Raw genomic sequence first — 109,115 nt, 5'->3', positions numbered from 1 at the left:
CCTCGGGGTGGCCACGCTGCCCGACGGGAGCGCCGTCGTCGCCGACACGTACAACGGCGCGCTGCGCCGGTACGACCCGGCCTCCGGGGAGGTGACCACCCTGGCGACCGGCCTCGCCGAGCCGAGCGACGTCGTCGTGCAGCCGGACGCCGACGGCGGCACGGTGCACCTGCTGGTGGTCGAGTCCGCCGCGCACCGGCTCACCCGGGTCGCGCTGCCCGCGGACCTTGCCGGCGAGGTGCTCGACGGCGGAGCCCACCGGGTCGCCCGCGCGGCCACCGGCGTCGCCCCGGGCGTGCTGCGCCTGGACGTGCCGTTCGTGCCGGCACCAGGGCAGAAGCTCGACGACCGGTTCGGTCCGTCCACCGAGCTCCGCGTCAGTGCGACACCGCCCGAGCTGCTGCTCGACGGCGCCGGCGACGGCACCGACCTCGCCCGCGCCCTGCGCATCAACCCCGAGGTACCCGAGGGCGTCCTGCACGTGACCGCCAAGGCCGCCTCGTGCGACGAGGTGCCGCTCGGGCCGGACGGCGAGCCCGACCCGGACGTCTTCCCGGCCTGCCACCTCGCCCAGCAGGACTGGGGCGTGCCGGTCCGCGTCACGCCCGACGGTGGCACCACGCTCTCGCTCCCGCTGCGGGGCGCATAGCCGTGGAGCCCGCCGAGATCCTCGTCGCCGGGCCGGCGTCGTGGAACCAGCTCGTCCACCTCGACCGGCTGCCGGACCCGCGCCCGCACACCGTGTTCGCCCGCGGCCACCACGCCACGGTGGGCGGGACGTCGGCCGGGAAGGCGCTCAACCTGCGGTGGCTCGGCCGCAGCGTCCAGCTCCGCACGGTGCTCGGCACGGAAGCCGAGGGTGCGCGCGTGCGCCGGCGACTCGAGTCCGCGGGCGTGGACCTCGTCGCGACCGACGCCCCGGACGGCCGCACGGAGCGGCACCTCAACCTGCTGGACCCCGACGGCGGACGCGTGTCGATCTACCTCCAGGCACCCGACGCGCCGGAGCAGGACCACGGCGCGGAGGCCGCGGCTGAGGCAGCAGCGCTCGGGCGTGCCGTCGACGCCGCCCGCGCCGTCGTCGTCGACCTCGCCGTCACGGCCCGCCCCGTGCTGGAGGCCGCAACGGCGCGGGGCGCCGACGTGTGGGTCGACCTGCACGACTACGACGGCGCCTCGGCGTTCCACCAGCCCTGGGTCGACGCCGGGACGCACGTGTTCCTCAGCTCCGACCGGATGCCCGGCTACCGCGACTTCCTGCGGTCCCGGCACGACGCCGGTGCCCGCCTCGTGGTCTGCACCCACGGGGCAGGGGGTGCCACGGCCCTGACGGACGTGGGGTTCGTCGACGTCCCCGCGGTGCGGGTCGACCAGGTCGTGGACACCAACGGCGCCGGGGACGGGTTCTTCGCGGGGTTCCTCGACGCCCACCTCGGCGGTGCCGGGGTGGATGCGGCGATGCGGGCGGGCGCAGAGCACGCCGCGCGCGTGGTCCGGAGCCCCGAGCTGGCTCCGGCGGCCCGCTGACTCACACCAGCGCGGCCGACCGCTCCCAGAGCTCGTGGGCGACCCGGGGGTCCGTGGCCTCCCGGCTGATCCCTGCCGCGATCCGGTGGCCCTCGTAGTAGGCGCCCGGCTGAAACGTCGTGCCCGGGGTGCCCTCGGCGAACCGGACGAGCTGGTCGGCGCCCTTGTCGGGGCTGACGGTGAACAGCCGCCGGAGCGGGCCGCGGTAGAGGTGCCGCAGCACGTGGTTCGTCTCCCCGGCGAAGCTCGTGCCCACCACGCCGGGGTGGAACGCGACCGCGCTGAGACCCTGGCCGCCGTACCGGCGCTGCAGCTCCTGCGTGAACAGGATGTTGGCCAGCTTGGCGTTGCCGTACGCCCGGTGCGCGGCGTAGCGGTGGGCGTTCTGGAGGTCGTCGACGTCGAACCGGCTGAACAGCTGCGCGGCCCGGCTGGCCGTCTGGATCACGGTGGCGCGCCCGGCGACCAGGGCGGGCAGCAGCAGCTCGGTCAGCAGGAACGGCGCCAGGTGGTTGACCTGGAAGGTCTTCTCGTACCGGTCGACGGTGAGCTCGCGCTCGCCCATGATGCCGCCGGCGTTGTTGGCGAGCACGTCGATCCGCGGGTGTGCGGCGAGCAGGTCGGCGGCGAGCCGGCGCACCTGGGCCAGCTCGGCGAAGTCGGCCAGGAAGAAGGGGGCGTCCAGCTCGGCGGCGACCGCCTCGGTCTTGGCCGCCGAGCGGCCGACGAGCACCACGTGGTGGCCGTCGCGGACCAGCCGGCGGGCGGCGGCCGCGCCGACCCCGTCGCTGGCTCCGGTGAGGACGATGGTCCGCGGCATGTGTTCTCCCGTCGTGAGGTCGGTCGGCGTGCGGTCGGTCGGCGGGCGGGTCAGGGCGCCGCCAGCTCGTCGAGCATGCGCTCGAGGTTGCCGCGGGCGGTCGCCGCGTACCCCTCGACCCAGTCGCCGGCGTAGGCGCGCGGCACGATCTCGACCACGAGCAGGCACGCGAAGTAGGCCCGGTACAACCGCAGCCGCGTCCACGCGGCGGGGTCGCCCGCACCGGGCGTCCCGTCACCGAGGCCGAGGTCCCCGCCCGCGTCCCGGTACCCGGCGAGCAGGGCGGGGTCGACGGCGCCCACGCCGAGCTGGTCGGCACCCACCAGCTCGAACACCGGGTCGCCCCACATGGCGCGCTCGGCGTCGAGGAACGCGGTGAGGCGGTGGTCGGCCGGGTCGAGCAGGATGTTGCCGGGCCACAGGTCGGCGTGCACGAGCCGTGGTGTGGCCACGGCCGCCAGCACGTCCTGCCGGGCGCCGACGGCGGCACGCAGGCGGGCGTGCGGCAGCGGCACCTCCCAGCGCTCGGCGTCCGCGAGGGCCGCCTCGACCATCGCGGTGAAGGCCTCGGGCCACGTCGCCCGGCTGAGCCCGGACGCCGGCGCGGGGTAGCCGAAGCGGTCGCCGGTGATCCCGTGCAGGCGCGCCATCACCGCGCCGAGGGACCGCCGCACCTGGCGCGAGTCGGCGGGTGCGAGGTCCAGGCCGTCCCACAGCACGCCGGGCAGGTGCTCGGTGACGACGACATCCCCGTCCACGTGCTCCCGGCTGCCGTCCACGTGCAGCACGGCCGGGACGGGGAGGCCGGCGCGGTGGGCCAGCCGGTAGACGGCGGCCTCGGTGCCGGAGATCCCGTGCTCGTACCGCAGCAGCCGGGTGGTGTCCGCGCCGGTCACCTTGACCACCACCTGCCGCCCGTCCGCGAGGCCGGCGCGCAGCACGGTGGCGAACAGCCCGCCGGCGAGCGGCTCGACGTCCAGGACGTCCCCGACCGGCGCCAGGACGGCCGCGACCTGGTCGCCCGTGACAGCGGTCTTGGTCAGCACGCGCCGAGCCTAGCGGCGGCCCGCCGCACCGGGTAGGCCCCTCAGGCGAGGCCGCTCTGCCGGGCGACCACCGCCGCCTGCATCCGCGACGGCACCTGCAGCTTGGCCAGCACCCGGGACACGTGAGTCTTGGTGGTCGCCTCGGAGATGACCAGCTCGGCGGAGATGTCCTGGTTGGACAGTCCGCGCCCGAGCGCGGCGAGCACATCCACCTCCCGCGGGGTCAGGCCGTCCAGCCGGGGATCGGCCTCGCGCGGTGCGGGGTCCGGCACGTCCGCGTCCGACGGCGGGGGTGGGGCGCCGCCGAGCCGGGCCAGCACCCGCCGGGTCACCTCGGGGGCGAGCACGCCGTCCCCGGCCGCCACCCGCCGCACGGCGCGGACCAGGTCGGCCGGCTCGGCGGACTTCAGCAGGAACCCCGCCGCGCCCGCGTCGAGGGCGCCGTGGACGTACTCGTCGAGATCGAACGTGGTGAGCACGAGGACGTCGGCCAGCCCTTCGGCGGTGATGGCCCGCGTTGCCGCGACACCGTCCGTGCCAGGCATCCGTAGGTCCATGAGCACGACGTCGGGGCGCACCGCCCGCGCGTTGGTGATCGCCGCGTCGCCGTCGGCCGCCTCCGCGACCACCTCGACGCCGTCGGCCGCGTCCAGGAGCATCCGCAGGCCCGCACGGATGGCGGCGTGGTCGTCGGCGAGCAGGACGCGGACCGGCTGGTCTCCCGGCACCGTCATGCGACCTCCTCGCCGACGGGCAGTCTGGCCTCGACCTGCCAGGCGTGGTCCGCCGTCGGCCCCGCGGAGAACGTACCGCCGAGGCCCTCGGCGCGCTCGCGCATGGAGACCAGCCCGGTGCCGGCGCTCAGCGGCCCCGCCCCCCGCTGTGGGTGGACGACACGCCGCTGAGCCGCGTCGTCCGACGGCGCGTCGTGCACCCACAGCGGGGGGAGGGGGTTGCGGACTCGCAGGGTCAGGCCGGCGCCGTCGGTGTCTCCGGCGTCGAGCCGGACCGTCACGGGTTCGCCGGGGGCGTGCTTGCGGGCGTTCGTCAGCGCCTCCTGGGCGATCCGGTGCAGAGCCTGCCCGACGGCGGCGGGCACGGGCCGGTCCGCGAGGCGTTGCGGGTCGTGGACCGTGACGTCGTCGCCGGCGGAGCGGGCCGACCGCACCAGCTCACCGAGGCCGTCGAGGCGGCCCGGGGCGGTGAGCGGCTCCGGCGGGACGTCGGCGCGCAGCAGCTCGATCATCGAGCGCATCTCGGTGAGCGAGGCGACCGAGCTCTCGCGCACCTGCTCCAGGGCGGCGCGGTCCCGCTGGGCGTCGGGCGGCACGGCGAGCGCCGCACCGGAGTGGATCGCGATCGAGGACAGGTGCGAGGCGATGACGTCGTGCAGGTCGCGGGCCATGGCCGCGCGCTCCGCCTGGACGGCCTCGTGCCGGTCGAGGACGGCGATGCGGGCGACGTCGGCGGCGCGCTCGCGCTCCAGCTCGGCGGCGCGGGCGGCCTCGTCGGCCCGGGCGCGCTCGAGGTCGGCGAGCTCGGACTTCTGCCGCACGTTGTCCGCCCACCACATCGGCATGACGACGACCGCGCCGATCTGCAGGCCGGCGAACACGAAGTACTGCAGGTCCCGGCTGGCCTCCCCGGCCGCGACCGCGACGGCGAGGGTGAGCACCGCCGCGGCCGTCCACAGCACGGTGCGTGCCGTCCGGCCGGTCCGCAGCACGGCCTCGTACAGCAGCTCCCACAGCACCACGACCAGGATCGAGAGGCTGCCGCCCCACACGAGGTCGACGGCGACGACGGCGAGGCCCGCGGCGAGCGCGAGCAGGGGGCGCGTGCGCTTGGCGAGGAGCACCAGGCAGCCGACGGCGAGCAGCGCGACGCGCCACCACGGTTCCGGCTCGACCGAGGCCAGCGGACCGACCGGCGGCACGAGGTCCACCAGGCCGACCGCCAGGAGCACCAGGCCGAGGGCGAAGGCCGCGACGGCGCCGACCACGTCCGCGAGCAGGTTCTCGCCGCTCCACGCCCGGTGCAGGCCGCGCAGGCCGTGCGGCTGCACGGTCGCGGCGGGCGGGGACTCGGTGCTCACGGTCCCATCCCAGCACAGCGCGCCGCGCCGCGGATCGGTGGAACGATGTACGCCGCGCGCTGCGCGTACCGGGGCCGCCGCGAGGATCATCCGTCCGGCGGACGCCACCGGCCCGGGCCCCGGGCGATGCTCGGGGCATGGACCTCCCTGTGGATCTCGTCGGGACCGAGGGCGGGCTCGTCGCGATGGCTGGCGTGCTCGCCGTGCTCGCGCTCGTCGACTCGACCAGCTTCGGCACCCTCCTTATCCCGGTCTGGCTGCTCCTGGCCCCGGGCCGGGTGCGGGCCGGGCGCGTGCTCGCCTACCTCGGCACGGTCGCCGCCGCCTACCTGCTGATCGGCGTCGCGGTGCTGCTCGGTGCGGACGCCCTGCTCGAACGGTACGGCGAGGCGCTGGAGTCGCGGCCGGCGCTGCTGGTCCAGCTCGTGCTGGGCGTCGGGCTGCTGGCGCTCAGCTTCCGGTTCGACGGCAAGCGGTCCGCGCGCCGGGCCGAGGCGAACGGCGGCCGGCCGGGCCGTCTGACGCGGTGGCGCGAGCGCGCCCTCGGCCTCGACCCCGCCGCCGCCTCCCCGGTGCTGCCCCTGATGGGGCTGGCGCTCGGTGCCGTCACGATCGAGGTGGCCACGATGCTGCCGTACCTGGCGGCGATCGGCCTCCTGACGGCGTCGGACCTCGCGACGCCCGTGACGCTGGGCGTCCTGGCCCTGTACTGCGTGGTGATGGTGCTGCCGGCGCTGCTCCTGCTCAGCGGCCGCCTCGTCGCGTCGCGCTGGATCGACCCGCTGCTGCGCCGCCTGGAGCGGTGGTTGTCCAAGAACGCCGCCGAGATGACCGGCTGGGTGCTGGGCATCGTCGGTGTGCTGCTGGCCCTCGACGCCGTCGGGCGCCTCGGCTGGACCGGCTGAGGGCGGCCGCGGGGCCTGGACCGGTGCACGGGAGAGCAGGCCCGGGCGCTACGCTCCGGGGGACCCCGACCCGTCCGGAGAGGCCGTCCTCGTGACCGAACAGCCGCAGCCCCACGACCCGCAGCAGCCGTACCAGCAGCCGCCGTACGGCCAGCAGCCGCCTGCTCCGCCGCAGCAGCCGTACGAGCAGCACGGTCAGGCGTACCAGCAGCCGTACGGCCAGCAGCCGGCCCAGCCCTACGCCCAGCCGTACGCCCAGCCGTACGTCAACCCGGAGGCCCGCTCGCGGATCGCCGCGGGCCTGCTCGGCATCCTGCTGGGCACGCTGGGCATCCACCGCTTCTACCTCGGATACACCGGGATCGGCCTGACGATGCTCCTGATCTCCGTGCTGTCTGCCGGCTTCCTGGCGTGGGCGGTGGCGATCTGGGGCTTGGTCGAGGGCATCCTGTACCTGACCGACAAGACCGGGAACTTCTCCCGCGACGCGAAGGGCGTGCCGCTCCGCGACTGAGTCCGGAGCGATCGGGTCAGGCGAGGAGGTCCGGCAGCTCGAGCAGCGAGCCGACGACGTCGACCTGGCTCGCCTCGGGCCGCGCCGCGTGCAGGTATCCCCACGGGCCGCGGCGGATCAGCACGGGCCGCATCCCGGCGTCGGCCGCCGGCAGCACGTCGTTGTCGAGGCGGTCGCCCACGTAGGCGATGCCCGACGGCGGCACCCCGGTGAGGTCCGCCACCGCGGCGAAGAACCGGGGGTCGGGCTTCTGGACGCCCCACTCGTCGGAGGTGCGGATGCTGTCCACGGGCAGGTTCATGGCCTCGAGCGCGGCCCGCGCCTGGGGCGGCTGGTTCCCGGCGACGACGACGGCGAACCCGGCGTCGCGCAGCGCGGCCAGCCCGGGGCGGACGTCGTCGTACAGGTCGTCGGCGTCGAAGTTCTCTCGCAGGTCGTCGGGATCGTCGACGGCCCACCGGGCGATCTCCGCGGCCAGGTCGATGCCCGGCCGCGCGATCTGGAACGCGTCCTGCAGAGGCCGGTCCGTGGCGGCGCAGGCACCGATCAGGCCGAGGAACGTGCCGGCGGGGATGCCGAGCCGCTCGGCCCAGCGGGAGAAGATGCGGGTCTCGTCGACGAGGGTCTCACCGACGTCGAAGACCACCGCGCGCACCATGGGCCCGAGCGTAGCGTCCGAGGCTGCCGGGTTGCGTGTTCGCCGGGGTGCGGCGGTAGCGTGTTCAGAAGACGTCCAGACCCCCGGATTAAGGTGAGTGGCATGACCCGTCCGGCGATTCCTGTGACGCTCTCGACGGCGTCGGTCTATCCGCGCCGTGCGGCCTTCGCCTTCGAGTCGGCGGCCGAGATCGGCTTCGACGGTGTGGAGGTCATGGTCTGGTCCGACCCGGCGACGCAGGACCCGAAGGCGCTGTCGAAGCTCGCGGCCGACACCGGCATGCCGATCCGCTCCATCCACGCCCCGACGCTCCTCGTCAGCCAGCGGGTCTGGGGGCGGTCCCCGGCGGACAAGCTCGCTCGCGCGGTCGACATGGCCGGCGAGCTGGGTGCGCGGACCGTCGTCGTGCACCCGCCGTTCCGCTGGCAGTACCGCTACGCGCGCAGCTTCGAGGAGCAGGTGCGCGAGCTCAACGCGGGCGGCCCGGTGACCGTCGCGGTGGAGAACATGTACCCGTGGCGCCCGCACTCCCGGCTCGACCGGGAGCTCAAGGCGTACCTGCCGGGCTGGGACCCGATGGAGCACGGCTACGACGCCGTGACGCTCGACCTCTCGCACGCCGCGGTCGCGCAGCAGGACGGCCTCGACCTGCTGCGGGAGTTCGGCGACCGGCTGCGGCACGTGCACCTGGCGGACGGCACCTTCAACGCGCGCGACGAGCACCTGGTGCCGGGCCGCGGCGACATGCACTGCGACAAGGTGCTCACCGAGCTGGCCCACTCCGGGTTCGACGGCGACGTCGTCCTGGAGATCTCGACCCGCAAGGCGTACGACGCCCACGAGCGGCACACCGACCTCGTGGCGGGTCTGGAGTTCGCGCGTTCGTACCTCGCGCCCGAGCCCGTGCCGTACACGCCGCCGCCGCCGGAGCACCGCCACCGGCCGACGGACGCGTGGGAGCCGGAGCATCCCGGTACGTCGAGCGTCTGAGGGGCTGCCGGTCAGGCGGCCAGGGCCGGCCGGGCTCCCACGGCGCGGAGCACGAACGTCTCCGCCGCGCTGATGGCGCGTTCCCGGGCTGCGGGCTCCTCGGGGATGAGCCGACCCGACAGGCAGGCGTTGACGAGCTGGACCGTCGGCTCGATGTCCTGGCGCGGGAACGACCCGACGTCGATGCCCTCGTGCAGGATCCGCTTGAGGATCGACTCCACGATCTCGGCGTGCTCGCGCAGCCTCGCCTGGGTCGACCGGGACAGCACGGTGCGCAGGTCGGGGCCGGGGGCCAGGTGGAAGACCCGCGCGAGCTGGGCCTGCTGGCGGATGTAGGTGCGCAGCTGTTCGACGGGGTCGCGGACCTCGGCCAGCGCCCGCTCGAGCGTCAGGGCGTACTGCTCGGTCTCGTGCGTGATGAACCCGAGGAGCAGCGCCTCCTTGTCGGAGAAGTGGTTGTAGACCGCGGTGCGCCCCACCCCGGCGGCGGTCGCGATGTCGGCCAGCGTGATCGTGTCGAACCCGCGCTCCGCCATGAGCGTGGACAACGCCGTGAACAGCTTGTGCCGAGTCATCTGCCGGTGCTCGTGCAGACTCTTCCCGATGATCTTGGGCATGCTGACATCATAGGCAAGCGGTGTCAGGACGCGTGTCGCTATCCTCGCCGTTGTGACTGATGACACCGCTGGCCAGGAACCGCAGGACGACGGCATCGTGCCCGACACCAAGGACTGGACGGGGGTCGTCGAGCGACGGTGCGACGAGTGCGGCTTCGACCCCCTCGCCGTCGACCCCCTCGCCGTCGGCGACGCCGTCCGGTCGGCCGTGCCGGCGTGGCAGGCCGTGCTCGCCCGGCCCGACGTCCGCCGTCGGCCCGCCCCGGGGGTCTGGTCGCCGCTGGAGTACGCAGCCCACGTGCGCGACGTCTTCCGGGTCTTCGACGGGCGGCTCGCGCTCATCCTGGAGACCGACGGCGCGGGGTTCCCGGACTGGGACCAGGACGCGGCGGCGCTCGCCGGAGGCTACGCGCAGGCCGATCCCGGCACCGTCGCCACCGAGCTCGCCGCCGCCGGCGACGCGGTGGCGGACCGGTTCGACGCCGTGCGCGCCGACCAGCTCGAGCGGGTCGGACGGCGCTCCAACGGGTCCACCTTCACCGTGCGGACCTTCGGCCGGTACTTCCTGCACGACGTGGCGCACCACCTCCACGACGTGCGCGCCTGACCCGCCGTCACCTGCTCGCCACAGACGGGGCTGATGGGGAGCGACGGGGAGGAGTACCTTGCGCGTCATGTCGTACACGCAGACGCTCGTCCCGCCTGAGCACGCCACGAACCACCTGCTCGTGGTGCCGGAGGTGTGGGGACCCGACCGCGTCCGGTCCCTCGCCGACGCCTGGTTCCCCGAGGTGCGGTGGTTGAAGGAACCGCGGGCCGAGGTCGCCCCGCGCGCCAGGGGCGGCGCCCGCTTCCGGGGCATGGCCGCCGCACCGGAGCCGCAGGTCGGTCCCGGCGTCCTCGGCGTCGGCGACGAGCACGGCGCCGCGGGGCCGTTCGCGGTGAGCGAGTCGCAGTCGCCCCAGGCAGGGCTGACCGGGCGCGCCGCGGTCTACGCGCTCGGCCGCGTCGACGGCACGCCCGACGCACGCGTCGGCCGGCCGGCGACCACGGAGGACCGGGACGGCATCGCCCGGGTCTTCGCGGCCGGCCTGCCCGACGGCGAGGAGCTGCGGCTGGTCCAGTGGGGCGTCGCGGTGGCGCGCAAGACCGGCGGGGTGCTGCTCGCCGACGGACGCCAGCTCCTGCACCCCGACCCCACGAGCGCCGTGGACCTCACCCTCTACGCGGTGCACCCGCTCCCGCCCCCCGAGCTGCTCGGTCTGCTGCGTTCGGTCGTCGCGACGGCGGACGAGGAGCCGCCGCCGGCCCCGGGGGCGGCGCCCGTGCGCCTGGCGGCGCGCACGCCTTACGACGGCACGGTCGTGGTGGAGTCGGAGCGCGTGGACCGGGTGCCGCGCGCCCTGGTCGACCTCGACCCGACCGAGTACGGCCCGCACGCCTACCGGATGGTGTGGGTGCCGCAGGACCCCTACGAGCTGGGCCTCGAGCAGCCCTCGGGCGTCCACGTGATCGCCCGTTCGCGCATGCGGGCGATGATCGCCCGGCTCACGCTCCTGCTGCACGCGAAGGTCGGCGGGGCGATGGTCGACGACGGGGCGTTCCTGGCGACGACGGCGGAGATCGAGCGGCGCACGTCCGAGGACCAGCGCGCGTCGTCGCGCGCCTGGGTCTGACCCGAGCCTGCGGGGGATGACGACGATGTTGTCCACAGGCGTGTGGAGAGTCCACAGCAGGTACCGGTACCAGCGCCGATGCTGGTGAACACCGGTTTCTCCCTCGCGCCGCGGCGTGAGCCGGACGATCGGGACGGCCCGCCCGAAGGTTCCGGATCCGCGGAATCTCGCGGGTCCTCGCTGTTACCACGCTGTTCCGCCGGACGACAACCTGGGCGCTACCTCGCCGCCGTGCATGCGGGCGGCGCGCCGGAGCGGGCGTGTCGTCCACAGATTTTGTCCACAGGGGTGTGGACGGCGTGGGGATTCCGGGCGTCCCGCTGTGGATGAACCTGTGACTGAAAATCTTCCTCCGCGCACCCCTTGCAGACCTTCTCCAGCGGGTCTAGAAACGTGGCTATCGGTCTCGACAGAATGTGGCTCGGATCACGGTGACGTGGGAGGGGCGCAGGCCGTCGGGACGAAGGTCGACCGGAGAACGACGGGCCGATCCGCACCGAGTGCGGGCCGTGGGTGACGACACGGGTGTCCGGCGGCGCCGGAAGACCAGCCGCGTCCGGGGGCCTCTGCGGAGAACGGGCCGGCCGGGGCGACGACGCGTCAGGCCTCGACCGGGTCGGCAGGGGGTCCGGAGCTGTGACGTCGACGCAGCGCCCCGACAGCGATCGCCGGGGAACGCGGTGATGCCGAGGCCCCCCGGCCGCCCCGGGGGGCCTCGGCCGTCCGTGGGAGCGCGACCGCGCGTAGCCTCGGGCCCATGAGCAACCTCGAGACGCGTCCCGCCGAGCAGGTGTGCGAGGCCGGACGTGCCGTCGGCGGGATCGAGCTGCTGGAGGCGCGCGACGTCCCGCTCGGCGGCCCGCGCGCCATGAACGTCCGCCGCACCATCCCGCAGCGCCGCCGGTCCCTGATCGGTGCCTGGTGCTTCTGCGACCACTACGGCCCGGACGACGTGTCGGTGTCCGCGGGCATGCAGGTACCGCCCCACCCGCACATCGGCCTGCAGACCGTGAGCTGGTTGTTCGCCGGCGAGGTCTTGCACCGCGACTCCGTCGGTTCGCTGCGGACCGTGCGCCCGGGCGAGCTCAACCTCATGACGGCCGGCCGGGGCATCTCGCACTCGGAGGAGTCGCCGCAGGGGACGGCCGAGCACCCGCGGCCGCCGACCCTGCACGGCGTCCAGCTCTGGACCGTGCTGCCGCGCGAGGCGAAGGACGGCGAGCCCACCTTCGAGCACCACGCCGACCTGCCGGTGGCCACGCACGAGGGCGCCCGGGTGCAGGTGTTCATGGGCACGCTGCGGGTGGCCGGCGAGGCGCTGGTCTCCCCGGCCCGCACGTGGACGCCGCTCGTGGGGGCACAGCTCGACCTCGACGCCGGGGCGTCGGTCGAGCTCGACGTCGACCCCGGGTTCGAGCACGGGCTCCTCGTCGACGCAGGGGACGCCCGGCTCGAGGACGTGCCCGTGCCGGTCGGCGCGCTCGCCTACTCCGGTCCGGGACGCACCCGGCTGGTCGTGGCGGCCGGCGCCCCGCCGGTCCGGGCCGTGCTCATCGGCGGTACGCCGTTCGGCGAGGACGTCGTCATGTGGTGGAACTTCGTGGGGCGCAGCCACGAGGAGATCGTCCAGGCGCGCGCCGACTGGTCCGCGCAGGTCGCCGAGGGGGACGACGGCGGCACGGACTACGAGGAGGGATCGGCGGGGCGGCGCTTCGGGCGGGTCGACGGGTACGCGAGCGGACCGCTGCGTGCTCCCGCCCTCCCGGACGTCCGGCTCCGCCCCCGCCGGCGTCCGGGGGAGTGACCGCCGTCAGCGGAAGGTGATCCGGAGCTTCGCGTTCTTCTTCCCCTTGCCGACGTCGACCACCTTGATCTTCAGGTGGCCGCTGCGGCTGGTGAACGTCTGCCCCTGCTTCATGGTCGAGCGCCGCTTCGACTCCCGGCCCATCGGCACCACGAGATGCTCTCCCGGGTAGGCCCACCTGGAGCTCTTGGGCGCCAGCCGGCTGACGGTGACGCCGTACCGCACCGTGTAGTCGGAGGACGCCCGGTAGGGCAGCCGCGTGTACGGGTAGCGCACGCCGGACTCCTTGCGCCGCAGCTCGATGAAGTAGACGTCGCCCGTGCGCGGGTCACGGGCGCGGACCAGCGTGGGCCGCTTCGTGTCCCGGTCCCGCGCGGTGAGGGTCACGGTCCGGCTGCCCTTCTTCTTGCTCATGTATCGCTGCTCGGATGTCGGCAGCACGCCCAGCCGGCGCTTCTGGGCGCCGGAGAGCGAGGGGACGCCGTCCGCGGCGAACTCGGCCCCCATCAGGTCGAGCGGGTCCAGGCCCTCGGCGGCGCCGCAGCGCTTGCTCGAGAAGCTCCCGTCCGCCTTGCCCCGGCACCAGCCGACACCCGAGTGCTCGAGGCCCATGTTGTGCGCGAGCTCGTGGGCGAGCGTGGCCACGCCCTTCTCGTACTGGGGGTGGTTCCACCGCTGCCCGGAACGCTGACCGTTCGGCCCGCCGAAGAGCGAGAACGTCCATCCGCCCGGTGAGTTGCGCCCGGCCTTGGACGGCATCGAGCCGAGGCCGACCTTCCCGCGGCAGGTCTTGCCGTAACGGGAGCCGCCCGGGTAGTCGCCACTGCGGTAGGGGAAGAGCACCACGAGGTGGGCGCGGCGGTCCGGCCCGCGGGTGCTCGAGCTGTACCAACCCTTGCCGTAGTGCTTCTTGCCGCCGCGCTTGACCTGCTTGAGCACCTGCTTGGTGGTGCGGCACGCCCCGTCGCCCGTGTTGATGCGACGCACCTTTCCCGACCGGACGAACTTCACCTTGCCGCGGGACTGCTTCGACCAGTAGCTCGACGTCTTCTTCAGGAGCCGGTCGACGTCGGTACCGCGGACCCATTTCTTCACGCGCTTCTTGGGGATGTTCTTCGGCGTCGCGACGACGACCTGGACCGTGTGCCGCTTCGTGCTGGTGGTGGCGGCCGTCGAGAGCGCACGGATGCCGTCGTTCGCCGACGACCGTCCGAATCGTGACGAGTCGACGGTGGACTCCCAGGTCACCGGGCTGCCGGAGTGCGGATCCCGCAGATCAGGCGAAGCCGTGGCAGCGGTGGCGTCGACCAGGAGAAGAGCGCCCACGATAGTGGCGACGACAGGAAAGCGAAGCGACATATCGAGGCCCCCGAGCCGATCGACATCGATTTGTCGGAGCGTATCGATGAAGTGCGGAACGTGCCTGTCGAGAAGGAATGTCCTTTTCGCCTGTTATATGTTTCAGTGTCGGCGTCGGACGACCATGGGCAGCACCGCCCAGAGCCCCAGCAGCAGCACGGCGCACCCGCTGCCGACGACGAGTCCCGCGGTGCGGTCCAGGACCACGTCGAACACGAGCAGCGCGGTGCAGGACAGCGCGACGGCGAGGAGCACCAGGGCGACGCGGGTCATGCGGTCGCCGACCGTCACGACCGACAGCTTGAGGTGCTTGCGGAACAGCGCCCGGTGGATCGCGACAGGCGCGACGAACAGTCCCGTGGCCAGGATGCAGGTGAGCAGGTCGGCCAGGTAGACGTTGCGCTGGAACGCGTCGAGGTCCTGGAACCGGGACTGGAAGGGCAGGATCAGCAGGAACCCGGTGAGGATCTGCACGCCCGTCTGCATGACCCGGAGCTCCTGGAGGAGCTCGACCCAGTTGCGGTCCGACCGTTCCTCCGGCGACTCCTCGCGGCCGTCCGGACGCCGTTCCGGCATCCCGGCGCTGTCGGCCATCGTGCCCTCCTCGCTCCCGTCCTCCGCTGCGCTCTCATGGTGCCACCGCGGGTCGTACGCCGCACCGGTCAGGCGTCTCGCGCGTTGTGACCAAAACGTGACCTCAAGTGCGACAGATTCTGCATAGAATTCTGTGACAGATATCCCGGGGCCCGATGCCCGGCAGGAGACGAAGAGAGAGTCCCATGAGAACCGACACCCGCGACATGCTCAGTGTCACCGAAGCCGGACGCAGCCTCGGCCGTCTCACCAGCGACGTCGCGAACGGCCGGACTGTGGTTGTCCTCAAGAACAACGAGCCCACCGCCGCACTCGTGTCCGTGCGGACGATGGAACGACTCGACAGGGTCGAAGAACTGGAGGAGGACCTGCGAATGCTAGCGATCGCCTACACCCGGACCCTGACCGACAGCGGGGTCCGCCACACCCTCGACGACGTCGCAGCCGAGTTCGACATCGACCTCGTTGATCAGGACTGATCGTGGCGAAGGTCCTACTGACCGACGAGGCGCGAGACGATGTCCGCGACCTCGACGGGTCCGCCCGGAAATTGGTCCTCAAGGCCATGAAGAAGCTTGAGGAATCCCCCGAACAACGCGGCGCCCCGCTCGGCAGCAGGACCGGAGGGAACCTCGCGACCTTCCGCAAGCTCGTCGTGGGCGATCGGGACTACCGGATCATCTATCGCGTCGAGGAAGACGGCACGGTCTGTGTGGTGTGGGTCGTCGGGAACCGCGTCGACGGCGAGTGCTACGAGCTCGCGAAGTCGCGCATCAAGCTGTACAGCGACGACAAGATGGCGGCGCTCATCCAGAAGATCCTCGACACTGCCTGGGAACCTTCCCGCCCGTAGTCGCCGGGCCAGAGGGTGCCGCCCCCGCAACAGGGTCGGTGGGGCGTCGCCGTACTCGTCGAGGGAGGGCGATCGCTATGGGTAGGCCCGCTGCTCCTTGGCGCCCTCGACCACTTCCCCGAGGATCAACCCGTCGGTCGCGCCCATGTCGGCCCGTCGGGATGACCCGGGAGGAAGTTCGCAGACGGTGCATGACCCCGTTGCGAAGTCGCTGACCTGCGGAAACCTGCTGGAGCGGGTGACGGGAATCGAACCCGCGCTATCAGCTTGGGAAGCTGAAGTTCTACCATTGAACTACACCCGCACGATCGTTCACGACGATGCGCGTCCCGATCATACCCAACACCCCGCCCGACGCCGAAACCGGGGTGCGCGCCGCACGGCGCCGGCCCTCGCGGGGCACCGACGGACCCGCCCTGCGAGACCACGGTGCACGGCCAGGTGCGGCCGACTACCGTGTCCACGTGCTGCTCTCCGACCGCGACATCCGTGCCGAGCTCGACGCCGGGCGCGTCGCCCTGGATCCCTACGACCCGGCGATGGTCCAGCCGTCGAGCATCGACGTGCGGCTCGACCGGTTCTTCCGGCTGTTCGACAACCACCGGTACCCGTACATCGATCCCTCGCAGGAGCAGCCCGAGCTCACCCGCCTCGTCGAGGTGGACCCCGAGGAGCCCATGGTGCTGCACCCGGGCGAGTTCGTCCTCGGCTCCACGTACGAGGCCGTCACGCTGCCCGACGACGTGGCCGCGCGGCTGGAGGGGAAGTCCAGCCTCGGGCGGCTCGGCCTGCTGACGCACAGCACGGCGGGCTTCATCGACCCCGGCTTCTCAGGGCACGTCACCCTCGAGCTGAGCAACGTGGCGACCCTGCCGATCACCCTGTGGCCGGGGATGAAGATCGGCCAGCTCTGCTTCTTCCGGCTCTCCTCGCCGGCCGAGCACCCGTACGGCTCGGAGCGCTACGGCTCGCGCTACCAGGGCCAGCGTGGCCCGACGGCGAGCCGGTCCTGGAAGTCCTTCCACCGCTCGGACGTATGAGCGCGTACTACCGGGGTGGCCGACGTCGGTACGCTCGGTCCCGCCGCGCGGGGTCCACGACCAGGTACGACGCGGCGCCCCGGTCCCGGAAGGAGCTCCGTCAGATGGCCAAGCAGGCGTCACCGTCCCTGCCACCGCTGCCTCGTGCGACCACGCAGGGTCACCAGGCCCGGCACCTGCTGGCCGTGCCCGCCGACGTCCAGGTCGACGAGGTCGAGGTGCTGGCGATGTCCCGGTTCTCGGGCGCGCGCTGGGACGTGGCGCCGGCCACGCTGCCCGGTGCCGACCTGCCGGCCGGCCGGATCGCTGCACCGGGGGAGCCGGGCGTGCTGCGGCTGAGTCGCCACAGCCACGTCCACGGCCCCTACGCCCCGCGGGCCGACGGCATGGACCTCGGGCTGCCCAGCAGCACCGAGATGGTGTTCGACGTGATCACCCCGCGGGAGCGCTGGGACGACCCGCCGTTCCCCGGGGGAGGGGACCGCGACGGGATCGCCCGGGCCTTCCCCGCGGGGCTGCCGAACCGCGAGGAGGAGCGCGTCGTCGCCTGGCTCGTCGCGGCGGCCCGCCGGCTGGGCGGTTCGGCGCGGCTCGACGTCGCCGCACTGTGGGACCCGGCGGAGGCCGCACGGCGTGGCCCGGGTGCCGGCGTCGTGCTCACCCCGGACCCGGGTGCTGCCGTCGACCTCACGGTCTGGTCCGACATCTGGCTGGACCCGCAGGCCGCTCACCGGGTCATGCAGGAGGTGCACCCGCGCGCCGTGCTCGCCACGGAGGGCGCCGACTACCAGGGCCCGCCTCCTGGCATCGCCGACAAGCCGCTCTACCCGGGCGAGAAGATGGATCCCGACGTGCGCCGCGAGCTGCACGCCAAGGCGGACGACTTCGACATCGCGGCGCTCCAGGAGCCGGTGGTGCTGGACGGCTACGGCCTCACGATCGACCTCGGCCATGACGGATACGTCACAGTGGAGGTCAGCGGCGACGAGGTGCTGCCGCTCCTCGTCAAGGAGCTGCCGTGGGCGGCCGGCGGCGCCATCTGCTACCGCGTCGTGTGGGACCCGCCGGACCTGCACGAGGCCCAGCGTGAGTTCCCGCAGCCTGCGCTCGTGGTGGCACGACGCCGTGCGGCGGACCTCGTCGGAAAGGTCGCGGCCGCGATCCAGGGGGCCGTCGGCGGCGAGATCGCGGACGAGTCGGAGTTCCTGCTGGCGCCCGAGGACCTCTAGGAGCGGCGCAGCGCGTCACGGCCAACCCGGCCGATCGGATAGAGTAAAGCCTCCCCCGCCCCCTGACGGACGGAGACCTGTGCTGCCGGTCCTGCTGCTCACCTTCGCGCTCGCGCTCGCCGCGCCGGCGCTGGTCGCCCGGCTGGGACGGCAGGCGTTCTGGGTGCTCTCCATCGGTCCTGCTGCGGCCGCGGCCTACGCCCTGGCCAGCACGGGTCGCGTCCAGGCGGGCGACTTCCCCGTCTCGAGCACGCCGTGGGTCCCCGGCCTCGATCTCTCGATCGACCTGCGGCTCGACACGCTGTCGTGGCTGATGCTCGTCGTCGTCGGCGGTGTCGGAGCCCTCGTGCTCGTGTACTGCTCGGCGTACTTCTCCCGGGACGCGGAGGGCACCGGCCGGTTCGCCGCCGTCCTGACGGCCTTCGCCGGCGCGATGATCGGCGTCGTCACGGCGGACGACCTGCTGCTCCTGTTCATCTTCTGGGAGCTGACCACGGTCTTCTCCTACCTGCTGATCGGGCACTACGCGGACCGCAAAGCCTCCCGCCGGGCCGCCATGCAGGCGATCGTCATCACGACGGCGGGCGGGCTGGCGATGCTGGTCGGCCTCATCGTGCTCGGGGTCGCCGCGGACACCTGGCGCATCTCGGAGGTGGTGGCGAATCCACCCACCGGTGCCCCCGCCGTCGTCGCCATCGTGTGCCTGCTGGCGGGCGCCGCAACCAAAGCAGCACTCATCCCGTTCCACTTCTGGCTGCCGGCCGCGATGGCCGCCCCCACACCGGTCTCCGCCTACCTGCACGCCGCGGCGATGGTCAAGGCCGGCGTCTACCTGGTGGCCCGGTTCGCCCCCGCCTTCGCCGACGCGGCCGTCTGGCGCTGGCTCGTCCTCTTCCTGGGTGGTGGCACGCTGCTGCTCGGTGGCTACCGGGCGCTGCGCCAGCACGACCTCAAGCTCATCCTGGCCTTCGGAACCGTCTCGCAGCTCGGGCTGATCGTGCTGCTGGTCGGCATGGAGAGCCGCGCGCTCGCGCTCGCCGGGCTCGCGATGCTGGGCGCGCACGCGATGTTCAAAGGCGCACTGTTCCTCGTGGCCGGCGCGGTGGACGTGGCCGCGGGCACCCGGGACATGCGCAAGCTCTCCGGTCTGTGGCGCTCGATGCCGGTGGCGGCCACGGCTGCCGCGCTCGCCACCGCCTCGATGATCGGCCTGCCGCCGTTCGCGGGTTTCGTGGCGAAGGAGGCGGCGCTCGAAGGGCTCTGGCACGACGCGACGCACGGCGGTGGCGCGTACATGGTGACGGCACTGGTCGCCGTCGTCGTCGGATCCGGGCTGACGGTCGCCTACAGCCTGCGGTTCCTGTGGGGCGCGTTCGCGACGAAGCGGGCCGCCGACGGCGCGGAGCACGAGCCGACGCCGGTGCACCGCCGCTCGTGGATGCTTGTCCTGCCCCCTCTCACGCTCGGCCTGCTCGGGCTCCTCGCCGGGCTCGCCCCTGCGCTGGGCGAGCGGCTGCTCGGCCCTTACGCCGACGAGTATCCCGCGGGCGAGCCCGGACACCTCGTCCTCTGGGCCGGGCTGACACCGGCGCTCGGGCTGTCGGCCCTGGTGCTCGCCGGTGGCGGCGTGCTGTTCTGGCAGCGGCAGCGGATCGAGCGCCTGCAGGACCGCATCTGGTCGCCGCGGGCGGCCGACCTGGTGTACCGCCGGACGATGCGCCGCCTGGACGACCTCGCGGCCGACGTCACCGGTGCGACGCAGCGCGGCTCCCTGCCGGTCTACCTGGGCATCATCCTCGTGGTGCTGGCGCTGGCGCCGGGAGCGGTGATCGCGTCCGGCCTGCTGCTCGGAACCACCGTGGAGCCCAGGGCGATCGGCTGGGACCAGCCCGCGCAGGCTGTCGTCGTGGTGGTGGTCGTGATCGCGGCGATCCTCGCCACCCGCGCACGACGGCGGCTCAAGGCCGTCGTGATGGTCGGTGTGGCGGGCTACGCCAACGCCGGGCTGTTCCTCCTGCACGGCGCGCCGGACCTGGCGCTGACCCAGGTGCTGACCGAGACCGTGACCCTCGTCGTCCTGGTGCTGGTCCTGCGCCGGATGCCGTCGTACTTCTCCGACCGTCCCCTGCCGGCCAGCCGCTGGGTGCGCCTCGCCCTCGCCATCACCACCGGCGCGGTCATGATGGCCTTGACGTTCACCGCTCCGCTGGCGCGGGTCGCCGACCCGATCAGCGTGGACTTCCCCGAGGAGGCCGTGGAGTACGGCGGCGGGAACAACATCGTCAACGTGACGCTGGTCGACATCCGGTCGTGGGACACCGTCGGGGAGATCTCCGTGATCCTCGTCGCGGCCACGGGCGTCGCCTCGATGGTCTTCCTGCGGCAGCGCAGCGGGGAGATGCTGCGGCTGTCGCAGGTGGACGGCGACGCCACGGACGAGCAGACCCGAGATGTGTGGATCGCGGCCGGACGCACCCTGGACCCCGAGCGGCGCTCGGTGATGTTCGAGGTGGTCACCCGCCTCATCTTCCACGCCATGGTCGTGGTGGGGCTGTTCCTGCTGTTCAGCGGGCACAACTACCCCGGCGGAGGATTCGCTGCCGGCCTGATGGTGGGCATCGCGCTGACCGTGCGCTACCTGGCGGGCGGCAGGTACGAGCTGGGTGAGGCGCTGCCCCTGCAGCCCGGCCTGCTGCTCGGCACCGGCCTCTTCCTCTCCGCGGGGGTCGGTCTCGCCGCGCTGCTGACGGGCAACGAAGTCCTGCAGAGCGTCATCATCGACCTGCACGTCCCCGTCCTGGGCACGGTGCACCTGGTGACGTCGCTCTTCTTCGACATCGGTGTGATGCTCGTGGTCGTCGGCCTGGTCCTCGACCTGCTGCGCACGCTGGGCGCCGAGATCGACCGCCAGAGCGAGGCCCCCGCCCGGCCCGGCGCACGCACCGAGGTGGCCTCATGATCGTCCTGGAGAACACCCCGTCCCTCGTGCTCGTCCTCGCCGTCGGGGTGCTGTTCGGCGCCGGCGTCTATCTGCTGCTGGAACGGCCGCTCACCCGGGTGCTGCTCGGCATCATCCTGCTGAGCAACGGCGCCAACCTCATGCTTCTCGTGGCCGGCGGCCGCGCCGGTGCCTCGCCCATCGTGGGCAACGCGCCGCCGACCGTCCGGATGAGCGACCCGCTCGCGCAGGCGATGATCCTCACGGCGATCGTCATCACGCTCGCCCTGTCGGCCTTCATCCTGGCGATGGCGTACCGCTCGTGGCAGCTCCACGGCCACGACGAGGTCGCTGACGACGTGGAGGACCGGCGGGTGGCGCGCCAGGCGGCCGTCAACGAGCCGGCGTTCGTCGACACCGACGCGGCGGAGACGGGCGAGACGCTCGACGAGGAGGCCGCCGGGCTCTACGACGAGGTCGTGGAGCGCGCCGAGCGGGAACGTGTCGAGCGCGAACGTGGCGACGGCGACGAGCCGGAGCCCGGGGAGGGACCGCGATGATCGACACCGCAACACTGTGGTCCGTCCACACCCTCGTCCCCCTGCCCGTGCTGGTGCCGCTCTTCGCCGCCGGCCTGACGCTCGCCCTGCACCGGTACGCCAACGTCCAGCGGATCGTCAGCGTCGCGGCGCTGTCCGTCACGACGGCGGCATCGGCGGCACTGATCTGGGCTGCTGACAACGGCCCGGTGGTGGTCGACGTCGGTGGCTGGGCGGCGCCCGTCGGTATCGCGCTGGTGGCGGACAGGTTGTCCGCCCTCATGGTCACGGTGAGCGGCGTGATGCTGCTGTGCGTGCTGCTCTACTCGCTCGGGCAGGGCATCGCGGAGGGGGAGGACGAGCCGTCCGGGGACGGTCGCGTGGGCGGCACCATCCCGGTCGCGATCTTCCACCCGACCTACCTGGTGCTCGCCGCCGGCGTCGCCAACGCGTTCCTGACCGGCGACCTGTTCAACCTCTACGTCGGTTTCGAGATCCTGCTCGCGGCGTCGTCGGTGCTGCTGACGCTCGGTGGCACCGCCGAACGGGTCCGCGCGGGATCGGTGTACATCGTCGTGACGGTCATGTCGTCACTGCTCTTCCTCACGGCGATCGCGCTGATCTACGGCGCGACGGGCACCGTGAACATGGCGCAGCTCGCCGAGCGCCTGCCCGAGATCGACCCCACGGTGCGGGTCGCGCTGCAGGTGCTGCTGCTCCTGGCGTTCGGCATCAAGGCGGCGATCTTCCCGTTGGCCGCCTGGCTCCCGGACTCCTACCCGACGGCGCCCGCACCGGTGACGGCGGTCTTCGCCGGCCTGCTGACCAAGGTGGGCGTCTACGCGATCCTACGGACCCAGACGTTGCTGTTTCCAAGCAGTGCTGCCGTCGACCAGGTGCTGATGGCCCTGGCGCTGGCCACGATGCTGATAGGCATCCTCGGTGCCGTCGCGCAGAACGACGTGAAACGGCTGCTGTCGTTCACCCTGGTCAGTCACATCGGGTTCATGATCTTCGGTGTCGCCCTCGCCTCCGAGGCGGGCACCGCGGCCGCGATCTTCTACGTCGTGCACCACATCTCTGTCCAGACGGCGTTGTTCCTCGTGGTCGGCCTCGTCGAGTGGCGGGGCGGGTCCACGTCGCTGGACCGGCTGGGTGGTCTCGCCCGGCTCGCCCCCGTCCTGGCGATCCTGTTCTTCGTCCCGGCGATGAACCTCGCGGGCATCCCGCCGTTCTCCGGGTTCCTCGGCAAGGTCGGGCTGATCACCGAGGGCGTGCGGGACGGGTCCGGCCTCGCGTGGGCGCTGGTCTTGGGCTCGGTCGCCACGTCGCTGCTGACGCTCTACGCCGTGGTGAAGGCGTGGAACAAGGCGTTCTGGCAGGATGCGCCGTCCGACATCGTCCGCGACCGCGCCCTGCCCCGAGGGCTGGTGCTGCCGACGGGCGCCCTCGTCGCCTTCGGCCTCGCGCTGACCGTGGTCGCCGGGCCGCTCTACGGGTACGCGGAGCGGGCCGCACGAACCTCGATGGACGGCTTCACCTATGTCAACGCCGTGTACCCGGGCGGTGCGGAGCGTGGCCAGGGCGAGTCGGTGGAGGTCTCCGAGGAGGACGAGGGCTCATGACCGATGAACGGCGCCGTCGCACCCGTGCCGTGCGGCGCAGGCTGAAGAACCCGATCACGCAGTGGCCGGCCGTGGCGATGCTCGCCGCCGTCTGGGTGCTGCTCTGGGGCGACCTCTCCTGGGCCAACGTCATCGCGGGCACCGCGCTCGGTGTCGTGGTGGTGATCGCCTTCCCCCTGCCGCCGGTCCCTGCCGACGCGCACTTCCGGGTCCTGCCGTTCTGCCGCCTCGCGCTGCGGTTCGTCGCCGACCTCGTCGTCGCGTCGCTCCAGATCGCCTGGACGGCGCTGCGTCCCGGACCGGGTCCGGAGGGCGCCATCGTCCGGGTGCAGCTGCGCAACCCGGACGACGTCCTCCTCACGCTCACGGCGATCCTGGCCACCCTGGTGCCCGGGTCGCTCGCGGTGGAGGCCAGCCGGCGGACGGGCCGAGTGTTCGTGCACGTGCTGGACATCGACAGCTCGGGCGGGCCGGAGGGCGTACGACGCAACGTCCAGCAGCTCGAGGAGCGCGTGCTGCGCGCCTTCGCCGCTGACGCCGTCCTCGAGCGGACCGGGCTCGCCAAGCGGTCGGCGGACCAGCGAGAGGTGGGAAGCTGATGATCGTGGTCGTCGTGATCGCGGCGGTGCTGGTCACCTGCGCCGCCCTGATGGCGCTGGTACGCGTGGAGCGTGGCCCCACCATGCTCGACCGGGCGCTCGGGCTGGACCTGTTCACGGCGAGCCTGGTGTGCGCGATCGCCATCGAGGCGGTCTGGTCGCGCCGCACCGAGACGGTGCCGATCCTGCTGGCGTTCTCCCTGGTGGGATTCGTCGGCTCGGTGGTCATCTCCCGGTTCGGCGCCCGTGCGGCACAGGCTGACCGGTCCGCCTGGGACCCGCCGCCCGAGGCCGGTGCGCCTCGCGAGACCGGCCCGGCCGACGAGGAGGGGCGCTCATGACCGAGGTCGACGCCAGCACGTGGACGACGATCATGGACGTCGTGGCGGCGCTGTGCCTCCTGGTCGGCGCCTTCCTGACGTTCGCAGCCGGCGTCGGCGTCCTGCGGTTCCCGACGTTGCTCGACCGGATGCACGTCGTGACCAAGCCGCAGGTGCTCGGGCTGCTCCTGCTCCTCCTGGCCCTCGCCCTGCGGGTGCGCAGCTGGTCGGCGGTCTCCATGCTCGTGCTGGTGGCGGTGTTCCAGCTGGCGACGGCACCGGTCGCGGCCCACCTGCTCAGCCGCGCGGGATTCCGCACGGGCAAGGTGGACGAGGCGGCGCTCTACCCGAACGAGATGCCCGAAGAGGCCGACGACGACCCGTACGACGACGAAGACGACGCCGACGAAGACGACGAAGACGACGACGCGTACGACGACGACCACGCGGACGGTCCCGCCCGGCGGCCCCAGGAGAGCTGACCGCTGAGCCGCACCTGGACCGCTGGGCGATCAGGCCGCGGCGCGTTCGCGGGCGAGCAGCGCCTCCTTGATAAGCAGTCCGTAGCGGAAGCCGCCGAGCGTGCCGTCGCTGCGCAGCACCCGGTGGCACGGGACGAACAGCGCGGCGGCGTTGCGGGCGCACGCCCCGGCGGCGGCGCGCACGGCTGCGGGCCGTCCCGCCCGGTCGGCGTACTCGGTGTAGGTGAGCGGGGCGCCGGCGGGCACGGTGCGCAGCACCTCCCACGCGTGCTGGCGGAAGGGGCCGGAGCGTTGCCGCACGGGCACCTGCCCGACGGCGGTCGGGTCGCCGGTGTAGTAGGCACGCACCGCCGTGGCGGGGCCCGCCACCTCAGGGGCCGACTCGGCCACGGCGGGGACGTCCGCGCCGCCCGGCAGCAGGCCGGGGTGGATCAGCGCGAGCAGTGACGCGACGTCGTCGGTCCAGCCGGAGGCGAGCACGACGCCGTCGTCGGCGACGATCGTGAACGGGCCGTCGGGCGTGTCGAGGGTGGTCGAGGCGGTCATGCGAGGGTCCTTCCGATCGGGGCGGCGGCACGCCAGACGTGCCGGGCGGCGTAGGAGCGCCAGGGCGCCCAGGAGTCGGCGCGCTCGGCGAGCGCGCGGTGGTCGTCGGGCAGCCCGAGGGCGCGGGCGCCGGCCCGCAGCGCCACGTCGCCGGTGAGCCAGGTGTCGGGATGTCCCAGCACGCGTAGCGCGACGTACCCGGACGTCCAGGGGCCGATCCCGGGGCGGGTCTCCAGGTCGGTGCGCAGGGTGGCGGCGTCGGCGCCGACGCCGACGTCGAGTGTGCCGTCGGCCAGCGCGCGGGCGGTGGCGGTGACCGTCTGCCGTTGGCGGGTGGGCAGCGCGAGGTGGGTGCCGTCGTCGTCGGCGACCTGTCCCGCCGTGGGGAACAGCCGCGTCAGGCCGGCGAACCCGGAGTCGTACGGCGTGCCGGCCGCCGCGGCGAGACGGCCGAGGTGGGTGCGGGCGGCCGCGACGGAGATCTGCTGGCCGACGATGGCGCGCACCACCAGCTCGTGCGGGTCGGCGGCTCCCGGGACGCGGGTGCCCGGCGTCGCGGCGACGCTCGCGGCGAGCGCGGGGTCGGCGCCGAGTGCGGTGTCCACGGCGACCGGGTCGGCGTCGAGGTCGAGCAGGCGCCGCACGCGGGCGACGGCGGTGGCGACGTCCTGCAGGGACGCGAGCTCAAGGCGCAGCGCCACCCGTCCGGGGCCGACGGCGGCGCCGGCGCTCACGTGCACGGCTCCCGGTCCGTGGGGGAGCAGGAGCGTGCGGGCGTAGGTGACCTCGGGGCCGTCGGTCGTGGCGGTCTCGACGCCCTCGACGGCGCGCGCCCCCAGGTAGGCGACGGTCCCGGCGGCGTCGAAGGGTTCCCGCACGGGCAGCGTGACGTGCAGGCGCACGCGGTCGGCGGTCTCCGGTGCGGTCCGGGCGGACGCGAGGGCGGCGCCGGCGCGACGCGCCCGGAGCTCCGTGGGCGTGGTCGCGAAGATCTCCCGGACGGTGTCGTTGAGCTGGCGGATGCTGCCGAACCCGGCGGCGAACGCCACGTCCGCGACGGGAAGGTCGGTGCTGGTCAGCAGCGTGCGGGCGGTCTGCGCGCGGTGCGCCCGGGCGAGGGTGAGGGGTGCGGCGCCGAGATCCTCCCGCAGCACCCGGGACACGTGCCGAGGGCTGTACCCGAGGCGCGCGGCCAGGCCGTCGACGCCTTCGCGGTCCACGACGCCGTCGGCGACGAGCCGCATGGCGCGGCCCGCGAGGTCACCGCGCAGGTCCCAGGCCGGGGTGCCGGGCGTGGCCTCCGGCAGGCAGCGCTTGCAGGCGCGGTACCCGGCGCCGTGCGCGGCGGCGCTCGTGAGGTAGAAGGAGACGTTCTCGGGGCGCGGCGTGCGGGCCGGGCAGGAGGGGCGGCAGTAGATGCCCGTGGTGTGCACGGCGGTGAAGAACTGGCCGTCGAACCGGACGTCGCGTGCGGCGATCGCTCGGTAGCGCTCGGCGAACACCGGGTCCGGTGCGGTCTGGATGGTCACGAGACCCATCCTCGCGCGTGGCAGCGGCGCAGGGCTAGCGGGAATCGGACATGACGGCGAGCCGCGCTCAGACGGACGCGTCGAGCCAGTCGACGACGGCGCCCAGGAACTCGTCGCGGGCCGGAGCGGGGGAGAGCGCCAGGTCGTGGGCGCCGCTGCGGATCGTCATATGGCTGACGTCGTCGCCGAGCGCCGGTGCGACCGACCGCATGTGCTCCACGTCCAGCACGCTGTCGGTCGTCAGGTGCTCGTCGCGGCTGGACCGGTCGGAGGCGAGCACCAGCACCGGGACCTCCAGGTCCAGGCCGCGGGCGAGCCGCCGCTGGGACCGCAGCACGGAGCGCAGCCACGCCGCCCGCACGGCGAAGGGTTCGTGCCACTTCCAGGCGGGGTCGAACTCCCACTCGCCGCCGTGCGCCGCGTGCAGGGCGCGGGCGTAGTCCGCGACCAGGTGGCTCACGACGGTCCGGGGCGCCACGGGAGCGACCGTCTCCACCATCGCCGTCGCCGCCCACCGCGTGAGGCGGGGCTTGTTGAGCCGGAACCACGGGCTGTTGAGCACCAGGGCGTCCGCTCGGCCGGGCCGGGCGGCGGCCCACAGCGGGGCGACCAGACCGCCCGTGGAGTGGCCGAGCACGACGAGCCGCTCGTGCCCCGCCTCCCGCACGGCGGCGGCGGCCGCGTCCAGGTCCTGGGCGTAGACGGCGATGTCCGGCACCTGGTTCGGGTCGCGGCCCGCCGCCGCGTGGGCGTCCCAGGAGCGTCCGTGCCCGCGCAGGTCCACGGCGTAGAACGCGTACCCTCCGGCGGCGAGCGCGCGGGCCACGTGCGGGTGGAAGAAGTAGTCCACGAACCCGTGCACCGCCAGCACGGCCACCCGCGCCGGGTGACCCCCGGGTGCCACCGAGAGCGTGTACCGCACGAGGGTGGCCTCGGCGCCGTCGGGCAGCGACAGCGTGCGCGCCTCGAAACCGTCGCCCAGCAGGTCGGGGTGCCAGGCGGCCGGTTCCGGGGTTGCTGCGGTCGGGCCGGTTGCGGGCATCATCCGGCCGAGCCTACTCAGCGCGGCGGGTCAGGGCGCTCGCCCGGCTCGCCCGGCTCCTCCGGTGCGCCGCGGGGAGCCTGCGGCGGCTCGGAGGCCGGGTGCGGCGGCTCCGCCGGCGGCTGCGGGGAAGCGACCGGCGGCTGTGCCGGCGTGGCCACGGGCGGCTGGCTGAGCGGCGAACCGGGCTGGGGCGGCGTGCCGCCGGGCATGTACGGGTTCGGCGCCTGCGCCCCGCCGGGCGGGACGGTCCCGGCCGGCGCGGTCCCGGCCGGCGCGGTGCCGGGGCGGCGGTTGTTGCGCACGACGAGGACCGCGACGAGTGCGATCACGGCCAGACCCACGACGACGCCCACGATCCACCACGGGAACCCGGAGCCGAACCCTCCGCCGGCCTCGCCGCGGGCGAAGATCTCGGTGCTCTCGCCCATCGCGGGACGCCACTCGACCGTGCTGCCGTCGACGGTGCCGTTCGTGTCGGTGATCTCGCCCGGGAACGTGACGGCCAGCCGGACGTCGAAGCTCTCCGCGACGCCGCCCGGCAGGGACTCGAGCTGCCCGGTGTCGTCGGTCATGTCCATGGTGCCCTGGATGACGTACTCGTCGCCCTCGCGGGTGATGGACAGCTCCTCGGTGCCGGCGCCGGAGAGCTCGTCGATCGGCATGTCGCTGAAGGTCATCGTGGTGCCGGTGTACTCGCCGTCCGCGTACGGCTCCTGGGTCGCACCCTCCGGCAGGTCGCTGGCGATCTCGCCGCCGGCCTGGTCCCAGAGCTCCTGCGGGTCCATGCCCATGGTGCTGGCGAGCTCGTCGGAGAAGGCCATGGTCAGTGAGCCCGAGACGGTGTCGTCGTCCGACAGGGTCATGTCCATGTCGACCTTCATGCAGCCGGCGAGGGCGAACAGCCCGACGGCGGCGAGCAGGGCGACGACGGCGGTGCGGAGGCGGCCTCGGCCTCGGGTGGGTGTCTGCACCCGTCCAGCATCGCCCACGGGAGCGGCGGTGGCACGCGCTGGCGGCAGATCGTCCCGGGGGCGTCCCGGCGTGATGCACCACAGGGTTGAGTGGATTAGACTCAACTTTGCGGTGGTTGATCTCGGCAGCACCCAGGAGCGGACACGGAGGATCCATGGACACCAAGTTCACGACGATGTCGCAGCAGGCCATCGGCGACGCCGTGCAGTCGGCGTCGGCGGCGGGCAACCCCCAGCTCGAGCCCGCCCACCTGCTCGCGGCGCTGCTGCAGCAGTCCGGCGGGGTCGCCGTCGGCCTCCTCGAAGCAGTCGGCGCCAACCCGCAGCAGATCGGCCAGAAGGCGCGCGCCGCGCTCGTGGCCCTGCCCACCGTGAGCGGCGAGGGCGTCGCCCAGCCCGCGCCGTCGCGGTCGATGCAGTCCGTCCTGACCACCTCCGCGCAGGAGGCCGAGGCGCTCGGCGACGAGTACGTCTCGACCGAGCACCTGCTCATCGCCCTCGCCGCCGGGCAGTCCTCGGCCGCGCAGGCGCTGACGGCGTCCGGCGCGACCGCCGACGCCCTGCGCGCCGCACTTCCCGCCGTCCGCGGCTCCGCGCGGGTCACCAGCCCGAACCCCGAGGGGACCTACAAGGCCCTGGAGCAGTACGGCACCGACCTCACCGAGCGCGCCCGCGACGGCAAGCTCGACCCGGTCATCGGCCGGGACGCCGAGATCCGGCGCGTGGTGCAGGTGCTGTCCCGCCGCACCAAGAACAACCCTGTGCTGATCGGTGACCCGGGCGTCGGCAAGACGGCCGTCGTCGAGGGTCTCGCCCAGCGCATCGTCGCCGGCGACGTGCCGACGTCGCTGCAGGGCAAGCGCCTCGTCGCGCTCGACCTGGTCGGCATGGTCGCCGGCGCGAAGTACCGCGGCGAGTTCGAGGAGCGGCTCAAGGCCGTCCTGGAGGAGATCGCCTCGTCCGACGGCGAGGTCGTCACCTTCATCGACGAGCTGCACACCGTCGTGGGTGCCGGCGCCGGCGGGGAGGGCGCCATGGACGCGGGCAACATGCTCAAGCCCATGCTCGCCCGCGGCGAGCTGCGGATGGTCGGCGCCACCACGCTGGACGAGTTCCGCGAGCACATCGAGACCGATCCCGCCCTGGAGCGGCGCTTCCAGCAGGTGTTCGTCGGCGAGCCCTCGGTGGAGGACACCGTGGCGATCCTGCGCGGGCTCAAGGAGCGGTACGAGGCCCACCACAAGGTGACCATCGCCGACTCCGCGCTCGTCGCGGCCGCCACCCTGTCCGACCGGTACGTCTCCGGCCGCCAGCTCCCCGACAAGGCCATCGACCTCGTCGACGAGGCCGCCTCCCGGCTGCGCATGGAGCTCGACTCCTCGCCCGTCGAGATCGACGAGCTCCAGCGTGCCGTCACCCGCCTCGAGATGGAGGAGGTGGTGCTCTCCGAGGCCGACAACTCGGCCGACGCCACCTCGCAGGAGCGTCTCGAACGGCTCCGGTCCGACCTCGCCGACAAGCGCGAGCAGCTCGCCGCGCTGACCGCCCGCTGGGAGGCGGAGAAGGCCGGTCACAACCGCGTGGGTGACCTGCGCGCCCGGCTCGACGAGCTCCGCGTGGAGGCCGAGCGCAAGCTTCGCGAGGGCGACCTCGAGGGTGCGGCGCGCGTCCAGTACGGCGAGATCCCCGCCGTCGAGCGCGAGCTCGCCGAGGCCGAGCAGGCCGAAGCCTCCGTGTCCGCGGCCGAGGACGTCGCCCAGGAGACCCCGATGATCGCGGACAAGGTCGGCGCCGACGAGATCGCCGAGGTCGTCGCGGCCTGGACGGGCATCCCCGCCGGCCGGATGCTGCAGGGCGAGCAGGAGAAGCTGCTGGCCATGGAGGACGTCATCGGCGAGCGGCTCATCGGGCAGCGCAGCGCCGTCCGCACGGTGTCCGACGCCGTCCGGCGCTCGCGAGCGGGAGTCGCCGACCCCGACCGGCCGACGGGCTCGTTCCTGTTCCTCGGCCCCACCGGCGTGGGCAAGACGGAGCTCGCGAAGTCGCTCGCGGACTTCCTGTTCGACGACGAACGGGCGATGGTCCGTATCGACATGTCCGAGTACGGCGAGAAGCACTCGGTCGCGCGCCTGGTCGGTGCTCCTCCGGGATACGTCGGCTACGAGGAGGGTGGCCAGCTCACCGAGGCCGTGCGCCGTCGGCCCTACTCCGTGGTGCTCCTCGACGAGGTCGAGAAGGCCCACCCCGAGGTCTTCGACGTGCTCCTCCAGGTGCTCGACGACGGTCGCCTGACCGATGGTCAGGGACGCACGGTCGACTTCCGCAACACCATCCTGGTGCTGACGTCGAACCTGGGCTCGCAGTTCCTCGTGGACCCAACCCTGGACGACGCCACGAAGCGGGAGAGCGTCCTGACGACGGTGCGCGCGTCGTTCAAGCCCGAGTTCCTCAACCGGTTGGACGACGTCGTCGTGTTCGACGCGCTGTCGATCACCGAGCTGGGACGGATCGTCGAGCTGCAGGTCGCGTCCTTCGCCGCACGGCTCGCGGACCGTCGCATCACCCTGACGGTGACGGACGCGGCGCGCGAATGGCTCGCGCTCGAGGGGTTCGACCCGGCGTACGGCGCCCGCCCGCTGCGGCGTCTGGTGCAGCGCGAGATCGGCGACCGGCTCGCCCGGCTCCTGCTCTCTGGGGACGTGGCCGACGGCGACGTCGTCGTGGTCGACCGCGACCCGGAGGGCGGGGGCCTCACCGTGGCCCCCGAGGTGCTCAACGCCTGACGGAGCCGGCGAGCCCGTGCTCGAACGCCCACACGACGAGCTGGACGCGGTCGCGGGTGCCCGTCTTGGTCATGGCGCGGCCCAGGTGCGACTTCACGGTGCTGGGCTCGAGGAACAGCGCGGCGGCGATCTCCGCGTTGGACGAGCCCTGGCACAGCAGGGTCACGATCTCGTGCTCGCGCGGGGTCAGGAGGGCGGCCGCGCCGTCGTCGCGGGCGGCCGGCGCCCGGCGACGGGCGAACTCGTCGAGGACCCGGCGCGTGAGCGAGGAGTCCACCAGGCCGTCGCCGGACGCCACCCGCCGGACGGCGTCGACCAGCACGTCCGGGTCGGCGTCCTTGAGGAGGAACCCGCTGGCGCCGGCCTCCAGCGCGCCGAACACGTAGTCGTCCAGGTCGAACGTGCTCACCACGAGCACGGGGACCGGGTCGGCGACGCCGGGGCCCGCCAGCTCCCGCGTCGCGGTGATGCCGTCCCCGCCGGGCATGCGCACGTCCATGCAGACGACGTCGGGGCGCAGCGCGCGCACGACCTGGACGGCCTGCGTGCCGCTCGATGCCTCGCCGACGACGTCGATCCCCTCGCTGCCGAGGATGACGGCGAACCCTGCGCGGACGACGCTCTGGTCGTCCACCAGCACGACGCGGGTCATGAGGCCTCCTGCGTGACGACGGCGCGGGGGACCGTCAGCCGCACCCGCCAGGCGCCGTCCGGCGTGGCGCCCGCCTCCAGGGTCCCGCCGACGAGCACGGCGCGCTCCGACATGCCGATGAGGCCGTGCCCCGGTGGCGCGGCACGGGAGCTCCTGCCGTCGGCCGCCGTGCGCGACGCGCCGCCGGGCACGGTCACCCGGTTGCGGACGGTGAGCACGAGCTCGGCCGGCCGGTGGTCGAGCACGACGGTGACGGGCTGCCCGGGGGCGTGGCGACGGGCGTTCGCGAGGGACTCCTGCAGCACCCGGTAGACGGTGCGCTGGGTGTGGGGCGGGACGTCCCGCTCCTCGCCGCGGGTCTCGTGGTGGACGTCGGCGCCCGTGGAGCGGGCGAGCGCGAACAGCTGCGGCACGTCGGCGAGGGTCGGCTGCGGCGCGTCCCCGTCGTTGCCGTCCCGGCCGTCCGGTCGGTCCCCGGACCGCAGGAGGCCGACGACGAGCCGCAGGTCGTCCAGGGTGGAGCGCCCCTGGGTGCGGATCCAGCGCAGGGACTCCCGGGCGCGGTCCGGGTCGGTGCCGACGAGGCGTTCCGCCGCGGCGGCCTGGACGACGATCCCGGACAGGTGGTGCGCGGCGATGTCGTGCAGCTCGCGCGCCATGCGGTTGCGCTCCTCGAGCACCGCGCGGGAGGCCAGGGCCTCCCGTTCGCGCTCCGCCTGCTCGGCACGTCCGCGCAGCTGGGTCTCGAGCTCCCGGCGGGTGCCCACGTACACACCGATCAGCGTCGCGCCCACGTACGCCACCAGCGCCGAGAGGAGCCCGGTCCACAGCTGGGTCGCGGCCGTCCCGGTGGCGGGCAGGTGCTCGGGGACGGGCCCGGTGAGCACGAAGCCGAGGAGCGTCTGCACCACGGCCGCGCCGCCGGCCCACCCGAGCGCGACGTGTCGCCGGGCGTACGCGCCCACCGAGTAGGCCGCGACGAGCGTGGCCGGCGCCTGGAACGACATGATCGGGGACATGACGGCCACGAGGGCCACCTGCGCGCCCGCGACGAGCGCGAGGCACAGCAGCGGTGACCGCCGGCGCAGCGTCAGGAACATCGCCTGGGCGACGATCACGGCGACCACCGCGAACCGGCCGCGGCCCTCGATCTGCGCCGCGTCGGTGCCCTGGTCGACGAGCAGGACGACGACGTCGTCGAGCGCGATCTTCTCGACCACCAGGAAGAACGCGATGGTCAGCACGGCGACCACCGCTCCGAGGACGGCGTCGCGGCCGACGGGCGTGGTGGGGTCGGCGCGGAGACGCCGGCGCAGGGAGCCGATCACGCGAGCTGCCTCTCGTCCGTCGGGTGCTGGGGCCGAGACTACCGGCCGGAGATACCGGGCCCGCAGGCCGGGTGCCTCCGGACCGGGCGGTCTCAGAGGAGGTCGCGGCGGCGGAACGTCACCGCTCCGGAGCCGAGCACGACGGCGACCCACGCCGCGAGCCCGGCGAGGGCGGCCGCCACGCCGATCGTCTCGGTACCGCCGAGCATGCCGCCGGCGCCCTGGCCGGCCGAGGCGAGCGCCCCGATGGTCAGCGGCAGCCACGACATGGCCGACGACCCACCGGCGGACAGCAGCGCGACGATCGCCTGGACCATGGGTTCGACGAACGCGAGCGCCACCACGACGACGATCGCCGCGACCTGTCCGCGCACGAGGACGCCGATGCCGAGGCCGAGCCAGGTGAACGCCACGAGGACGCCCAGGCCGCGTGCCCAGATGCCGAGGATCTCATCGGCACCGACGGCCAGCTCGGCGCCCGGGGCGGTCAGCACGGCCGTCGCGAGGCCGAGGGCTGAGACGAGTGCGAGCGCGACGCCGATCACCAGCGCTGCGACCGCCGTCGCGGTCGCCTTGCCGAGCAGGATCCGGGTGCGGGAGGGCACCACGAGAGCGGTCGGGACGATGCCGCCCGTGCGGAAGTCGGTGGTGCCCGCCAGCGCACCCAGGATCAGCAGGCAGAGCGTCACGACACCGACGGAGCCGGTGCCCGAGGGGCCGTTGCCGAGCAGGTCGAGCATGCCGCGCTGGACCGTGGCGTCGCCGACGTCGGTCAGGGCGCCGAGCTCGGGCATCAGGTCCGCCGAGGGCCCGGCGGAACCGGTGGACGCCGCGAACGCGTCGAGGCCCTGGAGCACACGGGGCATCAGGATGGTCAGGGCCTGGACGAGCGCGGCGCCCGCGACGGCGACGATCCCGATGACCCAGGGAGAGCGGGTGGAACGGAGCTTGAGCATCTCGGCACGGAACATCAGCGCACTCCTGCGGTGGTGGCGGTCAGGTCGAGGTAGACGTCCTCGAGGGAGGAGTCCTGGACGAGCTCGTCGAGCGGGCCCGCGGTGATGACGCGGCCCTGGCCGACCACGACGACGTCGTCGGCCACCTGGGTGACCTCGGCGAGGACGTGGCTGGCGAGCAGGACGGCGCCACCGCCGTCGGCGAAGGACCTCAGCATCTCGCGCAGCCAGCGCATACCTGCGGGGTCGAGGCCGTTGGCGGGCTCGTCGAGGACGAGGATCCCGGGATCGCCGAGGAGTGCCGCGGCGAGGCCCAGACGTTGCCGCATGCCCAGCGAGTAGGTGCGGACGCGGCGGTCGGCGGCGGGCGTCATCCCGACGATCTCCAGGACGTCGTCGACCCGGCGGGCCGGTATCCCGCCGGCCAGGGCGAGGATGCGCAGGTGGTCGCGGCCGGTGCGTCCGGGGTGCAGACCCCCGGCGTCGAGGAGCGCGCCGACGGTCCGCGCGGGGTCGTCGAGGTCGCTGTGACGGCGGCCCTGGACGAGGGCCTCGCCGGCGGTGGGCGCGGCGAGGCCGAGCAGGACGTGCAGCGTCGTGGTCTTGCCCGCGCCGTTCGGGCCGAGCAGCCCGACGACGCGTCCGCTCTCGACCGTGAGGTCGACGCCCTGCACGGCGTCGAACGTTCCGTACGACTTGCGCAGGCCGGTGATCTGTATGGCGGGCACGTGTTCCCCTCTCGTGTGTCCGCGCCGGTGCGGTGCGGTGCCTCCAGACTGGCCGGGGCGACGCCGTCGTCGCTTCTGGCGGGAGGGGGAACGTGGGCTACGACTTTTGGTGGAGGCCTCGCGGCAGAACGGGCTGGGCCCGCACTCCGGGGGAGTGCGGGCCCAGCCTGACGTGCCGTCCGGACGGTTCAGATGCGGATGAACGTCGGGTTGTTCTGCCACATCTTGCGCTTCACGACGCCGACGCCGGGACGCGCCGACTCGATGATCCTGCCGTTGCCGGCGTAGATGGAGACGTGACCCGGGGTGTAGACGATGTCGCCGGGGCGGGCCTTGGACCGCGAGACCGCCTTGCCGGCCCGCTTCTGTGCGGACGTCGTGCGCGGCAGCTTCTTGCCGACCGCCTTCTTGTACACGTACGAGGTGAAGCCCGAGCAGTCGAACCCGGACGACGGGCTGGTGCCGCCGTAGGAGTAGCGGTGGCCGACGTAGCGGTTGGCCACCTTGACGACCTTGGCGCCGCGGCTCTGCTTCGCCTTGAGCGTGATGGTGCGGTGCTTCTTGACCTTGGCCAGCCCGGTCGACCTGGCGGGCACCACGGTCAGGCGGATCCGGTTCTTGCCCACGTCGTAGCGCTTCAGGAGCGGCTTCATGCGCACGATGCCGTTCTTGTTCAGCTTCTTGACGTTGACCTTCTTGCCGTCGACGAAGAGCCGGACGCGGCCCTTCACGGCGTCGCCGCCCTTCGTGACCTGCACGGTGAACTTGGGGCGGGTCTTGCCCTTGCCCTGCTTGGCGGTCTTGCGCGAGACCGACGCCTTGACGACGGGCTTCGACTTCTTGGCCGTGATGACGCCGTGGCCGGCGGTCGGCAGGTGTGTCGTCGAGACGGTCGCCGCGGTGGGCGAGGGCGCTGCCGACGCTTGCCCGGCTCCGGCGACGACGGTGCCGCCGGCGAGCGCGGCGGACAGGGCGATGGCGACGGTCGAGCGTCGCAGGCGCGGCATGCGCGCGGTGGTGGCGCCCTGCGGGCGCGCAGCACTGTGGTGCATTGACATGGCGACCTCTCCAGCCTGCGAGATGAGCTGTCGGATGAGGCCGAGAAGTGATGGCCCGCCGTCGTGAGACGGCTTAACCCCGAGGGCGGCACGAGTCCGCCCGAAGAACGTGGTTCTCCCGCTGCTGCCGTGGGTTCGGTGATGTCGGGCCGCCGGCAGCACTCGGCTTGCGGCCCGACCGTTCACCCCGGACATGGGGCGACCCGGGCACGCTAGCGGCGAGTTCCTCGCAGATCACAATCAGATAACGATGGGTTGTGGGGCCACTCGGGGAGAAGGTGTGAAGAAATGCGTCGGCGGGCGCATTCCTCCTCGATACGGCAAATCGCTCTATTTCTCGCCACACAGGGACGGATCGACGCCCGATATATCACGAGTGCCCGATGAGAGCGCCACCATCCGAGGGCTGCGGGGTACCGTTCTCGCAGGTCATGCCGAGACCTTCACAACTCGGGGCGAGGCGCGCCGATCTCGGCTCACTCGAGCAGGCTGCCCGTCCGGGGAGCGGGCCAGACGCCGACGCACAGACCTGCTCGGTCGCCCTCGGCCCACGACTCCTCGCTGGGAGTCCACAGCACCCAGGTCAGGTCGGCCACGTCGTCGGAGCCTCTCGCTCCCGCACCGAGCAGCTCCGGGGTGCACCCGCGTGCGGCACGCGCCACCACGACGTCGGTGCCCGGCCACACCTCGTCGGCCGCCGAGTCGTGCCGCCCCACCACCTGCGCCGTGTGCTCGTCCCGGCACGGGACCACCTCGACCGTGTCCACCGACGTCGAGCCCGGGATGTCGGCCACGCACGAGCCCAGCACGAGCTGGACCGCGTGAGCCGAGGTCGGCTCGACGACGTCGGCTGCCACCGGCTCCCACGCGCGGTCGTGCGCCCGGTTCGCCCACCACGAACCCCCCGCGGCCACCGCCACGACCAGCACCACCACGGCCAGCACCGAGAACACCCAGACCCGTGCCCGACGGCGGGCGGCGGCGCGGTCGGCCGGCGTCGGCCCGCCGGGAGCTCCCCAGCGCGCCCCGTACGCGGCCGGGTCCTCGGGCACGACCGGCTGGTGGACCGCCGCGGACCGGCCTGCCGGGGTGCCGCCGTCGGACCCGCGGTGCCCCGGGCCTGGCGTCCCCTCCGGGCCCGGCGTTCCCTCCGGGCCTGGCGTCCCGGCCGGCCCCGGGCCGGGCGAGACGAACAGCGGGTCCTCGGAGCGGTCGGGAACGTCGGTCATGGGAACAACCTAGAGCGTGTCGATCGATCTGCCGGCGCCGCGGTCAACCGGCGAGGTCCAGCACGACCGGCACGTGGTCGCTGGCGACCTTGCCGCGCCGCTCGTCCCGGTCGATCGCCACCGACGTGACGCGGTCGCGCAGCGCCGGCGAGGCGTAGGCGAAGTCGATGCGCATCCCGCGGTTCCGCGGGAACGCGAGCTGCTGGTAGTCCCAGTAGGTGTAGGTGTGCTCGGCCGGCAGGTGCTCGCGGGTGACCTCGGTGTACCCGGCCTCCTCGAACGCCGCGAAGGCCGCCCGTTCCGGGGCGGAGACGTGCGTGTGCCCCTCGAACGCGGTCACGTCCCACACGTCCGTGTCACGGGGGATCACGTTCCAGTCGCCCAGCAGGCCGACCTGCGCCCTCGGGTCGGCCTGCAGCCACGCCGCGGCGTCCGCGCGCAGCCCGTCGAGCCAGGCGAGCTTGTACGCGTAGTGCGGGTCCGTCAGCGCACGCCCGTGCGGCACGTAGAGCGACCAGAGCCGCACGCCGCCACAGGTCGCGCCGATCGCGCGCGCCTCGACCCGCGGCTCCTGGCCTGGCTTGCCGAACGCCGGCTGGTCGGCGAACGACGTCGCGACGTCCTCCAGGCCCACGCGGGAGACCATCGCGACACCGTTCCACTGGTGGTACCCCGTGTGCGCGACCTCGTAGCCCGCCGCCTCGAACGGGGCCACCGGGAGCTGGTCGTCGCGGCACTTCGTCTCCTGCAGCGCGAGCACGTCGATGCTCGAGCGCTCCAGGAACGCCAGCACGCGGTCCAGCCGGGTCCGCAGGGAGTTGACGTTCCACGTGGCGATACGCACGCACGCACCCTAGGGCCATAGAGTGCGTTCATGGGAACCGCGCTCGTCACCGGCGCCACCGCCGGCCTCGGACTGGAGTTCGCCTGGCAGCTCGCCACGGCACGCCACGACCTCGTGCTCGTGGCGCGCACCACCGAGCGCCTCGAGCAGGTGGCCGGGCAGATCCGCGCCGCCGCCGGGGTCCAGGTGGAGGTCCTGCCCGCCGACCTGTCCGACCCGGACGACGTCGCCCGGGTCGCCGAGCGGCTCGCCGTCACCGGGGACGAGCCGGGCGAGGACCGCCGTCCCGTGGGCCTGCTCGTCAACAACGCCGGGTTCGCCACCGCGCAACGGTTCGTCGGCGGGGACGTCGACGTCGAGCTGGACGCCGTCGACGTCATGGTGCGCGCCGTCGTCCAGCTCAGCCACGCCGCCGTCGGGCAGATGTCCACCCGCGGGCGTGGCGCCGTCCTCAACGTCGGCTCCGTCGCCGCCCTCACCGCGGGCGGCACGTACGCCGCCGCCAAGGCCTACGTGCGTTCCTTCACCGAAGGGCTCGCCGTCGAGCTGCAGGGCTCCGGCGTCACCGCCACCGTGCTTTCCCCCGGCTACACGCACACCGAGTTCCACGACCGTGCCGGGCTCTCGATGAGTCAGATGCCCGACGCCGCCTGGCTCGACGCGCCCTTCGTCGTCGCGCAGGCGCTCGCGGACGTCCGTCGCGGCGTGGTCATCTCCACGCCGTCGGTCCGCTACAAGGCCGCCTCGGCGCTCCTTCGGGTGCTGCCACGCTCGGCGGTGCGGGCGATCGGCCGACAGCGCTGAGACCCTCCCGGGCTGACGTGCTGCCGGGCTGAGGCCTACTGCCGGGCGGCGCGGTCCGCCGCCTGGTGCGCGGCCTCGGCCTCGACCTTGCGGGCGGCCTGCTCGGCCTTCTCCAGCTCGCGGAGCCTCTTGCGAGCCTCGCGCACCTTGCGCTCGGCGTCCTTGCGCTTGGTCGCCGCCTTCTTGACCTTGGGGTCGCCCGCGTAGACCCGCGCCCGCTCGGCGGCCTCCTCGGTGAGGGTGTCGCCATCCCCCGTGTCGGTGCCCGACGGCGGTGCGACGCCGTCTGCCCCGGTGCAGTGGCCCCCGGCATCGGCGGAGCGTGCGTCGATGAGGACGGCGAGGCCGTCGAGCGTCCGGTCCAGGCCCCAGCGGATGTCGTCCACCTCGTCGAGGCCGCCCGGCTGGTTCACGTACGTGCCGTGCTCGACGAGCGGGCGCAGGTACGGGAAGCGGACCTCGTCGACGAGCTCGGCCAGGGCTTCGGCGTACGCGACGCCGGTGGCCCCCTGGTCGCCGCCCGCATCCGCGATCGCCCGGTCGAGGTCGCGGGCCAGCAGGGCAGCGTTGCGCACGTACCCGCTGACCAGGAGGAGCGCCGCGATCTTCTCGCCGTCCGCGAGCGGCGTGGACCGCAGCGCGCGCAGCCCGGCGTCCGTGGCGCGCAGGTTGTTCGGCGTCATGGGTGCGCCGGTGACGGGGATGTCGAGCACCCATCCGTGCTGCCGGAAGATCTCCAGGGTGAACAGCGCCCACTCGCTCAGCTCGGCGCGCCAGTCGGCCGGTTCGTGCGCAGGCGGGAACTCGGCGCCGATCACCGACTCCTGCATGAGCAGCAGCAGGTCGTCCTTGCTGGTGACGTGCCGGTACAGCGACATCGTGGTGAAGCCGAGGCTCTTGGCGACGCGAGCCATCGAGACGGCGCCGAGCCCGTCGGCGTCCGCGATCTCGACGGCGGCGGCCACGATGCGCTCGATGCTCAGCTCGCGCCGGGGTGCGCGCTCCGGGCGTTCGGCGACCCCCCACGCGAGGGCGAGGCGGGGAGGGAGCTCGGGTGCGTCCGTCATGGGGACATCATCGCCGACGGCCGCCCACCGGGGGCGACCGCCGGCGACGTGGGTGTCACCGGGCAGTGCGCCGGCGGTAGAGCAGCGACCCCGCCACCAGGCTGAGCGCGAGGAACCCGGCGAGCCAGGCGCATGCCACCAGGAGCGTGGACGTCTCGAGGTTCCCCATCAGCAGGCCGCGCACCGTCTCGATGATCGGCGTGAACGGCTGGTTCTCGGCGAACCCGTGCAGCCAGTCGGGCATGGTCTCCACCGGCACGAAGCCCGAGCTGAGGTACGGCACGAACAGGAAGAGCATGTTGAGCGACGGCGCCGAGTCCACGCTCATCACCAGTCCGAGGACGGCACTGATCCAGGTGAACGTGACGATCGCGAACGTCGCGAAGGCGACCAGCCCGAGCCAGCCTGCCGGGCCGGCGTCGGGCCGGAACCCGAGGGCGAGGGCGACGAGCACGACGAGGACGGCGGAGGCGAGGTTGCGCACGACGCTCGCGACGACGTGCCCCCACAGCACCGACGGCGAGAAGATCGGCAGGGTCTTGAACCGGTCGATGGTGCCGGAGGTCATGTCCTGCGCGACGGCGGCCGCCGCCGTCGCGGAGTTCATCCCGAGGCACATGATGAGCACCCCGGGCACCACGTAGTCGATGTACGAGCCGCTGCCGCCGCTGATCGCGCCGCCGAAGATGACGACGAACACGACCATGATCAGGACGGGCAGGGCGAAGGCGGTGATGATGCCGTCGACCGAGCGGATGCTGCGGCGGGCCTCGCGCCAGGACATCGTCGCGACGTCGCGCAGCGGGGCGTGGCGGTGCGGGCTGCGGCGGGTCGGTGCTGTCGAGGCCGCTGGCGGTGCGGCCGGCGTCGTGGTGGTCATCGTGCGGCCTCCGGTGCGGGCTGGTGGGCGGGCTGCTGGGTCAGGGCGAGGAAGACGTCGTCGAGCGTCGGCTTCACGACGCTCACGCCGGAGACGGCGAGGCCGCCGGCGTCGGCGCGGTCGAGCACGGCACGGATCGTCCGCACGGGCTCGATGCTGGGGATGGTCAGCGCGAGGGTCCGGTGGTCGGTCTCGGCGCCGTCGAGCCCGGGCATGCCGACGAACGTGACGTCGCGCGCGGCGGCGAGGCTCGTCGCGTCGTCGAACGTGACGCGGACGTGCTCGCCGGAGACCAGCGTCTTGAGCTCGGTGGCGGTCCCGCGGGCGGCGACCTGGCCGTCGGCCAGCACGGCGATGGTGTCCGCGAGGCGGTCGGCCTCCTCCAGGTACTGGGTCGTGAGCAGCACGGTGGTGCCGTCGGCGGCGAGCCCGCGGACCACCTCCCAGAGCTGGGAGCGCGAGGCCGGGTCGAGTCCTGTCGTCGGCTCGTCGAGCACCAGGACGTCCGGGTCGGCGACGAGGCTGATCGCCAGGTCGAGCCGGCGCCGCATGCCGCCGGAGTAGGTGGCGACCTTGCGCCGGCCGGCGTCGGCGAGGTCGAACCTGTCCAGCAGCTCGGTGGCACGGCGGCGGACGGCACGCCGGGGCAGGTGGGCCAGGTCGGCCATCATCACGAGGTTCTCGGTCCCGGTGGAGAACTCGTCCACCGAGGCGTACTGCCCGGTCAGCGCGATCCGACGGCGGACGGTCGCGGCCTCGCGGACCACGTCGGCGCCCGCGACGGCGGCGGTGCCGCCGTCCGGCCGCAGCAGCGTGGTGAGGATGTTGACGGTGGTGGTCTTGCCGGCGCCGTTCGCGCCGAGCAGGGCGAAGATCTCGCCGCGGCGGACCGTCAGGTCGACGCCGCGCAGGACGGGGTGGTGCCCGTAGGACTTGCGGAGCCCTCGGGTCTCGATCATCGGTGGGTTCACGGCGGTGCCTCCTCAGGACTGTGTATGCCGTACATGAGTGTATGGCATACACGTAGTGTTGGCCATACACCGTGTGTGCCCCGCACATCGCCGAGGTCGCCAGCCGAGGTAGTGCCCCGCCAGCGCGAGGTAGTGCGCCCGTGTCGAGGGCGCGGCCGTGCGCCGTGGGAGAGGATGCGGCCCGCGTACCCTGGTGCCGTGACTTCCGCGGACTTCTCCCCGACCCCCCGTGAGCAGCTGCTCGAGCTCGTCAAGGAGCTCGCCGTCGTGCACGGGAAGGTGACTCTCTCCTCCGGTGCGGAGGCCGACTACTACGTCGACCTGCGCCGCATCACGCTGCACCACCGGGCGGCCCCGCTCGTGGGGCACGTGCTGCTGGACCGCCTCGAGGAGGTCGGGCTGGGTACGGCCGAGGTCGACGCCGTCGGCGGCCTCACGCTCGGCGCCGACCCCATCGCCGACGCGCTCCTGCACGCCGCGGCGTCGCGCGGGCAGGATCTCGACGCGTTCGTCGTGCGCAAGTCGGCCAAGACGCACGGCATGCAGCGGCAGATCGAGGGGCCCGAGGTCGCGGGCCGCAAGGTCGTCGTGCTGGAGGACACCACCACGACGGGCGGGTCACCCATCACCGCGATCGAGGCGCTGCGCGCGGCGGGTGCCGAGGTGCTCGGCTGCGCGACGATCGTCGACCGTGCGACCGGGGCGGGGGAGAAGATCGAGGCCCTCGGCGTGCCGTACCACTACCTCTTCGACCTGGACGACCTCGGCCTCAGCCGAGCGCCCCGCGGGCCCGTGGGGTTGGGGGCGGGCTGCGGGGGGCCTCAAGCCGGGCAATCGAGGCGATTCGGGCCAGAAATCGCGCCCACAACAAAGTGGCGGGGTGGGTCAGACGCGGGCGATGAGATCCGCGATCGAGTCGACCACGTGCGACGGGCGGAACGGGTGGTGGTCGACCTCGTCCCGCGCGGTCGAGCCGGTGAGCACGAGGAACGTCTCCAGCCCGGCCTCGATGCCCGCCACGACGTCGGTGTCCATGCGGTCGCCGATCATCGCCGTCGTCTCCGAGTGGGCGTCGATGCGGTTGAGGGCCGAGCGGAACATCATCGGGTTCGGCTTGCCCACGTAGTACGGCGAGCGGTCCGTCGCCGCGGTGATCATCGCGGCGACGGCACCGGTGGCCGGCAACGGCCCTTCCGTGGACGGCCCGGTCGTGTCCGGGTTGGTCGCGATGAACCGCGCGCCGCCCTTGATGAGCCGGATCGCCTTGGTGATCGCCTCGAACGAGTAGGTGCGCGTCTCACCGAGCACCACGTAGTCCGGGTCGGTCTCGGTGAGGGTGTAGCCGGCCGCGTGCAGCGCCGTGGTCAGGCCGGCCTCGCCGATGGCGTAGGCGGAGCCGTTCGGCACCTGGTCGGCCAGGAACTTGGCGGTCGCGAGGGCGGACGTCCAGATCGCCGACTCCGGCACCTCGATGCCGGAGCGGGACAACCGGGCCGCCAGGTCGCGTGCCGTGAAGATCGAGTTGTTCGTCAGGACGAGGAATGGTCGCCCCGCGTCGCGCAGCGTCGCGATGAACTCCGCGGCGCCGGGGATCGCCTCGCCCTCGTGCACGAGGACGCCGTCCATGTCGGTGAGCCAGCACTCGATCTGTCGGTCCGTCATGGGCACACCGTAGCCGTAGGCTTCGTCCCGTGACTGACGAGGCCCACGAACCCCCGACGCACTCCGGCGCCGTGCGCCGCCACGCCGTCCCTCCTGCAGGCACCACGTGGCGGGCGGCGCCCGGGCTCGCCCTGCGTGGCGGGTTCGTGGGGATGGCCGAGTCCGTGCCCGGGATCTCCGGCGGCACCATCGCCCTGGTGACCGGCCTCTACGACCGGTTGCTGACGGGCGCGAACCAGGTGGTGCACGCGGGTCGGGAGCTGGTCCAGGGTGTCGCGCAGGGCAAGGGGCTCCGCCCGGCCGGCCGGGCGTTGCGGGCGGTGGACTGGCGCTTCCTGCTCCCGGTCCTGGTGGGCATGGCCGTCTTCCTGCTCGTCTCGCTGAGCGTCGTCGCCCCGCTCGTCGAGTCCCACCCCGTCATGATGCGAGCGCTGTTCTTCGGCATGATCGCGGTGGCGGTCGTCGTCCCGCTGCGGATGATGCCGCACCGCTTCCGCCTGCTCGACGGCGCGATCCTCGTGCCGTCCGTCGTGGTCGGGTTCTTCCTGGTGGGCCTGCCTCCTGCCGAGGTCGCCGAGCCCTCCCTCTGGTACGTCTTCGTCGGTGCGGCCATCGCCATCAACGCGCTCGTGCTGCCCGGCGTGTCCGGATCGACGCTGCTCCTGGTCATGGGGCTCTACGTGCCCGTGCAGCAGGCGGTCCAGGACCGCGACCTGGCGTTCGTCGGTGCGTTCGCCCTCGGCGCCGTGGTCGGCCTGGCGAGCTTCGTCAAGCTGCTGCACTGGCTCCTGGATCATCGCCGGCAGGTCACCATGGCGGTCCTGGCGGGGCTCATGATCGGCTCCCTGCGGGCGCTGTGGCCGTGGCAGGACGCCGACCAGGGCCTCCTCGCCCCGCCGGGCGCCGGTACCGTCGTCGGGCCGGCCCTGCTCGCCGTGGCGGGTGCCGCCGTCGTCGGCGCCGCGATCTGGTGGGAGTCGTCGCGGAGCGAGGAGCATGCCTGACGCCGGTGAGCCCGCCGGCGAGCGGGTCGGCGTGGGGCCCTGGCCCGGCGAGCTGCCGGACGACCCCCGGTACGACCCCGAGCTGCTCGCCCACGGCGACCGCCGCAACGTCGTCGACCGTTACCGGTACTGGACCGTCGAGGCGATCGTCGCGGACCTGGACCACCGCCGCGCCACCGACGCGTTCCTGCACGTGGCGATCGAGAACTGGGCGCACGACCTCAACATCGGTTCCGTGGTGCGTACGGCCAACGCGTTCAACGTCGCCGGGGTGCACATCGTGGGCCGACGGCGGTGGAACCGTCGGGGCGCGATGGTCACCGACCGCTACCTGCACGTGGACCACCACCCGGACGCGGCGGCGCTGGTCGCCTGGGCGGCAGGTGCAGGCCCGCAGGGGGAGCGGCTGCCGATCGTCGGCGTCGACAACGTGCCGGGTTCCGTCCCGCTGGAGCGTCGGGACCTGCCCGCCCGCTGCGTGCTGCTGTTCGGTCAGGAGTCGAGCGGGCTGACGCCCGAGGCCCAGGCGGCGTGCGACGTCGTCGTCCACATCACCCAGCACGGCTCCACACGCTCCCTGAACGCCGGTGCGGCGGCCGCGATCGCGATGCACTCCTGGGCGTTGCAGCACGCGTGACGCGGGCGACCGTCTCGCTCTGCGAGCCCGGATGTGACGCCCATGACCCGGTCATGAGAAAATCCGGGTGCATGTGGGCCCAGGAGGCCGCCAGCCACCAGCGAGGGTGTGTCACCGCCCGCCTGCGTTCCTCGTACGTTCCCTCATTGGAGTACCGCAGATGCCTATCGCAACCCCCGAGGTCTACGCCGAGATGATCGACCGGGCGAAGGCCGGCAAGTTCGCCTACCCCGCCGTCAACATCACCTCGTCGCAGACCGTCACCGCCGCGCTCCAGGGCTTCGCCGAGGCGGAGTCGGACGGCATCATCCAGGTCTCCGTGGGCGGCGGCGAGTACGCGTCGGGCGCCACGATCAAGGACCGGGTCACCGGCTCGCTGGCCCTCGCCGCGTACGCCGCCGAGGTCGCGAAGAACTACCCCGTCAACATCGCGATCCACACCGACCACTGCGTCAAGAAGAACCTCGACTCCTGGGTCCGCCCGCTGCTCGCCCTCGAGGCGGAGCAGGTCAAGGCCGGCAAGAACCCGACCTTCCAGTCGCACATGTTCGACGGCTCGGACATCCCGCTGGAGGAGAACCTCGTCATCGCCGAGGAGCTGCTCGAGCTGTCGCAGGCCGCGCGCACCATCCTCGAGGTCGAGATCGGCGTCGTCGGTGGCGAGGAGGACGGCCACGTGGCGGAGATCAACGAGAAGCTCTACACGACGGTCGAGGACGGCCTGGCCACGGTCCGCGCCCTCGGTGCCGGCGAGAAGGGCCGCTACCTGACGGCCCTCACGTTCGGCAACGTGCACGGCGTGTACAAGCCCGGTGCGGTCAAGCTGCGCCCGGAGATCCTCGCGGAGATCCAGCAGGCCGTGGGCGCCGAGATCGGCCAGGAGAACCCGTTCGACCTCGTGTTCCACGGCGGGTCGGGCTCCACCGCCGAGGAGGTCGCCACGGCGGTCGACAACGGCGTCATCAAGATGAACATCGACACCGACACCCAGTACGCGTTCTCGCGTCCGGTGGCGGGTCACTTCTTCACCAACTACGACGGCGTCCTGAAGGTCGACGGCGAGGTCGGCAACAAGAAGGCCTACGACCCGCGCGCGTGGGGCAAGCTGGCCGAGGCCGGCATGGCCGCCCGCATCGTCGAGGCCTGCCAGTGGCTGCGCTCGGCCGGGCACAAGATGTGACCCTCTCCTGAGGGAGCGTGCACGACGCCCCTTCGCCGGTGACCCGGCGGAGGGGCGTCGTGCGTCATCGAGGGCCGGCGGTGGTGATGTCCAGGTCGACGCCGGGGTCCTCGTCCACGATCTCGAGCAGCTCGCCGATGCGCGTCACCTCGAGGAGGAACCGCACGGTGGGCGGTGCGCGCAGCACCCGCACCTTGTGGGGGCTCCGGGATGCCAGGCGTGCCAGGAACGCGACCCCGGAGGAGTCCATGAAGGTGACGTGGTGCGCGTCGAGCTCCACCGGGAGGCCGGAGGCCTCGGCGTCGGAGATCGCCTCGCCGAGCTCTGCGCTGACGTCGGCGTCGATCTCGCCCGAGAGGACCACGCGTGCCCGGGACGTGCCCACGATGACGTGGATGCTCGCCGGGTCACCGATCTGGGGAGCGGTGTGCTCCGTGCCGTCGCCGGACGTGGGGGTGCTCGGCGTCGCGTTCGATCCCTCCTGCACGGTGCTCCTTCCTCGAGCTGCTTGCTCTTCTCGGGTCTCAGCGGACACCAATCTACGGTTGAATGTGCATCGAATGCACCAACTTCGCCGCGACACGTCGGAAACGGAGGGCTGATGACCGATTTGCCCCACCATCCGTCGATCGCGGCGCCCGTTTCCGGCGAGCAGCTCGCCGTCGCGATCACCACGACCACCGTCCCCGCCTTCGTCACGGGCCCCTGGGAGACCGGCATGCCGGTGATCTGGGTCAACGACGCGTTCGAGCGGCTCGTCGGCGTGGGTGTCGACGGGCTGCGGATGCTGGGGCCGCACCCGCTCCTGGCGCTCGTCGAGGACGACCCGAACCGTGCCGCGGCGCAGGCCGACCTGGCCGCGGGGCGCTCGATGCGTCGCATCGTCAGCGCGCGCAAGCGGGACGGCGGCGTCAGCTGGCTCCAGGTGGACGTCACGCCGATGGCGCACGCCGAGGGCGAGGAGGTGCGCTGGGTCGGGATCACGACCGACGTCTCGGAGTACGTCGACCAGCAGGCGGCCCAGCTCGCCTCCCTGGAGGTCGAGCGCCGCCAGCGCGCCGATCTGGACCTCATCGCCCAGACGACGGAGCTCCTGGGCGATCTGGAGTACCCGTACGCGCTGCGGGACATCGCGGACCTGCTGCGCTCGATCGTGCCGTGGAGCAGCTTCTACCTCAACGACGACGGCCTGCAGCACGCCGAGGGGGTCGACGTCGCGTCGCCGCCGTCCGGCCGCGGCCGCCGTCACACCAGATACGTGCCGGAGACCTGGCACACCGACGACCTGAACGGTGACGTGCCGCCGCAGGAACCGGCGGGCGGCACGGACGGGAGCGCCCGCACGCCGGAGAGCTCGCCCTCGGTGGACCACGTCCAGGAGCTGCTCGACGGCGTCGTGGAGGGCCCGGTCCGGCTCGACCTCAGCGGGTCCTACGGCCCGCACTCCGCGTCCGGCTGGCTGCGCCGCGACCTGGTGCACCGCGTCGTGGAGGAGTCCGGCGTCGTGCCCCGCTCCGTCGTCGTGCACGCCGTGGCGGGCCGACGCCGCGTGCTGGGCCTGCTGGTGACGTGGCACGGGGACGCCGCCCGGGGGCCGGGGTCCGCCGACGTCGGCGGCTGGTCGGAACCCGGGCCCGAGCACATCTTCACCGTCGTCGAGGTCGTCGCCCGCCGCGCCGGCACGGCGATCGACAACGCCCGCCTGTACGCCCGCGAGCACCGCCTGGCCGAGGCGCTGCAGCGTGCCATGCTCCCCGAGCAGGCCGACGTCTCGGGCCTCGACGTGTGGACCTACTACGCGCCCAACGCGGAGCACGCCCAGGTGGGCGGCGACTGGTACGACGTCCTGCAGATCACGGACGGCACGGTCGGCCTCGTCATCGGTGACGTCGTCGGGCACGACGTCGAGGCCGCGGCCGCGATGGGTCAGCTCCGGTCGGTGGTGCGCGCCTACGCCTACGAGCTGACGACGCCCGGGACCGTGCTCGACCGTGTCGACCAGCTCGTCGCCGGGATGCGCGTCCCGCGCCCCGCCTCGATGGTCTACGCCACGCTGCGGCACGTGGCCGACGACGACTCGTGGTCGGTCGAGTACACCCGCGCCGGGCACCTGCCGCCGCTGCTGCTGCGCGACGGCGACGTCCGCCAGCTCTCGGGAGCGGGCGGTTCGCTCGTCGGGTTCGGCAACACGACCCGGACGACGGGCCGCGAGGTGCTGCACCGCGGCGACATCCTGCTCTTCTACACGGACGGCCTCATCGAGCGCCGCGACCGGTCGCTGAAGGTCGGCCTGGACACCCTGGTGGAGATGTCGGCCCGCATCACGGCGCGGGACGCCGCGGGCGTCGGCGAGGAGCTGCTCTCCCGGCTCGCCGACTCGCCGGAGGACGACGTGGCGATCGTGGTCGTGCGGGTCCCGGACCCGGTGCAGGACGCCCAGGTGACGGCCCTGAGCCCGCGCTCGCGGCGCTGGCTGCTGCCGAGCGAGCCGGCGTCGATCGGGCGGGCGAGGCACGCGGTGCTGCGCACCTGCCAGGCCTGGGGGCTGTCGGAGTCGGCCGCTGCCGAGCTGGTCGTCTCCGAGCTCGTGGCGAACGGCGTGCTGCACGGATGGGGCAACATCGCGCTGCGGCTCTTCGACACGGGCGACGGTCTGCGGATCGAGGTGGAGGACGCCAACCCGGCACCGCCGGTGGCCACGGACGGGCACCCGAACCGGGTCGGCGGGTTCGGCATGCAGATCGTCGAGCGGCTGGCGGACTGGGGCTGGCGCCCGGCGGGCTCCGGCAAGCTGGTGTGGGCGAAGCTGCGGCCGCAGCCGACCGAGCCGGAGAGCTCGGCGCCGCTGCCCGGTTGAGCCGGGCGGCTCAGCTCAGCGCGCGCACCTCGCTCGCGGAGGTGCCGGCGTCGACGAGGAACTGGGCGCACCGGTGGGCCTCGGCGTCCTCCCCGATCCGGTCGGCGGCCCGGGACAGGGCGAGCAGCGCCCGGAGGAACCCCTGGTTGGGGAGATGGTCGGCGGGGATCTTCCCCTGGCCGCGCCAGCCGGCGCGACGCAGCGCGTCGAGCCCGCGGTGGTAGCCGGTGCGGGCGTAGGCGTAGGCGGTCACCGCGTGGACGACGTCGTCGCCACCGTCGAGCGTCTGCTCGGCCAGGACTGCCCACGCGAGGCTCGACGCCGGGTCCGCGGCGGCGACGTGGGCGGGGTTCTGACCCTCCTCGAGGGCGGCCCGCGATGCGGCGTGCTCGTCCGGCAGGTGCGTCGGGGGCGGCCCACCGAGAAGGTTTTCCACAGGCTGGGAGGTGCTCATGCCGACCATTGTCCCAGGCGATCGACGCGCCGCACACGCTGTCCACCGGGGGTGAGCGGCGAGATGCGGCTTCGAGGGGTCGTCGAGCGCTGGACGCGGGTAGTCTCGTGCGCATGATCGAGATCGCGACGTCCTCGACGACGACGACGCTCGTGATCGCCGGGGACCTGGATCTTGCCGAACGAGATCAGTTCCCCGAGATTGCGGCGCGGGTGGTGGGGCTGCGCCGGCAGCTGCTGGTGATCGACATGTGCGGGGTCACGTTCATGGACTCCACGGGGGCGGCGTTCCTCATCTCCCTGGCCGACTCCGGCCGCAAGCGGGGAGGTGCGACGGTGCTGCGCGGAGCCGACGAGCGCGACCTGTTCGTGCTGGAGGTCTGCGGCGCCCTCGACCTGTTCCGCATCGACCACGACCACCAGTGCGAGCCGTCGGACACGTCCACCGGCGCGACGCCGGTCCAGCTGCCGCAACGCCCGCGGCCGTCCTGACGCGCCGTCCGGCCGTCCGGCGTCGTCCCCGCCGGGGCCCAGGTCATGGCCGGGTAAACTTCGGTGAGCCCGGCGGCAGTCCCCGGGCTCACCGATTCACGAGGAGAGTTGATCCATGCCAGCCGTGGTGCTCGTCGGCGCCCAGTGGGGCGATGAGGGCAAGGGGAAGGCGACCGATCTTCTCGGAGACCGCGTCGACTACGTGGTCAAGTTCAACGGTGGGAACAACGCCGGGCACACCGTCGTCATCGGGGACGAGAAGTACGCCCTGCACCTCCTGCCGTCCGGCATCCTGTCGCCCGGCGTCACGCCGGTCATCTCGAACGGCGTCGTGGTGGACATCGAGGTCCTCTTCGAGGAGCTGGACGGGCTGATCGAGCGGGGTGTGGACGTCTCCCGCCTGCTCGTCTCGTCCGGTGCGCACGTCATCGCCGGCTACCACCGCACCGTCGACAAGGTGACCGAGCGGTTCCTGGGCAAGCGCCGCATCGGCACGACGGGCCGAGGCATCGGGCCCGCGTACGCGGACAAGATCAACCGTGTCGGCCTGCGCGTCGCGGACCTCTTCGACGAGAAGATCCTCGCGGAGAAGATCGAGGGCGCGCTCGACCAGAAGAACCACCTGCTGGTGAAGGTCTACAACCGCCGGGCCATCGAGGTGCAGGAGACGCTCGACGACCTGCTGCAGCACGCGGAGCGGCTCCGGCCGATGGTGGCCGACACCGGCCTGGCCCTGAACCAGGCGCTCGACCGCGGCGAGACCGTGCTCTTCGAGGGCGGCCAGGCCACGATGCTCGACGTCGACCACGGCACGTACCCGTTCGTCACGTCGTCGAACGCGACGGCCGGTGGCGCGGTGACGGGCTCCGGCGTCGGGCCCACGCGGGTCGACTCCGTGATCGGCGTGGTCAAGGCGTACACCACCCGGGTGGGCGAGGGGCCGTTCCCCACGGAGCTCTTCGACGACATGGGCGCCTACCTGCAGAAGGCCGGCGGCGAGTTCGGCGTGACCACCGGGCGGCCGCGCCGCTGCGGCTGGTACGACGCCGTCATCTCGCGCTATGCCGCACGCGTCAACGGCCTGACGGACCTCGTGCTGACCAAGCTCGACGTGCTGACCGGCCTGGAGAAGGTCCCGGTCTGCGTCGCGTACGACGTCGACGGCGAGCGGTACGACGAGATGCCGATCGACCAGACGGCGTTCCACCACGCGAAGCCGATCTACGAGGAGCTCGACGGCTGGTGGGAGGACATCTCGCAGTGCCGGTCCTTCGCCGACCTGCCGGTGAACGCCCAGCGGTACGTCCGCCGGCTCGAGGAGATCTCGGGCTGCCGCGTGTCGGCCATCGGCGTCGGCCCGCGGCGTGACGAGATCATCGGCATCCACGACCTGATCCACCCGCGGGCCTGAGGCGAGCTCCGATGAGACGCTCTGGCGCAACCGGCGTCGCCACCTACACTGGCTGCCCGTGAAGATCCTCGTCGTCGGGAACGGTGCTCGCGAGCACGCCATCGTCCACTCCCTCGCCGCGGAGCCGGCGGTCGACACCGCGAACGAGCTGCACGCCGCGCCCGGCAACCCGGGCATCGGCGGGCACGCCACCCTGCACCCCGTCGACGCGACGGACGGCGCCGCGGTCGCCGCGCTCGCCACCTCGCTGGGCGTGGACCTCGTCGTGGTCGGCCCCGAGGCGCCGCTGGTGGCCGGGGTCGCCGACGCCGTGCGGGACGCGGGCGTCCCGGTGTTCGGGCCGTCCGCGGAGGCCGCCCGCCTGGAGGGCTCGAAGGCCTTCGCCAAGGAGGTCATGGCCACCGCGAACGTGCCGACGGCGATGGCCCACGTGTGCACCACCCTCGACGAGGTCACCGCGGCCCTTGACGCCTTCGGACCGCCGTTCGTCGTCAAGGACGACGGCCTGGCGGCCGGCAAGGGCGTCGTGGTGACCGACGACCGGGACGCCGCCGTCGAGCACGCACGGGCCTCCCTGGCCGCGCGTGGCGACGCGCGCACCGTCGTGATCGAGGAGTACCTGGACGGTCCCGAGGTGTCCCTGTTCTGCGTGTGCGACGGCGCCACGGTGGTGCCGATGGTGCCCGCCCAGGACTTCAAGCGGGTCGGGGACGACGACGCCGGGCCCAACACGGGCGGCATGGGCGCCTACACCCCGCTCGACTGGGCACCGTCAGGGCTGGTGGGAGAGGTGGTCGACCGTATCGCCCAGCCCACCGTCGACGAGATGGCCCGCCGCGGCACCCCGTTCACGGGCGTGCTGTACGTGGGGCTCGCGCTGACCTCGCGGGGCACCCGGGTGGTCGAGTTCAACGTGCGCTTCGGCGACCCGGAGATCCAGGCCGTGCTCGCGCGGCTGCGCACGCCGCTGTCGGGCGTGCTGCTGGCCGCGGCCCAGGGGCGGCTCTCCGAGATCGAACCACTGAGCTGGACGGACGACGCCGTCGTCAACGTGGTCGTGGCCTCGCAGGGCTACCCCGAGTCACCCCGCAAGGGCGACCCGATCAGCGGGATCGACGCTGCGGCCGCGCTGGACGGCGTGCACGTGCTGCACGCCGGCACCGCGGTGTCCGACGGCGCGCTCGTCAGCGCAGGCGGTCGCGTCCTGTCCGTGGTGGGACGGGGCGACGACCTCGCGGCAGCCCGGGCGGCGTCGTACGCGGGAGTCGCCCGGGTCGACCTGCCGGGCTCGCACCACCGCACCGACATCGCCCTGACGGCCGAGCGCGGCGAGGTGGAGGTCCCGTGAGCGACGCGCGCCCCACGCCCGACGCCTTCGACGGCGGCCCGCTGGACCTGCCGTGCTGGCGGCACGTCTACTCCGGCAAGGTCCGCGACCTGTACGAGCCGGACCTGCCGAGGCTCGGCGGGGCGCACCCGCTGGGAGACGTGGTCCTCGTCGTCGCGAGCGACCGCGTCTCCGCCTACGACCACGTGCTGACCCCGGGCATCCCCGACAAGGGTGTGGTGCTCACCCAGCTCAGCCTGTGGTGGTTCGAGCAGCTCGCCGACCTGGTGGACAACCACGTGGTGACCACCGAGCCCAGCGCCGAGCCGGGCGACGGGCTGGTGCCGGACGTCGTCGTCGGCCGCGCGATGATCTGCCGCCGCCTCGACATGTTCCCCGTGGAGTGCGTGGCCCGTGGCTACCTCACCGGCTCGGGGCTCGCGGAGTACCGGACGAACGGCGAGGTGACCGGCATCCCGCTGCCGGACGGCCTCGTGGACGGCTCCCGGCTGCCGGAGCCGATCTTCACGCCGGCCACCAAGGCGGAGGTGGGGGAGCACGACGAGAACGTGCCGTTCGACGAGGTGGCGCGGCGGATCGGCGGCGAGGACGCCGCTCGCCTGCGCGACCTCACCCTCGCGGTGTACTCCCGCGCCGAGCAGATCGCCCGGGAGCGCGGCGTCGTCCTCGCCGACACCAAGCTGGAGTTCGGCACGGTGCCCGACGGCGGCACGGACGCGGGGCGGATCGTCCTCGGCGACGAGGTGCTCACCCCGGACAGCTCGCGGTTCTGGCCGGCCGACTCCTGGGAGCCGGGCCGGGCGCAGCCGAGCTTCGACAAGCAGTTCGTGCGCGACTGGCTCACCTCGGCCGCGTCCGGCTGGGACCGCGCGTCCGGTGCCGAGCCGCCCGCGCTGCCCGCCGACGTCGTGCGCCGCACCCGCGACCGCTACCTCGAGGCGTACGAGCGGATCACGGGCGCGGCGCTGGCCTGACCGCTCAGCGCCCCGGCGTCGTGCCTGCCGGGTCGGCAGCGACCCTGGCGGTGTCGGGACGTGGACGGGACGAGGGCCCGCACGAGACGACGGGTAGACTGACAGCGGAATCCCGCCGTCGTGCTCCCGCCCGTCTCGCGTCGTACCGCTCGCGTGGACCGGGATCCCGGAGCGACGGCCCGTGCAGAGCCCCTGAGGAGCCCGTAGTGGGACGCGTCGTCGTCGAGGTCATGCCCAAGCCCGAGATCCTGGACCCCCAGGGCAAGGCCGTGGTCGGGGCGCTGCCGCGCCTTGGCTTCACCCAGTTCTCCGGTGTCCGTCAGGGCAAGCGGTTCGAGCTCGAGGTCGACGGCGAGGTGACGCCCGAGGTGCTCGAGGCCGCCCGCCAGGCCGCCGGGACGCTGCTGTCCAACCCGGTCATCGAGGACGTCGTGCGCGTCGCCGACGCCTCCGAGGAGTCCACCGAGGTGTCCGCCTGATGAGCGCCGACACCGCGGGGACGACGTTGAGCAGCGCCCGCATCGGCGTCATCACCTTCCCCGGCACGCTGGACGACCGGGACGCGGCCCGCGCCGTGCGCCTCGCGGGCGGTGAACCGGTGTCGCTGTTCCACGCCGACGGCGACCTGCAGGGTGTCGACGCGGTCGTGCTGCCGGGCGGGTTCTCCTACGGCGACTACCTGCGTGCGGGGGCGATCTCCCGGTTCGCGCCCGCCATGGACGCCGTCGTCGACGCCGCGCGGGGCGGGATGCCCGTGCTCGGTATCTGCAACGGCTTCCAGGTCCTCACCGAGGCGCACCTGCTGCCGGGCTCGATGGTCAAGAACGACCATCTGCACTTCGTGTGCCGCGAGCAGATCCTCTCGGTCGAGAACGCCGGGACCGCCTGGACCAACCGGTACAGCGTGGGCCAGCAGATCACGATCCCGTTGAAGAACCAGGACGGCCAGTTCGTCGCCGACGAGCGCACCCTCGACGAGCTCGAGGGGGAGGGCCGGGTCGCGTTCCGTTACGTGGGGACCAACCCGAACGGGTCGCGCCGCGACATCGCGGGGATCAGCAACGCGGCGGGCAACGTGGTCGGTCTGATGCCGCACCCCGAGCACGCCGTCGAGGCCGGCTTCGGCCCGGACAGCGCCGACGGCCGGCGTGCCGGGACCGACGGCCTGGGCTTCTTCACCTCCGTGCTGGCCTCTCTCGTCCACGCATGACCGCGAGGAGCGCTATATGACTGCCGAGGTGGGTACCGACGTCGTCGAGCTGGTCGAGGTCCCGTGGGACGACGCCGACGTCGTCGCGCTCCGGGCCGAGGCCGTCGCGGACCTCGGGCGTCGCTACGGCGGGGACGAGGACGCGAAGGAGGTCATCGACCCGGCGAGCATCGTCGTGACCCTGCTGGCGCGGGTCGACGGCGTCGCGGTGGGCTGCGGCAGCGTCCGGGACGTCTCCGGCACCGACGACCGGCGCGGCCGGGGCGCCACGCACCCCGCCGCCACCGGAGAGGTCAAGCGGGTCTACGTGCTCGACGGCTACCGGGGCCGCGGCGTCGCCCGTCGACTGATGGGTGAGCTCGAGCGGGTCGCCCGGCAGGCAGGCTTCCGGCAGCTCGTCCTGGAGACCGGGACGGCGCAGCCGGAGGCGATGGCCCTGTACCCCGCGCTGGGCTACGAGCAGATCGAGGCCTACGGACGGTACGCGGGCGAGGCGGACCAGCGCTGCTACGGCAAGCGCCTCTGATCACTCCTCGCCGAGCAGCGGACGCACCTCGCGTCCGAGCAGCTCGACGAAGCCGGCCAGGTCCGGTTCGTCCGCCGTCGGCTGGATCGCGACGGCGGTGGCCCCCGCGTCGGTGAGCGCCCGGACGCCCGCGGCGACGGCTGCGGCGTCCCCGGCGGCACCGATGCCCCGGTCGGGCGCGGCGCCCCACCGCGGCAGCTCCCGCGCCAGGCGCTCCTCGGCGCCCGGGCCGGTCGCGCAGATGAGCGTGGCGTGCACGTCGGTCAGCTCCCGCCCGGCCGCCCGAGCAGCGTCCCGGGCCGTACCGACCGCCGCGCGGACGTCGTCGGGTGTGAGGGCGTTGGCCAGGATCAGCCCGTCGCCCACCTCGCCGGCCAGCGCGAGGGAGCGCGGCCCGACGCCGCCCAGCCAGATCGGCACGCCGTCGGCGGGGGGCCAGCCGAGGCGGACGGCCTCCAGGTTCACGTAGCGGCCCGACGTCGTCACCTCCTCGCCGGCCAGGAGCCGGTGGAGCGCGTGGGTCGTCTCGCGCAGCAGCGTCAGCGGCGAGCCCACCTTGACGCCGGACTGCGCCATCCACTCCTGCACCCCGTGCCCGACGGCCGGCACGAACCGGCCGGGGAACATCCGCGCGAGCGTCGCGATCTCCATCGCGGTGATCGCGGTGCTGCGCAGCGGCGCGGGCATGAGCCCGAGGCCGACACGGACCCGGTCGGTCCACGCCAGTGCGGCGGCCGCCGAGGCGAGACCGCTCTGCTCGAAGCAGTCCTCCCAGACCCACAGGTCGTCCAGACCGGCGGCCTCGACGGCGGTGGCCAGCGTGCGCAGGCTCTCGGGCGGGTAGGTCGGGACGAAGGCGACCCCGAGCCGGGGCGTCGGTGGACGGTGCGGCGTGGCTGACGTCATGCCTCCATCATGCCGGTCGCCGCCCACCGCGCTCAGCCGTGCTCGCGCAGGTAGTCGAGCTGTGCCGCGACGGACTGGCGCGCGGCGGGCAGCACGGCGGGGTCGACGTCCGCGTACACGTGGGCGACGACGTCGTCGACGGTCGCGTCTCGAGCGGGGCCGAGGATGTCCAGCGCCGCGCGCACCTGGGCCAGTCGTTCCAGGCGGTGTGCGCGGTAGGCGCGTACGGCGACCCCGAGGTCGTCGATCTCGGGGCCGTGCGCCGGGACCGCACGGCGTCCGTCACCCAGGCGTTCCAGGATGTCGAGGCTGGCCAGGTAGTCGGCGAGGGACCCGTCCGGCTCCGCGATGACGGTGGTGCCACGGCCCAGCACCGTGTCCCCGGTGAGCAGCACGGGCGCCTCGCCGGGGCTCTCGACCACGAACGAGACGGAGTCCAGGGTGTGTCCCGGGGTGGCGACCACCTGGACCCGTAGGCCGGCGGCCTCGATCGTCTCGCCGTCGCGCAGCGGCGCCCCGCCGTGGCAGTGCTCCGGGTCCGCCGCCCGCACCGGCGCGCCGGTCAGCTCGCGCAGGCGCGGCGACCCGGCCGTGTGGTCGGGGTGCCGGTGCGTGATCAGCACCAGGGACACCGGGCCGGCCGCGGCCAGCGCGCGCAGGTGGGTGCCGTCGTCGGGCCCGGGGTCCACCACCACGCACGACGGCGAGCCCGGCGCTCGCAGCAGCACCGAGCGGGTGCCGTCCAGGGTCATCGGGCCGGGGTTGTCCGCGCGCCGCACCGTCACCGAACGTGTCACGCTGCCCATCGTGGCACGGGTCCGCGCTCAGCCCGCGAGCAGCTCCAGGGTCTGCACGCGGCCGGGGGTGGCTTCCAGCGGCTCGCCGGCGTACGTGCCGGCCACGGGGACCACCATGACCTCGCCGGCGCCGTGCCGCGCGGCGAGGTCCGCGACCTCCTGACGGGCGACCTCCGGCTCGCCGACCACCCAGCGGGACCGCATGTCGTCGACCATCTGCTGGCCGAGCCCGTCCAGCGGGGTCGCGAGCGCCTCCTCGACGGTCTCGGCACGTCCCATCGGCCTGCCGGTCCGCAACCGGGCCATCGCCCGCAGCTGGGGGAGGGCGCGCTCCTCCGCCTCGTTGAGCGTGGGGGCCACGACGGCGTTGACGGTGAGGAACGTCCGCGGCTCCGGGTGCGCGTCGCTCGGCCGGTAGCCGTCGCGGTACAGCGCGAGCACCTGGTCGATGCCGGCGCCGGAGAAGTGGTTGGCGAACACGTACGGTAGGCCGAGCTCCGCGGCGAGGCGTGCCGAGTAGTCGCTCGAGCCGAGCAGCCACACGGTCGGGGAGCCGGTGGCCGCGGGGGTGGCGCGCACGTCGTAGATCTTGCCGTCGGTCAGCCGCAGCCGGGCGCCGTCGGGCTCCATGAGCGCGAGGATGTTCTGCACGTGCTCGGGGAACCGCTCGACGTCCGACGTCGGTCCGGACGCGCGCAGCAGCGCCGTCACCACGGGGTCGGAGCCGGGCGCGCGGCCGATGCCGAGGTCGATCCGGCCCGGGGCGAGGGCTTCCAGTGCGGCGAACTGCTCGGCGACCACCAGCGGAGCGTGGTTGGGGAGCATGACACCGCCCGAGCCGACGCGGATCCGCGACGTGCGGGCGGCCGCGGCCGCGATCATGACGGGTGGCGTCGAGGCCGCGACGGCGGCCATGTTGTGGTGCTCGGCGAACCAGTAGCGCTCGTACCCGAGCTCGTCGGCGCGCGCGACGAGCTCGAGCGAGGAGGCCAGCGCCTGGGCGCTCGTCTGCCCGGTGCGCACGGGGACCAGGTCCAGGACGGAGAGGGAGGGTGAGGTGCTCATCGTCTGGAGCAACCGTCACGGGCCACGGAATCATCCGCCCGCCGTGCAGGAGACCCCGAGGACGCCCCCGGATGCGGCGACCGTCGGTCGTGCCCACGATCAGCGGGGACCGGTACGGCGACGAGGAGGAACATGGTTGCCCGCAGGATCACCGGGGGGCTCAACGCCGCGCACCGCGCATGGTTGCGCCACCCGCGGTGGTCGTTGGCGACCCGCGGGGCGATCGCCGCGGGGATCGCCTGGTACGTCGGGCTCATCGCCCCGGCGCCGCTGTCGGAGTACCCGTACTACGCGCCGCTCGGGGCGGTCATCGCGACCACCAGCACGCTGGTGCGTTCCGTGCGCGACTCCGCCCAGGTCACCTTGGCGGTCCTGGTCGGGGCGGGCATCGCGCGTGCTGCCGACGCGTTCCTGGCGCCGGGTGCGCCGGCGGTGGCCGTGGTGGTGGGTGCCGCGCTGCTCATCTCGGGCTGGCGGTTCTTCGGCGAGATGGGCAACTGGGTCGCGACGTCGGCCATCTTCGTGCTCATCCTCGGCAACGCTGACGCCCTGGAGTACGTGGGATCGTTCGCCGGCCTCGTCGCCGCCGGTGCCGCGATCGGGATCGGCGTCAACCTGGCGCTGCCGCCGTTGCCGCTCACGCCCACCGAGGACGCGCTCGACCGGCTCAGCAACGTCCTGGCGGACCAGGCGGAGGATCTGGCGGACGAGGTCGGGGAGGCAGAGACGCTGTCCGTCGACGAGTGGAACCGCCGTCGTCAGACGATGGACCGGGTGCTCGAGCAGGGCCGGCGGTCGGCGCGTCGTACGCGCGAGGCGGAGCGGGCGAACCCTCGGGTGCGTCGGCACCGGGAGTGGACCCGGAGGCAGCAGGTCCGCGTCAAGGAGCTCGAGACGGTGGCCGCGTCGTTGGACCAGGCCATCAGTCTGCTCATGGACACCGGGGACCCGGTCGATCTGGGCGATCCGCTGCGCCGGTCGTTCGCCGACGTGCTGCGGGCGCTCGTCAAGCTGCTGCGTGCGCACGCGTGGGACCCGGACCGTCAGGAGCTGGCCGACCGGTTCGACGAGGTGGCACGGTCGTTCACCGGACAAGCGCGTCAGGAGGGTCCGCAGAACGACGCGGAGCTCGTGGCCGGGGCACTGGCTGTCGCCCTGCAGCGTGCTGCCGACGCGTTCCGGAGGTGAGCCGGCGGGGACGGGACGTGCCCGGCTCGTGCACGGCTCGCGGGTCAGGCCCGCAGCGCCTGCTCGACGTCCTCGATGACGTCCAGCGGGTCCTCCAGGCCGACCGACAGGCGCACGGTGGTCTCGTGGATCCCGACGGCGGCACGCCCCGCGGCCCCGAGGCGCCGGTGGGTGGTGGTCGCCGGGTGGGTGATCAGGGACTTCGCGTCGCCGAGGTTGTTCGAGATGTCCACGATCTGCAGCGCGTCGAGGAACGCGAAGGCGCGCTTCTTGGCCTCCTCGGGCGCGCTCCCGGTGGGCACGTCGAGATCGAACGTCACCACGGTGCCGCCGCCCGTCTGCTGCGCGACGGCCAGCTCGTGCTGGGGGTGCGAGGCCAGGAACGGATAGCGCACCCGCGTGACGCCGTCGGCCGCCTCGAGGTGCTCGGCGACCTGGAGCGCGGCCGCGTTCTGGGCGCGGACGCGCACGTCCAGCGTCTCCAGGCCCTTGAGCAGCACCCAGGCGTTGAACGGGCTCAGCGACGGCCCGGTGTGCCGCAGGAACGTCTCGACCGGCCCGGACAGGAACTCCTCCGGTCCGAGGATCGCCCCGCCGAGCACGCGCCCCTGACCGTCGATGTGTTTGGTCGCGGAGTAGACGACGACGTCGGCGCCCAGCTCGAAGGGCTTCTGCAGGATCGGCGTGGCGAACACGTTGTCGACGACGACGACGGCGCCCGCCGCGTGGGCGAGCTCGCACACGCGCCGCACGTCCACCAGGTCCTGCATGGGGTTCGACGGCGTCTCGAAGAAGACGACGTCGGCCGGCGTGGCGAGCGCCTCCTCCCACTGCGAGTCGACGTGCCCGTCGACGAGGTCCACGTGCACGCCCCACTTGGCGAGGATCTCGTCGTAGATGACGTTGGTGGAGCCGAAGAGCGCGCGGGCGGAGACGATGCGCGAGCCGCTGGACACCAGCGCCGCGAGCGTGGTGAACACGGCAGACATGCCGGTCGTCGTGGCGTAGCACGCCTCGGCGCCCTCGATCAGTCGCAGCCGCTCCTCGAACGTGCGCACGGTCGGGTTGCCGTAGCGGGAGTACACGAACCGGGAGTGGTCTCCGGTGAACGCTGCCTCGGCGTCGGCGGCGGTGTCGTACGTGTACCCCTGCGTGAGGAACATCGCCTCGGACGTCTCGGAGAAGTCCGAGCGACGGTGGCCACCGCGCACGGCCAGCGTGGCGGGGCGGGCCGACGCGGGCAGCGGCCGGTGACCGGCACCGCCGAGCAGCGTGGGGTTGGCGCCGGGGCCGGTCGGGATGTCGGCGCGGTTCACGGGGTGTGCTCCTGGTGGGGGAGCCCGCGGACCTTCCAGCCGGTCTGGTCGCGGACCCCGCCGAACCCGGGTGCGCCCTCGAAGCCCTCCAGGACGTTGTAGGAGGGGCTGATCCCGGCGGACGTGGCGAGCCGGGCGGCGCCGATGGAGCGCTGGCCCGACCTGCACAGGAACACCACGGGGCGGCCGGGGCCCACGCCGGCGGTCTCGAGCTCGGTGAGGAAGCCGGGGTTGGGTCGGCCGTCGGCCGTCACCCACTGGCTGAGGACGGGTTCCTTGCCCAGCTCGCCGACGTCGGGGACGCCGACGGCGTGCCACTCGCCGTCGGTGCGGACGTCGACGAGGACGGCGTCGGGATCGGCGGCGAGCAGGTCCCACGCCTGCTGCGGCGTGATGTCCCCGGCGTAGCCCTCGGCGGGGCGAGGTTCGATCGGTTCGAGCGGTGCGGTCATGGCACTCCTCCCATCGGTCGTGGCGGTAGCACCCACGCCCGGTCCCTCGCTGTCGCGTCGGCCGACGACGGCGGCGAGGTCCCGCGGGTTGCTGCGGCGTCGACGTGCCACGTCACTCGGCCGCTCGGGATGGTCACCGCGATCGTACGACACGGCGTCCGGCCTGCGGGACGGGCGTCTCGCAGGCCGGACGCCGTGTCTCAGTCCGGCCGGTCCGCGGTACGTCGATCTGTCGTGTACAGGACCGTAAATCTGTAGTGTTTAAGTGCGTCGATCTGTAGTCTTGAGCGCATGGCCTGGGGTAATGTCGACTCCATGGACTACACCCCGCGAGCAGTTGATGGCCTGTTGGACGACGTCATGTCGGGTCTGCCTGCCGTCGCGCTCGAAGGGCCGAAGGGCGTCGGGAAGACAGCGACGGCACGTCGTCTGGCCCGAACCGTGCTCTCGCTCGACGACCCGGATGAGGCGCGGCTCGCCGAGATCGACACCTCGTGGCTCACCGAGGAGCCGCGGCCCGTGCTCGTCGACGAATGGCAGCAGGTGCCCGCTACGTGGGACAGGGTGCGCCGCGCGGTGGACCGCGGGGCGCCGCCAGGAAGCTACCTGCTGACCGGGTCAGCAACACCGACCGAGCGGACGCACTCGGGCGCGGGGCGCATCGTGCGACTCCGCATGCGCCCCATGTCGATGGACGAGCGAGGCCTGGTCGAACCCACGGTGTCGTTCGGTGAACTGCTCGGCGATCACCCGGCGCCCGTCAGTGGACGATCCGAGCTGGTGCTGCGCGACTACGCCGAGGAGATCGCTGCGTCAGGGTTCCCCGGAATGCGGACCCTTCCTGAGCGGATGCGGGTGCGGGCGTTGAACGGGTATGTCGCGCGCATCGTGGATCACGAGTTCAGTGAGGTCGGGCACGTGGTGCGCAGGCCGGAGACGCTCCGTGCCTGGCTGACGGCCTTCGCCGCGGCCACGAGCTCGACGGCGTCCTACGAGTCCATCCTCAACGCATCGACGTCGGGGCAGGTCGACAAGCCGTCGCGTTCGGCGACCATTGCCTACCGGGACACGCTCGCCCGGCTCTGGCTGATCGACCAGGTGCCGGCGTGGCTCGGGCCCCGGCGGCGCCTGGCGTCGCTCGCGCAGTCGCCCAAGCATTTCCTGGCAGACCCTGCCTTGGCCATGAGGCTGCTCGGTGTCGGTGCGCGTGGTCTTCTCGAGCGTCCTCACCCGGGAAAGGTGACCATCCGCGACGGACTCCTGCTCGGCGCCATGTTCGAGCACCTGGTCGCACTGTCGGTCCTCGTCCATGCCGAGACGCACGAGGCCAAGGTCTCGCACCTGCGGACCAAGCAGGGTGACCACGAGGTCGACCTGATCGTCGAGCGGGACGACGGCAAGGTGGTGGCCATCGAGGTCAAGGTCGCGCCGCACCCGACAGATCATGATGTCAAGCACCTGCGGTGGCTCAAGGAGAAGCTGGGGGACGACCTGCTCGACGCCGTCGTCGTCACCACAGGGCCCATCGCCTACCGGCGCCCCGAGGACGGGATCGCCGTCGTTCCGCTGTCACTGCTTGGTCCGTGAGCTCTCCGAGGGGAGCCCATCGCCCCGGACGATGTCGGTCAGCTCGCCCAGCGCTTCGATTCGAAAGGTCGCACCCGAGAAGTCGCCGGACCGAGTGAACTCGTGGTGGACGACGGCGCAGTCGATGCCGGCCGCCACTGCTGACCGCAGCCCACGGGCCGAGTCCTCCACGACCAAGGTCTCGGCCCTGGTGGCGCCGAAGCGCTCCAAGCCCATGAGGTACGGCTCGGGGTCCGGCTTGGCGCGCTCGTAGTCCTCACGCACGAGGACGAAGTCCATGAAGGCGCGGATCTGCCGCTTCTCGTGGATGAGGTCGAAGTCCGCGCGCTTGGCGGTCGTCACGACGGCCAGACGCGCGTGCCGTGACAGCTCGGCCAGCACCTCGACGACGCCGTCGATCTCGATCTGCTGCGTCCGCAGGTACTCCTGGTAGTAGTCGTCGCGTGCCTCGCGGAGCCGATCGATCGTCTGCTCGTCGACACCCGCCGACCTGGCCTGGACCCACGTGCCCAGGCCGTTGCTCATGTCGCTCAGGTACTGCGGCTTGTCCAACGTCAGGTCGACGTCGGCGAAGGCGCGTTCGCCGGCCTTGAAGTACCAGTGCTCGGTGTCCACGAGCACGCCGTCATGGTCGAAGAGGATGTACTTCTTCATGCCAGATCGTCTCCTCCTCTCCGGCACGCGACCCTCAGGTGCCCGCATCCTGAGACAACGCGCCCATCTGTTGACATCGCCGCTCGCGATTGGTGACCATGGCAGCAGGTCATGAGCGCCAGCGCGAAGCCCCGGCTCGCTGGCCGGCAACCCTCCCCTCGCGGCGGGGTGCCCCGGGTGACGACCTGGCTCCGCGCCGTCCGGCGTCGGGCAAGCGCGGGGAGGTCGCTCCCCGGAACCTGAGGAGGACCGCATGACCGCTCTCACCGAGACCCTCGCCTGTCCCGACGCCGAGGTGGGCCACCTGCGCCCCGTCCTGCCGGTGGTCGGCCACGACACGCCCGCCCCGCTCGTCGACGGACGCCGCGTCCCCTACGCGAACCTCGACGTCGCGGCCTCCGCCCCCGCGCTGCAGGCCGTCGCCGACCGCATCACGCGCACGCTCCCGCTGTACGCCTCCGTGCACCGCGGTGCCGGCTATCTCTCGCAGGTGGCCACCTCCCTGTACGAGACCGCTCGGCGCACCATCGGCGAGTTCGTCGGGGCCCGGGACGACGACGCCACACTGATCGTGCGCAACACCACCGACGCGCTCAACCTCCTGGCGGGTTGCCTCCCGGCGTCCGACGACGGCGAGCCGGGCCGGGTGCTCGTCCTCGACGTGGAGCACCACGCGAACTTCCTGCCCTGGCAGCGGTCCGCCCGCGCCACGGTGCTGACCGGCTGCGAGACGGCCGCCGCCACCGTCACGGCGCTGCGCGAGGAGCTCGCGGCGGCTGCCGCCGTCGGGCAGGGGTACGCGCTCCTGGCCCTGACCGGCGCCTCGAACGTCACGGGCGAGGTGCTGCCGGTGGCGGACCTGGTCGAGTCGGCGCACGCCGTCGGCGCCCGCGTGCTGCTCGACGGGGCGCAGCTCGTCCCGCACCGCCGCTTCTCGCTGGCCGAGACCGGCGTCGACTATCTCGCGTTCTCCGGGCACAAGACGTACGCCCCGTTCGGCGCGGGCGTGCTCGTGGGCCGTCGCGACTGGCTCGACACCGGCACGCCGTACCTCGCGGGCGGTGGCGCCGTGCGCAGCGTGCGCGTCGACGGCACGGAGTGGCACGACGGCCCGGCGCGGCACGAGGCCGGGTCGCCCAACGTGCTCGGGGCGGTGGCGCTCGCCGCCGCCTGCGAGGCGCTCGGCGAGATCGACGGCCAGACGCTGCGCGAGCACGAGGACACCCTGCGCGGACGGCTCGTCACGGGCCTCGAGGCGATCGACGGCGTAGAGGTGGTGCGGCTCTGGCCCGACGCGGCCGACGCCGTCGGGGTCGTGACGTTCACCGTGGACGGGTACGAGCCCGGACAGGTCGCGGCCTACCTGTCGGCCGAGCACGGCATCGGGGTGCGCGACGGCCGGTTCTGCGCGCACCCGCTGCTCTCCCGGCTCGGGTACGGCGCCGGGGCGGTCCGGTCGTCCGTGGGTGTCGGCACCGCCGGCGAAGAGGTCGAACGGCTGGTCGCAGCCGTGGGCACCCTGGTGACGGACGGCCCGCAGGCGCACTACGACGTGGTCGACGGCCTCTGGATCGTGGTCGACGACCCGCGTCCGGTGCCCGAGGGATCAGGGCTGGAAGGGCTGCTCGTCACCGCCGGCCCCGGCCGGGACGAGGCGTTCGGCTGCCTCCCCGAAGACGCCTGACGGCCCACGCCGAGGTAGTACGGCTCACCAGACCGGCGGGCGCCGCTCCGGCCAGCGCAGCACGTCCTCGAGCTGGGCGGCCAGGGCCAGCAGCGTCAGCTCGCCGCCGGGGCGCCCGATGATCTGGATGCCCATCGGCAGGCCGTCGTCGGTCCAGTGCGTGGGCACGGTGATCGCCGGCAGCCCGGCGACGTTGAGCCACGACGTGAACGGCGTGTACTGGCACTGCTGGGCGAAGTTCCGGTCGGGGTCCTCGGGGTCGAACCACCCGACGGGCCGCGGCGTCATGGCCAGCGCGGGCGTCACCACCGCATCCAACGAACCCAGGCCCGCGATGAGCCGGCGCTCGAACGCGGTGAGCACCCGCAGCGCCTCGACCAGCTCGCGGGCGGGCACCTCGCGGCCACGCCCGATCAGCCAGCGGGTCAGCGGCTCGAGCTGGTCCAGCGCGGCCTGGTCGTCGATCGGCACCGCCGAGGCGCCGCCCATCCACAGGCTGCGGAACGCGTCGCCGTACTCGGGCGCCGGGTCCCACCGGTGCTCCTCGACGCCGTGGCCGAGCCCGCTCAGGGCCGCCACGCCCGCGTCGAGGGCCGCCGTCGCCTCCGGGTCCACGGTGATGTCGTAGTAGTCGTCCCACGCGGACCAGGTGCTCACCCCCAGCCGGAACCGGCCGCCGTGCTCGGCCCCCACGGCCCGCGCGGTACCGTCCGGGCCGACCACCTCGCCGCGCTGTGCCGCCGCGAGGTACGCCCCCGCGCCCGCCGCCTCCGTGCGCAGCGTGTACGGGTGCGCCACCCGGCCGTCGGCGCGCCGCGCGAGCATCCCCTCCAGGAGCAGAGCGGTGTCCGCGGTGGTCCGGGCGAGCGGCCCGTTGACGACGAGCCCGCCCGGCGACTCGATCCCCGAGCCGGAGGGCAGCAGGCCGCGCGAGGGCTTCAGCCCGACCACCCCGCAGGCCGCGGCCGGGATGCGGACGGAACCTCCGCCGTCGGACCCCGGGGCGAAGGGGAGCAGCCCGGCCGCGACGGCGACCGCCGCGCCGCCGCTGGAGCCGCCCGCACCCCGCTGGAGGTCCCACGGGTTGCGCGCGACCGGCCCGGCGAGCGGTTCGGTGTAGGCGGGGAAGCCGAGCTCAGGAGCGGTGGTGCGCCCGAGGCTCACGGCACCCGCCGCGTCGAGATCGAGCACGACCCCGTCCGAGACCTGCGGCACGAACCCGGCGAGCGCCCGGGAACCGAACCCCGTCGGCACCCCGGCGCGGGCGAACAGGTCCTTGTCGCCCGTCGGCATGCCCCACAGCGTGCCCGACGGCGGCCCGAGCGTCGCGACGCGTTCCCGCGCCAGGTCGGCGGTCACCCGGGAGAACGCGCCGAGCGCGTCGTTGCGCGCCGCGATGCGGGCCAGGAAGTGCTCGGTCACCTCGGTCGGTGCGAGCTCGCCGGACCGGAGGCGGTCGCGCAGCTCGACGGCGGTCTGCTCGTGCAGGGCGTCCATGACTCGAGGCTACGTCGTCGGCCGCGAACATCCCGTCAGAGCGGCGTGACCGTCCCCGAGAAGTGCTTCTGGCGACGCCGGCCGTTCCAGCCGACGTACGCGAAGCCGTCCTCCTCCTGGGTCACGGCGAGGTCCACCGTCCCGGGCAGCAGCACCGGCTTGCCGAACTCCACCGTCCAGCGGTAGGCGTCCCCGCGCTGGTGCCCGACGTCGGCCAGGGCGCGCGCGGCGGTGTACATGCCGTGCGCGATCGCCCGCGGGAAGCCGAACGCCTTCGCAGAGAGCGCCGACAGGTGGATCGGGTTGCGGTCGCCGGAGACGGCACCGTAGGCGCGGCCCGTACCGGGGCCGAGCGCCCAGCGGCCGGTCGGCAGCGGCAGGTGCCACTCCGGGCGGGACTCGTCGTCGACCGCCGGGGCGTCCGGCAGCGAGAAACCCTTGGCGAGGTACGTCGACACCCCGCGCCAGACGGCCCGCTCCTCCGGGCCGGCGCCGTCCCGCCGGATCTCCGCGACGAGGTCCACCTGCACCCCGCGCCGGTGCGGACGCAGGTTCTCCGCCCAGGCCCGCACCTCGAGGACGTCCCCCACCCGGACCGGGCCGCGCAGCTCCACCGCGTTGCGCAGGTGCACCATGCCCAGCAGGGGCAGCGGGAAGTCGCCGCGCACCATGACCGCGGTGGCCAGGGGGAACGCCAGCACGTGCAGGTAGCCGGCGGGCAGCACGTCGGCGACGGGCTCGTGCAGCAGACGCTGGTACTCGTGCAGGTGCCGGGCGAGGCCGGTGGTCGTCACTCCCGCGACGCGGTACGCGACGTCGGGAAGCGTGAGCGGGCCTCCGTCGTGCTCCGTGTCCGACGCCGAGCGACCGGCCCCGATGACCGGCAGCGCGGGCAGGGCACGGCCGGCGGCGATCCGGCCCGACGCCGCGGCTCCTCGCGCGTAGAGCCCGCCGAGCCCCGGGAGGCTCGGCTGGGTCTCGACGCGGAGCGCGGTTCCGTCGCTGGTCCGCAGCGGTTCGGCCGTCACTGGCCCACCATGTGCTGGCCGCACACCCGCAGGACCTGGCCGTTGACGCCGGCGGCCGCCGGGGAGGCGAGGAACGCGATCGCCTCGGCGACGTCGACCGGCCGGCCGCCCTGCGCGAGGGTCGGCAGGCGGCGGGCCACCTCCCGGATGGCGAAGGGGATCGAGGACGTCATGTCGGTCTCGATGAAACCGGGGGCGACGGCGTTGGCGGTTCCGCCCTGCGCAGCCAGGAGGGAAGCCGTCGCGCGGGTGTGCCCGATGACGCCGGCCTTGGAGAAGGCGTAGTTCGACTGCCCCTTGTTGCCGGCGATGCCCGACGTGGAGGCGAGCGAGACGATGTGCAGCCCGTCGAGCCCGGCGGCGAGCAGCGTCTCGTTGATCCGCAGCTGCGCGGCGAGGTTCACCGCGACGACCGCCTCCCACTGGGCCGGCTTCATGTTGGCCAGCAGCTTGTCGCGCAGGATCCCCGCGTTGTGCACCACGATGTCCAGGGCGCCGTGGCGCTCGCGGGCGTGGGCGAGGATGCGCGTCCCCGCGTCGTCCGCGGTGACGTCGAGCTGCAGCGCGGTGCCGCCGACGTCGTTGGCCGTGCGGCTGAGCCCTTCGCCGGCGGCGGGGACGTCCACGCAGACCACCGTCGCGCCGTCGCGGGCCAGGGTCTGCGCGATCGAGGCGCCGATGCCGCGGGCGGCACCGGTGACCACGGCGACCTTGCCCGCCAGCGGGCGGTCCGTCGTCAGGTCCGCTCCGGTCGGTTCGGCCGGGCCGACGCGCAGGAGCTGGCCGTCGACGTACGCGCTCTTCGCCGACAGGAAGAAGCGCACGGTGGCGAGGGTCGACCCGGCGCCGACGGCCGCGCCGTCGGTGAGCACCACGCCGTTGCCGGTGGCGCCGGCGCGCAGCTCCTTGGCGAGCGAGCGCAGGAACCCGTCGACGCCGTTGCGGGTGGCGGACAGCGCGGGGGAGTCGCCCTCGGCCGGCGCTCGCGAGACGGTGACGACGCGGCCGTTGGGGGCCAGCCGGCGCAGCACGGAGCCGACGGCGAGGACCGGCTCGGCGAGGTCGGTGGGCGTCTCGGCCTCTGTCACGACGAGCAGCACGGCTCCCCAGCGGACGTCGTCCGTGGGCTGGCGGCGCACGTCGACGTCCCATGCGAGGAGTGCCTGGGCGAGCACGTCGGCGTCCTTCTGGGAGGCGCCGTCGGACACCACGAGCACGGGGCCGACGGCGAGCGGGTCGCCGGCGCGGTAGCGGCGCAGGATCGCCGGGCGGGGGAGGCCGAGCTTCTTGGCGAGCGTCTTGGTGAACCCGGAGTTGACGGCCTGGGTGTAGCGGTCGGTCATCGGTTTCCTTCCCGGGTCAGACGGACTCGACGACGGCGGTGGCCCCGAGGCCGCCCGCGGCGCAGACGGAGATGAGGGCGCGGGCGGGCCGGCCGGTCTCCGCGGCACGCTGGGCGACGAGCTTGGCGGCGGTGGCGACGATCCGCCCGCCGGTGGCGGCGAAGGGGTGCCCGGCGGCGAGCGAGGAGCCGTTGACGTTGATCTTGGCGCGGTCCACGGTACCGAAGGCGCCGTCCAGCCCGAGCTCGTCGCGGCAGTAGTCGGGGTCCTCCCAGGCGGCCAGCGTGGTGAGCACGGTCGACGCGAACGCCTCGTGGATCTCGAAGAAGTCGATGTCGTCCAGGGTGAGCCCGGTGCGGGCGAGCAGACGGGGCACGGCGTGCACGGGGGCCATGAGGAGGCCCTCGTGGCCGTGCACGAAGTCGACCGCGGCGGTCTCGGCGTCGACGAACCGGGCGAGGACGGGCAGGTCGTGGGACTCGGCCCACTCGCGCGAACCGAGCAGCACGGTGGAGGCGCCGTCGGTCAGCGGCGTGGAGTTGCCGGCCGTCATGGTGGGGGTCGTCTCGAGCGACCGGCCGAAGACGGGCTTGAGGCTCGCGAGCTTCTCGAGCGAGGTGTCGGCGCGCAGGTTGTCGTCGCGGGTCACGCCGCGGAAAGGGGTCACCAGGTCGTCGAAGAACCCGGCCTCCCACGCGGCGGCGAGGTGCTGGTGGCTGGCGAGCGCGACCTCGTCCTGCGCCTCGCGGGCGATGCCCCAGCGGGCGGTGGTGACGGCCTGGTGCTCACCCATCGACAGCCCGGTGCGGGGTTCGTCGGTGGCGGGCACCAGCGGTTTGAGGTCGCCGGGGCGGATGGCGGCGAGCGCCTTGGCGCGGGCCTGCCAGGTCTTGGCGTGCTGGGCCTCGAGCAGGGCGCGGCGCAGGCCCTCGCTGACGGCGATCGGTGCGTCGGAGACGGTGTCGCTGCCGCCGGCGACGCCGGACTCGATCTGGCCGAGGCGGATCTTGTTGGCGATGTTGATGGTCGCCTCGAGGCCGGTGGCGCAGGCCTGCTGGAGGTCGAAGGCCGGCGTGGCGGGGGACAGGGAGGAGCCGAGCACGGACTCGCGGATCAGGTTGAAGTCGCGCGAGTGCTTGAGCACGGCGCCGCCGACGACCTCGCCGAGGCGTTCGCCCTGGAGGCCGAACCGGGCGACGAGGCCTTCGAGCGCGGCGGTGAACATCTCCTGGTTGGAGGCGTCCGCGTACCTCTTCCCCGCGCGCGAGAAGGGGATGCGGTTGCCGCCGACGATGACGGCGTCGCGGACACCCTGGGGCTGGGCGGCTGTGCCGCCAGCCGCGGGGGCGCTGGTCTTCTGGCGAGTAGCCACTGCGGTGCTTCCTTACACTCCGACGGTTTCAGGTGGTACTCACAGTACCTGATACTCTGAGTTTCGTGAGACGAGGAGGGGGTGACCGATGACGGTCGCAGCACAGGGACGCGCGGACAACGCATCCCGCCCGAGGCCCGACGGCCGGTCGACCCGCTGGGACGATCATCGCGCCCAGCGGCGCACCTCGCTCGTGCGCGACGCGCGCCGGGCGATCCACGAGCTCGGCCCCGGCGCGTCGATGGACGACATCGCGGCCGTGGCCGGCACCTCCAAGTCCATCTTCTACCGCTACTTCGACGACAAGGCCGGGCTGCGGCTCGCCGTCGCCGAGGCGGTCGTGGCGGGCATGCACCGGCGGCTGGCCGCGGCGGCCCACGAGGCGCCGACGCCGCACGCCGCCCTCCGGGCGATGGTGCGCGTCTACCTGCAGACCATCGAGGCCTCGCCGCACGTCTACTGGTTCGTCACGCGCACGTCCATCGGCGGCAACGTGCCCGACGACGGCGCCTCGGGCCAGGTGGAGGCGCTCGGCGCCTACCTGGACTCGGTCATCACGCTCGTCGCCGAGCCTGCCGCGCAGGCCGCGGGAGTCCCGGAGCCGACGGCGGCCGCCTGGGCCGCCGGAGCCGTCGGCTTCGTGCGGGGCACCGGCGAGTGGTGGCTCGGTCACGCCCTCGCCGCGGGTCTCACGCGCGAGGAGCTCACGGACCAGATCACGACCTGGCTCTGGAACGGGCCCGTCGGGGTGCTGCACCACGGCACCTCCGGCCGGCCCGCGGGCCTGACGGACACACCCACCACCGAGAAGCAGGAGTCCTGATGACGACGACGTCCGACCGCCCCGCGGCCGACCACGCCAGCACCACTTCCGCGAGCGCAGCCTCCGCGACCGGCGACCTCCGGATCGATGTCGACGGGCTGACCCAGCTGCTGCTGGGCCGCTGGCCCGAGGACCGCCGTCGTGCGCGCGAGCGCGCCGGCGAGGCGCGCTTCCACAAGGACGAGACGCTGACGCCGGCGGAGCACCGGGAGCGCACCCTCGAGCAGATGCGCGAGATGGTCGCCGACGGCGAGCGGATCTCCTGGCTCGCCTTCCCGGAGCGCCTGGGCGGCTACGACCAGCCCGGCGCGAACCTGGCCTGCTTCTCCGAGCTGGTCGCGGCCGACCCGTCGCTGCAGATCAAGGCCGGGGTGCAGTGGGGCCTGTTCGGTGCGGCGATCCTGCACCTGGGCACGCCCGAGCAGCAGGACCGGCTGCTCCCGGGTGCGATGGACCTGAGCGTCCCGGGCGCCTTCGCCATGACCGAGACGGGGCACGGGTCCGACGTCGCCTCGATCGGCACCACGGCGACCTACGACCCCGCGACCGAGGAGTTCGTCATCGACACCCCGTTCCGCGGGGCCTGGAAGGACTACCTCGGCAACGCGGCGCAGCACGCGACGGCCGCCACGGTGTTCGCCCAGCTGATCACGGACGGCGTCGACCACGGCGTGCACTGCTTCTACGTGCCGATCCGCGAGACGAACCCCGACGGCAGCGCCGGAGCCTTCATGCCCGGCGTCGGCGGCGAGGACGACGGTCTCAAGGGCGGTCTGCGCGGCGTCGACAACGGCCGCCTGCACTTCACGGGCGTCCGCGTCCCGCGCACCGACCTGCTGGCCCGCTACGGCTCCGTGGCGGCGGACGGCACGTACTCGTCCCCGATCGACAGCCCCGGGCGTCGCTTCTTCACCATGCTGGGCTCGCTGGTGCAGGGCCGTGTCTCCCTCGACGGCTCGGCCGTCAACGCGGCCAAGATCGGTCTCGCCATCGCGGTGAAGTACGCGGCGGAGCGCCGGCAGTTCGCCGGGCCCGGCGTCGACGAGATGGTGGTGCTGGACTACGCGACGCACCGTCGCCGGCTCTTCCCGCGGATCGCGGAGGCGTACGCCGGGCACTTCGCGAACGAGCGCCTCCTCGACCTGTTCGACGACGTCTTCTCCGGCGAGCACGACACCCCGGAGAACCGGGAGGACCTGGAGACGACGGCGGCAGCCCTGAAGTCCACGTCGACGGCGTTCGCGCTCGACACGCTGCAGGAGTGCCGCGAGGCGTGCGGGGGCGCCGGGTTCCTCACCGAGAACCGCATCACCTCGCTGCACGCCGACCTCGACGTCTACGCCACGTTCGAGGGGGACAACACCGTGCTGGCGCAGCTCGTCGCCAAGCGGCTCGTCGGCGACTACGGGCGCGAGCTCAAGGGTGCGACGAAGACACCGACCGGCATGGCTCGGTTCGTCGTGGAGCGGGCAACCGACGCCGCGCTGCACCGGACGGGCCTGCGCCGGGTGACGCAGGCGATCGCCGACATCGGTGACCCGCGCCGGGCGGCGGGGCACCTGCGCGACGCCGACACGCAGCGCGAGCTGCTCGCCGACCGGGTGGCGACCATGGTCGAGGAGGTGGCGCTGGCGCTGCGGCCCGCGCAGAAGGCGTCCCCGGCCGAGGCGGCCCGCATCCTCGACGAGAACCAGGTGGCCCTGGTGGAGGCTGCGCGCGCGCACGCCGACCTCCTGCGCTGGGAGGCGTTCACCGACGCCCTGCCGTCGATCGACGACCCGGGCACCCGCCGAGTGATGACGTGGGTGCGGGACGTCTTCGGGCTCACCGTGATCGAGCGCAACCTCGCGTGGTACCTGCTGCACGGCCGGCTCTCCGACCAGCGTGCCCGCACGGTCACGGCGTACGTCGACCGGCTGCTGCTGCGGCTGCGCCCCCACGCCGTGGACCTGGTCGACGCCTGGGGCTTCGGCCAGGAGCACCTGCGGGCCAAGATCGCCTCGGGTGCGGAGGCCGAGCGCCAGGACGAGGCACGCGCCTACTACGCGGCCCGGCGCGCGAGCGGCGAGGCACCGGTGAGCGAAAAGGCTCTCAAGAAGAAGCGCTGAGCGCCTCCGGGAGCGGTCCGCGCCGCCGCCGGCTCAGGCGGCGAGCGGTGCGGGCCGCACGACGACGGCGTCCGGCTCGTGTTCCTGCGCTGCCGGGTGCACGAGCGGGCCGCCGTCAGGAACCGTGTCCTCGGCGTCCTCGGTGGTGACCTCTCGCAGGGGCAGGCCCAGCGTGACGGTGGCAGGACGGGCCGGTGCGCGAGGGGGCGGTGTCATCATCGCGACGCCGAGCGTGCCGGCCGCTCCCACGGTGATCGCCAGCAGCGCCACCAACGTCCATCCGAACGCCATCGCCGAACCGAGGAGCAACCCGTCGCCGACGGCGACGGCGCTCCCCGCGAGCAGTACCCGTCTCATTGTCCTGACCTCCACGGTCCGCCTCTTCCGTGCTACTCCAGGACACGACACATACCTTGCGGCCGCATCCGCAGGGGATCGCACGCAGGTCACAAGTCGGTACCGACCACGTCGGGACCTCTGAGCGACCTCAGGGCGGCGTGAAGGTCAGACTTCTCAGGTGTGGGTGTGGCGTCCTGCGAGGCTGTGGCCCAGCAGCAGCGGGGACGGCTCCGGGGCGGTCTGGCGGTGCACCTCGCCGGCGAGGCGCAGCGCGAGCTCGAACCGGACGGCGACCACGCTGTCGGCGCTGAACCGACCGCCGAGGCGCGGGTGGGGCATGAACGTCAGGACCTCGTCGTCCTGCGGGACGACGCCGTACCGGGCCGCCTCGATGGCGAGGTCCTCGAGCAGGAGGTCGGTGCGGCCGTCCGGGGACTCGAGCTCGGCGCTGAGCTCGACGGCGGTGGGCCAGCGCAGCTCGAGCGTGCCCTCCACCGTGTCCAGGAACCACCATCCCTCGAGGGACTCGAGGAACACGTCGCCGAACAGGGAGGCGAACCGGGGCGTCTTTCCGTGGATGCCCAGCCACGACCAGGACGCCAGCCCGTAGGCGAAGGCACCGGGGGTGAATGGTCGAAGAAGTTCCACGAGCGCATCAAAGCACGGTGTGCCGCACAAGCAAACCCTTGCCGCAAATGAACAAGATGTGACCGGTTTCACGGACACGGGTCACGTGGTCCATGGGTTGTTCAATGCGGGACCGGCCGGGAACCTGGGTCCGGTGCGGCACGTTGTCCCGGGCATGAGCCAGACCGACATCTCGTCCAGCACCGCACCGTCCGGACCGGCCGCGCCGCGCATCGACCTCCGTGAGGTGGCGATCAGCGGGGGCGCCACGCTCGCGTGGTACGCCGTGCCCGACGTCGTCCGTTCGCGCCGCGCACGCGCCCTCGTCAAGACCGCCGTGCTCGTCTCGGGCTTCGCGCTCGCCATGGCGACGCGAGGGGGCTCCGAGGCGCGCGCTGCAGCCCGCGACGTCCGTGACGCCGTCGGTGCCTTCGGTGCCGTCGACCCTGCCGACCCTGGTGGCCCCGCCTGCCCCACCGGCGCGGGAGATGCCGACGGCACCGGCCGCCCGGTGCTGACCGGCGCCGTGGTCGTCGGTGGGCTGGCGGTCGCCGGCACCGTCGCGGTGCTCGGCGAGCGGTGGGCGTATCGCGCGGGCGAGCACCTGCGGGCGCGCGGCGTACGGGCACCGCACACGACGGTCGGTCTGGTGCTCGGTGCGGCCACCGCGGGCCTCGCGGTGGTCGAGGGGCGGCTCAGCGCAGGGCTGTCCAGATCAACAGCTGAGTGACGAGGAACCCGGTGACGATGTTGAGCCACAGGAACCGGCGCCAGCCGGCGTTCGCCCGCTCGCAGTCGGCGTCCGCCAGGTTCCGGAAGGGCGCGATGCTCAGCAGGTACGGCACGGTCAGCAGCGCGGCCAGCATCCCCGGCCAGCCGCAGGCGAGCAGCACCAGACCGCCGACGGCGTAACCGGCCATCGCCGCCCGGACCGTCCGGCCCGCGCCGAGCCAGGTGGCCACCGACCCGATCCCGGCAGCACGGTCGGCCTCGACGTCCTGCACCGCCCCGAAGGCCTGCGACGCCATGCCCCAGCAGAAGAACCCCGCGAGCGCCGCCAGCACGGGTCCGCTGAAGGAACCGTCCGCCAGCGCGACCCCGAAGACGGCGGGGCTGACGAAGTGGGTGCTGGACGTGGCGGAGTCCAGCACCGGGCGCTCCTTGAAGCGCAGGCGCGGTGCCGAGTACGCGACCACGGCGAACACGCTGACGGCGAGCACCGCCGTCGACGCCGCGTCGCCCACGGTCACGAGGTAGCCGAGGAACGGCAGGTTGGTCACCACGGCGGCCCACACGGTCAGCCGGTGCCAGCGGCGCGACAGGACCACGCCCTCGATGCCGCCCTTGCGGGGGTTGCGCAGGTCGGACTCGTAGTCCCACACGTCGTTCAGCCCGTACATGAGCAGGTTGTACGGCACCAGGAAGTACAGCGTCCCCAGGACCAGCTCGGTGACGCCGGTGCCCGCGATGCCGCCCGCCATGACGAAGGCGGCGGCGAACGGGTAGGCGGTGTTGACCCAGCTGACCGGGCGGGACGAGCCGACGAGCTGGCGCAGCGCGACCGCGGGCCCGTCGTGAGCGACGGCCGTCATCCGGTGTTCTCCTTCGGTGCGGCCAGGGCCCAGAGGCTGGGCAGCAGCAGGGCGGCCACGACCGGCCACGCCAGGTCCTCGACCGGCGTGAGCCAGACCCGGGGGCCGAGCAGGGCGCCGTCGCCGTAGCGGAACAGGTCCGCGGCGATCATCAGGCTGTCGAACACGATCGTCAGCACGACCAGGACGGCGGCCGTCACAGCGATCAGGGCCCACCACCGCGGGCCCAGCCCGCGTGCCACGGAGGCCGCGACGGCGAGCGCCAGGCAGGCGGCGACGACCACGACGGCGAGCAGCGCGTACGTCATCGGACCGTCCTTCCTCGGCTCGTCCTCCGGGTGGCCCATCGTGCCAGCAGCCCGTGCAGCACGAGCGTGACGTAGCAGAGGAACAGGATGAAGAACAGCTCCTCGAGCGGCAGGTGCGGGGCGAGCTCGACGCCGGTCATCGCGGCACCGCCCCGCTCGTAGTAGCCCTCCGCGATCGCCACGACGTCCCAGGCGAGGAACACGGCCGTCCCGGCGAGCAGCACGGCGGCGCCGCGCACCGGGTGCGCCGAGAAGAGGAGCAGGCGTGCGCGGTGGTCGATCAGGGCCATGCAGGCCAGGGCTCCGAGCAGCAGAGCGAGGTACACGAGCTGGTCCCAGCTCACGGGACCTCCGCCGTCGCGGTGGGGCCGGGGAGCGGTACGGGGCCGCTGCTCGTGTCGCCCCGCAGGCGCTTGAGCACCAGCTCGGCACTGATGAGGCACATGGGCAGCCCCACGCCGGGGATGGTCGATCCGCCCGCGTAGAGCAGCCCGGTCACGCGGCGCGACCGGTTGCCGGCGCGGAACATGGCGCTCTGGCGCAGCGTGTGCGCGGGTCCGAGCATCCCGCCGGACCACGCGGACAGGTCAGCGGCGAAGTCCCCGGGACCGAGGGTGCGGCGCACCGTGACACGCTCGGCCAGGTCCGGCACGCCTGCCTGCTCGGCGACGCGCTCGATCGCGGCGTCGGCGACCTGCTCGATCCGGGCGTCGCCGGCACCGTCGACCCCGCCACGGCCGAGCGCCGGGTCGGCCGGGACGGGCACGAGGACGAACAGGTTCTCGTCGCCGTCGGGTGCGACCGTCGGGTCGGTGCGCGAGGGCGCGCACACGTACAGCGATGCCGGGTCGGGCACGCGCCCTGCGGCGATGTCACCGAAGTTCGCGTGCCAGTCGCGGGTGAAGAACAGCGAGTGGTGGGCCAGCCCGGGAAGCCGCCCACGGACGCCCAGCAGTGCGAGCACGCCGCCGGGCCCGGGGTCGCGCCGGTCCCACCAGCGCTGCGGGTAGGTCTGCAGCGGGGGCGGCAGCAGCTCGGTCTCGACGTGGTGCAGGTCGGCGGCGGCGACGACGACGTCGGCACGCGTCTGGTGCTCGGCGCCGGTGTCGTCGGTCCACCGCACCCCGGTGGCGTGCGCCCGGGGGCCGCGCGGGGCCGGGACGCCGGCGGGTCCGGGGCCGGGCGCCGTCGTGATCGCCGTGACGCGGGCACCCGTGCGGACGCGTGCTCCCGCGTCCTCGGTCAGGCGCGCGACGGCGGTGACGACGGCGTGGAAGCCGCCCTGCGGGTACCGCACGCCGCCGTCCAGGTCGAGCGCGCTCATGAGGTGGTACATGCTGGGCGCACGCTGCGGCGAGGACCCGAGGAACACGGCCGGGTAGCCGAGGAGCTGGCGCAGCCGGACGTCGTCGAACCTGCCGGCGACGAACGACTCGAGCGACCGGCCCAGGAGCGTCCCGAGGCGCGGCAGGCGGGTCAGCACGTCGCGCGAGGCGAGGCCCCGCCACGACGCGAAGGTCGTGTACAGGAAGTGCCGCATCGCCATGTCGTAGGTGTCGTGCGCCGAGTCGAGGTAGCGGTCCAGCCGTGCCCCGGCACCGGGTTCGACGGCTTCGAAGGCAGCCACGTTGCGCGCGCGGTCCGGTGCCACGTCGAAGGGCCCCGCGTGCCCGTCGAAGAACACCCGGTAGGCGGGGTCGAGCGGTCGGGGGTCCAGCTCCGCCTCCGCGCTGCTGCCCATGAGCCGGAACCAGCGGTCGAACACCTCGGGCATCAGGTACCAGGACGGGCCGGTGTCGAAGCGGAAGCCGCCCGACTCCCACGAGCCGGCGCGTCCCCCGACGGCGTCCTGGCGCTCGAGGACCTCGACGTCGTGCCCCCCGCGCGCCAGGAGCCCGGCGGTCGCCAGGCCGGCGATCCCGCCGCCGACGACGACGACCCTCATCGGGTCATCTCCCGGCTCACCGCGCGCGCCGCCTGGCGGAGCTTGACGACGTCGGGCACGCGCACGCGCTGGTGCCGCAGCACGGCGGCGGGCGTGCCGCGCATCCGACGGGTCAGCTCGGCGAAGAGGTCGTGCGCGAGCTGCACGGCCACCCGGCTGGACCGCGGCAGGTCCCGGATCGCGCGCCGGGCGACGGCCAGGTCGGCCTCGATGTCGTCGAGCAGCCGGTCCTTCGTGGCGTCGTCGAACGCCGCGGGGTCGAGCCCGGGGAAGTAGCTCCGCCCGCGGCCGTCGACGTCGTCGGCCAGGTCGCGCAGGAAGTTCACCTTCTGGAAGGCCGCGCCGAGGCGGGCCGCGCCGGCCGCCCGGCGTGCGTAGGCGCCGTCGGCCCCGTCGACGAAGATGCGCAGGCACATGAGCCCGACGACCTCCGCCGAGCCGTGCACGTAGCGCGCGAAGCTCTCGTCGTCGTGCCGGGTGACGGACAGGTCCGTGCGCATCGACGCGAAGAACGGGTCGACCAGGTCGGGACCGATCCCGTATCGCCGTGCGGTCCTGACGAACCCGTGGACCACGAGGTTGTGGCTGTAGCCGCGCTTCGCGGCGAAGGCGACCTCCTCCTCGAGCCCGGTGAGCAGCTCCTCGCGCTGCGCGACCGTCAGGTCGGCGGCGATGTCGTCGACGATCTCGTCCGCGACCCGGACGAGGGCGTAGACGGCACGGACGTGGTCCCGCACCGAGGGCCCGAGGAGTCGGCAGGCCCATCCGAACGATGTCGAGTAGGTGTCGACGACGACGGCAGCCGTCCGTCGCGCGGCACGGTCGTACTCGGTGGCCGTCGCCGCTCGCCCCGCCCTCGCCGGCACGTCTTCCAGCATGGCGCAAGGCGCCGGGCTCTGCCTGCTCACGGCCTTCTCCTCAGGGAACTAGAACACCTGGAAAGTATCTTGCCAGGTTAGATAATAACCACGACAGGGCTACGCTGTCCCCGTGACCCAGCCGAGCAGCGGGACGTCGCGGTACTGGTACGGACCCGCCGACGAGGACCTGCGCGACCTCCTCGAGGCCGTGCGCACCCTCCGCCGGGCCGACGAGGCCATGCGGCAGCGCGCGAGCCGCGACATGGGCATGAACGTCAACGACCTCCGCGCGCTGCGGTTCGTGATCGAGCGTGAGCACACCGACGTGCCGGCGACCCCCCGGATGCTCAGCACGCACCTCGACGTCTCCACCGCCGCCACCACCAAGCTCGTCGACCGGCTCTGCCGGTCGGGCCACCTGGAACGCGGACCGCACCCCGACGACCGCCGCTCCGTGGTGCTCCGGGTCACCCCCGACGTCCACCACGAGGTGCGGGAACGCCTCGGGGGCATGCACTCGCGCATGCTCGACGTCGCCCGGACCGTCCCGGCGTCGGCGCGGCCGGCTGTCCGCGATTTCCTGCTGGCGATGGCGGAGGAGCTCTCGAGGGATGACGACGACGCCGCGACGCACGTCGTCACGGTCTCCTCGGACGCTCCTACCGCCGCGTCGGGTACCGCCGCCGCCCCGGTAGACTGAGCCTGCGCCGCCCCGTCCCGCGTCGAGCCGCGCTCGTGGCACGTCGTCGGGGCACGGGGTCGCGCGCGACCTGGCCCGGACCGACGCCGGATTCCGTGGGCGTGCGGCGACCGCCGCGTGCGCACGGAGATCACCCGGTCCGGCGCCCCGTGCGAACCGAGGGATGTTGATGACCGCCGCTGCCGACCGCGCCGACACCGCGCCGCCCCTGCGCCCGACGCTCGACACCGTCGAGAACGCCGCCGCGAACCCCGACGAGACCCAGCCGTACGGCGAGCTCGGGCTCAAGGCCGAGGAGTACCAGCGGATCCGCGCCATCCTCGGGCGCCGCCCGACGGCCGCCGAGCTCGCGATGTACTCGGTGATGTGGTCCGAGCACTGCTCCTACAAGTCGTCGAAGAACCACCTGCGCAAGTTCGGCGAGCGGGTCACGCCCGAGATGACCGAGCACCTGCTCGTCGGCATCGGCGAGAACGCCGGCGTCGTCGACATCGGCGACGGCTGGGCCGTCACCTTCAAGGTCGAGTCGCACAACCACCCGAGCTACGTCGAGCCGTACCAGGGCGCCGCCACCGGCGTCGGCGGCATCGTGCGCGACATCATCTCGATGGGCGCCCGCCCCGTGGCCGTGATGGACCAGCTGCGGTTCGGTGCGGTCGACCACCCCGACACGGCGCGGGTCGTGCACGGCGTCGTCTCCGGCGTCGGCGGGTACGGCAACTCGCTCGGCCTGCCGAACATCGGCGGCGAGCTCGTGTTCGACGCCTCCTACCAGGGCAACCCCCTCGTCAACGCGCTGTGCCTGGGTGTGCTGCGGCACGAGGACATCCACCTCGCCAACGCCTCCGGCACCGGCAACAAGGTGATCCTCTTCGGTGCGCGCACCGGCGGCGACGGCATCGGCGGGGCGTCCATCCTCGCGTCCGAGACCTTCGAGGACGGCGTCCCCGCGAAGCGCCCGAGCGTGCAGGTGGGCGACCCCTTCATGGAGAAGGTGCTCATCGAGTGCTGCCTGGATCTCTACGCGGCGAAGGTCGTCGAGGGCATCCAGGACCTCGGTGCGGCCGGCATCTCCTGCGCCACCTCCGAGCTCGCCTCGAACGGCGACGGCGGCATGCACGTCGACCTCGACGACGTGCTGCTGCGCGACCCGTCGCTGAACGCCGGCGAGATCCTCATGTCGGAGTCGCAGGAGCGGATGATGGCGGTCGTCACGCCGGAGAAGCTCGACGCGTTCCTGGCCATCACCGACCGGTGGGACGTCGAGACGTCCGTGATCGGCGAGGTCAACGGTTCCGGCCGCCTCACCATCGACCACCACGGCCAGCGCATCGTCGACGTCGACCCGCGGACCGTCGCGCACGAGGGCCCCGTCTACGATCGCCCCTACGCGCGCCCCGCCTGGCAGGACGACCTGCAGCGGGCGTCCGTGGCCGGCCTCGGGCTGGCCCGCCCGGAGACCGCCGACGAGCTGCGGTCCACGGCGCTGCGCCTGCTCGCCTCGCCCAACCTCGCCTCACCCGCCTGGGTGACCGACCAGTACGACCGTTACGTCCAGGGCAACACCGCGCTGTCCCAGCCCGACGACGGCGGCGTGGTGCGCGTGGACGAGTCCACCGGCCTGGGCGTCGCCCTGGCCACCGACGCCAACGGCCGCTACGGCAAGCTCGATCCGCGGGCCGGCGCACGGCTCGCGCTCGCCGAGGCCTACCGCAACGTGGCGACGACGGGCGCGACGCCGCTCGCCGTCACCGACTGCCTCAACTTCGGCTCGCCGGAGCACCCCGACTCGATGTGGCAGCTCGTCGAGGCGATCGAGGGCCTGGCCGACGCGTGCCAGGAGCTGGGCGTGCCCGTCACCGGCGGCAACGTCTCGCTGTACAACGGCTCGGGTGAGCCCGGGCAGATCGACTCGTCGATCCACCCGACGCCGGTGGTCGGCGTCCTCGGTGTCATCGAGGACGTGCGCACCGCGCTGCCCTCGGGCTGGCGCGCCGCGGGTCTGTCGGTGCTGCTGCTGGGCGCCACCGCCGACGAGCTCGACGGGTCCGCCTGGGCCGACGTCGTGCACCGCCACCTCGGAGGGCTGCCCCCGCGGGTCGACCTCGAGGCCGAGCGTGCGCTGGCCGGCGTGCTCGTGGAGGCGCGCCGCTCGCAGGCGGCGACGGCGGCGCACGACCTGTCCGAGGGCGGGCTCGTGCAGTCGTTGCTCGAGGCCTCGCTGCGCTACGGTGTCGGCGTGACCGCCTCGCTCGACGCGGTCACCGGCCGTGACGGCGTGACGCCGTTCGCTGCGCTGTTCAGCGAGACCACCGCACGCGCGCTGGTCGCGGTGGCGCCGGAGCGGGAGGCCCAGATCGTCGCGGCGGCCGAGGCGGCCGGTGTGCCGGTCGCGCGGATCGGCGAGACCGGCGGCGACACGGTCACGGTGTCGTTCGGCGCCGAGTCGTTCGCGATCGCGCTGGACGAGGCGCGCGAGGTGCACGAGGCCACCCTGCCGCGCATCTTCGGTTGATCGTCGCCGTGCGCCCGGTTCGCCGTCTCACGTTCCGGGACGATTCGCCATGCGCGAATGAGATCGTCATGCTGGCCGGAGCACCAGGGGCGCGCCGTGACCGGCACGTCGTCACCGTCGAACCGGAGGAGAACTGATGGAAGACCAACTGCAGGGGACCTTTGCCGAGGTGCTGCAGCGCAACCCGGGCGAGGTGGAGCTGCACCAAGCCGTGCGCGAGGTCTTCGAGTCGCTCGTCCCGGTGCTGCGCAAGAACCCGCAGTACACGGAGGCGGCGGTGCTCGAGCGCATCTGCGAGCCCGAGCGCCAGATCATCTTCCGCGTCCCGTGGGTCGACGACTCCGGTCAGGTCCGGATCAACCGCGGCTTCCGGGTGGAGTACAACTCGGCCCTGGGGCCGTACAAGGGCGGCCTGCGCTTCCACCCGTCCGTCTACCTGGGAACCGTCAAGTTCCTCGGGTTCGAGCAGGTCTTCAAGAACGCCCTCACCGGCCTGCCCATCGGCGGCGGCAAGGGCGGCTCGGACTTCGACCCCCGCGGTCGCTCCGACGGCGAGGTCATGCGCTTCTGCCAGTCGTTCATGACGGAGCTGTACCGCCACATCGGCGAGTACACCGACGTCCCTGCCGGTGACATCGGTGTGGGCGCTCGCGAGATCGGCTTCCTCTTCGGCCAGTACAAGCGGATCACCAACCGGTACGAGTCCGGCGTGCTGACGGGCAAGGGGCTGACCTGGGGCGGTTCGCTGGTCCGCAAGGAGGCGACGGGCTACGGGTGCGTCATCTTCGCGGACCGCATGCTGGCGACCCGCAGCGAGTCGCTCGACGGTCTGCGCGTCTCGATCTCCGGCTCGGGGAACGTCGCCATCTACGCCGCCGAGAAGGCGCAGCAGCTCGGCAGCCGCGTCATCACGTTCTCCGACTCCTCCGGGTACGTGGTGGACGAGGCGGGCATCGACCTCGACCTGCTCAAGCAGATCAAGGAGGTCGAGCGGGGGCGGGTGTCCGACTACGTCGACCGTCGCCCGGGCGCCCGGTTCGTCACCGAGGGCAACCTCTGGGAGGTGCCGACCGACGTCGCCCTGCCCTGCGCCACGCAGAACGAGCTCACCGACAAGGACGCCGAGCGGCTGGTGGCCAACGGCGTCCGTGCCGTGGCGGAGGGCGCCAACATGCCGTGCACGCGCGAGGCCGTGGCCCTGCTGCGCGAGCACAGGGTCCTCTTCGGGCCGGGCAAGGCCGCGAACGCCGGTGGCGTGGCGACGTCGGCCCTCGAGATGCAGCAGAACGCCTCGCGGGACTCCTGGAGCTTCGACTACACCGAGCAGCGGCTCGGCGAGATCATGGCCACGATCCATGACCAGTGCCTCGCGACCGCTGACGAGTACGACGCCCCGGGAGACTACGTGGTGGGCGCCAACGTGGGCGGTTTCACGCGCGTGGCCGACGCCATCATCTCGCTCGGCGTCGTCTGACCCGACAGCACCGGAGGCGTCGTCTCACCCGACAGCCCGGGCGGCGACGGCCCCGGCCGCGCCGCCGGCGGGGCTCCTCGATCGCGGAGCCGCGCCGTCGTGCTGCGCGGGGCCACCGCGGTGCTCAGACCTCGGAGTTCTCCGAGGAGATCATCCAGGCCTGCTTCTCCAGGTCGGCGATGATCTCGTGCAGGAGGTCGGCCGAGGTCGGGTCCTCGGCGTCGACCTCGTCGTGCACGTCGCGGACGACCTCGACGGTCTGCGCCACGCGCTCGACGACCGCGTCCACGGTGTCGCCCACCGACACCAGCCCGGCAGGGTAGGGCGAGAGGTCGGTCTTCGTGGCGACGGTCTCGGTGCGGCCGTCCGGCACGGCCTGCAGCGCCCGCAGACGCTCGGCGACGGTGTCGCTGTGCTCGCGGGCGACGTCGACCAGCTCGTCGAGCTGGAGGTGCAGGTCGCGGAACCCGCGCCCCGTGACGTTCCAGTGGGCCTGCTTGCCCTGGACGTGCAGGTCGACGAGGGCCACGAGGACCCGCTGCAGGTGGGCGTGGAGCTTCTCCGACGCCTCGGCCCGGTGCGTGCTGCGATGGATCGACGGTGCGGACATGATGTTCCTCGCTCTCTCGGGGATCGCCCGGCGGCGGTCACCGTGCTGGTGCTGCGCCGTTCTCTTGAACGATTCCAGGTTAGGAACAATTCCGCAGGTCCGCCAGCAAGGACAGGCGTGCCTTGGGGGAGCGGGGCAGGGCAGGCAACCCTTCGGCGGACACGCTCCTGACCGGCGCGCCGTGGCGCGGGTCACTATGCTGGGGCGCAGGGAGGCTTCCGATGACGTGGCCGCTGGCGTACCTGATGTCGGTCGTGCTCGTGCTCGCGATCATGGCTGTCGGTACCTGGCTGCGCTCGGCGCCGCACCGAGCGGCACGGGAACGGCGTCGTCGTCGCCGGGACGGACCGGACCCTCTCGTCACGCTGGCGATCCAGATCCGCCTCGGCGAGCTCTCCCACGAGCTGCACAAGGTGACCGAGGACCCGGACGTCTATGCCCGCGCCCACCACTGGCGGGCCGCGCAGGACGCCTACGACGCGATGCTGCGGGACGCCTGCCGCGCGGCCGGGCTCGCCGTCGTCGACCGGCCCCTGCGCGCCGACGAGCGGGTCACCGAGGACGAACGGCTGCGCGAGGAGCTGGAGCTCAGCGCCCGAGGCTGGTCCTGGTGACGACCTCGGCGGACGTCGCACTTCCTCGGCGGAGACAGGGCCGGCCCGGCCGAGGCGGTACCTCGACCGGGCCGGTGCGGAGCTCGGGTCAGAACGTGTCGACCGCCGAGTTGAGGGTCCGCGACGGTCGCATGACCGCAGCGGCCTTGTCGCCGTCCGGGTAGTAGTACCCGCCGACGTCGACGGGGTTGCCCTGGGCCGCGAGCAGCTCGTCGACGATGGTCGACTCCTGCTCCGCCAGGGTGGCTGCGAGCGGCGCGAACGCCGCGGCGAGCTCCGCGTCCTCGGTCTGCGCGGCCAGCTCCTGCGCCCAGTACAGGGCGAGGTAGAAGTGCGAGCCGCGGTTGTCGATGCCGCCCACGCGACGGGTCGGCGACTTGTCCTGGTCGAGGAACGTCCCGGTCGCGCGGTCGAGGGTGTCCGCGAGGACCTGTGCGCTCGCGTTGCCGGCCACGCGGGCCAGGTGCTCGAACGACGCCGACAGCGCGAAGAACTCGCCGAGCGAGTCCCAGCGCAGGTAGTTCTCGGCCAGGAGCTGCTGGACGTGCTTCGGGGCCGATCCGCCCGCGCCGGTCTCGAAGAGCCCGCCGCCGTTCATCAGCGGCACGATCGACAGCATCTTGGCCGACGTGCCGACCTCGAGGATCGGGAAGAGGTCCGTGTTGTAGTCGCGGAGCACGTTGCCCGTCACCGAGATCGTGTCCAGGCCCTCGCGGATCCGGTCGAGGGAGTAGCGCGTCGCCTCGGCCGGAGCCATGACGAGGATCTCGAGCCCGTCGGTGTCGTGGTCGCCGAGGTACTCCTCCACCTTGGCGATGAGCTGCGCGTCGTGCGCGCGGTCGACGTCGAGCCAGAAGACGGCCGGGTCGCCCGACTCGCGGGCACGGCGTACCGCCAGGCCCACCCAGTCGCGGATCGGGGCGTCCTTGGTCTGGCACGCGCGCCAGACGTCTCCGGCGGCGACGTCGTGCGACATGAGCACCTCGCCGGCGGCGTTCACGACCTCCACGGTGCCGTCGGCCGGGATCTCGAAGGTCTTGTCGTGCGACCCGTACTCCTCGGCCTTGCGGGCCATGAGGCCGACGTTCGGCACGGAGCCCATGGTGGCCGGGTCGAGGGCGCCCTTGGCGCGGCAGTCGTCGATGACGGCCTGGTAGACGCCGGCGTAGGAGGAGTCGGGGATGACGGCGAGCGTGTCGTGCTCGGCGCCGTCCGGGCCCCACATGTGACCGCCGATGCGGATCATCGCGGGCATCGAGGCGTCGATGATGACGTCCGAGGGCACGTGCAGGTTCGTGATGCCCTTGTCCGAGTTCACCATCGCGAGCGCAGGGCCGGCCTCAAGACCCTTCGCCACGGCCGCCTTGATCTCCTCACCCTCGGGCAGGGCGTCCACGCCCGACAGGATGCCGGCGAGACCGTCGCGGGACGAGAGCCCGGCCGCCTTGAGCTGCGCGCCGTAGCGCTCGAAGACCTCGGGCAGGAACGCCTCGACGATGTGGCCGAAGATGACCGGGTCGGAGACCTTCATCATCGTGGCCTTGAGGTGCGCGGAGAACAGCACGCCCTCGGTCTTCGCGCGCTCGATCTGCTCCGCGAGGAAGCGGTGCAGCGCCGCGACCGACATGAACGTCCCGTCGACGACCTCACCCTCCTCGACGGCCAGGCCCTCCTTGAGCACCCGGGTGCCGTCGCCCGTGCGCAGGCGGATCGTCAGCGTGTCGGCGGCGGGCATCGTCACCGACTTCTCGTTCGAGAAGAAGTCGTCGGCACCCATCGTGGCGACGTTGGTCTTCGACTCGGGGGACCACTCGCCCATGCTGTGGGGGTGCGCCTTGGCGTAGTTCTTCACGGCCGCCGGTGCACGGCGGTCGGAGTTGCCCTCGCGCAGGACGGGGTTCACCGCGGAGCCCTTGACCCTGTCGTAGCGGGCGCGGGCCTCGCGCTCGGCGTCCGTGGACGGGTCCTCCGGGTAGTCCGGGATGGCGTAGCCCTGGCCCTGCAGCTCGGTGATCGCCGCCTTGAGCTGCGGCACCGACGCGGAGATGTTGGGCAGCTTGATGATGTTCGCCTCGGGCGTGGTGGCCAGCCGGCCGAGCTCGTCCAGGGCGTCGCCGACGCGCTGGGACTCGGTCAGGTGGTCGGGGAACAGCGCGAGGATGCGCCCGGCGAGGGAGATGTCGCGCGTGTCGACCTCGACGCCGGCCTTCGCCGCGTACGCCTGGACGATCGGGAGGAACGAGTACGTCGCCAGCAGCGGCGCCTCGTCGGTGTACGTGTAGTAGATCCGGGCGGCGGCTGACTGGGGCTGGGTCGTCATGCGGAGATGCTCCTGGGGACGTCGAGATCGTTTGATATCAAGATACTTTGCTCCGAGCGGCCGTGTCGAAACAGCATCTCCCTCCGCGCGCGGCGGCGCACAGGCAGAACTACGGTCGTGGCGTGCCCACCCGAGACCTGCGACTCGTGCCCGTCAGCTCCGACGACGTCGTGTCCGCGCTGGCCGCGCTGCGCGCCGAGATCGGCGTGCCCGCCATGTACCCGGCCGACGCCCGGGCGGAGGCGGAGCGTGCGGCGCGCGGCGACCTGAAGGACTTCCGCCAGGACCGCCGGGACATCGACTTCGTCACGATCGACCCGCCGGGCTCCCTCGACCTCGACCAGGCGGTCCACGTCGCGTCGTCCGGCCACGGGTACATCGTGCGCTACGCCATCGCCGACGTCGCCGCGTTCGTCTCGGCGGGAGGCGCCCTGGACGCGGAGGTGCACCGCCGCGGGCTGACGTTCTACGGCCCGGACTCGCGCACACCCCTGCACCCGACCGTGCTGTCCGAGGGTGCGGCGAGCCTCCTGCCGGGCGAGGACCGTCCGGCGGTCCTGTGGACCATCGCCGTCGACTCGTCCGGCGAGATCTCGAGCACCACCGTCACCCGCGCCGTCGTGCGCTCGCGGGCACGGCTCACGTACGGCGAGGCGCAGACCACGCTCGACGCCGGGTCCGCGCCGGAGTCCCTGACGCTCCTGGCCGACGTCGGCCGGCTGCGGCACGCTCGCGAGCAGGAGCGCGGCGGGGTCTCGCTGGCGGTCCCCGAGCAGGAGGTGGTGCGGCGCGCGGACGGCTCCTACGACCTGGAGCTCCGGCGCACCCTGCCGATCGAGGAGTGGAACGCCCAGATCTCGCTCCTCACCGGCATCGCGGCGGCCCGGCTCATGCGCGAGGCCGGGGTGGGCGTCTTCCGGACGCTGCCGCCCGCGGCGTCGGGCGACGTCGCACGCCTGCGGCACACGGCGGCCGCCCTGGGGATCGACTGGCCCGAGCACACGACCTACGCCGAGCTGCTGCCGCGCCTCGAGTCCCGGCGATCGGCGCACGCGGCGTTCCTCAACGAGGCGACGACGCTGTTCCGCGGTGCGGGTTACCTGGCGTTCGGCGTGCCAGGACCCGACGGCGGCGCGCGGGTCCCGCTGCCTGCGGACGCCCGGCACGCGGCCATCGGGGCGGAGTACGCCCACGTCACGGCGCCGCTGCGCCGGCTCGTCGACCGGTACGGCACGGAGATCTGCGTCGCGCAGTCCGCCGGCCGTGACGTGCCGGAGTGGGCGCTGGCCGCGCTGCCCGCCCTGCCCGCGACGATGCAGGCGGCGGCACGCCGCGCGAACGCCTTCGAGCGGGCGTGCGTCGACATCGTCGAAGCGGTGCTGCTCGGGTCCCGCGTCGGGAGACAGTTCGACGGGGTCGTCGTGGACGCCGACGCTGCCGTGGACCAGCACGGCCGTCCCCGGCGGGCCCGAGGCCAGGTCATGCTGCGCGACCCGGCGGTGCGTGCCGCCGTCGTCGGCGCGGAGGGCGTGGAGCTGCCGCTGGGGGAGCGCGCCCGGGTGACGCTGGCGGAGGCCTCGGTGGCCGAGCGGCGGGTGCTCTTCACCCTGCCGTGAAGCCCGCCCGGATCATCAGCGGGCTCGACCGACATAGCCTGGGCCCATGCCTGCACGACGACGGACGGACCCGGCCGCGGGCCGGGCTGCGGTGGCCGAGTGGCTCGCCGGGGCGGCGGACCGCCGGAGCACGACGACGGCGGTCCGGTTCACGCTCGAGGAGCTGGCCGACGTCGCGCCCGGGAACGCCGTCGAGGTGCGCGTCCCGCCGGCCGGCGCCGTGCAGGCCGTCCAGGGTCCGCGGCACACGAGGGGCACCCCGCCGAACGTCGTGGAGACCGACGTCCAGACCTGGCTGGCGCTCGCGACGGGCCGGCAGACGTGGGTGGAAGCCGTCGCGTCGGGGCGGGTGCACGCCTCCGGGGAGCGGGCCGACCTCACCGGGCTGCTCCCGCTGCAGGCGGCCCGCCCGCGCTGACGACAGCACCGACCACCGGGCGGGGGCAGGCGGCGGTGCGCCTGCGCTGGCCCGCCAGGCGGCCGCACCGTCGCGACCAGGCGGAGTGCCGGGCGAACAGCGGCCCCTGCATCGGCTCCCGGGGCTGCGCTCGTCGGTGGGGGACGCTACGGTCGAGCACCGGTCTCCTCTCGGCAGCGTGGTCGTGACCTGGGGTTCAAGCAGCGTTCACACCGGGCTGCTTGGCTGAGCCCGCCCTGTCGACCCTGATCGAGGAGGACCAGAGTGACTGTTCTGTCACGGATCCCGCGTTGCCGACGGACCGCGGGCGTGGCGACGTTCGCCGCCCTGCTCGTCCCGGCTGCCGCGGTCCCCGCCGTCCCTGCCGCAGCCGTGCCGTCGTCGGACGCCGTCGTCCTCGTCGAGGAGGTCTACGGCGGCGGTGGCAACAACGGCGCCGTCTACGACCAGGACTTCGTGGAGCTGTACAACCCGGGCGACGAGCCCGTCCCCCTGGACGGCTGGTCCGTCCAGTACGGGTCGGCGGGCGGCACCACCTGGTCGGGGCAGACCGACCTGGCGGGCGAGATCCCGGCGGGCGGTTCGTTCCTCGTGGGGCAGGCGCACGGCAACGACACCGACCTGCCGGACCTTCCGACGCCCGACGTCGAGGGATCGATCTTCATGTCCGGCTCGGGTGCCGAGGTGGCGCTGGTCTCCTCCACGGACCGCCTCGACTGCACCGGTGCGGCGTGCGCCGACGTCGCGGACCTGGTCGACCTGGTCGGGTGGGGCTCGGCGAACACCTTCCTCGGGTCCGGTCCCGCGCCGGGCACGACCAACGCGACGTCGGTCGCGCGGACCGACCACGGACACACGGTCGACAACGCCGCCGACTTCACGGCCGGCGAGCCGACGCCGGCGAATAGCGGCGCGCAGACCGACCCGGACCCCGACCCGGACCCGGACCCGAAGGCCGCCACGATCGCGGAGATCCAGGGGACGGGCGACTCCTCGCCGCTCGACGGGCAGGTCGTCACCACCCGCGGCGTCGTGACCGCCGTCTACCCGACGGGCGGGTTCGACGGCCTCTACCTGCAGACCTCGGGCAGCGGCGGCGACCCGGCCGACGACGCCACCCCCGGCGCCTCCGACGCCCTCTTCGTCTATTCCGCCGCCGCGGCCCAGGAGGTCGGGCTCGGCGACCACCTCGAGGTGACGGGCGAGGCCGGCGAGTACTTCGACCTGACGCAGGTCACGCCGTCGTCGTGGACCGTGCTCGACGAGCCCGCCGAGGCGGTGAAGCCGACCCCCACGACCTGGCCGGCCACCGACGCCGAGCGCGAGGCCCTCGAGGGCATGCTGCTGGCCCCGCAGGGCGAGCTCACCGTGACGGACAACTACTCGACGAACCTCTACGGCACCGTGGGTCTCGCGGCGGGAGACTCGCCGCTCGTGCAGCCGACGACGGCGGGTCGCCCCGGTTCGGACGAGGCGGCCGCGCAGGCCGCCGACAACGCGGCGCGCGCCGTCCAGCTCGACGACGGCTCGACGTGGGACTACTCGGGGTCGTCGAGGTCGTCGACACCGCTGCCGTGGCTGAACGGCACCGACCCGCTGCGTGTCGGCGCGCCGGTGACCTTCACCGGTCCCGTCGTCCTCGACTACCGGTACGGCGCCTGGTCGTTCCAGCCGCTCGAGCAGCTCACGGGCGACAACGCCGCCGCCGTGCAGCCGGCCGAGTTCGCCGACACCCGTGAGGCGTCGCCCGCCGACGTGGGCGGCGACCTCACCGTGGGCACCTTCAACGTGCTCAACTACTTCACGACCACCGGCGACCAGCTCGACGGGTGCCAGTACTACACCGATCGCGACGGCGACCCGATCAGCGTCCGCGGCGGGTGCCTCGCCCGGGGCGCCGCCGACGCCGAGAACCTGGAGCGGCAGCAGGCCAAGATCGTCGCCGCGATCAGCGAGCTCGGCGCCGACGTCGTCGCCCTCGAGGAGATCGAGAACTCGGCCGCGTTCGGCAAGGATCGCGACCAGGCGCTCTCCGACCTGGTCGACGCGCTGAACGAGGTGGACGGTGCGGGCACCTGGGAGCTCGTGCCCTCGCCCGCCGACGTGCCGACCGACGAGGACGTCATCCGCAACGCGTTCGTCTACCGTCCCGCCACGGCCGAGACGGTCGGCGAGTCGCGCATCCTGCTCGGGTCCGACGCCTTCGGCAACGCCCGCGAGCCGCTCGCGCAGACCTTCCAGCCGGCCGGCGGGGCCGCCGACGACCCGGACGACGACGTCGTGGTGATCACCAACCACTTCAAGTCCAAGGGCTCGGCCGGTCCCTGGCCGGGCGACGGCGACGCGGGTGACGGTCAGGGCTCGTCCAACGAGTCGCGGGTGCGGCAGGCGACGGCGCTGGTGGGCTTCGCGGACGAGGTCGCGGCCGACGCCGGCACCGACCGGGTGCTGCTGGTCGGCGACCTCAACGCCTACGAGCAGGAGGACCCGATCGTGGTCCTGACCGACGCGGGCTACACCGACCTCGGCCCGACGACGGGCAAGTACACGTACTCCTTCGGCGGCCAGGTGGGGTCGCTCGACCACGTGCTGGCCTCCCCGGCGGCGCTCGACGCCGTGACGGGCACGGACATCTGGAACATCAACGCGTACGAGCCGGTGGCGAACGAGTACAGCCGGTACGCCTACAACGTGACGCTCCTCTACGACGAGTCGCCGTTCCGGTCCTCCGACCACGACCCGCTGCTGGTCGGGATGGACCTCACGGCCGGCGGGCCCGGCGAACCCACCGAGCCCGCCTGGCAGGCCGACGTCGTCTACACGGCCGGAGACCGGGTGTCCTCGAGCGGCCGGGTCTTCGAGGCGATGTGGTGGACGCGCGGCGAGACGCCGGGCGCCAGCCCCTGGGGTGCCTGGGCGGAGATCGGCGCGCCGGTCGAGACCGACGCCGGCACCTTCCCCGCCTGGACGGCCTCGCAGGTGTACGTGGGTGGCGAGACAGTGGTGCACGACGGCGAGCGGTGGCAGGCCCGCTGGTGGACGCGGAACCAGGAGCCGGGAGACCGCCACGGTCCGTGGGAGCCGCTCGACTGACCTGCACGGCGCGGGGGATAGGCTCGAGGTGTGAGCAGCACCAGTCCCGACCCGTCTCCCGCGCCGGTCGAGCGCGCCGAGCCCGACGAGCACGCCGAGCCCGACGAGCACCTGCTCGTCGACCCTGCCCGGGTGCGCCGCGCGCCCCGGTACCGGGGATTCTTCACGGTGGGTGCCGTCGTCGGCGTCGTGGTCGGCGTGGTCCTCGGCGTCTGGCTGTCCGGCATCGCGAGCGACGACGGCGCCCTGCTGCTCAAGCCGGGCGTGTACGTCTCGGTGATCGTGCTGGGCACCACGACCTTCTTCGTGCTGCTCGCCGGCGCTCTCGCCGTCCTGGCGGACCGCCGGAGCCTGCGTCGCAGATGAGCACGACGCGGGCCCGGGCGGTCGGCTGTGGGATACTCGGGGCATGCCCTTGCGCCCTGACGGCCGTCTGAACCACGACCTCATGCCCGGCGAGAAGGGGCCGCAGGACGCCTGCGGCGTCTTCGGTGTCTGGGCTCCCGGCGAGGAGGTCGCGAAGCTCGCCTACTTCGGCCTGTACGCCCTGCAGCACCGCGGCCAGGAGTCCGCCGGGATCGCCACCAGCAACGGTGAGCAGATCCTCGTCTACAAGGACATGGGCCTGGTCTCCCAGGTGTTCGACGAGACCGCGCTGAACGCCCTGACGGGGCACATCGCCGTCGGCCACTGCCGCTACTCCACGACCGGTGGCGTCACGTGGGAGAACGCCCAGCCCACGCTCGGCGCGACGGCGTCCGGGACGGTCGCCCTCGGCCACAACGGGAACCTGACCAACTCCGCCGAGCTCGTCGACCTGGTGGCCGAGCGCTACGGCGCCCAGCGTCGCGGTGAGCTCGCCCGCGGCAACACGACGGACACCGCGCTGGTGACGGCGCTGCTCGTCGGGGACGAGGACCACACCCTCGAGCAGACCGCGCTCGAGGTGCTCCCGCGGCTGCGCGGCGCCTTCTCGCTCGTCTTCATGGACGAGCACACCCTCTACGCGGCCCGCGACCCGCAGGGCGTGCGACCGCTCGTCCTGGGCCGCACCCAGCGCGGGTGGGTCGTGGCCTCCGAGACGCCCGCCCTCGACATCGTCGGCGCGTCCTTCGTGCGGGAGGTGGAGCCGGGCGAGCTGATCTGCATCGACGACGACGGGCTGCGGTCCACGCGGTTCGCCCCGACCGAGCGCGCCGGCTGCGTCTTCGAGTACGTCTACCTGGCCCGGCCCGACACGTCGATCAAGGACCGGCCGGTGCACGCCGCCCGGCTCGAGATGGGCAGGATCCTGGCCCGGGAGCACCCGGTGGACGCCGACCTGGTGATCCCGGTGCCCGAGTCGGGCACGCCGGCGGCCGTCGGCTACGCCCAGGAGTCCGGGATCCCGTTCGGCCAAGGGCTGACCAAGAACGCCTACGTCGGCCGCACGTTCATCCAGCCGTCCGACACGCTGCGCCAGCTCGGCATCCGGCTCAAGCTGAACCCGCTGCGCGAGGTGATCCGCGGCAAGCGGCTCGTCGTCGTGGACGACTCCATCGTGCGCGGCAACACCCAGCGTGCGCTGATCCGCATGCTGCGCGAGGCCGGTGTGGCCGAGGTGCACGTGCGGATCTCGTCGCCCCCGGTGAAGTGGCCCTGCTTCTACGGCATCGACTTCGCCTCGCGTGCGGAGCTCATCGCGAACGGGCTCACCCCCGAGGAGATCGGCCAGTCGCTCGGCGCGGACAGCCTGGGCTACATCTCGACCGAGGGCATGATCGCCGCGACCGAGCAGCCGGCGTCGCAGCTGTGCGCCGCCTGCTTCACCGGGGAGTACCCGATCGAGCTCCCCGAGGAGCACCAGCTGGGCAAGTACCAGCTCGAGCAGGCCGAGCTGCCCCTCGGAGCGCCGCAGGACGGCCTCTCCCAGCTCTCGGTGGGCGTGGGCGGCCAGACCGCGCTCGACCACCCCTGACCCACCCCGCAACACCCAGGAGCCTGACGCTGTGACTGATGGACTGACCTACGCCGCCGCCGGCGTCGACACCGAGGCCGGGGACAAGGCCGTCGAGCTGATGAAGGACGCCGTCCGCCGCACGCAGGGCACCGCCGTCCTCGGGGGCGTGGGCGGGTTCGCCGGGCTCTACGACCTCTCGGCGTTCCAGCAGTACCGCAAGCCGCTGCTCGCCACCTCGACGGACGGCGTCGGCACCAAGGTGGCGATCGCGCAGGCGCTCGACAAGCACGACACCATCGGGTTCGACCTGGTCGGCATGGTCGTCGACGACATCGTGGTGGTCGGCGCGGAGCCGCTGTTCATGACGGACTACATCGCCACGGGCAAGGTCGTGCCCGAGCGGGTGGCCGACATCGTGCGCGGTATCGCCCAGGCGTGCGAGGTCGCCGGGACCGCGCTGGTGGGCGGCGAGACGGCAGAGCACCCCGGGCTCCTCGCCCCCGACGAGTACGACGTCGCGGGGGCGGCCACCGGGATCGTCGAGGCGGACGCCGTGCTCGGCCCGGAGCGGGTCCGTGCCGGGGACGTCCTGCTCGGCATGGCCTCCAGCGGCATCCACTCGAACGGCTACTCGCTCGTGCGGGCCGTCATCAAGCACGCCGGTTGGGAGCTCGACCGGCACGTCGAGGAGTTCGGGCGGACGCTGGGCGAGGAGCTGCTCGAGCCGACCCGCGTGTACGCGAGCGACTGCCTGGCGCTGGCCCGGGACGATGCGGCGCAGGTGCACGCCTTCACGCACGTCACCGGGGGAGGGCTCGCGGCGAACCTCGCGCGCGTGCTCCCGCAGGGTGTCGTGGCGACGGTGGACCGGGCGTCCTGGGAGGTGCCGGCCGTCTTCCGGACGGTGCGGGAGCTCGGCGGAGTACCTCGTCAGGACCTGGAGAACACGCTGAACCTCGGCGTGGGCATGGTCGCCGTGGTGGGGGCCGACGGCGTCGACGCGGCTCTCGACCGGCTGCGCACCCTCGGCGTGGACGCCTGGGTGATGGGCACGGTCGCCGAGCTCGACCCGGCGGCTCCGGTCGAGGACCTCGTGGTGGGGACCAAGGGCGTGCACGCGGGGGCGGTCCGGCTCGTCGGCGACTACCGCTGACGGACGCACGAAGGGTCGGACGGCTGGTGCCGTCCGACCCTGTCGAGACCGAGCTGGTGGTGGAGCTGCGACTCAGCGGCGGTCGTCGTCCCACGACGCGTAGCTGTTGTCGTACGCCGAGTCCGCGCTGTCGTTCCAGCGGTCCTCGGTGACGACGTCGGTCGACTGGTCGGCCTTGAGCTCTTGCTCCAGCGCGTGGTAGTTCGTCTCGGGGCTGTAGTACTTCAGCTCGCGAGCGACCTTCGTGTGCTTAGCCTTCTGACGGCCCCGGCCCATGGCTCCGACCCCCTCAACGTAAGAGCGGGGCGGCAACGTCGCAGACGTGCGGCCCCGAGAGAAGATTTCGTCTGTTCAGGTTCCAACGGTACATGCTGGAACGGCATTCCCTCCACTCGGCACGACGTCGCCAACCGGCTGACCCGCGCCTGGTCAGGTCGTGGAGCGCTCCGAGCGTGACTCATGTCACGCCGTCGGGGTGTGAAGTTCCGGACCGACGGGGCGAGTCGGACCTTGACCACCGCAAGTTCACGCTCGGTTCAAGTCGCCTCAATCCCGCTTTCTGCACACAATGGAACGACACGACCGTGGAGCTTCAGGGCGCCGCCCGAACCGGTCGCGTACCAGGAGGTGCAGGGGATGTCGTTTCACGGTGACTCCGAGGTCCTGTTGACGCCCGCTGAGGTAGCCAGCCTCTTTCGTGTCGATCCGAAGACCGTGACCCGCTGGGCCAAGGCGGGCAAGCTCTCGTCCATCCGCACGCTCGGCGGGCACCGGCGCTACAAGGAGTCCGAGGTCCGGGCGCTGCTCGGGGCGGCCTCCGAGGCTGCCGAGGCCGAGGCGGCGGCGAACGCCGCCGCGGCCGACACGCGGAACGACGACTCGCAGAGGTGAGCCGCCGGCCCGGTGACCGGGCCGACGACCATCGGGTGGCCGACGACCGCGGGGCGGTCAGTGACGGATCGCACGGACGACGAGGATCGTGACCGTCGCCGCCCCGACGGCGGCCACGCCGAGGAGGAGCTTGGCGTTGCGGGCTCGCCGGGCATCGTGCGCCGGGAGCCCGTGGCCGGTGAGGAGACCGCCCGCGTCGGCCGCGGCCTGCTTCGTCCCGTGAGCGAGCTGCGCCGCCTGGTACGAGGGAGACAGCCGCGTCGTCAGCTCGTCGAGGGTGTCGCCGACCTGGCGACGGGCCTGGGCCACCTGCGCCTCGAGCTCCGCCCGGCTCATGCCGGCCGTGCTGTCGTCGGGTGCCGCCGTCCGGCCTGCTCGCTCCGGGCTCATCCCTTGATCCCCTCCTTGAGCGTGTTGACGTCCTCCTTGACCCGGTCGATCGTCTCTGGACGCCGGGCGGCCTGCTTGAGCTGGCGGACGGCCACCAGCACGAGCAGCGCGGCCACCAGGAGCATGGCGACGCCGACGACGAGCGCCGAGAGCCATAGCGGCCAGGCCTCGGCGAGGCCGATGATCGCGGACCAGACGAGGACGCCGACCGCGTAGAGCACGATGACGAGCGCCGCGCACACCAGCCCGACGCCGATCCCGGATCGCTTGGCCTTCTCGGTCAGCTCCGCCTTGGCGAGGGCGATCTCCGCCCGGACCAGGCGGGTGGCCTGCTCCGAGAGCTGTTCGACGAGCCGGCCCATGCTGGGAGGCCGGTCTGCCGGGGGCGTCTGCCCGTCGTCCCAGTCCGTCATCGGCTGCTCCGATCCTCGACGAGTGCGTGCGTGTGGTCCCACTCAACCCGTCCTGACTGGTCCAGGCAATTCCAGAGCGCTGGTGAGTCGGCACCCGGTGCCCTGAAACGACGAAGACCCCCGGGCTGCGGCCCGAGGGTCTTCGTGGTGGTGGCTCCGACCGGCGTCGATCCGGTGACCTTTCGATTTTCAGTCGAACGCTCTACCAACTGAGCTACAGAGCCAAGCCATGACACGAACGCCCGGGGCGCCGTGACCGACGAACCGGGCGCATCATGCGCGACCCTGACGGGACTTGAACCCGCGACCTCCGCCGTGACAGGGCGGCGCGCTAACCAACTGCGCTACAGGGCCAAGATCGGTCGTGAACGGCCGATCAAGGGGCTCTTTTCGAGCCGAGGAAAAGCGTACCCCATGCCTGGCTTGATCCTAAAATCGAATCCTGACCAGGAACGATGCTCCGCAGCGGAACATCCGAGGTGACGGGGGTCACGTCACTCGAGTACCCCCAACGGGATTCGAACCCGTGCTACCGCCGTGAAAGGGCGGGGTCCTAGGCCGCTAGACGATGGGGGCCGGCCGAGACAGCATACCGGGGAGCAGGGCGTGGGTGAACGTCGCGGCTGCCGCCGCCGGCGTGGGGGAGGATGGCCCGGTGGTGGAGATGTCGCGCGAGGACTTCGAGACGGCCGTCTCCGAAGGCCTGGACCAGGTACCGGCCGAGCTGACCCGGCTCATGGACAACGTCGTCGTCCTCGTGGAGGACGACGCCCCCGCGGACGACCCCGGGTTGCTCGGGCTCTACGAGGGCGTCCCGCTGACCGAGCGCGGCGAGTTCTGGGCCGCGGGCTCGCTGCCGGACCGGATCACGATCTACCGCAACCCGACGCTCGCGTTCTGCGAGTCCGCCGACGACGTCGCCGAGGAGGTCGCCGTCACCGTGGTCCACGAGATCGCGCACCACTTCGGGATCGACGACGACCGGCTGCACGCGCTCGGCTGGGGCTGAGCGCGCCGTCGTGCCGGGCGCTCAGTCGATCGGCACGTACTCCCAGTGCCAGGCCTCCGGCTTGCGCCCGTCCGCCCGTGCCCAGCCGGGGTTGTCCCAGCCGAACGCCGGTCCGTGCTTGCGCAGCCACTCGTACTGGGCGGAACCGAACGACTCCACGCCGTCACCGAGGTCGAGCGCGACGCCCCACCCGTGGTTCGAGTGGCCGGGGACGGCCGCCAGATAGCCCTTCATGGCCTTCGTGGAGACCTGCGACGTGTACGAGCGGTACGAGTCCGTGATGGACAGGTGCGAGCCGAACTTCGCCTTGTACGCCTTGTCGAGCCGCTCGAGCTGAGCGCCCGCGTCGCAGCGCAACGTCTCGCCGGACGCGAACGAGAGCTCGCACATCGCGTCGGTCGGGATCCGCCCGTTCTCGTAGTCGGCGACCGAACCGGCCTGCTCGGCGAGCTCCTTGGCGGCGTCGTCGGCCCGGGCCTTCTGGTTGGCCAGGATCTCCGCCGGCGTCGGGGGTGCGGCCTCGACCTCGACGGTGGACTCGGCGTCCTCGAGCAGCACCATGAGCTCTTCGGTGGCAGCGGTGAGCGCCGTCTCCTCGTCCGCCTCGGGCTCGGCCTCCGCCTCGGCGTCCCTGCCCGACGGCGGTGCCTCGCCCTGCGCGGAGGGCTGCGGGGAGGCGGAGCCCTCTGCGTCGGGCAGGGCGGGCGTGGGCAGCGGGGTGCGCTCGGCGGACCGCGACGCGGGCTCGCCGCCGCGGCTCGTGAGGATCTCGGCGACCTCCTCGGCCTGCGCGGCGATCTTCTTCTCCTGCTTCTTCGACACCGACGTCGACTCGGTGGTGACGAGCTCGGCGCGCTGGAGGGCGTCGGTCGCCGTGACCTCGGTGGTCTCGGTCGCCTCGCCGGTGTCGTCCGTCGGGCCCGAGGTGGGCTCCGACCCTGCGGTGGGGTCGGCCGACGGGGCGATCTCTGCGGTGGTCGAGGCGCCGGTCTCGGCGACCGGGCCGCCGGCGAGCGGGCCGACGGCGGTGGCCGTGCCGGCCGTGAGCGCCAGGATGGCCGTCGCGGCGGCGATCCCGGTGCGGTAGGTCCGGGCACTGTCTTTGGTGCGGCGTGCGCGGGGCTGGAAGTGCCTGCCGGGGTTGCGGCGCGGGCGCAGCCGGGGCAGGGTGAAGCGACGTGTGGTCAAGGGTGTTGTTCCTCGGGTCTCGGGGCCGTCGTCCATCGTGACGTCCGGTTGTGACCGGACTCTGGGAGCTGCGCGACGATCGACCAAGGATCCGGCGAAAAATCTGAGAAGTGCCGGTGAAGGTCCGGACAGATGCCGCGTCTTGCCTCCTGCACGGCGGTGTGAGCGCGAACACGTCCGGATCGTGGGACGTCTGATCCCGGCCGTCGCACCCTCCGCTCGCGAACCGGTGGCCGAGGTTCCTCGGTTCCGGGTGGATCCGTGCCGCCGAGGGCATGGCTGGCCCAGGGCGAGCACCTCGTCAGCGAGCTGGGTGTCGCGCGGCGCACCGGGATCGAGGGCTGGTTCGACCCGCCCGCGCGGCAGGACGAACCCTCGGGCCCGCCGCTGCTCCACGCCCCGCCCCGCTCGCAGCGCGTCCCCAGGGGCGCGTACCTAGGCTGAGGCCATGTTCCTGGACGGCGACTCCCCGATCGACCCCGACGCGGTCGAATCCACCGTGTCGCTGACCGTCACGTTGGCCTGGGCTGCTGCCGCCCTGGTGGCGGCCTACGTCGTCGTGACGCTGCTGGCGGTGCTCATCCGCCGGTTCGCGCGACGTCGGCCGCTGATGCACGACCTCGCCACCCGGCTGCGTCAACCCATGCGCGTGCTGCTGATGGTCGTCGCCGTCTCGGTGGCGTTCCGGCTCTCGGCGCACGAGGACGAGGCCTGGTTCGGCGTGCTGCAGCACGCGCTGCTGATCGCGACGATCATCGCGGTGGCGTGGCTCGTCGGCGCGATGGCGTTCGTCGTGGAGGACCGGACCCTGGCCCGGGTCGGCGTCACGAGCGGCGACCGGCACGCACGCCGGGTGCGGACCCAGATCTCGATCCTGCGCCGGGTCACCGTCGCCGTCATCGTCATCGTCACCATCGCCGCCGTCCTGCTCACCTTCCCGGGCCTGCAGTCGGCGGGCGCGTCCATCCTGGCCTCGGCCGGTGTGCTGTCGGTGGTGGCCGGTCTCGCCGCGCAGTCGAGCCTCGCCAACACGTTCGCGGGGATGCAGATCGCCTTCACCGACGCGATCCGCGTGGACGACGTCGTGGTGCTGGACGGAGAGTTCGGCCGCATCGAGGAGATCACGCTGACCTACGTCGTCGTGCACGCGTGGGACGACCGGCGCCTCATCCTGCCCAGCACCTACTTCACCACCACGCCGTTCGAGAACTGGACGCGCCGTGCCGCTGACCTGCTCGGCACCGTCGAGATCGACGTGGACTTCAACGTTCCCCTGCCGGCCATGCGGGCCGAGCTCGAGCGGCTGCTCGACGCGTCCCCCCTGTGGGACCGGCGCACGGGCGTCTTGCAGGTCACCTCGGCGACGGGCGCCGTGGTCCAGGCCCGGGCGCTGGTCAGCGCCGCCGACGCCGGGACGCTGTGGGACCTGCGCTGCCACGTCCGCGAGGGCCTGGTGCAGTGGCTCCAGCGCGAAGCCCCGTACGCCATGCCCCGCCGGCGCTTCGAGGACGCGGTGCCGCTGCCCGACGGCGGAGCACCGGCCCTGCCGGGCGCTGCGGACGCGGAGACCACGCCCGAGCGGGCCGACGAGGAGCCGACGCCGCTGCCGGTCGCCGTCGAGCCGCCGTCGAGCGCCGCGTCCGCCGCCTCGGCGTCGGCGCCGCGAGTCGGCCGTCGTGACGGCAAGACGGTCGTGGTGCCCGGGCGGACGGGGACCGGTCGGCCCCGCCGCTCGTCCGTGCGGGACCGGCAGCGCGCCGGTGTGCCGGCGTCGGCCCCGGGCCGGGACGCGACCGTCCTGCTCGGGGAGGTGCCCGCCCCGCAGCGCGGCGTGGACGAGACGACGGTCATGCCGCCCTCCCAGCCCGCCGGCCTCTACAGCGGCAGCGAGGAGGCCGAGGCCCGACGGGAGAACTTCGAGGGACCGGGCCAGGAGGCCATCGACGAGCGCGAGGCCGTGGCCGAGCGGCGCATGACCGGCGAGGTCGAGGTCGACGACGACGGCGACCCTCGGGCGACGTCGCGTGGTCGTGACCGGCTGGCCCCGGACTCGGGCGACGGCGGACCCACTGACGGCCCGGGCGAGGGCGGGGGTCGTGGCGATGGCGATGGCGGCGGGGGCGACGGGCAGTAGCCCGCCGGGTGCGCGTCAGCGCAGCGGTGTCCCCGCGCGCCCGGCCAGCCAGCCGCGCAGCTCCCCGGGCCGGTCGGTGATGATCGCGTCGACGCCAGCGGCGACGAGGCCCTCCCACTCGCTCGTCTCGTTCGACGTCCACGGCATGACACGCAGCCCGGCACCGTGCGCCGTGGCGACCAGACCCGGGTCCGCGAGCACGGCGGCCACGGCCGGGTTGACGGTGACGACGCCGAGCTCCGCCGCGGCCTCGAAGAGGTCGGCCGGGGCGTCCTCGCACAGGTAGCCCCGGGGCAGGTGGTGCGCCGCCTGACGCAGCGCGGCGACGGTCCGGCGGTCGAAGCCCTGCACGATCGTGCGGCCGCTGAGCCCCGCCGCGTCGATCGCCGCGATGGTGGGGGCGAGCTGCTCGGGCGTCCACAGGCCCTTGTACTCGCACAGCAGGTCCATGCCTGGACGATCGGCGAGGAAGTCGACCGCCTGGGCGAACGTCGGGATGCGCTGCCCGGCGTGGACCGGCGAGAACCGCGACCCGGCGTCGAGGCCACGGACCGTGGCGGCGTCGAGCTCGTCCACCGCACCGACGCCGTCGGACACGCGCTCGACGACCGGGTCGTGGATCACCACGGGGACGCCGTCCGCCGTCAGACGGACGTCCAGCTCCAGGGCCGGGGCGCCGGCGCGCCAGGCCGCCTCGAAGGCGACGAGGGTGTTCTGCGGGGCGACGGCGCAGTAGCCGCGGTGCGCGACGACGACGGGTCCGGCGGGGTGCGGGGCGTCGGGCAGGAGCGTGGTCACCCGGCCATCCTGTCCTGCACGAGGGGGACCGGGCCAGTGGGCCCCCCGGGGATCGAACCCGGAACCCGCGGATTAAAAGTCCGCTGCTCTGCCAGTTGAGCTAGAGGCCCGCCGCCGTCCGGTGGGAGCGGTGGCTGCGGGTCAGCCTACGCGGGCGACGTGCTCGGCGAGATCCGTGCCGACGCCGTGCGACGAGCCTCTCGGCGGCCGGAGGACAGACTATGCCGCCTGCCGGGCGTCGGCAGCCGGTGTCTCAGCCCCCGAGAGAGATCTCGCTCTCGGCCCTCCCCGTTGCGCGAGACCCCCGGTTGCTGCTTCGGTGGACAGGTCGCGTACCCGACGAGAGGAGCACTCATGCTCACCGTGACGGACAACGCCCGCACCGCCGTCGAATCGCTGGCCCAGCAGGCCGGCGTCCCCAGCGAGGGAGGCCTGCGCATCGCGCAGTCCTCGGGTCAGCCGGGGAACTTCGAGCTCGCGCTCGTCCCTGCGCCCCAGCCCGACGACGCGGTCGTCGACGACTCCGGCGAGACCAAGGTCTTCGTCGACAACGAGGCTGCCAGCGCGCTCGACTCGCTGCAGCTCGACGCCGAGCCCTCCACCGAGGGCCCGGGATTCGTGCTCACGCCTCAGGAGGCCTGAGCTCCCCAGCCCGTCCGACGGCGGGTCGCCCCTCGGGGTGGCCCGCCGTCGTGCTGTCCGGACGCGTGGCACACGCGGCAGATCTGCGACAGGGTGGCGACGACGCCGCGAGGGACGCGGCGCGCCGGAGGTGAACCGTGTCGACATCAGGGCGAGCGCAGGGAGCGGCCCGCCGGGCCCGGAACAGCACCGGGCTGCGGGTCCTGGCCCGCGCCGGGTACGCGGCGTCGGGCGTGGTGCACCTGCTCATCGGGTGGCTGGCCGTCCGGCTGGCGCTCGGGTCCTCGTCCGGCAGCGCCGACGAGTCCGGGGCCTTCCGCCAGCTCGCGAGCGCGCCCGGCGGGATGATCGTCCTCTGGGCGGTGACGCTCGGGTTCGCGGCCCTCGCGCTGTGGCAGCTCACCGAGGCGCTCGTCGGCGTGCCGGGCGTGGACGACGCCCAGGAGGCCGGCGCACGCGTCAAGGCCGGCGGCAAGGGCGTGCTGTACGGCGTCCTGGCGGCCATGGCGGCGCGCTACGCCGTCGGCGGTGGGGGCGGTGGTGGCGGCGGCCAGCAGGAGAGCCTGACGGCGACGCTCATGCAGGACCCGGCCGGCCGCTGGCTCGTGGTCGCGGCAGGTCTCGTCATCGTGGGCGTCGGCATCTTCCACGTCGTCAAGGGGTGGCGCAAGAAGTTCCTCGAGGACCTGCGTGGCGCCGGCGGGGGCAAGGCCGGCGTCGCCGTCGTCCGGCTCGGGCAGGTCGGCTACATCGCCAAGGGCGTGGCGCTCGCCGTCCTGGGCGGGCTGTTCGTGGCGGCCGGTGTCACGCACGACGCGGACAAGGCGGGCGGCCTCGACGACGCCCTGCGCACCATCCGGGACCAGCCGTTCGGGACGGCCCTGCTGATCGTCACGGGCGTCGGCATCGCGGCGTACGGCGTCTACTCGCTCGCCCGCGCGCGGTACGCGCGGATCTGACCGCGCGGATCTGCCCCGGCCGCCTGGTGCCACCGTGTGCCGTCAGGTGCCGACGGGGCCGACGATCCAGCCCGCGCCGAGCACGAGGCAGCCGAGGGTGACCAGGGCGAACACGACCACCCAGAGGATGCCGGGGACCCCGGTGAGCCGTCCGAGCTGGTCGGCGTCGGAGGAGCGCGCCCGGCCTCGGGCCCGCTGCGCCTGCAGCTCGAAGACCGGACGGACCGCGCCGAGCAGCAGGAACCACGTCACGGCGTAGGCGACGGCCGACTGCGTCGCGGGCTCCAGCCACCAGGAGACGGCGACCAGCGCCGCGCCGCTGACGAGCACCGACCACAGCCCGAACCAGTTGCGGATCTTGAGCAGCAGCAGCGCGAGCAGCAGCACGAGCAGCCACAGCAGCCCGACGGCGTAGCCCGCTCGGAGCAGCCACGCCGCGCCGAGGCCGACCAGGCCCGGCCCCACGTAGCCGGCGAACGCCGTGAGGATCATCCCGAGACCCCGCGGGCGCCCGGCGGTGACGGTCAGGCCGGAGGTGTCCGAGTGCAGGCGGATCCCGTCGAGCCGGCGTCCGGTGAGCATGGCGACGACGGCGTGCGCTCCCTCGTGCGCGATGGTCACGACGTGCCGCGCCACCCGCCACACCGGGCCGACGACGACGACGGCGAGCGCCACCAGCGCGACGGCGAGCACGACGGGCTGGTCGGGCGGGTCCACCGGCGTGGTGGCCGCCGTCCAGATCCGTCCGAGCACGTCACCGACGGTCGCGAAGAAGTCGTCCACGCGGCACATTCCACCACGTCCCCCTGAGAGCCGGTGCGGTCGATCGGCATCGACGTGCGACAATGGTCGTGAGAGGGCAGTGCGAACCCGCGCGCCCCACGTCGTGGAGATCCCCCCGGATTACGTGCGGCGGACCCCGACCCGGACGTCGTACGACGTCCCCAGAGAGGCTCATCTGTGACTACCTTTGCCGATTTCGGCCTGCCGACCCCTGTCGTGAAGCATCTGACGGACGCCGGCATCACCACCCCGTTCCCCATCCAGGCGGCGTCGCTGCCGGACTCCCTCGCCGGCAAGGACGTGCTCGGCCGCGGCCGCACCGGCTCCGGCAAGACGCTCGCGTTCTCCCTGCCGACCGTGACGGAGCTCGCCCGCCAGAAGGCCGCGGCGAAATCCGCCGGGCGCCGCGCCCTGCGCAGCGCCGCCCCGATGGCGCTCGTGCTGTGCCCCACCCGCGAGCTCGCCAACCAGATCGACGCCGTCATGAAGCCGATCGCCCAGTCGCTCGGCCTGCGCACCACGACGATCTTCGGCGGCGTGGCGCAGTCGCGTCAGGTGACCGCGCTCAACCAGGGTGTCGACATCGTCATCGCCTGCCCGGGCCGGCTCGAGGATCTTCTCAACCAGAAGCTCCTGACGCTCGACGACATCTCGGTGACGGTGCTCGACGAGGCCGACCACATGGCCGACCTCGGGTTCCTCCCGGGCGTCAAGCGGATCATGGACCGCACGCCACGCACCGGTCAGCGGCTGCTGTTCTCCGCCACGCTCGACAACGGCGTGGACGTGCTGGTCAAGCGCTACCTGAAGAGCCCGGTCACGCACTCGGTGGACGACGCCGCGGCCCCGCCGCCGCAGATGACCCACCACATCCTCGCCGTGTCCGACAAGGAGGCGAAGAAGCAGGTCGTGCACCAGCTCGCCCAGGGCACCGGTCGCCGCGTCCTGTTCATGCGCACCAAGCACCAGGCGAAGAAGCTGGCCAAGCAGCTCACGGCAGCCGGCGTGCCCGCCGTGGACCTGCACGGCAACCTCGGCCAGGGTGCCCGCGAGCGCAACCTCGCGGCGTTCTCCTCCGGCGACGTCAAGGTCATGGTCGCCACGGACATCGCTGCGCGCGGCATCCACGTCGACGAGGTCGAGCTCGTGGTGCACGTGGACCCGCCCGCCGAGCACAAGGCGTACCTGCACCGTTCCGGTCGGACGGCCCGTGCGGGCTCGGTCGGGGACGTCGTGACGGTCATGCTCCCCGAGGAGCGCGGCGACGTGCGCGACCTGACGCGCAAGGCCCGCATCGCCGCCCGCCCGCAGCAGGTGGCACCGGGAGACCCCGTGGTCGCGGCACTGGTCGGCGAGGTCGCCGCGTACGTCAAGCCGGCACCGCCCGTCGAGCAGCAGCCGGCCCGCAAGAAGCCGCAGGGCCAGCGGTCGGGCGGCGGGCAGCCCCGCTCGGGTGCCTCCGGACCGCAGGGTGCCGGGGGCGGCCGCAACCGCCGCCGTCGGGGCCGCGGAGGTCAGGGTGCCGGCGGCCGCGCCGCCCAGGGCGCCGGGCAGGCCGGCGGTCGTCGCTGACGAGTGCCCGACAGGCGCCGGACGGGAACACCTCCCGTCCGGCGCCTGTTGTCATCGGCATGACGTACGAGGTCTCCAAGAGCGAGGACGAGTGGCGCGTCGAGCTGTCGCCACAAGAGTTCACGGTGCTGCGCCAGGCGGGTACCGAACGGGCCTGGACGGGTGAGCTCCTCGGCGAGGACCGCGAGGGTGTCTACCGGTGTCGCGCCTGCAGCAACGAGCTGTTCCGCAGCGAGTCCAAGTTCGACTCGCACTGCGGCTGGCCGTCCTTCTACACGCCGCTGGCCGGTGACCGGGTCGAGCTCATCGAGGACCGGTCGCTCGGCATGGTCCGCACCGAGGTGCGGTGCGCGCGCTGCGGCTCCCACCTGGGTCACGTGTTCGACGACGCGCCGCAGACCCCCACGGGCGACCGGTTCTGCATGAACTCCGTCAGCCTGACGTTCGAGCCCGGCACCCCCGCCCGCTGACGCTGCGGTCTCCGCGACCGCTACCGTCGCCCCATGACCGAGACCTCCGTCGTGCCGGACCGGCTCGTGAACCTGCGTGACGTCGGTGCGGCGTCCCCACGCCTGCGTCCCGGCGTCCTGCTGCGCTCCGACGCGCCGCACGTCGGCGACGTCGGGCCGCGCGACGTCGTCTGGCCGCCCCGCACCGTGCTCGACCTGCGCGACGTCGGCGAGGGCGGACGTGAGCACCCGCTGCGCGAGGTCGCCCGGGTGGTGAGTCTGCCGGTCCTCACCGGCGCCACCCGGACGCGACGAGCCGGCGACGTCGCCCCGTTCGACCTGGGCCGCTTCTACGTCGAGCTGCTCCACGGCGCCGGCGCCGCCTACCTCGTCGACGGGGTGCGCGCCGTCGCGACCGAGGACGCCCCCGTGCTGGTGCACTGCACCGCCGGCAAGGACCGGACCGGTGTGCTGGTGGCGATCCTGCTCCTCCTGGTGGGTGCCGAGCGGGCGGAGATCGTCACGGACTACGTCCGCACCGAGCCGAACATGCCGGGGATCATCGCCCGGGCCCGCCCCGCGCACCGGACCCGGGAGGAGGACGCCCACGTGCTCGCTGCGCTCCCGCCCGAGCTGCTCACGGCACCGGCGCACGCGATCGGTGCGGTGCTGGACGTCCTCGCGGCGCACGACGGCGGCGCGGCAGGCTGGTTCGCCGCGCACGGCGGTGAGCCGGAGGCGGTCAGCGCGCTGCGCGAGCGTCTGCTGCGCTGAGCAGCGCGGCGGACTGCTGGCTGCCCAGCCAGGTGACGACATCCTTCGAGTACAGGTTCAGCAGGCGCGCCAGCGTGGCGACGTCCTCCTTCTCCCACTGCGACAGGGCGACCTCGAGCATCGCGAGGCGGGCGTCGCGGGCATGCTGGAAGCGGGCCGCGCCGTCGTCGGTCAGGGTGATCTGCTGCCCGCGGGTGTCCTCGGGGTCGGTCTCGCGGTGCACGAGGCCCAGCTCCGCGAGCCGGCTCAGCTGGCGCGACACCGTCGCCCGGCCGACGCCGAAGTGCGCCGCGAGGTCCGAGCCGCGGGTGCCCGGGTTCATGGCGATGTGGGCGAGCAGCGGGTACGCCGACGCGTCGAGCTCCGGATGGATGAGCCGCGCCGTCTGCGCCGAGGTGGACTGCGCCCGCCGGATGAGCACGCGGACCTCGCGCTCGAGCGCGCCGAAGGGATCGGTCTGCGGATCCGGCAGACGGGTGTGGGCGGAGTCGACGTCGTGCATGGCCCCATCATGGCCTCGTGCGGAGGCGTTCGGGACCCTCTATAGGTCACGATCTGGTTATTCAGCCGCTCCGAGCGGGTGAAAATGGCGCCGCAGGTTCCATCCATGACCGAGACAGCACCTCTTCGTGTCCCTCAGCCTGCCTCCGTGCCCGCCCCGACGCGCCGGGCCCTGGCTCGGCCTCAGCGCTCGTCGGCGGCCTGCGCCGCGGTCAGGTCGCGGGCCTGCTGGATGCCGGAGCGCTCGCCGAGCGGGATCTCGCGGATGAAGCAGATCGCGACCAGCGCCACGAGGGCCATCGGCACCGCGATGAGGAAGATCCCCGTGATGCCGTCGGTGTAGGCGCCGGCGACGACGTCCACCACCGGCGCGGGGAGCTGCGACATGTCCGGGACCGCGCCGGCCGAGTCGCCCATGGCAGACACGGGGACACCGAGCCGAGCGAGACCGGCGGCGAGGTCCTCCTTGACGGAGCCTGCCAGGACGGCGCCGAGCACCGAGACGCCGACGGCCCCGCCGAGGGAACGGAAGAACGCCACGGTGGCGGTGCCGGCGCCCATCTCGCGCACGTCGAGGGTGTTCTGGGTGGCGAGCACCAGGTTCTGCATGAGCGCGCCGACGGACAGCCCGAGCCCGAACAGGTAGACCGAGATGACGACGAAGCTCGTCTGGGTGCCGATGGTGGACATCCCGAGCAGCGACAGCGACAGCAGCGCGGCGCCACCGACCATGATCGCCTTGTAGCGCCCGGTGCGGGAGATGATCCGCCCGAGCACGATGCCGCCGATCATGGTGCCGACGACCATCGGGACCGTCAGCAGACCAGCCTCGGTGGGAGTCTTGCCCCGGGCGAGCTGCAGGTACTGGGACAGGAACACCGCCGTGCCGAACATGGCCACGCCGACGGCCGCGGACGCGACGATCGACAGCACGAACGTGCGGTTGCGGAACAGGTGCAGCGGGATGATCGGCTCCGTCACCTTCCGCTCCACCAGCACCACCGCGGCGAGGGAGACGACGGCGGCACCCACCATCGCGGCGGTCTGCCAGGAGGCCCACGCGAACTGGTCGCCCGCGAACGTGACCCAGACCAGCAGCAGTGCGACACCGACGGCGATGAGCGCGGCGCCGAGGTAGTCGATGGTGACCTTGCGCACGCCCCGGGCCGGCAGGTGGAGCGTCTTCTGCAGCACGACGAGGGCGGCGACCGCGAACGGGACGCCGACGAAGAACGTCCACCGCCAGCCGAGGAACGAGTCGGTGATGACGCCGCCGAGCAACGGGCCGCCGATC

At 73.1% G+C, this 109,115-nt stretch carries 108 protein-coding genes, 5 tRNA genes, 1 pseudogene and 2 riboswitches (2 of these 116 running past the window's edge); of the genes and pseudogenes, 57 read left to right on the top strand and 57 right to left on the bottom strand.

Annotated features, from left to right (window positions below):
- Both ACH5HR_RS05705 and ACH5HR_RS05700 read left to right on the top strand, forming a co-directional pair.
- Positions 1–649: the 3' end of an NHL domain-containing thioredoxin family protein gene (locus ACH5HR_RS05705; protein ID WP_416476697.1), read on the top strand. 1,346 nt of this gene lie to the left of the window's left edge; only the last 649 of its 1,995 coding nucleotides appear in the window; its start codon lies off the left edge, out of view; its stop codon occupies positions 647–649.
- Positions 650–651: 2 nt separating this feature from the next.
- Positions 652–1,527 carry a carbohydrate kinase family protein gene (locus ACH5HR_RS05700; RefSeq protein ID WP_416476695.1) on the top strand — a complete coding sequence of 292 codons (876 nt, stop codon included), beginning with the start codon at positions 652–654 and terminating at the stop codon, positions 1,525–1,527.
- 1 nt (position 1,528) lies between these two features.
- Here the strand turns inward: ACH5HR_RS05700 and ACH5HR_RS05695 are convergent, their stop codons facing one another.
- From ACH5HR_RS05695 to ACH5HR_RS05680, 4 genes are read right to left on the bottom strand one after another with little or no spacing between them, the layout of a single operon-like run.
- Positions 1,529–2,347, bottom strand: a complete 819-nt coding sequence (locus tag ACH5HR_RS05695; protein ID WP_402373407.1) for an SDR family NAD(P)-dependent oxidoreductase — start codon at positions 2,345–2,347, stop codon at positions 1,529–1,531.
- A gap of 50 nt (positions 2,348–2,397) precedes the next feature.
- Positions 2,398–3,393, bottom strand: a complete 996-nt coding sequence (locus tag ACH5HR_RS05690; protein ID WP_416476693.1) for a phosphotransferase family protein — start codon at positions 3,391–3,393, stop codon at positions 2,398–2,400.
- Between the two features lie 41 nt (positions 3,394–3,434).
- Positions 3,435–4,127: a response regulator gene (locus ACH5HR_RS05685; RefSeq protein WP_416476691.1), complete on the bottom strand. Its 693-nt coding sequence runs from the start codon at positions 4,125–4,127 to the stop codon at positions 3,435–3,437.
- A complete protein-coding gene (locus tag ACH5HR_RS05680) occupies positions 4,124–5,488 on the bottom strand; it encodes a sensor histidine kinase (protein ID WP_416476689.1) in 1,365 nt (454 codons plus the stop codon). The genes ACH5HR_RS05685 and ACH5HR_RS05680 overlap by 4 nt, the downstream gene beginning before the upstream one ends.
- A 137-nt stretch (positions 5,489–5,625) precedes the next feature.
- On the opposite strand from ACH5HR_RS05680, the gene ACH5HR_RS05675 reads away from it, so the two are divergent.
- Together ACH5HR_RS05675 and ACH5HR_RS05670 are read left to right on the top strand one after the other, a co-directional pair.
- A complete protein-coding gene (locus tag ACH5HR_RS05675; RefSeq protein ID WP_416476688.1) occupies positions 5,626–6,393 on the top strand; it encodes a GAP family protein in 768 nt (255 codons plus the stop codon).
- Positions 6,394–6,484: 91 nt separating this feature from the next.
- Entirely contained in the window at positions 6,485–6,907 is a 423-nt protein-coding gene (locus ACH5HR_RS05670) for a TM2 domain-containing protein (RefSeq protein WP_416476686.1), read from the top strand.
- 16 nt (positions 6,908–6,923) lie between these two features.
- On the opposite strand, the gene ACH5HR_RS05665 is transcribed toward ACH5HR_RS05670, so the two are convergent.
- A complete protein-coding gene (locus ACH5HR_RS05665; RefSeq protein WP_402373421.1) occupies positions 6,924–7,565 on the bottom strand; it encodes an HAD family hydrolase in 642 nt (213 codons plus the stop codon).
- 102 nt (positions 7,566–7,667) lie between these two features.
- Here ACH5HR_RS05665 and ACH5HR_RS05660 point away from each other — a divergent pair, with 102 nt between their 5' ends.
- On the top strand, positions 7,668–8,555 hold the full coding sequence (locus ACH5HR_RS05660) for a sugar phosphate isomerase/epimerase family protein (RefSeq protein ID WP_416476684.1): 888 nt from the start codon (positions 7,668–7,670) through the stop codon (positions 8,553–8,555).
- 11 nt (positions 8,556–8,566) lie between these two features.
- On the opposite strand, the gene ACH5HR_RS05655 is transcribed toward ACH5HR_RS05660, so the two are convergent.
- Entirely contained in the window at positions 8,567–9,172 is a 606-nt protein-coding gene (locus ACH5HR_RS05655) for a TetR/AcrR family transcriptional regulator (RefSeq protein ID WP_402373426.1), read from the bottom strand.
- A 52-nt stretch (positions 9,173–9,224) separates the two neighbouring features.
- Here ACH5HR_RS05655 and ACH5HR_RS05650 point away from each other — a divergent pair, with 52 nt between their 5' ends.
- The 3 genes from ACH5HR_RS05650 to ACH5HR_RS05640 all read left to right on the top strand — a co-directional run bounded on the left by ACH5HR_RS05650 (position 9,225) and on the right by ACH5HR_RS05640 (position 12,652).
- Positions 9,225–9,779: a DinB family protein gene (locus tag ACH5HR_RS05650; RefSeq protein ID WP_416476682.1), complete on the top strand. Its 555-nt coding sequence runs from the start codon at positions 9,225–9,227 to the stop codon at positions 9,777–9,779.
- Between the two features lie 67 nt (positions 9,780–9,846).
- Complete coding sequence (locus ACH5HR_RS05645; protein WP_416476680.1) at positions 9,847–10,848, top strand: hypothetical protein; 1,002 nt, start codon at positions 9,847–9,849, stop codon at positions 10,846–10,848.
- Between the two features lie 757 nt (positions 10,849–11,605).
- On the top strand, positions 11,606–12,652 hold the full coding sequence (locus ACH5HR_RS05640) for a pirin family protein (protein WP_416476679.1): 1,047 nt from the start codon (positions 11,606–11,608) through the stop codon (positions 12,650–12,652).
- 6 nt (positions 12,653–12,658) lie between these two features.
- Here the strand turns inward: ACH5HR_RS05640 and ACH5HR_RS05635 are convergent, their stop codons facing one another.
- Positions 12,659–13,978 (bottom strand): hypothetical protein, encoded by a 1,320-nt coding sequence (locus ACH5HR_RS05635; RefSeq protein WP_402373436.1) that lies wholly within the window; start codon positions 13,976–13,978, stop codon positions 12,659–12,661.
- Between the two features lie 135 nt (positions 13,979–14,113).
- A complete protein-coding gene (locus tag ACH5HR_RS05630; RefSeq protein ID WP_402373438.1) occupies positions 14,114–14,605 on the bottom strand; it encodes a DUF6328 family protein in 492 nt (163 codons plus the stop codon).
- A gap of 185 nt (positions 14,606–14,790) precedes the next feature.
- Between ACH5HR_RS05630 and ACH5HR_RS05625 the strand changes: the two genes are divergently transcribed.
- Together ACH5HR_RS05625 and ACH5HR_RS05620 are read left to right on the top strand one after the other, a co-directional pair.
- Complete coding sequence (locus ACH5HR_RS05625; RefSeq protein ID WP_402373440.1) at positions 14,791–15,084, top strand: type II toxin-antitoxin system Phd/YefM family antitoxin; 294 nt, start codon at positions 14,791–14,793, stop codon at positions 15,082–15,084.
- A 2-nt stretch (positions 15,085–15,086) separates the two neighbouring features.
- Complete coding sequence (locus ACH5HR_RS05620) at positions 15,087–15,458, top strand: type II toxin-antitoxin system RelE family toxin (protein WP_416476677.1); 372 nt, start codon at positions 15,087–15,089, stop codon at positions 15,456–15,458.
- Between the two features lie 230 nt (positions 15,459–15,688).
- On the opposite strand, the gene ACH5HR_RS05615 is transcribed toward ACH5HR_RS05620, so the two are convergent.
- Positions 15,689–15,762 (bottom strand) — tRNA-Gly (locus ACH5HR_RS05615).
- A gap of 160 nt (positions 15,763–15,922) precedes the next feature.
- On the opposite strand from ACH5HR_RS05615, the gene dcd reads away from it, so the two are divergent.
- The 8 genes from dcd (at position 15,923) to mnhG (ending at position 24,230) form a co-directional block, all read left to right on the top strand.
- A complete protein-coding gene (gene dcd / locus ACH5HR_RS05610) occupies positions 15,923–16,498 on the top strand; it encodes a dCTP deaminase (RefSeq protein ID WP_402373446.1) in 576 nt (191 codons plus the stop codon).
- 104 nt (positions 16,499–16,602) lie between these two features.
- Entirely contained in the window at positions 16,603–17,727 is a 1,125-nt protein-coding gene (locus tag ACH5HR_RS05605; protein WP_416476675.1) for a hypothetical protein, read from the top strand.
- 79 nt (positions 17,728–17,806) lie between these two features.
- Entirely contained in the window at positions 17,807–20,686 is a 2,880-nt protein-coding gene (locus ACH5HR_RS05600) for a Na+/H+ antiporter subunit A (RefSeq protein WP_416476673.1), read from the top strand.
- Positions 20,683–21,225, top strand: coding sequence for a Na(+)/H(+) antiporter subunit C (locus tag ACH5HR_RS05595; protein WP_416476672.1), 543 nt, complete (start codon positions 20,683–20,685; stop codon positions 21,223–21,225). The genes ACH5HR_RS05600 and ACH5HR_RS05595 overlap by 4 nt, the downstream gene beginning before the upstream one ends.
- On the top strand, positions 21,222–22,829 hold the full coding sequence (locus ACH5HR_RS05590; protein ID WP_416476671.1) for a Na+/H+ antiporter subunit D: 1,608 nt from the start codon (positions 21,222–21,224) through the stop codon (positions 22,827–22,829). Before ACH5HR_RS05595 ends, ACH5HR_RS05590 begins: the two co-directional genes overlap by 4 nt.
- Entirely contained in the window at positions 22,826–23,428 is a 603-nt protein-coding gene (locus ACH5HR_RS05585) for a Na+/H+ antiporter subunit E (RefSeq protein ID WP_416476670.1), read from the top strand. The genes ACH5HR_RS05590 and ACH5HR_RS05585 overlap by 4 nt, the downstream gene beginning before the upstream one ends.
- A complete protein-coding gene (locus ACH5HR_RS05580) occupies positions 23,428–23,769 on the top strand; it encodes an MrpF/PhaF family protein (protein ID WP_416476669.1) in 342 nt (113 codons plus the stop codon). The genes ACH5HR_RS05585 and ACH5HR_RS05580 overlap by 1 nt, the downstream gene beginning before the upstream one ends.
- Positions 23,766–24,230: a monovalent cation/H(+) antiporter subunit G gene (mnhG, locus tag ACH5HR_RS05575; RefSeq protein ID WP_416476668.1), complete on the top strand. Its 465-nt coding sequence runs from the start codon at positions 23,766–23,768 to the stop codon at positions 24,228–24,230. The genes ACH5HR_RS05580 and mnhG overlap by 4 nt, the downstream gene beginning before the upstream one ends.
- 30 nt (positions 24,231–24,260) lie before the next feature.
- Here mnhG and ACH5HR_RS05570 read toward each other — a convergent pair whose 3' ends face one another.
- From ACH5HR_RS05570 to ACH5HR_RS05555, 4 genes are all read right to left on the bottom strand, one after another.
- Positions 24,261–24,776 carry a methylated-DNA--[protein]-cysteine S-methyltransferase gene (locus ACH5HR_RS05570; RefSeq protein ID WP_402373463.1) on the bottom strand — a complete coding sequence of 172 codons (516 nt, stop codon included), beginning with the start codon at positions 24,774–24,776 and terminating at the stop codon, positions 24,261–24,263.
- Positions 24,773–26,305, bottom strand: coding sequence for an AlkA N-terminal domain-containing protein (locus ACH5HR_RS05565; RefSeq protein WP_416476667.1), 1,533 nt, complete (start codon positions 26,303–26,305; stop codon positions 24,773–24,775). The genes ACH5HR_RS05570 and ACH5HR_RS05565 overlap by 4 nt, the downstream gene beginning before the upstream one ends.
- 67 nt (positions 26,306–26,372) lie before the next feature.
- A complete protein-coding gene (locus tag ACH5HR_RS05560; protein ID WP_416476666.1) occupies positions 26,373–27,350 on the bottom strand; it encodes an alpha/beta hydrolase in 978 nt (325 codons plus the stop codon).
- Between the two features lie 14 nt (positions 27,351–27,364).
- Entirely contained in the window at positions 27,365–28,321 is a 957-nt protein-coding gene (locus tag ACH5HR_RS05555) for an LppM family (lipo)protein (protein WP_416476665.1), read from the bottom strand.
- Positions 28,322–28,476: 155 nt separating this feature from the next.
- Here ACH5HR_RS05555 and clpB point away from each other — a divergent pair, with 155 nt between their 5' ends.
- Positions 28,477–31,104: an ATP-dependent chaperone ClpB gene (clpB, locus tag ACH5HR_RS05550; RefSeq protein WP_416476664.1), complete on the top strand. Its 2,628-nt coding sequence runs from the start codon at positions 28,477–28,479 to the stop codon at positions 31,102–31,104.
- On the opposite strand, the gene ACH5HR_RS05545 is transcribed toward clpB, so the two are convergent.
- The 7 genes from ACH5HR_RS05545 to ACH5HR_RS05515 all read right to left on the bottom strand — a co-directional run bounded on the left by ACH5HR_RS05545 (position 31,094) and on the right by ACH5HR_RS05515 (position 37,899).
- A complete protein-coding gene (locus tag ACH5HR_RS05545) occupies positions 31,094–31,756 on the bottom strand; it encodes a response regulator transcription factor (RefSeq protein WP_402373476.1) in 663 nt (220 codons plus the stop codon). The two genes, clpB and ACH5HR_RS05545, sit on opposite strands and share 11 nt — an antisense overlap.
- Positions 31,753–33,084: a sensor histidine kinase gene (locus ACH5HR_RS05540; protein ID WP_416476663.1), complete on the bottom strand. Its 1,332-nt coding sequence runs from the start codon at positions 33,082–33,084 to the stop codon at positions 31,753–31,755. The genes ACH5HR_RS05545 and ACH5HR_RS05540 overlap by 4 nt, the downstream gene beginning before the upstream one ends.
- 92 nt (positions 33,085–33,176) lie before the next feature.
- Positions 33,177–34,055: a hypothetical protein gene (locus tag ACH5HR_RS05535; RefSeq protein ID WP_402373480.1), complete on the bottom strand. Its 879-nt coding sequence runs from the start codon at positions 34,053–34,055 to the stop codon at positions 33,177–33,179.
- Positions 34,055–34,768 (bottom strand): ABC transporter ATP-binding protein, encoded by a 714-nt coding sequence (locus ACH5HR_RS05530; RefSeq protein WP_416476662.1) that lies wholly within the window; start codon positions 34,766–34,768, stop codon positions 34,055–34,057. Before ACH5HR_RS05530 ends, ACH5HR_RS05535 begins: the two co-directional genes overlap by 1 nt.
- Positions 34,769–34,956: 188 nt before the next feature.
- The gene (locus tag ACH5HR_RS05525) at positions 34,957–35,826 is read right to left on the bottom strand and encodes a C40 family peptidase (protein WP_416476661.1); all 870 of its coding nucleotides are present in this window, start codon (positions 35,824–35,826) and stop codon (positions 34,957–34,959) included.
- 1 nt (position 35,827) lies between these two features.
- Positions 35,828–35,977: riboswitch (cyclic di-AMP (ydaO/yuaA leader) on the bottom strand.
- Between the two features lie 325 nt (positions 35,978–36,302).
- Positions 36,303–37,055, bottom strand: a complete 753-nt coding sequence (locus tag ACH5HR_RS05520) for a septum formation family protein (protein WP_416476660.1) — start codon at positions 37,053–37,055, stop codon at positions 36,303–36,305.
- Positions 37,056–37,098: 43 nt separating this feature from the next.
- Positions 37,099–37,899, bottom strand: a complete 801-nt coding sequence (locus ACH5HR_RS05515) for an exodeoxyribonuclease III (RefSeq protein WP_416476659.1) — start codon at positions 37,897–37,899, stop codon at positions 37,099–37,101.
- A gap of 30 nt (positions 37,900–37,929) precedes the next feature.
- On the opposite strand from ACH5HR_RS05515, the gene ACH5HR_RS05510 reads away from it, so the two are divergent.
- The gene (locus ACH5HR_RS05510) at positions 37,930–38,703 is read left to right on the top strand and encodes an SDR family NAD(P)-dependent oxidoreductase (RefSeq protein ID WP_416476658.1); all 774 of its coding nucleotides are present in this window, start codon (positions 37,930–37,932) and stop codon (positions 38,701–38,703) included.
- A gap of 35 nt (positions 38,704–38,738) precedes the next feature.
- Here the strand turns inward: ACH5HR_RS05510 and ACH5HR_RS05505 are convergent, their stop codons facing one another.
- Genes ACH5HR_RS05505 through ACH5HR_RS05495 form a run of 3 tightly spaced genes read right to left on the bottom strand, consistent with a single transcriptional unit; the run spans position 38,739 to position 41,609 of the window.
- Positions 38,739–39,770 carry a TetR/AcrR family transcriptional regulator gene (locus ACH5HR_RS05505; RefSeq protein ID WP_416476656.1) on the bottom strand — a complete coding sequence of 344 codons (1,032 nt, stop codon included), beginning with the start codon at positions 39,768–39,770 and terminating at the stop codon, positions 38,739–38,741.
- A 55-nt stretch (positions 39,771–39,825) separates the two neighbouring features.
- Positions 39,826–40,650, bottom strand: a complete 825-nt coding sequence (locus ACH5HR_RS05500; RefSeq protein WP_416476654.1) for an ABC transporter permease — start codon at positions 40,648–40,650, stop codon at positions 39,826–39,828.
- The gene (locus ACH5HR_RS05495) at positions 40,647–41,609 is read right to left on the bottom strand and encodes an efflux ABC transporter ATPase subunit, DrrA-related (RefSeq protein WP_416476652.1); all 963 of its coding nucleotides are present in this window, start codon (positions 41,607–41,609) and stop codon (positions 40,647–40,649) included. The genes ACH5HR_RS05500 and ACH5HR_RS05495 overlap by 4 nt, the downstream gene beginning before the upstream one ends.
- A 186-nt stretch (positions 41,610–41,795) precedes the next feature.
- On the opposite strand from ACH5HR_RS05495, the pseudogene pyrE reads away from it, so the two are divergent.
- Positions 41,796–42,395 (top strand): annotated as a pseudogene (pyrE, locus tag ACH5HR_RS05490) (orotate phosphoribosyltransferase); the annotation flags it as partial.
- A gap of 111 nt (positions 42,396–42,506) precedes the next feature.
- On the opposite strand, the gene ACH5HR_RS05485 reads toward pyrE, so the two are convergent.
- The gene (locus ACH5HR_RS05485) at positions 42,507–43,283 is read right to left on the bottom strand and encodes an HAD-IIA family hydrolase (protein ID WP_402373504.1); all 777 of its coding nucleotides are present in this window, start codon (positions 43,281–43,283) and stop codon (positions 42,507–42,509) included.
- Positions 43,284–43,312: 29 nt separating this feature from the next.
- On the opposite strand from ACH5HR_RS05485, the gene ACH5HR_RS05480 reads away from it, so the two are divergent.
- The 3 genes from ACH5HR_RS05480 (at position 43,313) to fbaA (ending at position 46,104) form a co-directional block, all read left to right on the top strand.
- Complete coding sequence (locus ACH5HR_RS05480; RefSeq protein WP_416476650.1) at positions 43,313–44,287, top strand: DUF368 domain-containing protein; 975 nt, start codon at positions 43,313–43,315, stop codon at positions 44,285–44,287.
- Entirely contained in the window at positions 44,280–44,924 is a 645-nt protein-coding gene (locus tag ACH5HR_RS05475) for a TrmH family RNA methyltransferase (RefSeq protein WP_416476649.1), read from the top strand. The genes ACH5HR_RS05480 and ACH5HR_RS05475 overlap by 8 nt, the downstream gene beginning before the upstream one ends.
- Positions 44,925–45,084: 160 nt before the next feature.
- A complete protein-coding gene (gene fbaA / locus ACH5HR_RS05470; RefSeq protein WP_402373512.1) occupies positions 45,085–46,104 on the top strand; it encodes a class II fructose-bisphosphate aldolase in 1,020 nt (339 codons plus the stop codon).
- A gap of 64 nt (positions 46,105–46,168) precedes the next feature.
- Here fbaA and ACH5HR_RS05465 read toward each other — a convergent pair whose 3' ends face one another.
- Positions 46,169–46,591 carry an STAS domain-containing protein gene (locus ACH5HR_RS05465; protein ID WP_402373515.1) on the bottom strand — a complete coding sequence of 141 codons (423 nt, stop codon included), beginning with the start codon at positions 46,589–46,591 and terminating at the stop codon, positions 46,169–46,171.
- 114 nt (positions 46,592–46,705) lie between these two features.
- Between ACH5HR_RS05465 and ACH5HR_RS05460 the strand changes: the two genes are divergently transcribed.
- The gene (locus tag ACH5HR_RS05460) at positions 46,706–48,961 is read left to right on the top strand and encodes an ATP-binding SpoIIE family protein phosphatase (RefSeq protein WP_416476648.1); all 2,256 of its coding nucleotides are present in this window, start codon (positions 46,706–46,708) and stop codon (positions 48,959–48,961) included.
- Between the two features lie 10 nt (positions 48,962–48,971).
- On the opposite strand, the gene ACH5HR_RS05455 is transcribed toward ACH5HR_RS05460, so the two are convergent.
- Complete coding sequence (locus ACH5HR_RS05455; RefSeq protein WP_402373520.1) at positions 48,972–49,415, bottom strand: DUF3151 domain-containing protein; 444 nt, start codon at positions 49,413–49,415, stop codon at positions 48,972–48,974.
- Positions 49,416–49,528: 113 nt separating this feature from the next.
- On the opposite strand from ACH5HR_RS05455, the gene ACH5HR_RS05450 reads away from it, so the two are divergent.
- The 7 genes from ACH5HR_RS05450 to ACH5HR_RS05420 all read left to right on the top strand — a co-directional run bounded on the left by ACH5HR_RS05450 (position 49,529) and on the right by ACH5HR_RS05420 (position 55,375).
- The gene (locus ACH5HR_RS05450) at positions 49,529–49,906 is read left to right on the top strand and encodes an STAS domain-containing protein (RefSeq protein WP_402373522.1); all 378 of its coding nucleotides are present in this window, start codon (positions 49,529–49,531) and stop codon (positions 49,904–49,906) included.
- A gap of 115 nt (positions 49,907–50,021) precedes the next feature.
- A complete protein-coding gene (locus tag ACH5HR_RS05445) occupies positions 50,022–51,317 on the top strand; it encodes an adenylosuccinate synthase (RefSeq protein ID WP_416476646.1) in 1,296 nt (431 codons plus the stop codon).
- Positions 51,318–51,375: 58 nt separating this feature from the next.
- On the top strand, positions 51,376–52,665 hold the full coding sequence (gene purD, locus ACH5HR_RS05440; protein WP_416476645.1) for a phosphoribosylamine--glycine ligase: 1,290 nt from the start codon (positions 51,376–51,378) through the stop codon (positions 52,663–52,665).
- The gene (locus tag ACH5HR_RS05435; RefSeq protein WP_416476643.1) at positions 52,662–53,639 is read left to right on the top strand and encodes a phosphoribosylaminoimidazolesuccinocarboxamide synthase; all 978 of its coding nucleotides are present in this window, start codon (positions 52,662–52,664) and stop codon (positions 53,637–53,639) included. Before purD ends, ACH5HR_RS05435 begins: the two co-directional genes overlap by 4 nt.
- 206 nt (positions 53,640–53,845) lie before the next feature.
- The gene (gene purS, locus ACH5HR_RS05430; protein ID WP_402373532.1) at positions 53,846–54,118 is read left to right on the top strand and encodes a phosphoribosylformylglycinamidine synthase subunit PurS; all 273 of its coding nucleotides are present in this window, start codon (positions 53,846–53,848) and stop codon (positions 54,116–54,118) included.
- The gene (gene purQ / locus ACH5HR_RS05425; RefSeq protein WP_402373534.1) at positions 54,118–54,849 is read left to right on the top strand and encodes a phosphoribosylformylglycinamidine synthase subunit PurQ; all 732 of its coding nucleotides are present in this window, start codon (positions 54,118–54,120) and stop codon (positions 54,847–54,849) included. The genes purS and purQ overlap by 1 nt, the downstream gene beginning before the upstream one ends.
- Positions 54,850–54,865: 16 nt before the next feature.
- A complete protein-coding gene (locus tag ACH5HR_RS05420) occupies positions 54,866–55,375 on the top strand; it encodes a GNAT family N-acetyltransferase (protein WP_402373537.1) in 510 nt (169 codons plus the stop codon).
- On the opposite strand, the gene ACH5HR_RS05415 is transcribed toward ACH5HR_RS05420, so the two are convergent.
- The 3 genes from ACH5HR_RS05415 to ACH5HR_RS05405 are packed head-to-tail and all read right to left on the bottom strand — an operon-like array spanning position 55,376 to position 58,143.
- Positions 55,376–56,281, bottom strand: a complete 906-nt coding sequence (locus ACH5HR_RS05415) for an LLM class flavin-dependent oxidoreductase (RefSeq protein ID WP_416476641.1) — start codon at positions 56,279–56,281, stop codon at positions 55,376–55,378.
- 32 nt (positions 56,282–56,313) lie between these two features.
- Positions 56,314–57,087 carry an MBL fold metallo-hydrolase gene (locus ACH5HR_RS05410; protein ID WP_416476640.1) on the bottom strand — a complete coding sequence of 258 codons (774 nt, stop codon included), beginning with the start codon at positions 57,085–57,087 and terminating at the stop codon, positions 56,314–56,316.
- Positions 57,088–57,105: 18 nt separating this feature from the next.
- Positions 57,106–58,143 carry an LLM class flavin-dependent oxidoreductase gene (locus ACH5HR_RS05405; protein WP_416476639.1) on the bottom strand — a complete coding sequence of 346 codons (1,038 nt, stop codon included), beginning with the start codon at positions 58,141–58,143 and terminating at the stop codon, positions 57,106–57,108.
- 132 nt (positions 58,144–58,275) lie between these two features.
- On the opposite strand from ACH5HR_RS05405, the gene ACH5HR_RS05400 reads away from it, so the two are divergent.
- Positions 58,276–59,331 carry an aromatic acid exporter family protein gene (locus ACH5HR_RS05400; RefSeq protein WP_416476638.1) on the top strand — a complete coding sequence of 352 codons (1,056 nt, stop codon included), beginning with the start codon at positions 58,276–58,278 and terminating at the stop codon, positions 59,329–59,331.
- A 44-nt stretch (positions 59,332–59,375) separates the two neighbouring features.
- On the opposite strand, the gene ACH5HR_RS05395 is transcribed toward ACH5HR_RS05400, so the two are convergent.
- Together ACH5HR_RS05395 and ACH5HR_RS05390 are read right to left on the bottom strand one after the other, a co-directional pair.
- Positions 59,376–60,647: an O-succinylhomoserine sulfhydrylase gene (locus tag ACH5HR_RS05395; RefSeq protein ID WP_416476637.1), complete on the bottom strand. Its 1,272-nt coding sequence runs from the start codon at positions 60,645–60,647 to the stop codon at positions 59,376–59,378.
- The gene (locus tag ACH5HR_RS05390; RefSeq protein ID WP_416476636.1) at positions 60,644–61,099 is read right to left on the bottom strand and encodes a rhodanese-like domain-containing protein; all 456 of its coding nucleotides are present in this window, start codon (positions 61,097–61,099) and stop codon (positions 60,644–60,646) included. Before ACH5HR_RS05390 ends, ACH5HR_RS05395 begins: the two co-directional genes overlap by 4 nt.
- A 291-nt stretch (positions 61,100–61,390) precedes the next feature.
- Here ACH5HR_RS05390 and ACH5HR_RS05385 point away from each other — a divergent pair, with 291 nt between their 5' ends.
- Complete coding sequence (locus tag ACH5HR_RS05385; protein WP_402373556.1) at positions 61,391–62,686, top strand: ATP-binding protein; 1,296 nt, start codon at positions 61,391–61,393, stop codon at positions 62,684–62,686.
- Here the strand turns inward: ACH5HR_RS05385 and ACH5HR_RS05380 are convergent.
- Positions 62,669–63,340: an HAD family hydrolase gene (locus ACH5HR_RS05380; protein WP_402373559.1), complete on the bottom strand. Its 672-nt coding sequence runs from the start codon at positions 63,338–63,340 to the stop codon at positions 62,669–62,671. The genes ACH5HR_RS05385 and ACH5HR_RS05380 overlap by 18 nt on opposite strands.
- A gap of 107 nt (positions 63,341–63,447) precedes the next feature.
- Positions 63,448–63,563, top strand: a riboswitch (SAM riboswitch).
- 30 nt (positions 63,564–63,593) lie between these two features.
- Here ACH5HR_RS05380 and ACH5HR_RS05375 point away from each other — a divergent pair.
- Complete coding sequence (locus ACH5HR_RS05375; RefSeq protein ID WP_416476635.1) at positions 63,594–65,024, top strand: aminotransferase class V-fold PLP-dependent enzyme; 1,431 nt, start codon at positions 63,594–63,596, stop codon at positions 65,022–65,024.
- Positions 65,025–65,048: 24 nt separating this feature from the next.
- Here the strand turns inward: ACH5HR_RS05375 and ACH5HR_RS05370 are convergent, their stop codons facing one another.
- The 4 genes from ACH5HR_RS05370 to ACH5HR_RS05355 are packed head-to-tail and all read right to left on the bottom strand — an operon-like array spanning position 65,049 to position 70,264.
- Positions 65,049–66,521 carry an amidase gene (locus ACH5HR_RS05370; protein WP_416476634.1) on the bottom strand — a complete coding sequence of 491 codons (1,473 nt, stop codon included), beginning with the start codon at positions 66,519–66,521 and terminating at the stop codon, positions 65,049–65,051.
- A gap of 35 nt (positions 66,522–66,556) precedes the next feature.
- Positions 66,557–67,549 (bottom strand): MaoC family dehydratase, encoded by a 993-nt coding sequence (locus tag ACH5HR_RS05365; RefSeq protein WP_416476633.1) that lies wholly within the window; start codon positions 67,547–67,549, stop codon positions 66,557–66,559.
- On the bottom strand, positions 67,546–68,892 hold the full coding sequence (locus ACH5HR_RS05360) for a 3-oxoacyl-ACP reductase (protein WP_416476632.1): 1,347 nt from the start codon (positions 68,890–68,892) through the stop codon (positions 67,546–67,548). The genes ACH5HR_RS05365 and ACH5HR_RS05360 overlap by 4 nt, the downstream gene beginning before the upstream one ends.
- Before the next feature lie 16 nt (positions 68,893–68,908).
- On the bottom strand, positions 68,909–70,264 hold the full coding sequence (locus ACH5HR_RS05355) for an acetyl-CoA C-acetyltransferase (protein WP_416476631.1): 1,356 nt from the start codon (positions 70,262–70,264) through the stop codon (positions 68,909–68,911).
- Positions 70,265–70,352: 88 nt separating this feature from the next.
- Here ACH5HR_RS05355 and ACH5HR_RS05350 point away from each other — a divergent pair, with 88 nt between their 5' ends.
- Positions 70,353–71,087 (top strand): TetR/AcrR family transcriptional regulator, encoded by a 735-nt coding sequence (locus tag ACH5HR_RS05350; protein ID WP_402373576.1) that lies wholly within the window; start codon positions 70,353–70,355, stop codon positions 71,085–71,087.
- A complete protein-coding gene (locus tag ACH5HR_RS05345) occupies positions 71,087–73,195 on the top strand; it encodes an acyl-CoA dehydrogenase family protein (RefSeq protein ID WP_416476630.1) in 2,109 nt (702 codons plus the stop codon). Before ACH5HR_RS05350 ends, ACH5HR_RS05345 begins: the two co-directional genes overlap by 1 nt.
- 33 nt (positions 73,196–73,228) lie before the next feature.
- Here the strand turns inward: ACH5HR_RS05345 and ACH5HR_RS05340 are convergent, their stop codons facing one another.
- Positions 73,229–73,552, bottom strand: a complete 324-nt coding sequence (locus tag ACH5HR_RS05340) for a hypothetical protein (RefSeq protein ID WP_416476629.1) — start codon at positions 73,550–73,552, stop codon at positions 73,229–73,231.
- Positions 73,553–73,708: 156 nt separating this feature from the next.
- Positions 73,709–74,182 carry a hypothetical protein gene (locus tag ACH5HR_RS05335; protein ID WP_416476628.1) on the bottom strand — a complete coding sequence of 158 codons (474 nt, stop codon included), beginning with the start codon at positions 74,180–74,182 and terminating at the stop codon, positions 73,709–73,711.
- A gap of 154 nt (positions 74,183–74,336) precedes the next feature.
- Between ACH5HR_RS05335 and ACH5HR_RS05330 the strand changes: the two genes are divergently transcribed.
- Positions 74,337–74,891 carry a hypothetical protein gene (locus ACH5HR_RS05330; protein WP_416476627.1) on the top strand — a complete coding sequence of 185 codons (555 nt, stop codon included), beginning with the start codon at positions 74,337–74,339 and terminating at the stop codon, positions 74,889–74,891.
- Here the strand turns inward: ACH5HR_RS05330 and ACH5HR_RS05325 are convergent.
- Genes ACH5HR_RS05325 through ACH5HR_RS05305 form a run of 5 tightly spaced genes read right to left on the bottom strand, consistent with a single transcriptional unit; the run spans position 74,857 to position 78,884 of the window.
- Positions 74,857–75,753 carry a prenyltransferase gene (locus tag ACH5HR_RS05325; protein ID WP_416476626.1) on the bottom strand — a complete coding sequence of 299 codons (897 nt, stop codon included), beginning with the start codon at positions 75,751–75,753 and terminating at the stop codon, positions 74,857–74,859. The genes ACH5HR_RS05330 and ACH5HR_RS05325 overlap by 35 nt on opposite strands.
- Positions 75,750–76,061 carry a lycopene cyclase domain-containing protein gene (locus tag ACH5HR_RS05320; RefSeq protein ID WP_416476625.1) on the bottom strand — a complete coding sequence of 104 codons (312 nt, stop codon included), beginning with the start codon at positions 76,059–76,061 and terminating at the stop codon, positions 75,750–75,752. The genes ACH5HR_RS05325 and ACH5HR_RS05320 overlap by 4 nt, the downstream gene beginning before the upstream one ends.
- Entirely contained in the window at positions 76,058–76,405 is a 348-nt protein-coding gene (locus ACH5HR_RS05315) for a lycopene cyclase domain-containing protein (protein ID WP_416476624.1), read from the bottom strand. Before ACH5HR_RS05315 ends, ACH5HR_RS05320 begins: the two co-directional genes overlap by 4 nt.
- A complete protein-coding gene (gene crtI, locus ACH5HR_RS05310) occupies positions 76,402–78,006 on the bottom strand; it encodes a phytoene desaturase family protein (protein WP_416476623.1) in 1,605 nt (534 codons plus the stop codon). Before crtI ends, ACH5HR_RS05315 begins: the two co-directional genes overlap by 4 nt.
- The gene (locus ACH5HR_RS05305; RefSeq protein ID WP_416476622.1) at positions 78,003–78,884 is read right to left on the bottom strand and encodes a phytoene/squalene synthase family protein; all 882 of its coding nucleotides are present in this window, start codon (positions 78,882–78,884) and stop codon (positions 78,003–78,005) included. Before ACH5HR_RS05305 ends, crtI begins: the two co-directional genes overlap by 4 nt.
- A 112-nt stretch (positions 78,885–78,996) precedes the next feature.
- Between ACH5HR_RS05305 and ACH5HR_RS05300 the strand changes: the two genes are divergently transcribed.
- The 3 genes from ACH5HR_RS05300 (at position 78,997) to gdhA (ending at position 83,555) form a co-directional block, all read left to right on the top strand.
- The gene (locus ACH5HR_RS05300) at positions 78,997–79,566 is read left to right on the top strand and encodes a MarR family winged helix-turn-helix transcriptional regulator (protein WP_416476620.1); all 570 of its coding nucleotides are present in this window, start codon (positions 78,997–78,999) and stop codon (positions 79,564–79,566) included.
- A gap of 169 nt (positions 79,567–79,735) precedes the next feature.
- Positions 79,736–82,081: a phosphoribosylformylglycinamidine synthase subunit PurL gene (gene purL / locus ACH5HR_RS05295; RefSeq protein ID WP_416476618.1), complete on the top strand. Its 2,346-nt coding sequence runs from the start codon at positions 79,736–79,738 to the stop codon at positions 82,079–82,081.
- 136 nt (positions 82,082–82,217) lie between these two features.
- On the top strand, positions 82,218–83,555 hold the full coding sequence (gdhA, locus tag ACH5HR_RS05290; protein ID WP_416476617.1) for an NADP-specific glutamate dehydrogenase: 1,338 nt from the start codon (positions 82,218–82,220) through the stop codon (positions 83,553–83,555).
- Positions 83,556–83,679: 124 nt separating this feature from the next.
- Here the strand turns inward: gdhA and ACH5HR_RS05285 are convergent, their stop codons facing one another.
- Positions 83,680–84,165, bottom strand: coding sequence for a Dps family protein (locus ACH5HR_RS05285; RefSeq protein WP_402373607.1), 486 nt, complete (start codon positions 84,163–84,165; stop codon positions 83,680–83,682).
- 221 nt (positions 84,166–84,386) lie between these two features.
- Here ACH5HR_RS05285 and ACH5HR_RS05280 point away from each other — a divergent pair, with 221 nt between their 5' ends.
- A complete protein-coding gene (locus tag ACH5HR_RS05280) occupies positions 84,387–84,779 on the top strand; it encodes a hypothetical protein (RefSeq protein WP_402373609.1) in 393 nt (130 codons plus the stop codon).
- Between the two features lie 88 nt (positions 84,780–84,867).
- On the opposite strand, the gene ACH5HR_RS05275 is transcribed toward ACH5HR_RS05280, so the two are convergent.
- Entirely contained in the window at positions 84,868–87,099 is a 2,232-nt protein-coding gene (locus ACH5HR_RS05275) for an NADP-dependent isocitrate dehydrogenase (RefSeq protein WP_416476615.1), read from the bottom strand.
- 122 nt (positions 87,100–87,221) lie between these two features.
- On the opposite strand from ACH5HR_RS05275, the gene ACH5HR_RS05270 reads away from it, so the two are divergent.
- The 6 genes from ACH5HR_RS05270 (at position 87,222) to purM (ending at position 95,318) form a co-directional block, all read left to right on the top strand.
- Entirely contained in the window at positions 87,222–88,715 is a 1,494-nt protein-coding gene (locus ACH5HR_RS05270) for an RNB domain-containing ribonuclease (RefSeq protein WP_402373614.1), read from the top strand.
- Between the two features lie 46 nt (positions 88,716–88,761).
- Positions 88,762–89,133 (top strand): sterol carrier family protein, encoded by a 372-nt coding sequence (locus ACH5HR_RS05265; protein ID WP_416476613.1) that lies wholly within the window; start codon positions 88,762–88,764, stop codon positions 89,131–89,133.
- Between the two features lie 309 nt (positions 89,134–89,442).
- Entirely contained in the window at positions 89,443–92,226 is a 2,784-nt protein-coding gene (locus ACH5HR_RS05260) for an ExeM/NucH family extracellular endonuclease (RefSeq protein WP_416476612.1), read from the top strand.
- A 30-nt stretch (positions 92,227–92,256) separates the two neighbouring features.
- Positions 92,257–92,592 (top strand): histidine kinase, encoded by a 336-nt coding sequence (locus ACH5HR_RS05255; RefSeq protein WP_402373622.1) that lies wholly within the window; start codon positions 92,257–92,259, stop codon positions 92,590–92,592.
- Positions 92,593–92,635: 43 nt separating this feature from the next.
- Positions 92,636–94,183, top strand: coding sequence for an amidophosphoribosyltransferase (purF, locus tag ACH5HR_RS05250; protein ID WP_402373624.1), 1,548 nt, complete (start codon positions 92,636–92,638; stop codon positions 94,181–94,183).
- Between the two features lie 31 nt (positions 94,184–94,214).
- Positions 94,215–95,318, top strand: coding sequence for a phosphoribosylformylglycinamidine cyclo-ligase (gene purM, locus ACH5HR_RS05245; protein ID WP_402373625.1), 1,104 nt, complete (start codon positions 94,215–94,217; stop codon positions 95,316–95,318).
- Positions 95,319–95,390: 72 nt separating this feature from the next.
- On the opposite strand, the gene ACH5HR_RS05240 is transcribed toward purM, so the two are convergent.
- Positions 95,391–95,594 carry a DUF3073 domain-containing protein gene (locus tag ACH5HR_RS05240; protein ID WP_402373627.1) on the bottom strand — a complete coding sequence of 68 codons (204 nt, stop codon included), beginning with the start codon at positions 95,592–95,594 and terminating at the stop codon, positions 95,391–95,393.
- A gap of 360 nt (positions 95,595–95,954) precedes the next feature.
- Between ACH5HR_RS05240 and ACH5HR_RS05235 the strand changes: the two genes are divergently transcribed.
- On the top strand, positions 95,955–96,209 hold the full coding sequence (locus ACH5HR_RS05235) for a BldC family transcriptional regulator (RefSeq protein WP_402373629.1): 255 nt from the start codon (positions 95,955–95,957) through the stop codon (positions 96,207–96,209).
- 57 nt (positions 96,210–96,266) lie between these two features.
- Here the strand turns inward: ACH5HR_RS05235 and ACH5HR_RS05230 are convergent, their stop codons facing one another.
- From ACH5HR_RS05230 to ACH5HR_RS05210, 5 genes are all read right to left on the bottom strand, one after another.
- Complete coding sequence (locus ACH5HR_RS05230; protein WP_416476609.1) at positions 96,267–96,599, bottom strand: DUF3618 domain-containing protein; 333 nt, start codon at positions 96,597–96,599, stop codon at positions 96,267–96,269.
- On the bottom strand, positions 96,596–97,012 hold the full coding sequence (locus ACH5HR_RS05225) for a phage holin family protein (RefSeq protein WP_402373635.1): 417 nt from the start codon (positions 97,010–97,012) through the stop codon (positions 96,596–96,598). Before ACH5HR_RS05225 ends, ACH5HR_RS05230 begins: the two co-directional genes overlap by 4 nt.
- Positions 97,013–97,160: 148 nt before the next feature.
- A tRNA-Phe gene (locus tag ACH5HR_RS05220) sits at positions 97,161–97,236 on the bottom strand.
- 56 nt (positions 97,237–97,292) lie between these two features.
- A tRNA-Asp gene (locus ACH5HR_RS05215) sits at positions 97,293–97,366 on the bottom strand.
- 149 nt (positions 97,367–97,515) lie between these two features.
- Positions 97,516–97,588, bottom strand: a tRNA-Glu gene (locus ACH5HR_RS05210).
- Between the two features lie 88 nt (positions 97,589–97,676).
- Between ACH5HR_RS05210 and ACH5HR_RS05205 the strand changes: the two genes are divergently transcribed.
- A complete protein-coding gene (locus ACH5HR_RS05205) occupies positions 97,677–98,021 on the top strand; it encodes a metallopeptidase family protein (RefSeq protein WP_402373940.1) in 345 nt (114 codons plus the stop codon).
- Between the two features lie 21 nt (positions 98,022–98,042).
- On the opposite strand, the gene ACH5HR_RS05200 is transcribed toward ACH5HR_RS05205, so the two are convergent.
- Complete coding sequence (locus ACH5HR_RS05200; protein WP_416476607.1) at positions 98,043–99,209, bottom strand: M15 family metallopeptidase; 1,167 nt, start codon at positions 99,207–99,209, stop codon at positions 98,043–98,045.
- A gap of 261 nt (positions 99,210–99,470) precedes the next feature.
- On the opposite strand from ACH5HR_RS05200, the gene ACH5HR_RS05195 reads away from it, so the two are divergent.
- Both ACH5HR_RS05195 and ACH5HR_RS05190 read left to right on the top strand, forming a co-directional pair.
- Complete coding sequence (locus tag ACH5HR_RS05195; protein ID WP_416476605.1) at positions 99,471–99,653, top strand: putative antibiotic biosynthesis monooxygenase; 183 nt, start codon at positions 99,471–99,473, stop codon at positions 99,651–99,653.
- A 4-nt stretch (positions 99,654–99,657) separates the two neighbouring features.
- Entirely contained in the window at positions 99,658–101,343 is a 1,686-nt protein-coding gene (locus tag ACH5HR_RS05190; RefSeq protein WP_416476604.1) for a mechanosensitive ion channel domain-containing protein, read from the top strand.
- Between the two features lie 15 nt (positions 101,344–101,358).
- Here ACH5HR_RS05190 and ACH5HR_RS05185 read toward each other — a convergent pair whose 3' ends face one another.
- Together ACH5HR_RS05185 and ACH5HR_RS05180 are read right to left on the bottom strand one after the other, a co-directional pair.
- The gene (locus ACH5HR_RS05185) at positions 101,359–102,141 is read right to left on the bottom strand and encodes a glycerophosphodiester phosphodiesterase (RefSeq protein ID WP_416476603.1); all 783 of its coding nucleotides are present in this window, start codon (positions 102,139–102,141) and stop codon (positions 101,359–101,361) included.
- Positions 102,142–102,178: 37 nt separating this feature from the next.
- Positions 102,179–102,251: transfer RNA gene (locus ACH5HR_RS05180), tRNA-Lys, on the bottom strand.
- A 244-nt stretch (positions 102,252–102,495) separates the two neighbouring features.
- Here ACH5HR_RS05180 and ACH5HR_RS05175 point away from each other — a divergent pair.
- Together ACH5HR_RS05175 and ACH5HR_RS05170 are read left to right on the top strand one after the other, a co-directional pair.
- Positions 102,496–102,783 (top strand): iron-sulfur cluster biosynthesis family protein, encoded by a 288-nt coding sequence (locus ACH5HR_RS05175; protein WP_402373661.1) that lies wholly within the window; start codon positions 102,496–102,498, stop codon positions 102,781–102,783.
- Positions 102,784–102,920: 137 nt separating this feature from the next.
- Positions 102,921–103,742 (top strand): DUF1206 domain-containing protein, encoded by an 822-nt coding sequence (locus ACH5HR_RS05170; RefSeq protein WP_416476602.1) that lies wholly within the window; start codon positions 102,921–102,923, stop codon positions 103,740–103,742.
- Positions 103,743–103,784: 42 nt separating this feature from the next.
- Here ACH5HR_RS05170 and ACH5HR_RS05165 read toward each other — a convergent pair whose 3' ends face one another.
- A complete protein-coding gene (locus tag ACH5HR_RS05165) occupies positions 103,785–104,534 on the bottom strand; it encodes a M50 family metallopeptidase (RefSeq protein WP_402373667.1) in 750 nt (249 codons plus the stop codon).
- Positions 104,535–104,702: 168 nt separating this feature from the next.
- Between ACH5HR_RS05165 and ACH5HR_RS05160 the strand changes: the two genes are divergently transcribed.
- The 3 genes from ACH5HR_RS05160 to ACH5HR_RS05150 are packed head-to-tail and all read left to right on the top strand — an operon-like array spanning position 104,703 to position 107,320.
- Positions 104,703–106,097 (top strand): DEAD/DEAH box helicase, encoded by a 1,395-nt coding sequence (locus ACH5HR_RS05160; RefSeq protein ID WP_416476601.1) that lies wholly within the window; start codon positions 104,703–104,705, stop codon positions 106,095–106,097.
- Positions 106,098–106,156: 59 nt separating this feature from the next.
- Positions 106,157–106,567, top strand: coding sequence for a peptide-methionine (R)-S-oxide reductase MsrB (gene msrB / locus ACH5HR_RS05155; protein WP_416476600.1), 411 nt, complete (start codon positions 106,157–106,159; stop codon positions 106,565–106,567).
- A 33-nt stretch (positions 106,568–106,600) separates the two neighbouring features.
- Complete coding sequence (locus ACH5HR_RS05150; protein ID WP_402373676.1) at positions 106,601–107,320, top strand: tyrosine-protein phosphatase; 720 nt, start codon at positions 106,601–106,603, stop codon at positions 107,318–107,320.
- On the opposite strand, the gene ACH5HR_RS05145 is transcribed toward ACH5HR_RS05150, so the two are convergent.
- Together ACH5HR_RS05145 and ACH5HR_RS05140 are read right to left on the bottom strand one after the other, a co-directional pair.
- Positions 107,289–107,822, bottom strand: a complete 534-nt coding sequence (locus tag ACH5HR_RS05145) for a MarR family winged helix-turn-helix transcriptional regulator (RefSeq protein WP_402373679.1) — start codon at positions 107,820–107,822, stop codon at positions 107,289–107,291. The two genes, ACH5HR_RS05150 and ACH5HR_RS05145, sit on opposite strands and share 32 nt — an antisense overlap.
- A 182-nt stretch (positions 107,823–108,004) precedes the next feature.
- Positions 108,005–109,115, bottom strand: the 3' portion of a protein-coding gene (locus ACH5HR_RS05140; protein ID WP_416476599.1) for an MDR family MFS transporter. It continues 527 nt past the right edge of the window; the window shows 1,111 of its 1,638 coding nt (coding positions 528–1,638); its start codon lies beyond the right edge, outside the window; its stop codon occupies positions 108,005–108,007.

The organism is Isoptericola maris (assembly GCF_048065335.1).
GTDB lineage: Bacteria > Actinomycetota > Actinomycetes > Actinomycetales > Cellulomonadaceae > Isoptericola > Isoptericola rhizosphaerae.
This window is presented reverse-complemented; position numbering and strand designations above follow the sequence as displayed.

What these genes read in the sequence shown, in the direction of transcription:
- ACH5HR_RS05695 (WP_402373407.1), bottom strand. Translation starts at nt 2,347, where the DNA reads ATGCCGCGGACCATCGTCCTCACCGGAGCCAGCGACGGGGTCGGCGCG.
- ACH5HR_RS05685 (WP_416476691.1), bottom strand. Translation starts at nt 4,127, where the DNA reads ATGACGGTGCCGGGAGACCAGCCGGTCCGCGTCCTGCTCGCCGACGAC.
- ACH5HR_RS05675 (WP_416476688.1), top strand. Translation starts at nt 5,626, where the DNA reads ATGGACCTCCCTGTGGATCTCGTCGGGACCGAGGGCGGGCTCGTCGCG.
- ACH5HR_RS05665 (WP_402373421.1), bottom strand. Translation starts at nt 7,565, where the DNA reads ATGGTGCGCGCGGTGGTCTTCGACGTCGGTGAGACCCTCGTCGACGAG.
- ACH5HR_RS05660 (WP_416476684.1), top strand. Translation starts at nt 7,668, where the DNA reads ATGACCCGTCCGGCGATTCCTGTGACGCTCTCGACGGCGTCGGTCTAT.
- ACH5HR_RS05655 (WP_402373426.1), bottom strand. Translation starts at nt 9,172, where the DNA reads ATGCCCAAGATCATCGGGAAGAGTCTGCACGAGCACCGGCAGATGACT.
- ACH5HR_RS05645 (WP_416476680.1), top strand. Translation starts at nt 9,847, where the DNA reads ATGTCGTACACGCAGACGCTCGTCCCGCCTGAGCACGCCACGAACCAC.
- ACH5HR_RS05640 (WP_416476679.1), top strand. Translation starts at nt 11,606, where the DNA reads ATGAGCAACCTCGAGACGCGTCCCGCCGAGCAGGTGTGCGAGGCCGGA.
- ACH5HR_RS05630 (WP_402373438.1), bottom strand. Translation starts at nt 14,605, where the DNA reads ATGGCCGACAGCGCCGGGATGCCGGAACGGCGTCCGGACGGCCGCGAG.
- ACH5HR_RS05625 (WP_402373440.1), top strand. Translation starts at nt 14,791, where the DNA reads ATGAGAACCGACACCCGCGACATGCTCAGTGTCACCGAAGCCGGACGC.
- ACH5HR_RS05605 (WP_416476675.1), top strand. Translation starts at nt 16,603, where the DNA reads ATGGCCAAGCAGGCGTCACCGTCCCTGCCACCGCTGCCTCGTGCGACC.
- ACH5HR_RS05595 (WP_416476672.1), top strand. Translation starts at nt 20,683, where the DNA reads ATGATCGTCCTGGAGAACACCCCGTCCCTCGTGCTCGTCCTCGCCGTC.
- ACH5HR_RS05590 (WP_416476671.1), top strand. Translation starts at nt 21,222, where the DNA reads ATGATCGACACCGCAACACTGTGGTCCGTCCACACCCTCGTCCCCCTG.
- ACH5HR_RS05585 (WP_416476670.1), top strand. Translation starts at nt 22,826, where the DNA reads ATGACCGATGAACGGCGCCGTCGCACCCGTGCCGTGCGGCGCAGGCTG.
- ACH5HR_RS05580 (WP_416476669.1), top strand. Translation starts at nt 23,428, where the DNA reads ATGATCGTGGTCGTCGTGATCGCGGCGGTGCTGGTCACCTGCGCCGCC.
- mnhG (WP_416476668.1), top strand. Translation starts at nt 23,766, where the DNA reads ATGACCGAGGTCGACGCCAGCACGTGGACGACGATCATGGACGTCGTG.
- ACH5HR_RS05570 (WP_402373463.1), bottom strand. Translation starts at nt 24,776, where the DNA reads ATGACCGCCTCGACCACCCTCGACACGCCCGACGGCCCGTTCACGATC.
- ACH5HR_RS05560 (WP_416476666.1), bottom strand. Translation starts at nt 27,350, where the DNA reads ATGATGCCCGCAACCGGCCCGACCGCAGCAACCCCGGAACCGGCCGCC.
- clpB (WP_416476664.1), top strand. Translation starts at nt 28,477, where the DNA reads ATGGACACCAAGTTCACGACGATGTCGCAGCAGGCCATCGGCGACGCC.
- ACH5HR_RS05545 (WP_402373476.1), bottom strand. Translation starts at nt 31,756, where the DNA reads ATGACCCGCGTCGTGCTGGTGGACGACCAGAGCGTCGTCCGCGCAGGG.
- ACH5HR_RS05535 (WP_402373480.1), bottom strand. Translation starts at nt 34,055, where the DNA reads ATGTTCCGTGCCGAGATGCTCAAGCTCCGTTCCACCCGCTCTCCCTGG.
- ACH5HR_RS05525 (WP_416476661.1), bottom strand. Translation starts at nt 35,826, where the DNA reads ATGTCAATGCACCACAGTGCTGCGCGCCCGCAGGGCGCCACCACCGCG.
- ACH5HR_RS05520 (WP_416476660.1), bottom strand. Translation starts at nt 37,055, where the DNA reads ATGACCGACGTTCCCGACCGCTCCGAGGACCCGCTGTTCGTCTCGCCC.
- ACH5HR_RS05510 (WP_416476658.1), top strand. Translation starts at nt 37,930, where the DNA reads ATGGGAACCGCGCTCGTCACCGGCGCCACCGCCGGCCTCGGACTGGAG.
- ACH5HR_RS05505 (WP_416476656.1), bottom strand. Translation starts at nt 39,770, where the DNA reads ATGACGGACGCACCCGAGCTCCCTCCCCGCCTCGCCCTCGCGTGGGGG.
- ACH5HR_RS05500 (WP_416476654.1), bottom strand. Translation starts at nt 40,650, where the DNA reads ATGACCACCACGACGCCGGCCGCACCGCCAGCGGCCTCGACAGCACCG.
- ACH5HR_RS05495 (WP_416476652.1), bottom strand. Translation starts at nt 41,609, where the DNA reads ATGATCGAGACCCGAGGGCTCCGCAAGTCCTACGGGCACCACCCCGTC.
- ACH5HR_RS05485 (WP_402373504.1), bottom strand. Translation starts at nt 43,283, where the DNA reads ATGACGGACCGACAGATCGAGTGCTGGCTCACCGACATGGACGGCGTC.
- ACH5HR_RS05475 (WP_416476649.1), top strand. Translation starts at nt 44,280, where the DNA reads ATGCCTGACGCCGGTGAGCCCGCCGGCGAGCGGGTCGGCGTGGGGCCC.
- fbaA (WP_402373512.1), top strand. Translation starts at nt 45,085, where the DNA reads ATGCCTATCGCAACCCCCGAGGTCTACGCCGAGATGATCGACCGGGCG.
- ACH5HR_RS05460 (WP_416476648.1), top strand. Translation starts at nt 46,706, where the DNA reads ATGACCGATTTGCCCCACCATCCGTCGATCGCGGCGCCCGTTTCCGGC.
- ACH5HR_RS05455 (WP_402373520.1), bottom strand. Translation starts at nt 49,415, where the DNA reads ATGAGCACCTCCCAGCCTGTGGAAAACCTTCTCGGTGGGCCGCCCCCG.
- ACH5HR_RS05450 (WP_402373522.1), top strand. Translation starts at nt 49,529, where the DNA reads ATGATCGAGATCGCGACGTCCTCGACGACGACGACGCTCGTGATCGCC.
- ACH5HR_RS05445 (WP_416476646.1), top strand. Translation starts at nt 50,022, where the DNA reads ATGCCAGCCGTGGTGCTCGTCGGCGCCCAGTGGGGCGATGAGGGCAAG.
- purQ (WP_402373534.1), top strand. Translation starts at nt 54,118, where the DNA reads ATGAGCGCCGACACCGCGGGGACGACGTTGAGCAGCGCCCGCATCGGC.
- ACH5HR_RS05420 (WP_402373537.1), top strand. Translation starts at nt 54,866, where the DNA reads ATGACTGCCGAGGTGGGTACCGACGTCGTCGAGCTGGTCGAGGTCCCG.
- ACH5HR_RS05415 (WP_416476641.1), bottom strand. Translation starts at nt 56,281, where the DNA reads ATGACGTCAGCCACGCCGCACCGTCCACCGACGCCCCGGCTCGGGGTC.
- ACH5HR_RS05410 (WP_416476640.1), bottom strand. Translation starts at nt 57,087, where the DNA reads ATGGGCAGCGTGACACGTTCGGTGACGGTGCGGCGCGCGGACAACCCC.
- ACH5HR_RS05405 (WP_416476639.1), bottom strand. Translation starts at nt 58,143, where the DNA reads ATGAGCACCTCACCCTCCCTCTCCGTCCTGGACCTGGTCCCCGTGCGC.
- ACH5HR_RS05400 (WP_416476638.1), top strand. Translation starts at nt 58,276, where the DNA reads ATGGTTGCCCGCAGGATCACCGGGGGGCTCAACGCCGCGCACCGCGCA.
- ACH5HR_RS05390 (WP_416476636.1), bottom strand. Translation starts at nt 61,099, where the DNA reads ATGACCGCACCGCTCGAACCGATCGAACCTCGCCCCGCCGAGGGCTAC.
- ACH5HR_RS05385 (WP_402373556.1), top strand. Translation starts at nt 61,391, where the DNA reads ATGGCCTGGGGTAATGTCGACTCCATGGACTACACCCCGCGAGCAGTT.
- ACH5HR_RS05380 (WP_402373559.1), bottom strand. Translation starts at nt 63,340, where the DNA reads ATGAAGAAGTACATCCTCTTCGACCATGACGGCGTGCTCGTGGACACC.
- ACH5HR_RS05375 (WP_416476635.1), top strand. Translation starts at nt 63,594, where the DNA reads ATGACCGCTCTCACCGAGACCCTCGCCTGTCCCGACGCCGAGGTGGGC.
- ACH5HR_RS05370 (WP_416476634.1), bottom strand. Translation starts at nt 66,521, where the DNA reads ATGGACGCCCTGCACGAGCAGACCGCCGTCGAGCTGCGCGACCGCCTC.
- ACH5HR_RS05360 (WP_416476632.1), bottom strand. Translation starts at nt 68,892, where the DNA reads ATGACCGACCGCTACACCCAGGCCGTCAACTCCGGGTTCACCAAGACG.
- ACH5HR_RS05350 (WP_402373576.1), top strand. Translation starts at nt 70,353, where the DNA reads ATGACGGTCGCAGCACAGGGACGCGCGGACAACGCATCCCGCCCGAGG.
- ACH5HR_RS05345 (WP_416476630.1), top strand. Translation starts at nt 71,087, where the DNA reads ATGACGACGACGTCCGACCGCCCCGCGGCCGACCACGCCAGCACCACT.
- ACH5HR_RS05340 (WP_416476629.1), bottom strand. Translation starts at nt 73,552, where the DNA reads ATGAGACGGGTACTGCTCGCGGGGAGCGCCGTCGCCGTCGGCGACGGG.
- ACH5HR_RS05330 (WP_416476627.1), top strand. Translation starts at nt 74,337, where the DNA reads ATGAGCCAGACCGACATCTCGTCCAGCACCGCACCGTCCGGACCGGCC.
- ACH5HR_RS05325 (WP_416476626.1), bottom strand. Translation starts at nt 75,753, where the DNA reads ATGACGGCCGTCGCTCACGACGGGCCCGCGGTCGCGCTGCGCCAGCTC.
- ACH5HR_RS05320 (WP_416476625.1), bottom strand. Translation starts at nt 76,061, where the DNA reads ATGACGTACGCGCTGCTCGCCGTCGTGGTCGTCGCCGCCTGCCTGGCG.
- crtI (WP_416476623.1), bottom strand. Translation starts at nt 78,006, where the DNA reads ATGAGGGTCGTCGTCGTCGGCGGCGGGATCGCCGGCCTGGCGACCGCC.
- ACH5HR_RS05305 (WP_416476622.1), bottom strand. Translation starts at nt 78,884, where the DNA reads ATGCTGGAAGACGTGCCGGCGAGGGCGGGGCGAGCGGCGACGGCCACC.
- purL (WP_416476618.1), top strand. Translation starts at nt 79,736, where the DNA reads ATGACCGCCGCTGCCGACCGCGCCGACACCGCGCCGCCCCTGCGCCCG.
- gdhA (WP_416476617.1), top strand. Translation starts at nt 82,218, where the DNA reads ATGGAAGACCAACTGCAGGGGACCTTTGCCGAGGTGCTGCAGCGCAAC.
- ACH5HR_RS05285 (WP_402373607.1), bottom strand. Translation starts at nt 84,165, where the DNA reads ATGTCCGCACCGTCGATCCATCGCAGCACGCACCGGGCCGAGGCGTCG.
- ACH5HR_RS05280 (WP_402373609.1), top strand. Translation starts at nt 84,387, where the DNA reads ATGACGTGGCCGCTGGCGTACCTGATGTCGGTCGTGCTCGTGCTCGCG.
- ACH5HR_RS05275 (WP_416476615.1), bottom strand. Translation starts at nt 87,099, where the DNA reads ATGACGACCCAGCCCCAGTCAGCCGCCGCCCGGATCTACTACACGTAC.
- ACH5HR_RS05265 (WP_416476613.1), top strand. Translation starts at nt 88,762, where the DNA reads ATGCCTGCACGACGACGGACGGACCCGGCCGCGGGCCGGGCTGCGGTG.
- purF (WP_402373624.1), top strand. Translation starts at nt 92,636, where the DNA reads ATGCCCTTGCGCCCTGACGGCCGTCTGAACCACGACCTCATGCCCGGC.
- ACH5HR_RS05240 (WP_402373627.1), bottom strand. Translation starts at nt 95,594, where the DNA reads ATGGGCCGGGGCCGTCAGAAGGCTAAGCACACGAAGGTCGCTCGCGAG.
- ACH5HR_RS05235 (WP_402373629.1), top strand. Translation starts at nt 95,955, where the DNA reads ATGTCGTTTCACGGTGACTCCGAGGTCCTGTTGACGCCCGCTGAGGTA.
- ACH5HR_RS05230 (WP_416476609.1), bottom strand. Translation starts at nt 96,599, where the DNA reads ATGAGCCCGGAGCGAGCAGGCCGGACGGCGGCACCCGACGACAGCACG.
- ACH5HR_RS05225 (WP_402373635.1), bottom strand. Translation starts at nt 97,012, where the DNA reads ATGACGGACTGGGACGACGGGCAGACGCCCCCGGCAGACCGGCCTCCC.
- ACH5HR_RS05205 (WP_402373940.1), top strand. Translation starts at nt 97,677, where the DNA reads ATGTCGCGCGAGGACTTCGAGACGGCCGTCTCCGAAGGCCTGGACCAG.
- ACH5HR_RS05190 (WP_416476604.1), top strand. Translation starts at nt 99,658, where the DNA reads ATGTTCCTGGACGGCGACTCCCCGATCGACCCCGACGCGGTCGAATCC.
- ACH5HR_RS05175 (WP_402373661.1), top strand. Translation starts at nt 102,496, where the DNA reads ATGCTCACCGTGACGGACAACGCCCGCACCGCCGTCGAATCGCTGGCC.
- ACH5HR_RS05165 (WP_402373667.1), bottom strand. Translation starts at nt 104,534, where the DNA reads ATGTGCCGCGTGGACGACTTCTTCGCGACCGTCGGTGACGTGCTCGGA.
- msrB (WP_416476600.1), top strand. Translation starts at nt 106,157, where the DNA reads ATGACGTACGAGGTCTCCAAGAGCGAGGACGAGTGGCGCGTCGAGCTG.
- ACH5HR_RS05150 (WP_402373676.1), top strand. Translation starts at nt 106,601, where the DNA reads ATGACCGAGACCTCCGTCGTGCCGGACCGGCTCGTGAACCTGCGTGAC.
- ACH5HR_RS05145 (WP_402373679.1), bottom strand. Translation starts at nt 107,822, where the DNA reads ATGCACGACGTCGACTCCGCCCACACCCGTCTGCCGGATCCGCAGACC.